Genomic DNA, 115,343 nt, shown 5'->3' on the forward strand with positions numbered 1-115,343 from the left:
GGCGACGGCGTCGGCGGCAACCTGGGAATCGGCATAATGAGCGTTCGCGTAAGACATTGGCCACCCCGTTCACCCCCGTGGGGGTGCTTTCGCTGAAGATCAGAAAAGGCGGCGGGCGATCGTCTCGATGATGCCGGTGAGGACCTGGAGGCCGGTCATCAGCATGCCGAACCCGATGGCGAGGCTGATGGCGATGGCCGGTATCCAGATCAACCGGCCTCCGACCGACAGGTCGTTGCCCCGCTGTCCCTTCCGCCGGAAGGGCAGCCGTATTTCCGGGAAGCTGTGCCTGGAAGGCGGCTCCCCGGAAACCCCCGGTGCCCTGACGATCGTGTCGTCCGGCACCACCGGCAATGGCAGGTCGATCGCCGGATCGACTAGCCGTGCAGAATGACCCCCCATTTTATCGGGGGTGGTTTCCGGCGCCGAAACGGCGGGATTCTGCGGAATCCGGACGTCGGATGCGGCCGGCGCCGCCGCCTCTTCGTGTGCGGCGAGGCGCAATGCGGCGTCGCGACGGTTGCGCGCGCCGAGCACCTTCACCGCCTCGGTCAGGTATTTGTCGACGGTGCTCTTCTCGATGCCGAGTTCGTCGGCGATCTCCTTCGACCCCTTGAGCTCGCGCACGCCGCGCAGGCATTCGCGGTGGCGCCGCGACAGGCGGTCGAAAGGGGCTGGGTCGGTCACCTGCCCTCTGTCCCGCGGGACGGCGGGCATGGCAAGCGCTTCACGATCGACACCGGTGGTTTCGCCGGGGTCGGCAAGCGGTCTGTCGTCGCGGTCGATCGGCATGGGGTGCGCTATTGCCAAGATCGTCGTTTCACAGGTTGCGGGGAAAACGGCCCTCTATTGCCCATCGCGCGCCGCCGCCAGCATCGTGCCGGCGACGACGCGGGCGATGGTCAGCCGTGCGCGGGCTTGCCGGGCTTCTTGTGCGCGCCCTTGCCGCTGTTGGCCTTCTTGCCGCGGCGCGTCGCGACCGGCGGCTTGTCGCCGCGCAGCAGCGGCAGTGCGATCGCGGCGGCAGCGCCGGCGAGGATCGTCCCGCCGATCGCCAGCCACGCACCGGTACCGAGGCCGCCGGGCTGCCGCTTGGGGGATTTCTTCGGCTTCGGCGGCGTCTTGGCCTCGTCGTGATGGACCGGACCGGCGTGCTTCATGGCGGAACTCGGGATATGGGACATGGATGATCCTTTCTGGCCGGTCCAACCCCATGTACCCGCGCAATGTTCCGCCTGCGCAACGCCTTGCGCGGCGCTTGGGCTGATCCGGATCGGCATGCCACCAAAATCCTCCGCCGCCAGGCGGAGGATTTCGTGGAAACTGAATGCCAGTCGCGCCTAGCCGTCGCCGCCCTTCCACCGCCGCATCGCGCGCTCGTAGGCATCCGCCGCCGTTTGCCTCGCCTCGTCCAGCCGCGCGCGTTCGTCCTCCTGCTCGCGCTCCATCGTCCGTCGCCGTCGGGCGAGTTCCGCCTCCTCGGCGCGCAGCGCCCGCGCCTCGCTGCGATGCCGCGCCTCCGCCTCCGACAGCGCCCGGTCCGCGGCATCGAGCGCGCGGCGATCAGGTTTCGGAACCGGCTTCGGTGCCGGCTTGGGCTTGGGCCTGGGTGCGGGTGCATCCGCCGCGTCGTCGGTCTGCCGGCGCGGCGTCTTCGCCGGCGTGTCCGGCAGCGCCGCGATCTGCTCCGCCGCGGTGCCGCGCGAGCGTTTGATCACCGTCCCGGGCTGCGCCAGCGGTTCGGCGGTGAGCGCCGGATCGGTCACCACTTCGGCGATGCCGCGTGCGAACAGGTCGCGCTCGCTCCCCCACGCCTGCAACGCCGCTTTCTGGCTCGCCGCCGCGACGTAAGCGTCGTGGAATCCGATCGGGGTACGATAGACCTTCAGCTTCGCCATACCGCCAGCCTAACCGCCCCGCCCGCCGATGGCTCCCCCTTATCCCTGCCCGAAACCCGCGAACCAGCAACACGGTTGACGCCGCGCCCCGCCGTCCCGCGTCGGTACAGCCGCGCGAGCCCCCTAGCCAAGTGCCTGCAACCGGAGCATTCCCCCCGTTCCACCGGGAGCGCATCATGGCCGCACGTCGGGCCTTCGCGGCCAAGCTCATCCTCGCCGCCGTCGCGATCGGCGTCGCCGCCGCCGCGACCGTCCCCGCGCTCCGCCCGGCCGCCGCACCGCCGGCGCATGCGCCCGCCGTGCCCGCCGCCCGCGCCATTGTCGCCGCCCCCCGGCCCCAGCCCCGGCCGATCGCGCAGCCCACCCCCAACCCGCTCATCGTCAAGCGCGTCCTCGACATCGGCCCGATCAAGTTCGGCGATTATACCTGGGACGATGCGGGCGTGCCCGCCGGCCCGCTGATCGTCACCGTCGATCTCGCCGCGCAGACGCTGTCGGTCTTCCGCGACGGCTATGAGATCGGCGCCACCGCGATCCTGTACGGTGCCGACGACAAGCCGACCCCGCTCGGCAGCTTCCCGATCCTGATGAAGGACGCGCACCACGTCTCCAGCCTCTACGGCGCGCCGATGCCCTATACGATGCGGCTGACCAACGACGGCGTCGCGGTCCACGGCACCGAAGTCGCCTGGGGCTATGCCACGCACGGCTGTATCGGCGTGCCGACCGCCTTCGCCAAATTGCTGTTCCGCGAGGCGAAGGTCGGCGACCGGGTCATCATCACCCGCGGCAAGACGCTGGCGACCGGCGAAACGCTCGTGTCTTGAGAGTCATCCGCAGGTGGGCATAGGCGCTTCCCCCATCGGACCGCCCTTGCTAAGGCCGCCGGGACATACGCTTTCGCTGAAGCGCTCTCGCGCGCCCGCGCGGCCCTCTGGCCGCCTCCCCGAGCGCCCTGGGCCAAATTGAAGGACTCACAATGACCGCCATCGGCCAGGACAGCCTGAACACCCGCACGACCCTGACGGTCGGCGACAAGAGCTACGCTTATTACAGCCTCGAAAAGGCCGCCGCCAAGTTCGGCGACATCAGCCGCCTGCCCTTCTCGATGAAGGTGCTGCTCGAGAATATGCTGCGTTTCGAGGATGGCAAGACCGTTACCGAGGCCGACGTGCAGGCGATCGTCGACTGGCAGAAGGAGCGCCGCTCGGATCGCGAGATCCAATATCGTCCGGCGCGCGTGCTGATGCAGGATTTCACCGGCGTCCCGTGCGTCGTCGATCTCGCCGCGATGCGCGATGCGATCACCAAGCTCGGCGGCGACGCCGCCAAGATCAACCCGCAGGTTCCCGTCCATCTCGTCATCGATCACTCGGTGATGGTCGACGAATTCGGCACGCCGCAGGCGTTCGAGGACAACGTCGATCTCGAGTATCAGCGCAACGGCGAGCGCTACGAATTCCTCAAGTGGGGCTCGGCCGCGCTCGACAATTTCAAGGTCGTGCCGCCGGGCACCGGCATCTGCCATCAGGTGAACCTCGAATATATCGGTCAGGCGGTCTGGTCGTCGGACAGCGTCGGCGAGCATGGCGACGGCACCGCGATCGCTTATCCCGATACGCTCGTCGGCACCGACAGCCACACGACGATGATCAACGGTCTGGGCGTGCTCGGCTGGGGCGTCGGCGGCATCGAGGCGGAAGCGGCGATGCTCGGCCAGCCGGTGTCGATGCTGATCCCCGAGGTCGTCGGCTTCAAGCTGACCGGGAGCTTGCGCGAAGGCATCACCGCGACCGATCTGGTGCTCACCGTCACGCAGATGCTGCGCGCCAAGGGCGTGGTCGGCCGGTTCGTCGAGTTCTTCGGCCCGGGCCTCGGTTCGATGACGCTCGCCGACCGTGCGACGATCGCCAACATGGCGCCCGAATATGGCGCGACCTGCGGCTTCTTCCCGATCGACGAGAAGACGATGGACTATATGCGCCTCACCGCGCGGTCCGACGAGAATGTCGCGCTGGTCGAGGCTTATGCCAAGGCGAACGGCTTCTGGCGCTTCGACGACGCCCCCGAGCCATTGTTCACCGACACGCTCGAACTCGACATGGGCACCGTGACCGCATCGCTCGCCGGCCCGAAGCGTCCGCAGGATCGCGTCAGCCTCGGCAAGGTCGACGAGGTGTTCAACGGCGATCTCTTCAAGATCTATCACAAGGAGCGTCCGGAGCGCGTCGACGTGCCCGAGCGCGGCCATGACATCGGCGACGGCGACGTCGTGATCGCGGCGATCACCAGCTGCACCAACACGTCGAACCCGTCGGTGCTCGTCGCCGCCGGCCTCGTCGCGCGCAAGGCGAACGCGCTCGGCCTCAAGCCCAAGCCCTGGGTCAAGACGTCGCTCGCCCCCGGTTCGCAGGTCGTCACCGACTATCTCAACAAGGCCGGCCTGACCGCGGATCTCGACGCGATCGGCTTCAACCTCGTCGGTTACGGCTGCACCACCTGCATCGGCAATTCGGGTCCGCTCGCCGAGCCGATCTCGAAGGCGATCAACGGCAACGACATCGTCGCCGCCTCGGTGCTGTCGGGCAACCGCAACTTCGAGGGCCGCGTCTCGCCCGACGTGCGCGCCAACTTCCTCGCCTCGCCGCCGCTCGTCGTTGCCTACGCGCTGAAGGGCACGGTGACGCTCGACATGACCGAGACTCCGCTCGGCCAGGGCACCGACGGTCAGGACGTGTTCCTCAAGGACGTGTGGCCGACCAACCAGGAGATCGCCGACGTGATGGCGGCGAACATCGACGATACGATGTTCCGCTCGCGCTACGGCAACGTCTATGCCGGCGACTCCAAGTGGCAGTCGATCCAGATCACCGAATCCGACACCTATGCCTGGCCGTCGGGATCGACCTATGTCGCCAACCCGCCCTATTTCGACGGTCTCGAAATGACCCCGAAGCCGGTGACCGACATCATCGAGGCGAAGCCGCTGGCGATCCTCGGCGATTCGATCACCACCGACCACATTTCGCCGGCCGGCTCGATCAAGGCGGACAGCCCGGCGGGCAAGTGGCTGATGGAGCGGCAGGTCAGCCGCGCCGACTTCAACAGCTATGGCGCGCGTCGCGGCAACGACAACGTCATGGTCCGCGGCACCTTCGCCAACATCCGCATCAAGAACGAGATGGTGCCGGGGATCGAAGGCGGCATGACCAGGTTCGACGGCGAGGTGATGCCGATCTTCGACGCGGCGATGCGCCACAAGGAGAATGGCACCCCGCTCGTCATCGTCGCGGGCAAGGAATATGGCACCGGCTCCAGCCGTGATTGGGCGGCGAAGGGCACCAACCTGCTCGGCGTGCGCGCGGTCATCACCGAGAGCTTCGAGCGTATCCACCGTTCGAACCTCGTCGGCATGGGCGTGCTGCCGCTGCAATTCGCCGAGGGCGTGACGCGCCAGACGCTCGGCCTCGACGGATCCGAGACGTTCACGATCACCGGCGTCGCCAATCTGCGCCCGCGCCAGACCGTCGAGGTCCAGCTCACCCGCGCCGACGGCAGCACCGAGACGTTCGAGACGCGCTGCCGCATCGATACCGTCAACGAGCTGGAATATTTCCTCAACGGCGGCATCCTCCAGTACGTGCTGCGCAACCTCGCGGCATAAGCCGGGGCGCCGCCTGGGGATTTTGGCTAAATTCCTCCCCCGCCAGGGGGAGGTGGCGCCGCGAAGCGGTGACGGAGGGGGAGGTAAGCGACACGTCGGTTCCGTGTCCTCCCCCTCCGTCATGCCCCCTTGCGCGGGAGGAATTCGCTTGCGTATCGATCCCGCCCAAGCCGGAGCGGCGGCATCCGCCGACACCCGCCACGATCCGCCAAGCAGCGGCCACACCCTCGCCACATCCGACGGTATAATCACGCTTTTCCGGAGCGTTACCGCCGCATGGCCCGCCTCATTCCGTCACTCGCGCTGCTCGCGCTCGCCACCACGCCGGCGACCGCGCAGCACAGCACCACCGGCTGCACCGCCGCAACGCCGCACCGGTTGATCGTCACGGTCCGCGGCGTGCGCGCCGGCGCCGGCGACGTCCGCGTCCAGCTCTACGACGAACCCGGCTTCCTCCAGAAAGGCCGCTGGCTCGGCCGCGTCGAGGCGCCGACCAACGGCCGCCGCACGCTGGAGGTCTGTATCCCCGTCCCCCGCCCCGGCACCTACGGTGTCGCCGTCCGCCACGACGCCAATGCCAACGGCAAGTCCGACGGCGGCGACGGCGGTGCCTTCTCGCGCGATCCCGGCCTCTCGCTGCTCAAGCTCAAGCCCGCCTTCGCGCAGGTGGCGGTGCCGCTCGCCGCCGGGACGAGCCGGATCGCGGTGACAATGAACTACCGGCACGGCTTCTCGGTCGGCCCGGATCGCTGACCGGACCGGCGGCTTACCGCAGACCCAACGCCCGCCACGCCACCGCGTCGAGCTTCGCGACCAGCGCCGGATCGCGCGCGCCTTTGGCAGTGATGATCGCGCTGTCGAGGCAGGTGTCGATCGGCGACGCCGGCCGCTCCTTGGGCAGCGCGCGCAGCAGCCGCACCACCATCGCCCGCGCGTTGGCCGCATTCGCCGACACCTGCGCCATCACCTGCGCGACATCGACCGCCGCCTCGCCTTCGCGCCAGCAATCGTAATCGGTCACCATCCCGACCAGAGCATAAGGCAGCTCCGCCTCGCGCGCGAGCTTCGCCTCGGGCATCGCGGTCATGCCGATGACGTCGCATCCCCATTGCCGATAGAGGACGCTCTCCGCCCGCGACGAGAATTGCGGCCCCTCCATCGCCAGATAGGTGCCGCCGCGATCCACCCCGGCGCCGACCGCCGCGGCGGCGTAATCGCTCAACCGCGGACACACCGGATCGGCCATCGAAACGTGCGCGACGCAGCCGGTGCCGAAGAAGCTCGACGTGCGCCCCTTGGTCCGGTCGATGAACTGGTCGACGATCGTGAAGCTGCCCGGCGGCCGCGCCTCGACCAGCGACCCGACCGACGACACCGCGAGCACGTCGGTGACCCCGAGCCGCTTCAACGCATCGATATTGGCGCGCGCGTTGATCGCCTCCGGGCTGATCCGGTGGCCACGACCGTGCCGCGGCAGGAACGACACCGCGACCTCGCCGATCCGCCCGCTGAAGATCGCATCCGAGGGCGCGCCCCACGGCGTCGTCACCTCGACCCAGCGGCCGTCCTCGACGCCTTCGACGTCGTAGAGGCCGGAGCCGCCGATGATGCCGATATGCCAGCCCGCCATCAGCCCGCGACCGCCGCGCGCGGCCGGGCGTAGAGGAAATAGACCAGCAACCCGAAGGCGTTCCAGCCGAAGAACGCGACCTGCGTGCGCACCTGCAGGCTGGTGAACAGATACAGGCAGCCGAGGATCGCCAGCGGCGCAACGACGAAGGCGAACGGCGTGCGGAACGGCCGCCGCGCGTCGGGATCGCGCCGTCGCGACACCAGCACGCACGCCGCCACCGCGACGAAGGCGCATAGCGTCCCCGCATTGGCGAGGCTGGCGATCACGTCGAGCGGCGCCAGCCCGGCGATCACCGCGACGAACACCGCGGTCATCGCGGTGATCCGCGCCGGCACGCCGCGCTTGCTGACCCTGGCGAGCGCGGCGGGCAGGAAGCCGTCGCGCGCCATGACGAGGAAGATGCGGCTCTGCCCGTAGAGGAATGCGAGCAGCACCGTCGGCAGCGCGACCGCCGCCGCGGCGGCGACCACCGTCGCCACCTTGGGCTGGCCGAGTTCGCGCAGGATCAGCGCCAGCGGCTCGGGGCTGCTGCCGAAGCGCGTATAGCTCAGCGCGCCCACCGCCGCGGTCGCGACGATCATGTAGATTGCGGTGCACGCCAGCATCGAACCGACGATGCCGATCGCCAGGTCGCGTTCCGGGTTCTTCGCCTCTTCCGCCGCGGTCGAGATCGCGTCGAAGCCGTAGAAAGCGAAGAAGATGATCGCCGCCGCGCCCATCACGCCATATTTCACGCCCCCCGCCCCGGTCGGGCTGCCGAAGCCATAAGGCGTGAACGGATGCAGATTGGCAGCATCGAAATGCGGCAGCGCGACGCCGACGAACAGCGCCAGCGTGACGATCTTGATCAGCACCAGCACGGTATTGACCCGCGCGCTCTCGCGCGTTCCCAGCATCAGCAGCCCGGCGACCAGCGCGATGATCGCCACCGCGGGCAGATTGACGACGCCGCCCAGCCCCGGCCCGTTGGCCAGCGCCGCCGGCACCGCCACGCCCAGCCCCTTGAGGAACCCCACCGCATAGCCCGACCAGCCGACCGCGACGGTCGACACGACCAGCGAATATTCGAGGATCAGGCTCCACCCCACGACCCAGGCGATCACCTCGCCCAGCGTCGCATAGCTATAGGTATAGGCCGATCCCGAGGCGGGGATCATCGTCGCCATCTCCGCATAGCAGAGCGCCGCGCAGGCGCAGATCGCCCCCGCGACGACGAAGGCGAGGATCACCGCAGGCCCGGCGCGGTCGGCACCCACGCCGATCAGCGTCAGGATACCCGTCCCGACGATCGCGCCCACCCCCAGCGCGACCAGATGCGGCCAGCTCAGCGTCCGCGCGAGCTGCTGCTCGGGCGGCTGGGCGTGGATCGTCTTGCGACGCAATAAGCTCATGCGGTTCCCTCCCTGGATGGCGGAGGTATAAGCGGTCGCGGGATAGCTGTAAGCCCCTCCTCCCTTTTGAGGAGGGCGATCGCATAGGGACGTCAGTGTGAGTCCCTCGTGTTCCAAACCCACCACGTCGCCCCGGCCTTGCGCCGGGGTCCCGCTTCTTCGCAACGGTAGGAAGAAGCGGGATGCCGAATCAAGTCCGACATGACGGGAATGTGAGCGATGTCGCAACAACCCAACTGACCATGTGCGCTGCCATCCCCTGAAGCGGAGGGGTTTACGCGATCAGAACCGCCGCGAAATCCCGCCGGCCAGCTCGACATCCGGCGCGGCGCGGTTGAGTCCCAGCGTCGTCTGCACGTCGAACTGCCAGTCCTTCTTGGGCTTCCACGTCACCGAGGCCGCGCTCAGCCATTGCGTGCTGCGGTCGTCGGGATCCTCGTCGCGGATCACCTGCGCCTCGAGCGCCGCCGAGACCGTCTTGGCGAGCTTCACCGTCGCGCCGCCCGCGCTGCTGTAGCTCAGATGCCTCCCGGCACGCTCTTCGTTGGGCTGCGCATCCACCTCGGGCGTCGCGTCGAGATGCACCGTGTCGTTCAACCGGAAGGTGACCGGCACCAGCAACCCGCCCCCCGCGACGCGCGACCCGATCGTGCTGCCGCCGACCGGCACCGTCACATAGGGCAGCAGCGACAGCGACAGCCCGTTGCCGTCGGGATGCAGCAGCCCCGCCTTGAGCCCCAGCGAGACGTCGCCGCTCTGCCCGACCCGGTCGATCGCCCCCGTCTGCCGGTCGCGCTCGCGCTCATGGCCATACGGCGTCCAGCCGATCCGCGCCTCGATCTGGTCGGCGACGCCGACGCGCACCAGCGTGTCCGCGATCAGCACGGTATCGGTGCGACTGTCCGGCTGGCGGTCGAGCGTCCAGTCGACCACCCCCGTCTCCACAGAGACGCGGCCGGGGGCGATGACGCAGGCGGGCGTATCCAGGCCGGGGCGTTCGGGACAATAGCTCTTCTGCGCCAGCGCCGGCGCGGCGACGAAGGTCATCGCGACGGCACCCGCCGCGGCAGCGCGCCTCACGTCAGCCGCACCCAGGTCGGCGCATGATCGCTGGCCTTCTCGCGCCCGCGATACGCCTTGTCGACGCCGGCATCGACCAGCCGGTCGGCGGCCTGCGGGCTGAGCAGCAGATGGTCGATGCGGAAGCCCGCGTCGCGCTGCCACGCCCCCGCCTGATAATCCCAGAAGGTCCACACCCGCCCCGTCGGCTGCCGCGTGCGCAGCGCATCGGTCCACCCCTGCGCGAGCAAGCGGCGATAGGCGGCACGGCTTTCCGGCTGCATCAGCGCATCGGTCGCCATCGCGCGCACCGAGAAGGTATCGTCGTCATTGGGGATCACGTTGTAATCGCCCATCAGCACCGTCGGCACTTCCTCGTCGAGCAGCACCTGAGCGCGTGCCGCCAGCCGTTCCATCCAGCGCAATTTGTAGTCGAACTTCGGCCCCGGCTGCGGATTGCCGTTGGGCAGATAGATCGATGCGACGACCAGTCCGTCGACCGCGCATTCGAGATAGCGGCTGTGGTCGTCCTCGTCCTCGCCGGCCAGCCCGCGCTGCCGCTCGACCGGCACCTGCCCGCGCGCGAGCACCGCGACGCCGTTGAACCCCTTCTGGCCGTGCCACACCGCGCCGTAACCCAGCGCCTCGATATCGGCATGCGGGAAGGTGTCGTCGCTCGACTTGATTTCCTGCAGGCAGACGACGTCGGGCTGCTGTTCGGTGAGATATTCGAGCAACCGGGGCAGGCGTGCCTTGATCCCGTTGACGTTATAGGTGACGAGCTTCAACCGTCAGATCGCGAAGCTGGAGCCGCAGCCGCAACCCGACGCCGCATTGGGATTCTCCACGCGGAACGCCGCCCCGCCGAGCGATTCGACATAATCGACCTGGCACCCGCGCACGAGGTCGAGGCTGACGCTGTCGACCACCAGCCGCACGCCATCGGTTTCGGCGACGGTATCGTCGCCGTCGGGCGCCTCCGCGAAGCCGAACTTGTACTGGAACCCCGAACAGCCGCCGCCATCCACCGACAGGCGAAGGATCGCGGGCTTGTTCTGCTTGCCGGCAATCGCCGCGACACGCTTCGCCGCGGCAGGAGTGAGCAGGATCTCGGGAGACGTGGCCATCCTCGGGAGATAGGCGCGGCGGGGGCGCGGGGCAACAGGGGATGGGTGGTGGGTGTCCCCTCACTCGTCGAGCAACGCAGCGTGCCGTATCCTCCCCTTCCGTCACCGCTTCGCGGGGAGCGGGGAATACGCCCCCTATCCCATCAAAACCCGCACCCCGATCGCCAGCACCAGCGCGGGCACCGTCGTCACCACCCCGACGCGCAGGAACTGCCCGAAGGTCACATCCTCGCCCTCGCGCCGGATCGCGATCAGCCACAGGATCGTCGCCAGCGATCCGGTGATCGACAGGTTCGGCCCCAGATCCACCCCGATCAGCAGCGCATCGACCACCAGCGCCGGCGGATGTGCCGCCGCGATCGTCTGCGCCGCGATCAGCCCGGCGGGCAGATTGTTGACCAGATTGCTGCCGACCGCGAGCAGCCCGCCCGCCGCCGCCGCGGCCGCCCGCGGGTCGGTCGCCGCCGCCGCGGACAATTGCGCCGCCAGCCAGCCGATCAGCCCGGTCTCGGCGAGCGCCTGCACCATCACGAACAATCCGGCGACGAGCAGCAGCACCAGCCACGACACGCCCTTGACCAGCGGCACCAGTGACTCCCGCGCGCGCAGCTGCACCGCCAGCGCGGTGACGACGCCCGCCCCGAACGTCGGCCAGCCGAGGTCCCAGCCCAGCGCCGATGCCACCGTCAGCAGCACCGCGGTCGCGCCGATCCCGGCCAGCGCCATCCGCCCGTTGCCCGACAGCGCAACGCCCTCGCCCTGCTCCGCCGTGCCCGAGAGGTCGCTGCGGAACAGCCAGCGCAGGCCGAGATATGTGGTGACGATCGCCAGCACCGATGGCAGCGCGAATGCCGCCAGCCACGCGCCCAGCCGCGGCAGGTCGCTGGCGTAGAGCACCAGATTGGCCGGATTGGAGATCGGCAGGATGAAGCTCGCTGCATTGGCGACCAGGGCGCAGGCGAACAACATCGGCAGCGGCTTGACCTTGGCACGCTGCGCGACCGCATAGACCGCAGGAGTCAGCACCACCGCGGTCGCATCGTTCGACAGGAAGGCGGTCACCGCCACCCCGACGAGGAAGACGAGCGTGAACAGCCGCGCCGCCGACCCGTTCGCGCCCGCTGCGGCGCGCTGCGCCACCCAGTCGAACACGCCATGCGCGCGCGCCGCCTCCGACAGCAGCATCATGCCGATCAGGAACAGATAGACGTCGGTTCCCTTGAGCACCGCCGCCCACGCGCTCGCCGGCGCGATCAGCCCGAGCAGCAGCAGCAGCACCGCGCCACCCACCGCCCACACCGCCTCAGGCCAGCGGAACGGCCGGACGATCACCCCCGCGGTCGCGGCGGCGCATATCCCAACGGTCGCGATCATCGGCCCCTACCCTTTTCCACGCACACCCCGATCGAAGCCACGATCCCACCCCCGTAACCCATGTCACCCCCGCGAAGGCGAGCGACCTGCGAAGACCGGCTCGCCACACCCTCATACCGTACCCCGGCGAAGGCCGGGGCCCAGTTGGGAAGGCCATCGTAAGTCGTTACAAACCTTCGCCGAACTGGGCCCCGGCCTTCGCCGGGGTACGGTTTTGATGTGCCACATACGACTTTTGCGGAGGTTTCGGAGTCGCGAGAACCGACCTGCGTCGCTCTGCCCGATCCCAGGTTCCCGCCCCTGCGGAAATGCGGCGACGGCATCGTCGCCAAAAATACGCGCCTCACGCCGGCTTCGTCTCGGGCATCGCCAGCGCATACAGCGCCAGCCCCGCCGTCGCGATCCCCGCCAGCGTCAGGAAGCTCGCGCCATAGCCGACGCCGACGATGATCGCCCCCGCCAGCGATGCGCTCAGCGCCGCGCCCAGCCCCTGCGCGGTCGCCACCGCGCCCTGCGACACGTTGAACCGCCCGGTGCCCTTGGTCAGGTCGGCGATCACCACCGGGAACAGCGCGCCGAAGATCCCCGCGCCGACGCCGTCGAGCGCCTGCACGCCGACCAGCCACCACGGATCGTTCGACATCGTGTACAGCGCCCCGCGCGCCGCCAGCACGCCGAAAGCGATCAGGAACAGCGGCTTGCGCCCCCAGCGATCGACGTTGCGGCCGACCACGACCGCCACCGGCACCATCACCAATTGCGCCGCGACGATGCACGCCGCGGTCAGCGAGGTCGCCGAATCCTTGCCCACCGTCTTGGCGAGCAACTGGCTGACCGAGGTCAGCATCGCCGCATTGGCGAGGTGGAACAGGAAGGCGATCACCGCGAACAGCAGCAGCGGCTTGTTCTCGACCAGCACCTTCCACCCGCCCGGCTCCTCGCAGCCTTCCTCGGGCTCGCAGTCGAGCCCGCGTGCCACCGCATTGTCGATGTCGCCGTTCTTGATGCGCAGCGCCGCGAAGACGCTGGCGACGGTCAGCCCGCCCATCAGCCAGAACACCACCACCGGCCCGAACTTCCACGCCAGCGCGCCCGCCAGCGCCGCCGAGACGGCGTTGCCGGCATGGTTGAACGCCTCGTTGCGCCCGACCCGCTTGGAGAACAGCTTCGGCCCGAACAGGCCGAGCGTGATCGCGCTGATCGCCGGCGCGAACACCGCGCCCGCCACCGCCGCGATCGACTGCGTCGCCGCGACCATCGTGAAGCCGGTGACGAACGGCAGCGACACGCTGCTCAGCGTCACCAGCAGCGCGGCGATGATGACGATGCGCGGCTTGTTGCGGCTGCGGTCGATCAGCCCGCCCGCCGGCGTCTGCGACACCAGCCCGACGATCCCGGCGATGGTCAGCACCAGCCCCACCGTCGCCTCGTTCCAGCCGTGCGCCGGCCCGCGCACCGCGAGCAGGTAGATCGCCAGATACGGCCCCAGCCCGTCGCGCACGTCCGCGAGGAAGAAGTTGAGCGCATCCAACGTCCGCCCCGCGTCGGGGGCCGGCCCGGCATCGGGTGCGCAGGGCAGTGCGGAGGGGGCAAGGCTGGCCATGAACGTGCTCCACCGCGTTCGGACCGTTATGGTCCGTCTCTCCGCGTGGGCGCTTAACGTAGGTAAGTTGCGGATGATCCCGCTTCGGACTGATAAATGTTACGCAATGTTGCCGATCGCGCCTCCCGCCGCGCCAGTTCCAGCGCATAGGCCGCGGCGAGTTGCGCAAAGCAGCGTTTCAGCGTAGGGGATGCGACGCGGCCTCGCTCGGCCTCGGCTTCGCGGATTAGGCGGTGCAGGGTCTCTGGGGTCACGGAAACGGCCATGATGCGCGCGATACAAGCGCCACGTTGCGTCCGTATTGCCGCCCGCGATTGGCCCGCGTTTCCAACGGACTCGCGACTGTACTGTCCTCTGCCGCGCCCCAGTCTGGCCTAGAGCCATGCTGTCGGGGCGCCGCTTCCATTTAGGTTACCCGATGCCCTTTTCTTCGCTCCCCCCGCTTCTCGCCGAAGCGCTCGTTGCCCGTGGCTATGAAGCCCCCACCGCCGTCCAGGCGCAGGTGATCGAGCCCGAGGCCGTCGGCCGCGACCTCATCGTCTCCGCGCAGACCGGCTCGGGCAAGACCGTCGCCTTCGGCCTCGCCATGGCCGCCGAGCTGATGGCCGACGGCGCGCTGCCGCCGCCGGGCAAGCCGCTCGCGCTGATCATCGCGCCGACCCGCGAACTCGCGCTGCAGGTCAGCCGCGAGCTGATGTGGCTGTACAAGGAGGCGCATGCCCGCATCGCCACCTGCGTCGGCGGCATGGACGCCAACAAGGAGCGCCGCTCGCTCTCCCACGGCGCGCATATCGTCGTCGGCACGCCCGGCCGCCTGCGCGACCATCTCGAACGCGGCGCGCTCGACCTGTCGTCGCTGCGCGTCGCCGTCCTCGACGAGGCCGACGAGATGCTCGACATGGGCTTCCGCGAGGATCTCGAACAGATCCTCGACGCCTCGCCGACCGAGCGCCGCACGCTCATGTTCTCGGCGACGATGCCGCGGCCGATCGTCGCGCTCGCCAAGCGCTACCAGCGCGACGCGCTGCGCATCTCGACCGTCGGCGAGGACCGCGGCCATGGCGACATCGCCTATCAGGCGGTCACCGTCGCGCCGGCCGATATCGAACATGCCGTCATCAACCTGCTCCGCTTCCACGAGGCGGAGACGGCGATGCTGTTCTGCGCCACCCGCGACAACGTCCGCCACCTCCACGCCAGCCTCGTCGAGCGCGGTTTCGCCGCCGTCGCGCTGTCGGGCGAGCACAGCCAGAGCGAGCGCAACTCGGCGCTCCAAGCGCTGCGCGACCGCCGCGCCCGCGTCTGCGTCGCCACCGACGTCGCCGCGCGCGGCATCGATCTGCCCAGCCTCAGCCTCGTCGTCCACGTCGAGATGCCGCGCGATGCCGAGACGCTCCAGCACCGTTCGGGCCGCACCGGCCGCGCCGGCAAGAAGGGAACCGCGGTGCTCATCGTCCCCTATCCGCGCCGCCGCCGCGTCGACATGATGCTCAAGCAGGCCAAGATCGCCTGCGAGTGGATCCCCGCCCCCAGCGCCGACGACATCCGCAAGCAGGATCGCGAACGGCTGATCGCCACGCTGCTCGCGCCGATCGAGTTCGACGACGAGGATCGCGAGCTGGCGACGCGCCTGATGGCGGAGAAGTCGGCCGAGGACATCGCCGCCGCGCTCGTCCACGCGCATCGCGCGCTGATGCCGCAGGCCGAGGACCTGCTCGATTCCGCCGCCCCGCAACAGTCCGATCGCACCCAGGGCCACCGCCCCGGCTTCGAGGACACGGTGTGGTTCAGGATGGACATCGGCCGCCGCCAGAATGCCGATCCGCGCTGGCTGCTGCCGCTGATCTGCCGCCGCGGCCACATCACCAAGGCGGAGATCGGCGCGATCCGCATCAACCCGAACGACACGATCTTCGAGGTGCCGCGCACCGTCGCCGACCGCGTCCTTGCCAGCGTCCAGCGCACCGCCAATCCGGAGAGCGACGAGGGCAGCCTGCAGATCGTCCCCTTCACCGGCAACCCGCGCGAGGCCGGCGGCGCCGACCGCGGCGACCGTTCCGACCGCGCTCCGCGCACCGGCTCGGGCGCCCCGCGCAGCCGCAGCGCACCCGGCGGCGCCCCCGCGCGCCATCAGGCGAAGCCCTATCGCAAGGGCCCGCGCGGCTGATGGCTGAAGGCGTCCGCATTCTCGTCGATGCGGACGCCTGTCCGGTAAAGGACGAAATCTACAAGGTCGCCTGGCGCCGCGCGGTGCCGGTGACGATCGTCAGCAACAGCCATTTCCGCATTCCCCAGCACCCGCTGGTCACCCGCGTCGTCGTCGGCGACGGGTTCGACGCCGCCGACGACTGGATCGCCGGGACCGCCGATGCGCAGGCGGTGGTGATCACCGCCGACATCCTGCTCGCCGACCGGTGCCTGAAGGCGGGCGCGACCGTCCTCGCCCCGACCGGCAAGCCCTTCACCACCGCGTCGATCGGCGGCGCGATCGCGACGCGCGCGATCATGGCCGACCTGCGCGCCGGCGGCGACCAATTGGGCGGCCCCAAACCCTTCGCCGCCCAGGACCGCAGCCGCTTCTTGCAGGCGCTCGATACGGTGCTGGCGAAGCTGCAACGCGGGTAGCCAATGCCAAGCGGAGCATTGGGCCAAGCGGAGCGTCGGGGCCGGGCCAACCGCGGGACTATCGCACCGGAACGCTCGTGTGATCCGCTCGTGTTTCCAAACCCACGCCGTCACCCCGGCCTTGCGCCGGGGTCCCGCTGATCTGGACGGCGCGAAGCAGCGGGATGCCGGATCGAGTCCGGCATGACGAGGGATGAGGAAATGCTGCGACATCTCAACCGGCCGAAATGTCCGCAATCCCGCCCCCCGGATCGCGCCACAAGAATGCGTGCGCTTCGTCACCACCGCGTATCGATCGTCTATAAGACGTCATAGCGACCAGAGAGCCGATACCGTCTCCGCACGGTAGCCCGATCTTGTTGCCCTGGCCTTGCGGATGCTGGAGGGAAGGATGTCGATAACGTCAATCTCGGATGCGAACGGTTCGAGCCTGGTCTCCGCTGGATCGACCTCGACAAACCGGCTCGTGGCTTTCCGATCGGCGTCACCAGCGGATACGATGTCGCGGGCCGACCAATGGGCCGCCGAGTTTCACAAGGAAGCCAAGAAGACGCCGTTGGAACGGATCAGGGAACGCGTCCTTGCAAGCCACCATCTATCGGAAACGGATTTCGCCGCGCTGCCGAGGGAACAGCAGGCCGCCATCCTTCGCGAGATCGAAGACGCGGTCAAAGCCGCACTGAAAAACGCGAAATCGCCGCGGTCCAGGGCCGATATCATCATCTGAACGTCGCCGCCTCCGCGCCGAGGCGAGCCGACCCGTTCCGGAACCATCACTCCTCCCGCCCATTGTCGCGACCGTAACGAGGAGTATGCCATGTTTCGCCCCATCCTGATCGGCGCCGCGCTGATCGCCGCGCCGGTCTTCGCGCAGACCACCCCCTCGGCGCCTGCGCCTGCGGCCGCCCCCGCCGCCGCGCAGGGCGACGATGCCGTCGCCGCCGAGGCCGCACCCGAAGTCGTCGCCGCCAACCGCGAGGTCGGCGCGGTCGCGCAGTTCGACAATGGCGCGGTCACCGCGGTCAACGCCGCCAATCAGGCGCGGTATCAGGCCGACGTCCGCCGCTATCGCGCCGCGATGCGCGCGCACCGACGCACGATCGCCGCCGATGCGGCGCTTCAGGCCGACCGCGAGCGCGCTTATGCGATGGCGATGTCCGACTGGCGCGATCAGGTCGCCGCATGCAAACGCGGCCGCACCCGCGCCTGCCGCATGCCGAGCCCGAACCCTGCCAACTATATGTGATAGGACGGCCTCCTGACGCCTCGCGGCAAGGGACGCCTCCACCCCTAAGCCCCCGTAGCCCCCTGACCTGTTCGAGACCTCTGCAAAGCTACCCCAGTGCTCCACCGGTGATGCGGACTTTGCAAAGGTATCGAGGAGGCGGAGTCGAGGCTCAAGGCGCAACGCCGCAGTTCGATGTACCCCGGCCTACGCCGGGATACTGCGTCGCGCGCAGCGCACGCCCTTCCACCAAGGTCCGACCCGCCGCGAGATCACAGGCGGGCAGGATCACTGCGAGTCCGCCTACCCCTCGTCACCCATGCGCAGCGCGGCGATGAACGCCTCCTGCGGGATGCTGACCGAGCCGTATTCGCGCATCTTCGCCTTGCCCTTCTTCTGCTTGTCGAGCAGCTTGCGCTTGCGGGTGGCGTCGCCGCCATAGCATTTCGCGGTGACGTCCTTGCGCATCGCGCTGATCGTCTCGCGCGCGATCACCTTGCCGCCGATCGCCGCCTGGATCGGGATCTTGAACAGATGCCGCGGGATCAGCTCCTTGAGCCGCTCGACCATGCCGCGCCCGCGCACCTCCGCGGTGCCGCGATGGACGATCATGCTGAGCGCGTCGACGGGTTCCTCGTTGACGAGGATGCTCATCTTGACCAGATCGCCCTCGCGATAGCCGATCTGTTGATAGTCGAAGCTCGCATAGCCCTTCGACAGCGATTTCAGCCGGTCGTAGAAGTCGAACACCACCTCGTTGAGCGGCAGTTCGTAGGTCGCCTGCGCCCGCCCGCCGACATAGGTCAGGTTCTTCTGGATGCCGCGGCGATCCTGGCAGAGCTTGAGGATCGAGCCGAGATATTCGTCGGGGACGTAGATCGTCGCGTTGATCCACGGTTCGCTGATCGTCTTGATCTTGTTGACGTCGGGCATGTCGGCGGGATTGTGCAGGTCGATCTGCGTGATCCCCGCCGGATCGGGATGCGTCAGCTCGATCTGATAGACCACCGACGGCGCGGTGGTGATGAGGTCGAGGTCGTATTCGCGGGTCAGCCGCTCCTGGATGATCTCGAGGTGGAGCAGGCCGAGGAAGCCGCAGCGGAAGCCGAAGCCGAGCGCCGCCGACGTCTCCATCTCGAAGCTGAAGCTGGCGTCGTTGAGGCGCAGCTTGCTGATCGATTCGCGCAGTTTTTCGAAGTCGTTGGCGTCGACCGGGAACAGGCCGCAGAACACCACCGGCTGGACTTCCTTGAACCCCGGCAGCGCCTCGGCGGCGGGGCGTTTGGTGTCGGTCAGCGTGTCGCCGACGCGCGCCTGCGCGACGTCCTTGATCTGCGCGGTGATGAAGCCGATCTCGCCGGGGCCTAAATCGGTGAGCTGCTCGATCTTCGGGCGGAAACAGCCGACGCGATCGACCAGATGCGTCGTGCCGGCCTGCATGAAGCTGACCTGCTGCCCCTTCTTCAGCACGCCCGCCATCACGCGGACGAGGATGACGACGCCGAGATACGGGTCGTACCAGCTGTCGACCAGCATCGCCTTAAGCGGCGCATCGGCATCGCCCTTGGGCGGCGGGATGCGCGTGACGATCGCCTCCAGGATCTCGTCGATGCCGATCCCCGATTTGGCGCTGGCGAGCACCGCCTGCGAGGCGTCGATGCCGATGACGTCCTCGATCTCCTTGCGCACCTGTTCGGGTTCGGCGGCGGGCAGGTCGATCTTGTTGATGACGGGCACGATCTCGTGATCGTGCTCGATCGACTGATAGACGTTGGCGAGCGTCTGCGCCTCGACCCCCTGCGCCGCATCGACCACCAGCAGCGCGCCTTCGCAGGCGGCGAGGCTGCGGCTGACCTCATAGGCGAAGTCGACGTGGCCGGGCGTGTCCATCAGGTTCAGCGTATAGGTGATGCCGTCCTTGGCGGGGTAGGACAGGCGCACCGTCTGCGCCTTGATCGTGATCCCGCGCTCCTTCTCGATGTCCATGTTATCAAGCACCTGGCTCGACATCTCACGGTCGGTCAGCCCCCCTGTCCTTTGGATCAGACGGTCGGCGAGGGTCGACTTGCCATGGTCGATATGCGCGATGATCGAGAAGTTACGGATCGTGTCGGGAGGAGTAGCCATATCGCCACGCGCCTAGCGCACCCAGGGGCCGGGTGCTAGATGCCGACGGCTCCGGGACGCCGATCGAGGGGGCTTCCGCGACGACGTCCCGAACGAGCGGATCGCTTGGGAGGAACAGTGGAAATGAGAAAGCAGACATTTATCGCCGCTTTGGCGGGGGCGGCGCTCGTCGTGTCCGGCGCGGCGGACGCGCAGAAGCTCGCCCGCGAGTCGAGCGGGCAGAAGCTCCAGACGCAATTGGCCGCCGAGGTGCCGCATTGCGTCCGCAAGCTCGGCACCCTCTCGATCGCCGACGGCGACGACCCGCATTGGTGGACGCAATATAATCTCGCGCCGCCGTCGAAGCTGCTCAAGGTGCTCGTCCAGCGATCGGGCTGCTTCAACCTCGTCGATCGCGGCACCGGCCTCAACGCCGCGCAGATCGAGCGCAACATCGGCGGCAACCTCGGGCTGCAGCGCGGCGCCAACGTCGGCCAGGGCCAGATCAAGGCAGCCGACTACGTGATGGTCGCCGAAATCCAGGGCGCCAACAGCAACGTCAGCGGCAACGGCGTCGCCGGCGTCGCCGGTGGCCTGCTCGGCGGCGCGGTCGGCGGCCTGATCGGCGGCCTCAAGAGCAAGAAGATGGAGGCGAACACCGTCCTTTCGCTGACCAACGTCCGCACCACCGAGACGCTCGCCACCGAGGAAGGCTATGCCGCCAAGAACAATCTCGCCTTCGGCGGCGGCGGCTTCCTGTCGGTCGCCGGCGCGGCGGGCGGCGGCTACGACAATACCGAGATCGGCCGGATCGTGACCCTGTCGTTCATCCAGGCCTATTCGAAGATGGTCACCGGCCTCGGCCTCGTCACCCCGGGCGACGCCGGCACCGCGCAGGCCGCCCCCGCCAAGACCTTCACCGCCCAGGCGCCGCTCGCGCTGCGCGTCAGCGGGCTCGCGACGAGCAAGGTGCTGCGGACGCTGCCGACCGGCGCGATCGTCTATCCGACCGGCAAGAAGGACGGCCTGTGGTGGGAGGTCGCCGACGAGAACGACAATGTCGGCTGGGTGCTCAACACCAAGCTCGCGCCGTCGAGCTGATGCGCCGGGGGACGGCCCGCAACATGGCAGGCCGTCCCCTCAATCGCGGCTCAGCGTCTCGATCGCGCGCAGCGCGTTGAGGTAGCGCGTCGAGCCCTGCCCCGACACCAATGCCCAGCGCACGCCGCGCTCCTCCAGCACCGCCTTGCTCAGCTCGAAGAAGCGCCGTCGCGCCGCTTCGCCGCCGAACATCCGCGTGCCGTCGTCCTCCCACGGCAGGTCGATGTCGAACAGCAGATAGATGTCGGCGGTGTTGTTCCACGTCGCGAACCACGCATCGCGCCGCCGGAACATCATGTCGGCCCATACCGCGGTCATCAGCGGATCGGTGTCCATGATCACCGGATAGCTGCGCTCGGCGAGCGCGTGGCGGACCTTGGCGTCGTGGCCCTTCCCGATCTCGACGAGGTCGGCCATCGTCAGGTCGGTGCCGAACGCCTCGCAATAGGCGCGGCCGAACTCGGCGACGCAGGGCACGCCGCCGAAATGCTGCGCCAGCCGCGGCATCATCGTCGACTTGCCGGTACTCTCCGGCCCGTGGAGGCAGATCGAACGCAACGTCATGCCAATGCCATCCTGCCCTGCCGCCCCCGCGCGCGCCGCCAATCGATCAGCCCCCATATCGAAAGGCCGAGCAGCACCAGATACAGGCCGGTGGTGAACACCAAACCCTTGGCCGCATAGAGCGGCACGCTGGCGACATCGACCGCGATCCACACCCACCAGCTCTCGATCGCGCGCCGCGCCTGCATCACCTGCGCCGCGACCGAGGCGATCGCGATGCCGCCGTCCCACCAGGGATAGGACGCATCGGTATAACGATGCATCAGCGCGCTCCAGACGAGCCACGCCGCGACGCCGCCGCCCAGCCACGTCAGCCGGGCGAGCGGAGCGAGCCGCTCGACCACCACTTCGCCCGCGCTCGCCCGGCTGCGCGCCCAATTCGCCCAGCCGTAGAGATTGGCGGCGAAGAAGAAGACCTGCAGCAGCGCATCGCTGTAGAGGTGCGCGCCGAGGAACACCCAGCCGTAGATCGCCACCGCCGCGAGCGCGACCGGATAGTTCCACACGCTGCGCGCCGCGACCAGCGCGACGTTGACGATGACGAGTGCGGCGGCGAGCGCTTCGACCATATTCACCGCCTCTGCCTAGGACGTTGCACGAGGATTTCGCAAGTGCACGATTCCGGTGCTTGCATCCGCTATCCGGCGTGGGTATAGGCGCGCCTCCAAGCACGGACGGACCCTTGAAGGGCCTGGACGTACTCCGTCGGGGAGTAGCTCAGCCTGGTAGAGCACTGTCTTCGGGAGGCAGGGGCCGGAGGTTCGAATCCTCTCTTCCCGACCATATATATCCGCTACGGCTCGCGCCGTGGCATATGCACCCATAGCTCAGCTGGATAGAGCATCAGACTACGAATCTGAGGGTCGGGCGTTCGAATCGCTCTGGGTGCACCACCTTTTCCAAGCCTTTCCATAGCAAGCCGGAGCCACGATCGTGGTGGACAAGAGCTGGGGCACGCCCTCGCCATCGGCGGACTTCCGCGTCCGCAGCAACCTCACCCTCGAACAGCGCGCCGCCGAACGTGCCGCAGCCCGCGAGGCGCGGACGCGCGAGCGGGCCGGCGACACCGAACAGCGCCTCAAGGAGCGGCTCGCCAGCCGCGAGGTCGAGATGCGCGAGCGCGAACAGGCCCGCGAAGCCCGCCGCGAGGAGGAGCAGCGACTGGCGGAGGGCGATCCCCATGCCGCCGCCGCGCAGCGCCGCCGCGGCTCGGGCCGCAAGGACGTCGTGCGCGAGCAGCGCGACACACGCGGCTATGCGACGGTGGTCGATATCGCGCGGATGCGCGAGCTGGCCAAGCGCGGCGCCTCGCTCACCGGCCTCGCCGGCGCCTTCGGCATTTCGGTGGAAGAGGTCGAGGCGGCACTCGCGGAGACCGACTGACGGCCCCTGCCCCGCCGATCAGGCCGCGCGCTGGCGACGGTAGGCGATGATGTGGACGATCAGGCTCAGCACGGAACACCTCGGCAATGCCGCAGGGGTGCGGCTCGGTGGCGCGCCTATGTGCCCCGCCGGCTCGCGTCGACAATTGCAACCTCGGTCGTGCCGGTTGCAGCGTGAGCAATCGTCCGAAGCGCGACCGACGGCCAAATCCTCCCCCGCCAGGGGGAGGTGGCATGCCGAAGGCATGACGGAGGGGGAGGACACGGCAACCGAAGTCGTCGCTTACCTCCCCCTCCGTCACCGCTTCGCGGCGCCACCTCCCCCTGGCGGGGGAGGAATTTAGTCAAAACCCCGAATACCAATCCGTCTTAACCGGCGGCGGCGATCCATTCGGCCAGCGTCAGTTCGCCGGTCGGCCGGATGTCCGCCTGCATGCTGTTCGCCATGATCTCCAGCGCCCAGCGCGTCCGCGCATCATGGTCGCCCGCCACCCCGTCGGACGGCACCCACAGATCGTATTGCCGCATATGCGCGTCCGCCGCGGTGAACAGCACGCAGATGTCGGCGGCGACCCCGGTGAGCACCAGCCGGCGCGCACCCAATTGCGGCAGCAGCACCGGCAGATTGGTCGCGTAGAAACCGGAAAACTGCGGCTTGATGATGAAATAGTCGGTTTCGCGCGGCCGCAGCGCCTCGGTCAGCGCCTGCCCCGGCGTCGCGCGCGACAGCGTCTCCTCGATCAGCTTGTCGCGATCGGAATGCCATTGCCCATTGTTGTCGTTGACGTAGATCACCGGCACGCCGGCAGCGTCCGCCGCATCGCGCAGCGCGAGGATCGGCGCGATCGTCGCCTCAGCCGACCCCTTCAGCCGATCGCCGCCGTCGAAGTCGAGGGCGTTGACCATGTCGATGATGATGAGCGCGTTATGCCCCGCGGCAGGAGGAAGCTGCTGTTGCGCCATGAAACCTTCGTACCGTTTTTGCCGCAGCAGCGCCTTGATCTGTGATGCGTTTGGAACGAAACGGGATCATGATCGATGGCGAGACGCCTCCTCAGCGAAAGGTGATCCATGTCGATATGGACGCCTTCTACGCGTCGGTGGAGCAGCGCGACGACCCGACGCTGCGCGGCAAGCCGGTCGCGGTCGGCGGATCGCGCGCGCGCGGCGTCGTCGCCGCGGCGAGCTACGAGGCGCGCGCGTTCGGCGTGCGATCCGCGATGCCGTCGGTCACCGCCTTGCGCCGCTGCCCCGACCTCGTCTTCGTCCGGCCGCGCTTCGACGTCTATCATGCCGTCTCGCAGCAGATCCGCGCGATCTTCGCCGATTACAGCGACGCGATCGAGCCGCTGTCGCTCGACGAGGCCTATCTCGACGTCACCACCGACGTGCGCGGCCTCGGCTCGGCGAGCGCGATCGCCGAGGAGATCCGCGCCCGCATCCGCGCCGATACCGGCCTCACCGCCTCGGCGGGGGTGAGCTACAACAAGTTCATCGCCAAGCTCGCCTCCGACCAGAACAAGCCCGACGGGCTCTGCGTCATCCCGCCGCACAAGGGCGCGGCGTTCGTCGCCTCGCTGCCGGTCAAGCGCTTCCACGGCGTCGGACCGGTCACCGCCAAGCGGATGGAGCAGCTCGGCATCCTCACCGGCGCCGACCTGCGCGACCGCCCGCTGCCCTTCCTGCAGGCGCATTTCGGTTCCTATGCCGACTATCTCTTCGCGGCGGCGCGCGGCGTCGATCATCGCCCGGTGCGCGCCCATCGCGAGGCCAAATCGGTCGGTGCCGAGCGAACGTTCGAGACCAATCTGTCCGCGCCCGACGACCTGCACGCCGCGCTCGCCCGCGTCGCCGAGGCGGCCTGGGTGCGGATCGAACGATCGGGGGTGCGGGGCCGGACGGTGACGCTGAAGCTCCGCCACGCCGACTTCCGCACGATGACGCGGGCCCGCTCGCTCGCGCTGCCGGTGACGAGCGAGGCCGACTTCCTGCGCATCGGCGACGAATTGCTCGATGCGCAGCTGCCCGTGCCCGACGGCGTGCGGCTGCTCGGCCTGACGCTGTCGGGCATCCTGCGCGACGCCGCCGACGCGGAGGAGGTTCAGCCCAGCCTGCCGCTGTGAGCGCGGATCACCGGCCGCCCGGCGGCAGATTGGTCTCGAGGTAGCGCGTCATCAGCGAATAGAGGTGCAGGCTGGTGCCGGGCTTTTCGTAGATGCCGTGCGTGCGATCGGGATAGGCCATCATCGTGAACGGCTTGTTGGCGGCGATCAGCCGATCCTCGAGCTGTTCGAGGTTCTGGTAATGGACGTTGTCGTCGCCGGTGCCGTGGATGACGAGCAGATTGCCCGTCAGCCCCGCGGCATACGTGATCGGCGACCCCGCCTTGTAGCCCGCTTCATTGTCCGCCGGCAGACCCATGTAGCGCTCCTGATACACCGTATCGTAGAGCATCTGGTCGGAGACGGCGGCGACGGCGATGCCGGTCTTGAACAGCTCGGGGAAGCGGAACATCGCGTGCAACGTGCTCGATCCGCCCCCGCTCCAGCCCCAGATGCCGATCCGCGCCGGATCGATATAGGGCCGTTCGGCGATCAGCTTGCGCACGCCGGCGGCATAATCCTCCGGCCCGACGACGCCGAGCCGGCGATAGATGCTCTTGCGCCAGTCGCGCCCCCGCGGCGTGTTGGTGCCGCGCGGATCGATGCTGGCGACGATATAGCCGCGCTCGGCGAGCATGCGATGCCACAGAGCGGTGTTGCCGCCCCAGGCGTCGGCGACCGTCTGCCCCCACGGCTCGCCATAGACCTGGAACAGCACCGGATAGCGTTTGGCGGGATCGAAGCCCGCCGGCTTCATGATCCACGCGTCGACCGACACGCCCTTGCCGAGGTCGAGCCGGGTGAATTCGGTCGGCCCGATCGGTTCGTGCGCGATCTCGTCCTGCAAGGCGGCGTTGCGGGCGAGCACGCGCACGGGGGCCTGGGTGGTGAGGTCGATCATCTCGGTCACCGGTGCGCGGTCGATCGCCGAGACGGTGTGCCGCGCCCAATGCGCACCGGGGGCGATGTCATATCCGTGCGTCCCCGCCTGCCCCGCCGGCGTCACCCGCTCGACCCGCGGCTTGCCGGTCAGCGTGGCGCGGTAGAGGTAGCGCTGCGTCGGATTGTCGGGCGAGGCGGTGAACCACGCCCAGCCCCGCGCCTCGTCCACGAGGAGCAGGCTGACGACGTCGAACCGGCCGGGGGTGCGCAGGCTCGGCGTCTTGCCGTCGGACGAGGCGACATACAGATGCCGCCAGCCGTCGCGCTCGCTCAGCCAGGTGAAGCGTTTGCCGCCGTCGAGCCAGGTCGGATCGCCATTCGCCTCGACCCAGGCGGCGTCGCGTTCGACGAACACCGGCTTCGTCGTCCCGCTGGCGGGATCGGCGAGCAGCAGGTTATACGTGTTCTGCAGCCGGTTGGCATATTGCAGGAACACCTTGCCGCTGGTCCCCGCCCAGCTCATCTGCGGCACGTAATTCTGGCGCGGATCGCCGGTCAGGCCGATCCACCGTGTCGCGCCGCTCGCCACGTCGATCGTGCCGACGCGCACCGCCGAATTGGTGGTGCCGACCTTGGGATATTGGAGCGGGATCGGCTTGGAATATTGCCCCATCGTGTTGCTGATCATGTAGAAGGTGCCGACCCCGGACGTGTCGAACCGCCAGAAGGCGATCGTCCGCGAATCCGGGCTCCACGACCAGGCTTTGCGGAGGTAGAATTCCTCCTCATACACCCAATCGCCCAGACCGTTGACGATCAGGTCGTTGCCGTCGCGGGTCAGTTGCCGCGGCGGCGCATCGCCCGCGCTCGGCTCGACGTACAGATTGTTGGCGCGGACATAGGCGATGCGGCTGCCGTCGGGTGAGAATGCCGCGTACATCAGGCTGGCGGGCGGCGCGTCGCCACCGACCCGGCGCAGCGTCCTGGCCGCGACATCGAACAGCCAGTAATCGCCGAGCGCCCGGGTGCGGCGGAAGCGCGTGCCGTTGGTGAAAATCAACAGCCGCTTGCCGTCGGCGGACCAGGCATAGCTCTGGATCGCGATCGGTTTGCCCGTCGCCGGCACGACGAGGTCGCCTGCCGCGACCAGCACGGTGCGGGCGTTGCGCGCGACGTCGTAGCGGACGAGGTCGGTGCCGCCGGCGACCGCCTTGGACGGTTCGATCGCGTCATAGCCGCTGCCATCGGCGGTCCACTCGCCGCCCTCGACCTGGTCGATCGGGATCGCCTTGTCGCCGAAGATGCGCTCCAGCGTCAGCGGCGCCGACTGGATCGCGGCGGCGACGGGTTGCGACAGGGTCGCGAGGCTGGCGAGGATCAGGGCTTTGCGCATCGTCTTCGAACTTCCCCTTTTGCTGTTGCGGACGTGGTATCGCACGATAACGCGGTCGTATACGATCGTTCGATACCCGCCGCGCTTGCCCTGCGTCGCCGTTTCCGCTAACGGCCGCCGCTTCCACGCTTTGGCTGGATGCTTGCGGGAGGGCGGAGACGCCCGCTTGGACCGCTAAACTTGAAACGAGAGTGACATGGCAAAGAAGATCACAGGTTACATCAACCTGCAGGTTCCTGCAGGCGACGCCAAGCCCGCCCCGCCGATCGGCCCGGCACTGGGTCAGCGCGGCGTCAACATCATGGAATTCTGCAAGGCGTTCAACGCGCAGACGACCGACATGGACAAGGGCACGCCGCTGCCCACCAAGATCACCGTCTATGCCGACCGTTCGTTCAGCTTCGAGATCAAGACGCCGCCGGCGTCGTTCCTGATCAAGAAGGCCGCCGGCCTGAAGTCGGGTTCGAAGGAGCCGGGCAAGGTCGTCGCGGGCAAGATCGCGCGCAGCAAGCTCGCCGAGATCGCCCAGACCAAGATGAAGGATCTGAACGCCAACGACATCGAGGCTGCGACCAAGATCATCGAAGGCTCCGCCCGCGCGATGGGCCTCGAAGTGACGGAGGGCTGAGATCATGGCCAAGCTGACCAAGAAGCAGAAGTCCAACGCCGTGAACCCTGAGACGCTGCACGGCGTCGACCAGGCGATCGCGATGGCCAAGCAGAACGCCACCGCCAAGTTCGACGAGACCATCGAGGTCGCGCTGAACCTGGGCGTCGATCCGCGCCACGCCGACCAGATGGTCCGCGGCGTCGTCACGCTGCCCGCCGGCACCGGCAAGACCGTCCGCGTCGGCGTCTTCGCCCGCGGCGCCAAGGCCGAGGAGGCGCTCGCCGCCGGGGCCGACGTCGTCGGTGCGGAAGACCTGATGGAGACGATCCAGGGTGGCACGATCGATTTCGATCGCTGCATCGCGACCCCGGACATGATGGGCGTCGTCGGCCGCCTCGGTAAGGTGCTCGGCCCCAAGGGCCTGATGCCGAACCCGAAGCTCGGCACCGTGACGATGAACGTCGCCGAAGCGGTCAAGGCCGCCAAGGGCGGCCAGGTCGAGTATCGCGTCGAGAAGGCCGGCATCATCCACTCGGGGATCGGCAAGGCGTCGTTCACGCAGGAAGACCTGCGTCGCAACTTCGACGCGCTGGTCGACGCCGTGGTGCGTGCCAAGCCGTCGGGCGCCAAGGGCAAATATGTCCGCAAGGTCGCCGTCAGCTCGACGATGGGCCCGGGCATCCGCGTCGACACCGCCGAGGTCGCGGGCGCGTAAGCCTTTCGCATCACGCGAATACGAAAAGGGCCGGGAGCAATCCCGGCCCTTTTTGTTGGTCCGGATGGCTTGGTCGCCCGGACCGGGCCTAGGTGGGAAGGCGGTAGTACGTCGTCGCCAACCTCCACCCAACTGGGCCCCGACCACCGCCGGGGTACAGCCTGGGGGCTATCCGGCTGGCTTTCGCAAAAGCCTCGAACGAGCCTCGGGAAAGCGGACCGCCGGTTACTCCGGAAAATCCGCCCCCAGCGCCTGCTCGCGCAGACCCTCGATCTCCGCCAGTCGCTCCTTGAGCTTGGCAGTCACCGCGTCGAAGCCGAACTTGCCGAGCACCAGATGGCGCGGCGGCGTTTCGGTCTCCGCGGCGGCGATGATCGCCTCGCCCGCGCGCACCGGGTCGCCGGCCTGTTCGCCGCTGATCTGCTTGGTCGATTCCATCCGCTTGCCCGCGGTCTCGGCATAATCCGCGATCCGCACCGGCGTCTGCTGAAGCGACCGCCCCGCCCAATCGGTGCGGAACGGCCCCGGCTCGACGCAGGTCACCGCGATGCCGAGCGGCCCGACCTCCGCGGCGAGACTGTCCGACCAGCCCTCGACGGCATGTTTGGACGCGGCATAATAGCCCGATCCCGGAAAGCCGATCAGCCCGGCGACCGAGGTGAAGTTGATGACGTGGCCGGCCCGCTGCGCGCGCATGCCGGGCAGCACCGCGCGGGTCAGCGCGAACAGGCCGAAGACGTTGGTGTCGAACTGCGCGCGGATCGCCGCCTCCTCGCCTTCCTCGACGCTCGCCTGATAGCCATAGCCGGCGTTGTTCACGAGCACGTCGATACGCCCGAACCGCTCCTGCGCCGCCGCGACCGCCGCGTCGACCTGTCCGGCATCGTTGACGTCGAGCGCCAGCGCCAGCGCACGATCCTCGGCACCCTCGACCAGATCGGCGACCCGCGCCGCATCGCGCGCGGTAACGACGACGCGCCAGCCGCGATCGAGGACGAGCCGCGCGAGATCGCGGCCGAAGCCGGTCGAACAGCCGGTGATGAACCAGACGGGGGAGGATGGCAGCGTCATGAGCGGAAAGCCTTGGACCAAAAGAAAGGATCGAACATCGGCAATGCCGCAGCCCGGTCCCGGTTCCTCGCCGCGGTCAGTTTCCGGCGGTGCTTCCCGTCGCATCGGCATTGCCCGTCAGCGCCACGCCCACCGCCGCGAACGGCCGCGACAGCACCGATCCGACCTCCTGCGCCGCGAACACGGCGGCGGCGCCGACCGCGACGATCAACACGACGAACTGGAACGCCGAGGCGAAGCGCCGGCTCTGCGCCTCGCGTTCGGCCGCCGGCACGCGGCGCACCGCGCGACGGTCGTCGTCGCCCGCGTCGCTCCGCTGCGGCTTGTGTGCGGGCGGCTGCGCGGTGACGATACCCTGGATGTCGATCGGGTCCTGCGTCCGCACCCCGAAGAAGGCGCCGTTCTGCCAGACCACGCGGCCGACGACGACGTGATGGATGCGGCGGATCTCGACCACCGTACCCGGCCGGCACACCGGACTGGACGATGCCAGCAGGCCGCGCGACGACATGTTGTGGATCACCACGTCGGTCCAGTCGGCGCCGGCGCGCATGCGCGCGCGGACCAGCACCTTCACCCGCGGCTCCCGCGTCTTCATCGCCGGGACCGATGGATCGGAAAGGATGCGGACGCGGGCATGACGATCGTTATGCCCGCGAAATCTTAAACGTCCGTAATCGACAAATCCGTTTTCGACCAAGCGGGTGCCGCGCCGGCCCGCGGCGCGGCACCCGATGGATCACAGGCCGATGATGCCGCCGTCGGTCTTGGTGATGACGATCGTCGCCGAGCGCGGCCGGCCGCTGCCGGTGCCGCTCGCCTGGCTCTGCGGCCAGTTGCTGGTGATGCCCGACGGTCCGCCGCCCTCGCCGGGATGCTGGATGTTGACGAAGATCGAGCGGCCGTCCGGCGTCGAATCGATGCCGGTGATCTCGCATTCCTTCGGGCCGACCAGGAAGCGCTTGAGCGCGGTGCCCGGCGCCTTGCCGATCCGGGTGGTCTGCGACGCGGTCTGGCCGCCGAGGCTGTTGGTGAAGGTGCGCGTGCCGCCGTCGCCGACCGTGCCGGGGATCGCGGCGAGCAGCATGCAATTGGTCACGTCGGTATAGGCGCCGTCGTCGGTCTCGATCCACAGGAGCGGCGTCCCCTGCCCCGCGACGTTGCTCGGCCGGGCGAACCACAGCCCGTCGGGCGAGGAGAAATCGTTGGTGGCATCGAGGTTGGACAGGTTGATGTTGGCCGGGTTGAGATCGCTGCCCGCACCGAAGGCATAGATGTCCCAGGTGAAGGCCAGCGCCTCGCTGCTGTCGCCGGTCTCGCGCAGGCGGATGACATGGCCGTTGGGATTGCCGTTGCTCGCCCCGCCGGTGGTCTTGGGGTCGCTATAGGCGCGCGGGTTGGCGGCATCGGTGGTGGCGACGGTACGCGACGAATTGTTGGTCAGCGTCAGATACATCTCTCCGGTCACCGGATTGACCGCGGTCCATTCCGGCCGGTCCATCTTGGTCGCGCCCAGCGCGTCGCCGGCAAGCCGGGCGTGGGTCAGCACATCGGCCTGATCGGTGAAGGCATAAGCGCTGTTGGCGCCGGTCAGCGCGCCCTGGCCGAACACCAGCGGTAACCACTGGCCGCTGCCGTCGGCGTTGAACTTGCCGACGTAGAGCGTGCCGGTGTCGAGATATTTGTCGCCGATCGCGAGCCGGTTGGTCGCGCTCGCATCCGCCGCCGACCAGGTCGCCGACGAGACGAACTTGTAGACATATTCGTTCTGCGCATCGTCGCCCATGTAGAAGGCGGGGCGCACGCCGGCGATCGTCCGGCCGATCACGCAGCCTTCGTGGTTCATCCGGCCGAGCGCCGTGCGCTTGCGCGGCGTCGAGGCGGGATCGAACGGGTCGATCTCGACCACCCAGCCATATTGATTGGGCTCGTTGCGGAAGTCGCCGGTGCCGTTGGCGGCCTTGGTCGCGTCGACGGTGGCGTTGAACTTGGCGATGCGGGTGTCGCCGGCCGCCGGTGCGGCGGCGGTCGCCCAATTGTAATTGCCCGCCTTCAGCGCATCGTTGCTGCCGGTGTTGAGACCGTAGCGGCTGAACGCGACGACCGACCGCGCGCCGAGCGCGGCGGTGCGGCGGGCATTGTCGCCGGCCTCGCGCCGGAAATAGCCGGCCCAATTCTCTTCGTTGGTCAGATAGGTGTTCCACGGCATCGTGCCGTTGGCGCAATTGTTGATCGTGCCGCGCGCCGCGACGCCGGTCGGCGAATAAGCGGTGAACAGCAGCGCATTGCCCTTCACCGGACCGGAGAAGTCCATCGGCGTGAACGGCGTGATGCGGCGGTTGAGGCTGCTGCTGTTGACGTAGCTCCAGCCGCTGGTGCCGCGGTTGATCTCGACCACGCTGACGCCGTGCGCCTCGATCTCCTTGAGCACCTCGGCGGTCGGGCGCGCGCCGGCGACCGTCGTCGGACCGTTGGGATGCAGATAGCTCTGCGTGATGTTCTCGTGGTTGAGCACGAGCAGCCCGCGGCTGCTGTTGGTCGGGTCGGGCGTGGTGCCGGTCGCGGCGAGGCCGAAGAAGCTCATGCCGTCATGATGATCGCCGGCGCGTGCCGAGAAATTCGTGTCGCTGCCGTCGTTGGCATAGGCGCCGACGCTGCCGTTGATCGGATCGCCGAGCCGGTAGAGCACGGTGACCTGATAGCCCGACGGCACCGCGACGACGTCGGCGAGGCTCTTGGGCACCGCGGTGAAGTCGAGCGTCGCGGGCGCCACCGTCACGATCGTGTCGGCGACCGAGCGGATGCCGTCGGTCGAGGTGCTGGTGAACTGGAAGGCGAGCGGCGTCGCGGCGGTCACCGCGGGTGCGGTGAAGCTGGCGGCCGCGCCCGTCGCATTGGCCAGGCTGACGATCGGACCGCTGGTCTGCGTCCATGCGGTCGAGGCGGAATTGCCGCTCGTCACCGCGCCGTTCAGCGTCACCGTCTTGCCGACCGAGGTGGTGATCGCCCCGCCGGCGGTCACCGTGGTCGCGCGACGCTCGTCGTCCTGGTCGCAGCCGGCGAGCATGCCGGCCCCGAACACCGCCGCGGTCATCGCCGAGATGCCGCCGCGCAACGTCTGGCGACGCGAATAGCGGCTGGCGATCAGCTCGCCGATATGCGGATTGGCACTGACGTTTGTGTCGATATCACCATCGTCATAGCCGATGGTGGACAGGCTCTCGATCGTCATATTGGTTCCCCCGCTACGCGGCGCCGTGCCGCTATGCGGCTGTCATTGGCCGACAAAAGCGGCAGCGGGGTTGCACCGCGGTGACGGGAAGATGAAACGAGGATGACATGAAGATGACATCCCTAATTCCTCCCCCGCAAGGGAGTGCCGGGTTGAACGGCCCCCGGCCGTTCAAGGTCATGCCGGGGGCATGACCGACCCGGCACTGTGGCGCGGCGAAGCCGTGACGGAGGGGGAGGACACGGAACGGACGTGTCACTTACCTCCCCCTCCGTCATGCCTTCGGCATGCCACCTCCCCCTGGCGGGGGAGGATTGTGACGGATGTCCCAACCACCCAGCGGGTGGAGCAATGCAGGACGACTCTTGACTCCTCCCCGCATTCCACTACTGGCACGCGCTTGCCGGCGGGTTCACCCGTCGTGCATCCGTCCAAGACAGCAGGTGCCGCGGATTTGCCGCGGCTTAATGTCCTGCCGAGACGGGGACAGGAATTTGACGATCGGTCCGCCTCTTGGCGCGCCGGTCTGCCGCCCTTCACGGGTGCCTTCCCCATCGATGGACAACCCCGGCGGGGTTTTCCCCTCCGGTTTGCAACCGGGAGGGTCGCTTCGTGCGGCACTCTCAAAACGTGGAGAATGGCATGGATCGTGCTCAAAAGGCCGCGGCCGTTGCCGAGTTGAATCGCATCTTTTCCGAAGTCGGCGTGGTAGTCGTTACCCGCAACAACGGAATGACGGTTGCCCAGTCCACCCGACTGCGCAACGCGATGCGTGATGCCGGCGCGACCTACAAGGTCTCGAAGAACAAGCTTGCCAAGATCGCACTCGATGGCACCGATTACGGCTCCGTGGGCGACATGCTCACCGGCCCCGTCGGCCTCGCCACCTCGATCGACCCCGTCGCCGCTGCCAAGGTAGCGGTCGAATTCGCGAAGACGAACGACAAGTTCGAAATCGTGGGCGGTGCGATGGGTGCGACCCCTCTCGACGTCGCCGGCGTGCAAGCGCTCGCCACCCTGCCCTCGCTGGATGAACTCCGGGCGAAGATCGTCGGCCTCATCGTTGCCCCGGCAACGAAGCTCGCGACCATCACCCAGGCTCCCGCGGCGCAGATCGCGCGCGTGCTGTCGGCTTACGCCGAGAAGGAAGCCGCCTGAACTTCAGGCGCTTTTGGACAAGCGAATTTTCAACTGACACTTGGGGCCGTCGGCCCCGACATATGAAGGAAGTATCATGGCAGACCTGAACGCGCTGGTTGACCAGCTGAGCGAACTGACCGTCCTCGAGGCCGCCGAGCTCTCGAAGCTGCTCGAAGAGAAGTGGGGCGTTTCGGCCGCCGCTGCCGTCGCCGCTGCCCCGGCAGCCGGTGGCGCCGCTGCTCCGGCCGCCGAAGAGAAGACCGAGTTCGACGTGATCCTCACCGGCGACGGTGGCAAGAAGATCAACGTCATCAAGGAAGTCCGCGCCATCACCGGTCTCGGCCTGACCGAAGCCAAGGCGCTCGTCGAAGGCGCGCCGAAGGCCGTCAAGGAAGGCGTGAACAAGGACGAGGCCGAGAAGGTCAAGAAGCAGCTCGAAGACGCCGGCGCGACCGTCGAGCTCAAGTAAGCCGCAGCGGAGGAGACGGGCAGCACGCTGCCTGCTCCTCCACAGGGCAGGCCGACCATCGGCCAGCCAGCGACAGGAAGAGGGCGGCCCCCGCAGGGAGGCCGCCCTTTTTCGTGTCCGCGCCCGCTGCGGTCAGCCGCGTCGGCGCGCGCGCCACGCGCCCGTACCGATCACGCTCGACGGCGCCTCGCCGGCATGCGCCGCATCGATCGCCGCGTTGAGTTTCATCAGATCGGCCTGCGCGGAGAGCGATCTGATCGTGTCGACGACGCCGGCGAGCTGCGTCATCGCCGTCTGCACCTCCGCGGTCTTGGCTTCGAGCGCCGACTGGAAGCGCTGCTGCTCGTCGCGCCGGGTGGCGACGGCGCGCTCCAGCCGCACCTGCCGGGTGACGTCGCTGGCGATCGCGACGATGCGCAACGGCCGGCCCATCGCATCGGACACCGGCGTATAGCTCGCCTGCAGCCAGCATTCCTCGCCGTCGCGGGCACGCCAGCACCGGACGCCGCTGTCGATCCGGCCGCCGGCCAGCCGCGACCAGAAGGCGGCATAGTCGGCCGACGCAGCATACGCCGGGTCGCAGAAGCTGCGATGATGCCGCCCGACGACATCCTCCAGCCGATAGCTGGTCAGGCCGAGGAACCGCTCGTTGGCGTGGAGGAGGATGCCGTCGGGAGCGAATTCGACCACCGCCTGGCTGCGGTCGAGCGCCGCCAGCCGCGCACTGCGCTCCGCCTCGCCGCGCCGGCGTTCGGTGACGTCGGTGGCGACCTTGACGAAGCCTGAGATGGCGCCGTCGTCATCGGTCAGCGGATCATAAGCCGCATGCAGGCGGACCTCGCGTCCGTCCTTGGTGATCCGCGTACATTCGCCCGAGGCGGCGCGGCCGCGTTCGAGATCGTGCCACAGCCGCCGATAGCCGGGCGAGACCTGCTCCTGCGGCGAGCAGAAGGCGCGATGATGCAGGCCCTTCATCTCGACCAGGCTATATCCCATCGTCGTACAGAACCGCTCGCTGGCCCAGATGACGTGACCGGCATGGTCGAACTGGGCGACGTTGGTGGCACGGCACACCGCTGCCCAGATCTCGGCACCATGACGTTCGGCTGCCATATATTCTCCCGGTCCGACGATCGGACCAAAGTGGACACGCCGACTGCCGTTAACCGCTCCCGACCATTATGCAACCCGCGCAAATCATCGTTCCACCGCAGCGGCATAGGGGCGAACGCCGAGCGCATCGTACATCCGCGCGGGCTGATCGAACCAGAACGGGACCAGTTTGGCGGAATCGACGCGCTCGACACCGACCGCGAATGCCGCCGCGGTCTGCGCGTCGATGCCGCCCGCATCGTAGAGCGCGTTGATCGCCACGACCGGCACGAACATCGCCCGGCCACCCGCTTCGAGCGGCCGGATCTCGGTGCGCGGCAAGGCGGCGACGACGCGTACGCGCCGCGTCTCGCCCGGCGCGAGCGCGAACGGCGGCACCGCGGTGCGTCCGACCGGCGCCGCGAACACCGCCGCGACGTCGCTCTCCTGCCCCGGGCCGGCTCCGGTCAGCGCGACGCCGACGCGGATCGCCATGGCCGGCACGGTGCCGAGGTTGCGCACCTCCAGCTCCGCCTCGACCGTGGCGCTGAGCAGGTTGAGCCCGGCGCGGCGCGGATGCAGCGTCAGCGCCAGCCGCGCGCGATCCGCCGGCGGCAGCGCGGGAGCGGGCATCACCGGTTGCGGCGCCGCCGGTACGGGCGCGGGGGCACGGGGCCGTGGCGCCGGCTCGGCGACCGTGACCTCCGCAGCCCCGCCGCTCGCCCGGCGCCGCAACCGCCACCAGCCGGCCGCCGCGGCGATGGCCAGCAGCGCCGCCCCGCCCAGCCACCAGCCCGTGGATGAGTCCGACGGGGGCGCCGACACGTCGACCGGCACTGCCGATGGCGTCACCACCGGAACCGGCGTCGGCGTCGGCGTCGGTGCAGGCGTCGGCGACGGTTCGACCGCCGGCGTCGGCGTTACGTCGGGAGTGGGCGTCGGGCTCGGCGTGGCGCGCGGTGTCGGCGTCGCGCTCGGTCGCGGCGTGGGCCGCGCCGCGGGCGTCGCTGTCGCCCGCGGCGTCGGCGTCACCACCGGCACGGGGATCGGTTCGGGCTCCGGTACGGGAAGCGGGGTCTGCTGCGACGGCGCCAGCCTGAAATTGTCCAGCCCCGGGATCGTCTGCGGCGCGGTCGTGTTCGACGTCTGCGCCACGGCGGGAGCCGCAGCCGCGCCCGCCACCAAAAGGGCGATCGCGCTGAGCCGCGCGCCCCGCTTCATGTTCATGTACCCTGATCTCACCCAAAACGCTTGGGCGTTCCTTAGTGAACGGTTGGCGACCGCCACCCCCGCTGCGACGAACCGCCCCGGCGCGGCGACGGGGCGAAGGCATGAGGTTTGGAAGTGTTGGATACACCCCCTTTGACAGTGTCCGCTCCTGCGCCTATATCCGCGTCTCACCACAGCTTTCGGGACATGATGCGCCGTCGCGCAGTGCATCGTACGAATAGAGGGTTCTGGTTCATAGACGCTGAAGGCCGACGCACTGTGATGCGCTCGGCTTTTTTGCGTCGCACCTCGCGTCCCGCTCCGGGGGTTCCCGGGCACGATATTCCGGCCCGCGCCAGTTTCCCGACTGGCCGGCCACGACTGAGGGCATAACACCATGGCCAGCAAGGCGATCCAGGGCAGCACTGCCAAGCGGCGCATCCGCAAGATCTTCGGCGACATCCACGAAGTCATCCAGATGCCGAACCTGATCGAGGTTCAGCGCGAGAGCTACGAGCAGTTCCTCCGTTCGGACAAGAGCACCGGCCACGTGTCGGGTCTCGAAAAGACGCTGCGCAGCGTCTTCCCGATCCAGGATTTCGCCGGCACCGCCTATCTCGATTTCGACGATTACGTCCTCGAACCGCCGAAGTTCGACGTCGAGGAATGCCGCCAGCGTGGCATCACCTATGCCGCGCCGATGCGCGTCACGCTGCGCCTGACCGCGTTCGAGGTCGATCCGGATACCGAGGCCAAGTCGGTCATCGATATCAAGGAGCAGGACGTCTACATGGGCGACATGCCGCTCATGACCGAGAACGGCACCTTCTTCATCAACGGCACCGAGCGCGTCATCGTCAGCCAGATGCATCGCTCGCCGGGCGTGCTGTTCGATCATGACCGCGGCAAGACCCACGCGTCGGGCAAGTATCTCTTCGCCGCGCGCGTCATCCCCTATCGCGGTTCGTGGCTCGATTTCGAGTTCGACGCCAAGGACATCGTCAACGTCCGCATCGACCGCAAGCGCAAGCTGCCGGTGACGGCGCTGCTCTATGCGCTCGGCATGACGAGCGAGGACATCCTCAATTATTTCTACAACCGCGTCACCTATGTGCGCGGTCAGGGCGGCTGGATCATCCCGTTCGCGCCCGAGAATTGGCGTGGCGTCAAGCCGCTGTTCGACATCGTCGACGCCTCGTCGGGCGAGATCGTGTTCGCCGCGCAGCAGAAGATCAGCCCGCGTGCCGCCAACAAGGCGGCCAAGGACGGCCTCACCCAGCTGCTGATCCCGACCGAAGAGATCTTCGGCCGCTATTCGGCCTATGACCTCATCAACGAGACGACGGGCGAGATCTACGTCGAGGCCGGCGACGAGATCGGCGCCGAGAACCTCGAGGCGCTCGACAAGGCGGGCATCGACACGATCGAGCTGCTCGACATCGACCACGTGTCGACCGGTGCATGGATCCGCAACACGCTGAAGGCCGACAAGGCCGAAGAGCGCGAGCAGGCCCTGTCCGACATCTATCGCGTCATGCGCCCCGGCGAGCCGCCGACGCTCGAAACCGCCGAAGCGCTGTTCGCCGGCCTGTTCTTCGATCCCGACCGCTACGACCTGTCGGCCGTCGGTCGCGTCAAGCTCAACATGCGCCTCGATCTCGACGCCGAGGATACGGTGACGACGCTGCGCAGCGAGGACATCCTCGCGGTGATCAAGACGCTCGTCGGCCTGAAGGACGGCAAGGGCGAGATCGACGACATCGACAATCTCGGCAACCGCCGCGTGCGCTCGGTGGGCGAGCTGCTCGAGAACCAGTATCGCGTCGGCCTGCTCCGCATGGAGCGCGCCGTGAAGGAGCGCATGTCCTCCGTCGACGTGTCGACAGTGATGCCGAACGACCTGATCAACGCCAAGCCGGCGGTCGCCGCGGTGCGTGAATTCTTCGGCTCGTCGCAGCTGTCGCAGTTCATGGATCAGACCAATCCGCTGTCCGAAGTGACGCACAAGCGTCGTGTTTCGGCGCTCGGACCGGGCGGTCTGACGCGTGAGCGTGCGGGCTTCGAAGTCCGCGACGTCCACCCGACGCATTACGGCCGCATCTGCCCGATCGAGACGCCGGAAGGCCCGAACATCGGCCTGATCAACAGCCTCGCCTCGTTCAGCCGCGTCAACAAATACGGCTTCATCGAGACGCCGTACCGCAAGGTCGTCGACCACAAGGTCACCGACGACGTGGTGTATCTGTCGGCGATGGAAGAGGCCAAGCACACGATCGCGCAGGCGTCGGCGGAGCTCGGCCCCGACAAGGGCTTCACCGAGGAACTGGTGTCGTCGCGTCAGGCGGGCGAGTTCCTGATGGCGCTGCCCGACAACGTCACGCTGATGGACGTCAGCCCCAAGCAGCTCGTCTCGGTCGCCGCATCGCTCATTCCGTTCCTGGAAAACGATGACGCCAACCGCGCGCTGATGGGCTCGAACATGCAGCGCCAGGCCGTTCCGCTGGTGAAGGCGGAAGCGCCGTTCGTCGGCACCGGCATGGAAGAGACGGTCGCCCGTGACTCGGGCGCCGCGATCGCCGCCAAGCGCGCCGGCATCGTCGACCAGGTCGACGCCAGCCGTATCGTCGTGCGCGCCACCGGCGAGGTCGATTCGGCCAAGTCGGGCGTCGACATCTACACGCTGATGAAGTTCCAGCGCTCGAACCAGTCGACCTGCATCAACCAGCGTCCGCTGGTGAAGGTGGGCGACGTGGTCAACGCCGGCGACGTCATCGCCGACGGCCCGTCGACCGAGTTCGGCGAGCTGGCGCTGGGCCGCAACGCGCTCGTCGCGTTCATGCCCTGGAACGGCTACAACTACGAGGATTCGATCCTCATCAGCGAGCGGATCGTGAAGGACGACGTGTTCACGTCGATCCACATCGACGAGTTCGAGGTGATGGCCCGCGACACGAAGCTCGGGCCGGAGGACATCACCCGCGACATCCCCAACGTCGGCGAGGAAGCGTTGCGCAACCTCGACGAGGCGGGCATCGTCTACGTGGGTGCCGAGGTCGAGCCGGGCGACATCCTCGTCGGCAAGATCACGCCGAAGGGCGAAAGCCCGATGACACCGGAAGAAAAGCTCCTCCGCGCCATCTTCGGCGAGAAGGCGTCCGACGTCCGCGACACCTCGCTGCGTCTGCCGCCGGGCGTTGCCGGCACGATCGTCGACGTCCGCGTCTTCAATCGCCACGGCATCGACAAGGACGAGCGCGCGATGGCGATCGAGCGCGAGGAGATCGAGCGCCTGAAGAAGGACTCGGACGACGAGCGCACCATCCTCAACCGCGCGACCTGGTCGCGTCTGCGCGAGATGCTGCTCGATCAGGTCGCCACGGCGGTGCCGAAGGGCCTGAAGAAGGGCGCGACGATCGACATGGACCTGCTCGACAGCGTCGACCGCCACGAATGGTGGAAGTTCGCGGTTGCCGACGACAAGGTCCAGGGCGATCTGGAAGCCGTCAAGCAGCAGTATGACGAAGCCGCCAAGCGGATCACGGACAAGTTCCACGATCGTCGCGAGAAGCTGGAGCGTGGCGACGAGCTGCCGCCCGGCGTGCTCAAGATGGTCAAGGTCTTCGTCGCGGTGAAGCGCAAGCTGCAGCCGGGCGACAAGATGGCCGGCCGTCACGGCAACAAGGGCGTCATCAGCCGCATCCTGCCGCAGGAGGACATGCCGTTCCTCGCCGACGGGACGCCGGTCGATCTGGTGCTCAACCCGCTGGGCGTGCCGTCGCGCATGAACGTCGGGCAGATCTTCGAAACGCATCTCGGCTGGGCCGCCCGCAATCTGGGTATGCAGGTCGCGACCGCGCTCGAGGATTGGCGCGAGGCCAACCCCGATGCCAAGGCGGGCGAGATGCCCGACGCGGTGCGCGAGCGTCTCGTGGAGGTCTATGGCGATCATTATGCCGAGGACATCCAGAGCCGCGAGCCCGAGGAGATCGTCGAGCTGGTGCACAACATCCGCACCGGCATCCCGATGGGCACCCCGGTGTTCGACGGCGCGCGTGAAAGCGACGTGTCGGCGATGCTGGAGCTGGCGGGTCTCGACACGTCGGGCCAGTCGGAGCTGTTCGACGGCCGCACCGGCGACAAGTTCGACCGCAAGGTGACCGTGGGCATCATCTACATGCTGAAGCTGCACCATCTCGTGGACGACAAGATCCACGCCCGGTCGATCGGGCCGTACAGCCTCGTCACCCAGCAGCCGCTGGGCGGTAAGGCGCAGTTCGGCGGCCAGCGCTTCGGCGAGATGGAGGTCTGGGCCTTGCAGGCCTATGGCGCCGCCTACACCTTGCAGGAAATGCTCACGGTGAAGTCCGACGACGTCGTCGGCCGCACCAAGGTCTACGAGGCGATCGTCAAGGGCGACGACACGTTCGAGGCCGGCATTCCCGAGAGCTTCAACGTGCTCGTCAAGGAAATGCGCTCGCTGGGCCTCAACGTCGATCTCAAGACGATGCAGGACCAGGTCGACGAGGACGGCATCGCGATCGCCGCGGAGTAAGCCACCACTCTCCCTCTCCCGTCGGGAGAGGGAGGGAGCGGCCGTAGGCCGCGGAAGGGTGAGGATGGTTCGCTGCCCTGCCCTCACCTTCCCACCAGCTTCGCTGGCGGGCCCCTTCCTCTCCCGCTGGGAGAGGAGAAAAGAATTCTGAGAGGTTCATCCCCATGAACGAACTGACCAACTTCGCGAACCCGATCGCAAAGCCCGAGACCTTCGACCAGATCCAGATCGGCATCGCCTCGCCCGACAAGATCCGTTCGTGGTCGTTCGGCGAGATCAAGAAGCCCGAAACCATCAACTATCGCACGTTCAAGCCCGAGCGTGACGGCCTGTTCTGCGCGCGCATCTTCGGTCCGATCAAGGATTACGAATGCCTGTGCGGCAAGTACAAGCGCATGAAGTACAAGGGCATCGTCTGCGAGAAGTGCGGCGTCGAGGTCACCGTCTCGAAGGTCCGCCGCGAGCGGATGGGCCATATCGAGCTCGCCGCCCCGGTCGCGCACATCTGGTTCCTGAAGTCGCTCCCCAGCCGCATCGGCCTGCTGCTCGACATGCAGCTCAAGCAGCTCGAGCGCGTGCTGTACTTCGAGGCGTATATCGTCATCGAGCCGGGCCTGACCCCGCTCGAGAAGTTCCAGCTGATGACCGAGGACGAGCTCCTCGAGGCGCAGGACCAGTACGGTGAGGACGCGTTCTCGGCCGGCATCGGTGCCGAGGCCGTGCGCATCATGCTCGAAAGCCTCGACCTCGAAGGCGAGAAGGTCGCGCTGCTCGAAGAGCTGGCGACGACCAAGTCGGAGCTGAAGCCCAAGAAGATCATCAAGCGCCTGAAGGTCGTCGAGAGCTTCCTCGAATCGGGCAACCGTCCCGAGTGGATGATCCTCGAAGTCGTGCCGGTCATCCCGCCCGAGCTGCGCCCGCTGGTGCCGCTGGACGGCGGTCGCTTCGCGACGTCGGATCTCAACGACCTCTATCGCCGCGTCATCAACCGCAACAACCGCCTGAAGCGGCTGATGGAGCTGCGTGCGCCGGACATCATCGTCCGCAACGAAAAGCGCATGCTGCAAGAGGCGGTCGACGCCCTGTTCGACAACGGCCGTCGCGGCCGCACGATCACCGGCGCCAACAAGCGTCCGCTCAAGTCGCTGTCCGACATGCTGAAGGGCAAGCAGGGCCGCTTCCGTCAGAACCTTCTCGGCAAGCGCGTCGACTATTCGGGTCGTTCGGTCATCGTGACCGGTCCGGAGCTCAAGCTGCACCAGTGCGGCCTGCCGAAGAAGATGGCGCTCGAGCTGTTCAAGCCGTTCATCTACGCGCGCCTCGACGCCAAGGGCCTGAGCATGACGCTCAAGCAGGCGAAGAAGTGGGTCGAGAAGGAGCGCAAGGAAGTCTGGGACATCCTGGACGAGGTGATCCGCGAGCATCCCGTGATGCTCAACCGCGCCCCGACGCTGCACCGTCTTGGCATCCAGGCGTTCGAGCCGGTGCTGATCGAGGGCAAGGCGATCCAGCTTCACCCGCTGGTCTGCTCGGCGTTCAACGCCGACTTCGACGGCGACCAGATGGCCGTGCACGTTCCGCTGAGCCTCGAGGCACAGTTGGAAGCGCGCGTCCTGATGATGTCGACCAACAACATCCTGTCCCCCGCCAACGGCAAGCCGATCATCGTGCCGTCGCAGGACATGGTGCTGGGCCTCTATTATCTGTCGATGCTGAAGGAAGGCGAGCCGGGCGAAGGCATGCTGCTCGGCGACATGGCGGAGGTGCATCAGGCGCTCGAAGCCAAGGCGGTGACGCTGCACACCAAGATCATCAGCCGCGTTCCGCAGACCGATGAGAGCGGCAAGCAGTACCTCAAGCGCTACGAGACGACGCCGGGCCGCATGCTGCTCGGCGAGACGCTGCCGCACAGCCACAAGGTGCCGTTCGAGACCGTCAACCGCCTCCTCACCAAGAAGGACGTCGGCGACGTGATCGACGAGGTCTATCGTCACACCGGCCAGAAGGAGACCGTGCTGTTCGCCGACGCGATCATGGCATTGGGCTTCCGTCACGCGTTCCGCGCCGGCATCTCGTTCGGCAAGGACGACATGATCATCGCGCCCGACAAGGACGTGCTGGTCGACGAGACGCGCGATCAGGTGAAGGACTTCGAGCAGCAGTATCAGGACGGCCTGATCACGCAGCAGGAGAAGTACAACAAGGTGATCGACGCCTGGAGCCGTTGCGGCGACCAGGTCGCCAACTCGATGATGAACGAGATCAAGGCTGTCCGTCATTACGAAGACGGTCCCAACAAGGGCCGCGAGAAGGACATCAACTCGATCTACATGATGGCCCACTCGGGTGCCCGCGGTTCGCAGGCACAGATCAAGCAGCTCGCCGGCATGCGCGGCCTGATGGCCAAGCCGTCGGGCGAGATCATCGAGACGCCGATCATCTCGAACTTCAAGGAAGGCCTGACCGTCCTTGAATATTTCAACTCGACCCACGGCGCCCGCAAGGGCCTCGCGGACACCGCGTTGAAGACGGCGAACTCGGGCTACCTCACCCGCCGTCTCGTCGACGTGTCGCAGGATTGCGTCATCGTCGAGGAGGATTGCGGCACCGAGCGCGCGCTGGAGATGAAGGCGATCGTGCAGGGCGGTTCGACGATCGCCTCGCTCGGCGAGCGCATCCTCGGCCGCACGACGGCGGAGGACGTGGTCGACGCCAAGACCGGCGAGGTCGTCATCCCGACGGGCACGTTGCTCGACGAGGCGATGATCACGCAGATCGAGAAGATCGGCATCCAGGGGATGAAGATCCGCTCGCCGCTGGTCTGCGAGAGCAAGATCGGCGTTTGCGGCAAGTGCTACGGGCGCGACCTCGCCCGCGGTACGCCGGTCAACATCGGCGAAGCGGTCGGCGTCATCGCCGCCCAGTCGATCGGTGAGCCCGGCACGCAGCTGACGATGCGGACGTTCCACATCGGCGGCGCGGCGCAGCTCAACGAGCAGTCGAACCTGGAGGCACCGGTCGACGGTACCGCCCAGTTCCGCGACCTGCGCCTCATCGTCGACCAGCGTGGTCGCCGCGTGACGCTGTCGCGTTCGGGCGAGATCGCGATCCTCGACATGGACGGCCGCGAGCTGTCGACGCACCGTATCCCCTACGGCGCCTATGTGATGTTCGACGACGGCCATGTGCTGTCGAAGGGCGATCGCATGGCGGAGTGGGATCCGTTCACCATGCCGGTGATCACCGAGAATTCGGGCATCGTGAAGTACGTCGACCTGACCGAGGGCAAGACGCTCACCGAGCAGACCGACGAGGCGACGGGCATCGCCCAGCGCGTCGTCATCGAATATCGCACCTCGACCAAGTCGAAGGAGGATCTGCGTCCGCGCCTGACCCTCACCACGACCGAAGACGGCGAAGCGGCGCGTTATATGCTGACAACCGGCGCGGTGCTCTCCGTCGACGACAATGCCCAAGTCCAAGCCGGCGACGTCCTCGCCCGTGTCAGCCGCGAGTCCGCCAAGACCCGCGACATCACCGGCGGTCTGCCGCGCGTCGCCGAACTGTTCGAGGCACGCATCCCCAAGGAAGCGGCGATCATCGCCAAGGTTTCCGGCCGGGTCGTGTTCGGCAAGGACTATAAGGCGAAGCGCAAGATCGGCATTCAGCCCGAGGACGGCGGCGACGTCGTCGAGTATCTGGTGCCGAAGTCGAAGGTGATCGACGTTCAGGAAGGCGACTACGTCAAGCGTGGCGACAATCTGATCGGCGGTTCGCCCAACCCGCACGACATTCTGGAGACGATGGGGATCGAGCCGCTGGCCGAATATCTCGTCAGCGAAATCCAGGAAGTCTATCGACTGCAGGGCGTGAAGATCAACGACAAGCACATCGAGACGATCGTTCGTCAGATGCTGCAGAAGGTCGAGATCACCGACGGCGGCGACACCACGCTGCTGAAAGGCGAGCAGGTCGATCGCGAGGAAATGGACGCGACCAACGAGAAGCTGGAGAAGAACCAGGCACCGGCACAGGGCAAGCCCGTCCTGCTCGGCATCACCAAGGCGTCGCTGCAGACCCGCAGCTTCATCTCGGCGGCGTCGTTCCAGGAGACTACCCGCGTCCTCACCGAGGCGGCGGTCCAGGGCAAGCAGGACACGCTGATGGGTCTCAAGGAGAACGTCATCGTCGGCCGCCTGATCCCGGCGGGTACGGGTGCGGGCATGAACCGCCTGCGGGTCGCGGCCTCGTCGCGCGATGCGGCGATGCGCGTCCAGCAGCGTGCGATGGCCGCGGCGATCGTCGCCCCGGCGTCGGCCGCCGAGCTCCGCGCCGCCGAGGCGCTGCGCTCGAAGCGCGAGGACGTCGGCACGGGTCCCGACCCGCTCGCCGAGGTCGTCCCTTCGGGCGACGGCAGCGACGAGGCCGCAGGCGAGTATCTGAACCAGGAGTGATCTCCGGGTTCGGGTTCCGGCCTGACCGACTGAAGAGCCGCCGTCCGGGCCACCGGGCGGCGGTTTTTCGTTGGGGGTGGCGGTTGTCGGCGGGCGTGAGAACCGGGCGAGCCCCGGCAGCCTCGCTGCGCCGGGACGCAGAGCGACCCCCCGTTGCAGCAAAAGCGGGAGCCCGGGGAGCAAATAAACAACGTCTGTGGTGCCTGCAGCGCCAGGGCCGATCGCCATTCAGCTCCTGGACTATGGCAATTCCTACCCCGCAAGGGAGAGGTGGCATGCCGAAGACATGACGGAGGGGGAAAACACGCGACGCAAGACATCGCTTATGCTTCGACATCAACTATAATGAAGAGAAGAGCGCCGACATCATGACGGGCACAAGGCCAAGCCTTGATCGACATCAAGATTCGGAGGCCCCGGCCTAGATCTTGTCTGTTGATCGCGACCACGCCACCGCCTCGCCGAGTCCGCAAATGCGAAACAGGATGCCGACGGCTGTGCCGCACGGGCATTATTGGTTGCAGATGCGACCAGCCACTTTTCGACATGCAATAAAAACTTGCACCACTATGGTCATGTTTCCAATTATATCGTATATGATTATGAAGGCGGTGATGATCATCCGCCGTGGATCACGGATACGGTGCCCTGATATGTCGTCGCAGTCGCAGCCCCTCGAAACGTTGGAAGCCTTGTTGAGCCAGGCATGCCAGATTGCCGATGCGCTCGGCCTGGACCTCGCCGCGATCCGCATCGAAGAGGCGCTGATGGTCGCGCGCGATCCGCACGGCAGCAATCCGCTGTGGCAGGATTCCTGGGGCACGATGAGCGTCCTCAACTAAACGACGCGCCCGCCATCCGGCGGGCGGCGTTCAGGCGCTTGCTGGGCCTCCTCCGACGTCCGCGAAGCGCGCCGTCTCGAGCGCGGGCGTCGCATCATCGGGCATCGTTCGCGCGATCGTCTCGAAGGCGCCGTTGCGGATGCGGATTTCGTTGAACGCCGGCGGCGAATTGCGCACCCGCTTCGACAGCGTACCCGCGCCGATCATCCGGATCGTCCGGCCCGCCCGCTCGACGGGCACGTCGAAGGGGTCATGGACGTGGCCTGACATCACCGCATGCGCGCCCGCCTCGGCCAGCGCGGTCAATGCGCTGTCGCCGTGCCGGGTACTCGCCGTCCCCTTGGTGCCACCCTCGATCAGCGGATGATGCGCGGCGACGAAGATCAGCCGGTCCTTGGGCGCGGCGGCGATCATCGCCAGCGCCTTGCGCAGCGAGCCGGGGCTCACCCGCCCCTTCGACCAGTTCCAGCGCCATTGCGCCCGCGCCGTCGTCTTGAGCGGCACGATCGTCACTCCGGGCAGGTCGAGTTCACGCTCGATCATCTTCTCGACCGCGGCATAACGCTGATACGGCGCCAGCAGCCGGCGGAACGGGTCCCAATAATAGGGTATGTCGTGGTTGCCGACCTCCAGCGTCACCGGCACGCCCAGGCTGCGCAGCCAGTCGCCGCCGCGCTGGAATTCGCCGCGTGTCGCGCGCATCGTCAGGTCGCCGGTCATGATTACTGCATCGGGTCGTTCCGCAGCGACGCGTTCGCCGAACCAAGCTATCGCTTCAGGGTCTTCGGCACCGAAATGAACGTCGCTGACGTGGAATAACTTGATCATGATTCCCGAACGCTGCTGTCGCCCGAAAGCTGCCGGGCCGGATCGACATTCGATAACCTCGCCGTTTCGGGCGATGATGGTTGCCGAAACTTCACCCTGTCGTCACCCCGGGCTTGCTTCCTTCCAATCGGCGTCCTCAAAGCACGTAGCGGAACCGCGGATCAAGTCGGGACCTCTGCGAAAGTGCGCGTCCCTGGTGGAGCAGCACGATGCTCCTGCGAACGCAGCCGCCGCCTAGGGCGAAGCAAAACAAGGTCTTACGACGATCAAGACTCCTGTGCTCCTGCTTTCGCAGGAGCACAGGTAAACTTTGCGGAGGCCCGATCAAGACCGGTTTCCGCTGCGTCCTTCGCGCTTGCCATAGGAAGCGGGACCCCGGGTCGAGCCCGGGGTGATGAAAGTGTGGGGCTTGGGCGACCGTTCATCATCCGGAAACGCCGAGAACCTCGAACGTCGGTCGCGGCCATCGGCCCGGTGCTAGTTTGGCCGGATCGTATTATGGTATTGATTTGTATCAACACACGTTAATTTGTAATGCGCCATGGGTCGGGTCATGTCGGACTGACTATTTGTACGGTGACAATGGCAATTCCTCTCGAAACCGACCCGACCCTGGACCTGACGGTCTGCGATCGCGAACCGATCCATATCCCCGGCGCGATCCAGCCCCATGGCCTGCTGCTCGTCGCTGCGGCGGATGGCGACCATGCGGTGCTGGCCGGCGCCGGGGCAATCGAGTCGCGACTGGCGGCGGAGTGGCAGGGTCGCCCGCTCGCCGCGCTGCTCGGGCAGGATATCGCGCTGCTGCTCCACCATCTTCCGGGCGGCCTCGACGCGGTCGGCCAGTTGCCGGTCGAGGGGATCGGCGAACGGTTCGTCGCTACGCTGCACCGCGCGGGTACGCATCTGCTCGTCGAACTCGAGCCGGTCGCCGACGAGCCCAGCTCGGTGGCGACGACGCTCGGCTGGCTCGACGCGGTCGCCGGCAGCTTCGAGCGCGCCGCCGACTTGCAGACGCTCTACGATCGCGCCGCCAGCGCCTTCCGCCGCCTGACCGGCTTCGACCGGGTGATGATCTACCGCTTCCTCGACGACGACGCCGGGCAGGTGGTGGCGGAGGATCGCGACCCGGCGCTGGACACGTTCCGCAACCATCGCTTTCCCGCCTCCGACATCCCCCGTCAGGCGCGGGCGCTGTACGTTCGCAACCGGACGCGGGTGATCCCGACGATCGATTACGATCCGGCGCCGCTGCGCCCGGCCGGCTTCGCGCAGGTCGATCTCAGCGACATCGCGGTGCGCCACGTCTCGCCGATCCATCTCCAATATCTGCGCAACATGGGCGTCGAGGCGTCGGCGTCGATCTCGATCGTCAAGGACGGGTTGCTCTGGGGCCTCGTCGCCTGCCACCACAACAGCCCGCGCCGGTTGCCGCCCGATGTCCGCAGCACCGGCGCGACGCTCGCCAGCGGCCTCGCCCGCCAGATCCGCGCGAAGGAAGAGGCCGCGGCCTATCGCGAGCGGCTGGCGCTGCGCGTCGCCGAGGACAGCGTCGTGCCGCGGCTGAACAGCGAGGAGCCGTTGCGCGCCGCGATCGTCGCGGTGAAGGACGAATTGTGCGCGATGCTCCACGCCGACGGCTTCGCGATGATCGCCGGCGATCAGGTCGAGCGGTTCGGCCGCTGCCCCGAGGATGACGTGTTGCGCGGCATCGCCCGCTGGGTGCGCGAGCGCGGCGAGCCGATGGCAACGCACGAACTGGGCGCGTTGCTGCCGATCGCGCGCGGGCACGAGCAGACCGCGAGCGGCCTGCTCGCGGTGCCTCTGCACGAGGAGGATGCGATTCTGCTCTGGCTGCGCGCCGAGACGATCGAGACGATCGAATGGGCCGGCAATCCGCACAAGTCGGTCGCGGTCGCGCCCGGCGCGATGCTGACCCCGCGCACCTCGTTCGCCAGTTATACCGAGACGGTGAGCGGCCGCTCGCAGCGCTGGACGCTCGAACAGGTCGAGGCCGGGCATCGCCTGCGCCGCCGCTTCCACGAGGCGCGCCAGCACCTTCAGGTGCGAATCCTTAACCGCGAATATCATCGCGCGCTGGCGGAGAAGGACGCGCTGCTCGCGCAGAAGGACGTCCTGATGAAGGAGGTCAACCATCGCGTACAGAACAGCCTGCAACTGGTCGCCTCCTTCCTGCGCCTGCAGGCCAAGACCGCCAACAGCACCGTCGTCGCCGATCATCTGGCGGAGGCGCAGGCGCGCCTTGCCGCGGTGGCGCTGGTCCATCGCCGCTTGTACCGCGACGATCAGGTCGAGAGCGTCGATTTGTCGCGCTACATCGACGAGCTGATCGCCGACATGCGCGTCTCGCTGGGTGCCGAATGGGGGCGGCACATCAAGCTCGATCTCGCGCCGGTGCTGGTGCCGACCGATCGCGCGGTCAACATCGGTCTGATCCTCACCGAACTGGTCATCAACGCCACCAAATATGCCTATGGCGGCGCCGCCGGGCCGGTGGCGATCGCGCTGGAACAGCATGGCGGCAAGCTGCGGCTGATCGTCGCCGACGACGGCCGCGGCAAGGGCGACGGCGAAGGCTTCGGCAGCCGGATGATGGACGCCATGGTCCAGCGCCTGTCGGGGATCATCGAATTCGGCGACAATGCGCCCGGGCTGCGCGCGATCATGACCGCGCCGATCGCGGAAGTCTGACGATCGGTGCCGGACGTTGTTTTCGTCCAAGGAATGAAATCTAAGGAAAACTTTACCGTGATTTGCTAGGCCGTGCGCGACATCATGTATCGCGGACCAGCTCGAATGACTTTTACTTGGTATTACAAGGCGATGCATCAGAGCCGTCACGGCTGATGGCGATGACGTCGTTAACCGATTCGCGATGGGCGCGGCTGACGGCGTGGTGGGGCCATGGTTCGGCCGCTCCGGCTGCCGTCGCGCCCGCCGCGCCCGCCGTGCCGCCTGCGAAAGAGCCCGCGGCGACCAGCGCCCGGCGTGCCGCGGCGCGCGAGACGTTCGCACGTGTCGGCGCCTTCCTCGACGATCACGATCTCGCGCCGACGGTCGATCATTTCCACGTCGCCCGCTGCTACATCCTCGGCGAGGATATCGCGCTGACCCGCGCGGTCGACGACCATATCCGCGAGCACGGCCGGATCGACGCCGCCTTCCTCGCGCTGCCGGTGGTCCGCGAGCTGCTGGGGCCGCTGCATCCCGACCGGATCGCCGAAATGGCGGACGCACTCGCCGCGCGGCTGGCGGAATCGGAGACGACCTTCCGTCAGGGTCAGGCGGCGGTATCCGACTATGAAAGCGCCCTCACCGCCGAAGCCGCGGCGGCGGACGCCGATATGGACGGCGATGCGGACGGCACGATCAAGCGCCTGCTCGCGCTCACCAACGACGCGATCGCCCGCACCCGGCATCTCGCCGACCAGTTGCGCGAGACGCATCGCGAGACCAACCGTCTGCGCCGCAATCTGCAGGAGGCGCGGCGCGCGGCGGACGAGGATCATCTCACCGGCCTGCCCAACCGCCGCTGCTACGACCGCCGGCTCGTCGCGCTGGTCGCGTCGCGTCGGCAGGGGTCGGAACATTGCGTCGCGCTCTGCGACGTCGACGATTTCAAGGTGATCAACGACCGCCACGGTCACGAGACCGGCGACCGCGTGCTCAAGCTGGTCGCGCGCAAGCTGACCGCCGGACTCGGCGCCAAGGTGCTCGTCGCACGCCACGGTGGCGAGGAATTCGCCTGCCTGTTCGAGGATTGCCCGCCCGATCACGCCTTCGCCGCGCTCGACCGGGTGCGCGACGGCGTCGGCGCGCGCAGCCTGATCAACCAGACCTCCGGCGACGGCATCGGCCGCCTCACCTTCTCCGCGGGCATCGCGGTGCTCGGCGACGATCTCGCCGCGACGATGCGCGCCGCAGACGCCGCGCTCTACAGCGCCAAGCGCGCCGGCAAGAACCGCATCGTCATCGCCTGAGTCGTCGCCATGCGCTTAACCACCCATCCGTGTCGTCTTTTGCGCCGGGCATGCTAAGATAGCGTCATGCACCGCCCGATCTCCTGCCGTTCGTCCGGAGCCGGCCCGCATCGCCGGTCGCCGTCCCGGGATGGTGCATCATCCAGTTTCGGCTTGCGCGGCGGGGCGTCCCGCCCCATGCGCGCCGCGCCCTCTACGAAAGGTCTCTTATGGTAGCCTGGTTCCAGGCGCTGATGCCGAAGCAAGGTCGGTTCTTCGATCAGTTCGAGGCGCATGCCGCCACGCTGGTCGCCGGTGCCGACGCCTTGCAGAAGCTGTTCAGCGGCGACGGTGCGATCGCGGTCCATATCGCCGAGATCGTCGACCGCGAGCATGAGGCGGACGATATCACCCGCGACGTGCTGCAGGACGTTCGCCGCGTCTTCGTCACCCCGTTCGACCGTTCGGCGATCACCGACCTGATCGGCGTCATGGACGATTCGATCGACCAGATGAACCAGACCGCGACCACCATCGCGCTCTACGAGGTGAAGACCTTCGCGCCCGACATGCGCGCGATGGTCGACCTCGTCGTCGAGGCGGCGCGCGTCACCGCCGAGGCGATCCCGCTGCTGCGCAAGCTCGACGCCAATGCCGGGCGCCTGCACGATCTCACCGCGCGGCTGGTACAGCTCGAGGGGCAGGTCGACGATCATCACGCCAAGGGGCTGCACGCCTTGTTCAAATCCTGCGGCAACGATCAGCCGATGCGCTTCATCGTCGAGCGCGAGATCTACAGCCATCTGGAACGCATCGCCGACCGGTTCGAGGACATCGCCAACGAGATCCAGGGTCTCGTCATCGACCACGCCTGATCCATGACGATCTCCTTCACGCTGCTGGTCGCGCTGATCGGCGTCGCCTTGCTGTTCGACTTCCTGAACGGCCTGCACGACGCCGCCAATTCGATCGCGACGGTGGTCTCGACGCGCGTGCTCAAGCCGCATCATGCGGTGATCTGGGCCGCCTTCTTCAACTTCATCGCCTTCGCGGTCTTCGACCACAATGTCGCGCAGACCGTCGGCAAGGGCATCGTCAGCGCCACCGTGATCGACCCGCAGGTGATCTTCGGCGCGCTGATAGGTGCGATCGTCTGGAACGTCATCACCTGGCGCTACGGCATACCGTCCAGTTCCAGCCACGCGCTGATCGGCGGGCTGCTCGGCGCCGGGATCACCAAGGCGGGCTTCGACGGCGTCGTCTGGGCGGGCGTCGGCAAGACCGTCGGCGCGATCTTCCTGTCGCCGACCGTCGGCATGATCCTCGCGCTGCTGCTTGTCCTCGTCGTCGCCTGGACCTCGCTGCGGCTCACCCCGATGGGCGTCGACAAACGCTATCGCAAGCTCCAGCTCGTCTCCGCGGCGCTCTACAGCCTCGGCCATGGCGCCAACGACGCGCAGAAGACGATGGGGATCATCACCGTCCTGCTCTATTCGCAGGGGCTGCTCCACGGCGGCTTCCACGTGCCGTTCTGGGTGGTGCTCTCATGCCAGGCGGCGATGGCGCTGGGCACGATGTCGGGCGGCTGGAAGATCGTCCATACGATGGGGTCGAAGATCACCCGCCTCACCCCCGCGCAGGGCTTCTGCGCCGAAACGGGCGGCGCGATCACCTTGTTCATGGCGACGGTCGGCGGCATTCCGGTGTCCTCGACGCACACCATCACCGGCGCGATCGTCGGCGTCGGTTCGGCGCGGCGGCTGTCGGCGGTACGCTGGAACATCGCCAGCCGCATCGTCGTCGCCTGGGTCGTCACCCTCCCCGCCGCGGGCCTGATCGGCGCCGCTTGCTACGAAATCGCCGCGCTGCTCTCGCGCTGACCGGGGTGACGGTTGGATCGATCCTCCTTCCGTCCCCACGGACCTTCCACCCCGCTCCACCGTTCTGCCCCCGCAACCTAGTGGAGCCGCCCCCATGCCGACCGAACTCATCATCCTCGGCGTGTCCGTCATCCTGCTCGTCGTCCACATCATGCTGCAGGGCCAGACGGCGACCCGAGAGCGCGGCCTCGCCTGGAACGCCGGCCCCCGTGACGGCACCGACGAAAAGCCGCTCGGCCCGCTCGCCGGCCGCGCCGAACGCGCATTGTCGAACTATCAGGAAACCTATCCCGCCTTCATCGCGCTGGCGCTCGGCCTCGCGGTCACCGGACAGACCGGCGGGGTCGGTGCCGCCGGCGCGATCCTGTGGCTGGTCGCGCGCCTCGTCTACATCCCGCTCTACCTGCTCGGCATCCCCTACGTCCGCAGCCTCGCCTGGGTCGCGGCGATGTTCGGCCTGCTGCTGATGCTGATCCGCTTCTTCTAAACGCCCACGACCCAACGATAATTTTTATGTCAGTAACAGACATTTAACGTTGCAAGGCTAGCGGGGGCCATGGTCGATCTTCCCGCCGCGCTCATTCCCGCGCTCACCGTCATCCTGCCGCTGGCCGCGGTGCTCATCGCCTCCGCCTGCGCGATGGATCTCGGCGGGCGGTAATCCGGAGACGGGGGCTCGCCACGCGAGCCCCCGCACCCCTCACGCGATATGCACCGCCTTGGTGATCAGATGCGCGGCGATCCCCTCGGGGCCGTCCTCCGACCCGTAGCCGCTGTCCTTGACCCCGCCGAACGGCGCATCGCCCCAGCTCAGCCGCACGGTGTTGATCGCCACCATCCCCGCCTCGATCTCGTCGCCGAGCCGGTTCTGCAAGCGGCCGTTCTCGGTGAAGCAATAGGCGCCGAGGCCATAAGGCAGGCGGTTCGCCTCGGCGATCGCATCGTCGGCGTTGGCGAACGATCCGATCAGCGCGATCGGACCGAACGGCTCCTCGTTCATCGCGCTGGCGGCGAGCGGCACGTCGGCGAGCACGGTCGGCGCGAAGAAGAAGCCGTCGCCCTCCCCCGGTACGCCACCCGTCAGCAGACGTGCGCCCGCGCCGACCGCATCCGCGACGATCCCGGCGATCGCCTCCGGCCGGCGCGGGTTGGCCATCGGCCCCATCTGAATGCCTTTCTCCAGCCCGTTGCCGACCGTGATCGCCGCGGTCCGCTCGGCGAAGCCCTTGGCGAACCGCTCGTAAATGCCCTGCTGGACATGGAAGCGCGTCGGCGCGACGCAGACCTGGCCGGCGTTGCGGAATTTGTGCGCCACCAACGTGTCGAGCGTCCGCTCAAGATCGCAATCGTCGAACACCAGCACCGGGCCGTGCCCGCCCAGCTCCATCGTCGACTTCATCACCGTATCCGCCGCCAGCTTGAGCAGATGCTTGCCGACCGGCACCGATCCGGTGAAGCTCAGCTTGCGCGTCACCGGCGAGGCGAGCAACTGCCGCGACACCGCGTCGGGCACGCCGAACACCAATTGCGCGACGCCGTCGGGCAGCCCCGCATCCTGGAAGCAGCGCAGGATCTCGACCGCGGCGCCCGGCGTCTCCTCGCTCGGCTTGAGGATCACCGAACAGCCCGCGGCGATCGCCGGCGACAGCTTGCGCACCGGGTTCATCACCGGGAAATTCCATGCGCAGAACGCCGCCACCGGCCCGACGGGCTGATGCAGCACCAGCGAGCGCGTGCCGGTCGGCCGCGGCAGCACGCGGCCATAGATGCGCACCGCCTCGCCGGCGTGGAAGTCGAGCAGCGCCGCGGTCGCCATCACCTCGCCCTTCGCCTCGGTATACGGCTTGCCCTCCTCCAGCGTCGCCAGCCGCGCGAGCAGATCGGCACGCTCGCGCACCAGCGCCGCGGTCCGCGACAGCACCGCCGCCCGCTGCAGCGGCGCGGTCGCGCGCCACGTCTTGAAGCCCCGATCCGCCGCTGCCAGCGCCCGGTCGAGATCCGCCGGCGTGGCCAGCGGCAGTTCGCCCAAAGTCCGGGCGCTCGCCGGATCGAGCACCGGCTGCGTCTCGCGACCGGCGGTGATCCACTCGCCGTCGATGAACAGGCCGAGGCGCGTATCGTAGGTATCGGTCATAACGTTCCGCTTTCGTCAGGCGTGATGCCCCGCCGCGCGGCAGGACAAACGGTCGCGACGATACCGGTGCCACCGGCGACGCCACGGACCACGCCGGCTATGTAGGGGCAGGCGGTGCGGGGTGGAAGGCGGCAGCCGCGCTCACCCGATCCCGGCAACCACCCCGCCCCGGCATCGACCGATCACAAGGGCAATCCGAAACGCGGCCCGAACCAGATCAAAGCGGCGTAGAGAAGGATCGTCAGCGCACACCCGGCCCCGAGCGCGAACCAGAAGCCGAAGCCATGCCGCAACAATGGCGCAATCAGCAGGAACATGGGAAGCGAGGGGATGACGTACCAGAACGTCGCCGAGGCATGGGCGGCCATGGTGTCCGCATCCGGCTTATCGTTCCATAGCCATATCATGCCGAGCACCGAAACCAGCGGAAGCGACGCGATCAGCGCCCCGAAGCCCGGATAGCGTTTCGCCAACGTCGAGGCGACGGCAATCAACGCCCCCGAGACAACGGCCTTCAGCGTCAGATACAGCATAGCCGCCGGTATCCCATGCCCGCCTCACATAGAAGCCGCCGGATGCCTTTTCACCGAGGTCGGACAGGCGCTGCGCCGAGGTTGCGGTGGAGCGGGTGAAGGGAATCGAACCCTCGTCGTAAGCTTGGGAAGCTTCTGCTCTACCATTGAGCTACACCCGCATATCAACGACTTAGCGCTGATCTGACCGCCTGCGGGGCTCCGGTTTACAATCCCGGTTTACAATCCCGCGTGCAATGCGACGGCCGAGTGCCACATTCCTGGCGTGGTCGTCAACGTAGATCGTCCGGATTCGCCGGACCGCATCGGGCGACCGCCCCATGATGTCGGCGATCTCCGTGTCGATCGGGTCGGTCGTGTCGTCATCTGCCTTGATCATGACATGGTGTAGACGAGCGTTTCAGCAAGACCGGCATTATTCACGTTGATCTTCTCCGCATCGCCAGTGCCGCCGTCTCGCCTTTCAAGCGCAATGGCGATTTATCACTGTTGACGGGATCAGGCCGTCGGCGGTTTGCTCGCAACGTCCTCGATCGCCGCTGCGAGCGCGTCCATCTGCGCTGCATTGTTGAACAGGCCCGGCGTTACGCGAACACAGGCGCCTCGCGTCACCCCGCTGCGGTGGACGGTGAAGATCCGATACCTCTCGAGCAGTCGGCGCGCGAGCGCAGCGTTCGCCGCATCGCTGGTTAAGCCGTGGAGGCGGAAAGACGTGATGCCCGCATGCAGATCTGCATCATCTGGCGTGAGCACTTCGACCTGCGAGAGGCGACGCACACGACTAACCCACCGGTCGCGCAACATGTTGAGCCGGGCAGCGCGGCGTGCAGCGCCGATCGAGCGCTGGAACCTCAGGGCTGCCGGCAGTGTCAGCTGCGCAGCAAAATCCACGGTGCCGGTGTGCACCCGCGAATGGATGCCGTCGCGCATCGTGGCATCGTTGGCGGGGTCCGGATCGATGCGATCAAGCGCCGGGCGCCGTACGTACATGGCACCGACGCCGAGCGGATTGCCAAGCCATTTGTGGCAGTTGAGGCCAATGAAGTCGCAGTTGAGATCGGGAAGGACGAAGTCGAGCTGACCCCAGCTGTGCGCGGCATCGACGATGGTGTCGATGCCGCGTGCACGAGCCGCCGCGGCGATCTCCCTTACCGGAATTACCAGGCCGGTGCGGTGACTAAGATGCGTCAGCAGCACCAGCCGCATCCTGGGATAGGCGTCGAACGCCGCCGTGTAGGCGGCGATCAGCGACTGTCTGGTGGCAGGCTCCGGCAGAGCGATCTTGATGACCGTCGCACCGCGGCGGGCATGGAGGCTTTCCATGCACGCCTGCATGCTATCGTAGTCCAGGTCGGCGTAGAGCACCGCATCGCCCGCCTTGAGCCGGTTATATCCGAGGATCAGCGCCTTCAACGCTTCCGTGGCGTTGCGGGTGAGTGCGACATCCTCCGCAGGCACCCCCAACTCGATCGCCAGATCCGCCTTCGCGGCGATCAGATCCCCGACCAACCCCCGCCTCGCATAGTAGCTGGTGTCGCGGTTCACCCGTTCGACGAGACGCAGATACTCGGCCAGCACCGGTCGTGGCATGGCGCCCCAGTTTCCGTTCTCGAGCTGGATGACGTCGGATGGCACATCGTATTGTGCCGCAATGCCTTTCCAGAAGACCTCATCGGTATCGGCCGGTGCCACCCGGGCCATGGTCGCTGCGGCATGAACGACGGGAAAGGCGATGCCCGCTCCCAGGACGGCGCGGCGTCCGATCCGCAGGTCTCGCATCAGAAACGCATTCCGATCCGGACGTAATAGTTGCCGCCGTCCGTGTCGTAAGGCGAGTTGCGGGAATAGACGAGACCGCGGGATGCCTGGAACACAGCTTCGTCCGGATAGGTGTTAAAGACGTTCTCCGCCCCACCGCGGAGCGTGAAATGATCGTCGAGCCGGATGCTCGCGGACACGTCCACCATCGTCATCGAGCCGAAGCGCTGGAAGATCGTGCCGGTCGCGTTGCCGGTCGAGTCTTCCCAGCCGCCATAGTAGCGGCCGCGTACCAGCAGCCCGACCGGGCCGATATCGTACCCGGCGGTGGCCACGCCATTGTGTTGCGGCAAACGCTGCTCGAAGATGCGGCGCTGCGCGTCGTTGCCGATGGCCGCGCTCGCCCCGCTCGTGACCTTGGTCTGGTTGTAGTTGTAGGCGAGGCTCAGGTTGGCCCGACCAGGCCCGATCTGGCGCACGTAGGTGAGCACCGCATCGATACCGCGCGTGCGCGTGTCGAAGTCGTTGGTGAAGTAGCTGAGCGAGGTATAGCGCTGCGGATTGGCGAAAGACGCCGGCACCGTGAAGGTGCGGGACTCGCTGAACCGGTCGTCGACCTCGATCTGATACAGATCGACGCTGCCGCTGAGCCCGATCTTGGTCTGAAATGTGATACCCGCCGTCGCCGTTCTGGACGTCTCGGGCTTCAGTGCCTTCGCACCGAGCGCGATCGCCAGGGGATCGGATGGCGACAGCCTCCCCTGGTTGAAGACCTGCAGCGTGACCGTGTCGAGGCCCTGCGTTGTGGATGTGGTGTTGAGCTGCGCTGGAGTGGGAGCACGGAAGCCGGTGGAGTAGGTCGCCCGCACCGCCAGACCGGTGATCGGCTCGACCCGCGCGGATAGCTTGTAGTTGAAGGTATCGCCGAAATTAGAGAAGTCCTCGTAGCGCCCCGCCGCGCCCAACGTCAGCGCAGTGACCGGCTTCCATTCGAGATCGAGATATCCTGCATAGCTCTCCTGGTCCCATACGCCTGCCCGCTGCGGGCCGAAGCCGGGAAAGCCGTTTGCGCTCGGGGCAAGCCCGAAGGCTGCACCGGGACCAATCGCATAGGAGGCGGGATCGCCGAGGCCCACCCGGTAGGTCTCGACACGCCGCTCGGCGCCGAACGCCACGTTGACGGGCTCCGCGGTGCCGACCGGCAGGCGATAGACGAAGTCGGCGTTCAGGTTGAACTCGCGCTGCTCCAGCCGCCCCAGGTAGAAGCTGGTCGGGCTGACGGGTCCAAGCGACGCGTTGAGGCTTTCGCCCAAGGTGTATTCAATTCGGCTGCGGCCGAAGGAGGCGCTCAGGTCGTAGGTCAGCGGCTCCGCGATGTTACCCTTGGCACCCGTCACTGACTGGAAGTCGCTGAAGGTGGTGCCGAGCCGGGGCGTGAAGCCCAGCGGATAGATGCTGTTGAAGGAAAAACCGGGAAAGGCCTGTGTCGCCCGATACACGCTCGCCGTGCCGTCGGGGTTGCGCCAGTTGAAGTCCGTCAGTCCCTCGCCCTGCTGGACGGTGCTGAAGGCGTACAACGTCAGGGCATCGTCAAAATCGTAATGCGCGTTGACGGCACCTTCGACCCGCTCCTGGTCGGGCTGCCCCCAGCGTTGGACGGGGTTGGGCAGGGTCAGTTGCGGATGTGCGGCCTGGAAGGCGATGGCATCGGGCCGCTGCCGCGACCGCGAAGTCGCTTCGGCATGATCATACTGACCGGTGAACACCACGCTGCCGCGCTCACCCAAAGCGATCCCGCCGCGCAGGCCGGTTTGATACTCGTTGCCGTCGCCCCGGTAGTATCGGGAATATTGGCCGAACGCCTCCATCCCAGGCTCGACGTCGAGCACGATGTTGACGACGCCGGCGATGGCGTCGGAGCCGTATTGCGCCGACGCACCATCGCGCAGCACTTCGACGCGCCCGATCGATAACGGCGGAATGCCGGCAAGATCGGGAGCCTGCGCGCCGCGCGTGCCCAGCAAGGCAGAACGATGATAGCGTTTGCCGTTGATCAGCACGAGCGTCTGATCCGCGGAGAGGCCGCGAAGGGTGGCCGGGCGGACGAAGGCCTGCCCGTCGGCTGCCGGGAGGCGCTGGACGTTGAACGACGGCAGCAACTGCGCCAGCGTGTCCGACAGGTCGTTCGAGATTGTGGATCCGATCGCCTGCCTGGACAGCACGTCCACCGGTGCGAGAGTATCGAACTGCGTGCGGCCGCGGTCACGCGTCCCGGTGACGACGACCGTATCGTCCGGTGCCGTGGAAGTCATTCCGTCTGCCGACGGATTCGCCACAGGCTGAGGAGCAAGCGTCTGAGCGTAGGCAGACGAACAGGCGAGCAGCTGCAGCGCGCTGGCTACGCTGACACTCAGTAATTTCATTGTTCCCCCAGGGACGTTCAGGCCTTCGTGGCTCTAAGCGACGCACTAGGTTGGCTACATTGCACGACGGTGACGCCGCCCTTGCGGATTTAAGTCACACCCTGACTGCCGGCCCGGCTAATACGGGTAGGCTGACCCGGACCCGGACACTCACGAGCTGACACAAGATGCCCGATATCGGCCATCCGTTCATGTCTTTAATCGTGAGTTTCGCGGCAGCGGCGTCTGCAATAACGACGTCTGCCGCGAGGACGCGAGAAAACGAATGATCTCGCATCAGAGACGGGGGCACCCCATACCCCCTTACCTGCCAACGATCAGTGATCCTGCAGGCGATGCTCGACGGCCTCCACATAAAAAAAAGGCGATCGCTTTCGCGACCGCCTTCTTTCCCAAACACAACCTCGGTCAGGTTGCGATATTCGAGCTCACCGGCTTGGCCGTTACGTCGAACCGGTCGGCTTCCATGACCTTCACCCAGGCCTTGATGAAGTCCTTGACGAACTTCTCCTCATTGCCGTTTTCGGCATAGACTTCCGCCGTCGCGCGCAGCTGTGAGTTCGAGCCGAACACCAGGTCCGTGCGGGTGGCGCGCCACTTCTCGCCCTTACCGCCGCGATCATGACCGATGAACTCCTCGTCGCTCGACGGATCGACGAGCTCCCAGAAGGTCTCGTTGTCGAGGAGGTTGACGAAGAAGTCGTTGGTCAGCTGCCCCTTGCGCTCGGTTAGGACACCCTCGGGCTTGTCGCCGTGATTGGCCCCAAGCACGCGAAGACCACCGAGCAGGACCGTCATCTCAGGAGCAGACAGGCCCAGCAGCGAAGCCTTGTCGAGCAGCAGCTCCTCGGTCTTCACGGTCTGCCGCGTCCGCAGGTAGTTGCGGAAGCCATCGGCCTGCGGCTCCATCCATGCGAAGCTCTCGACATCGGTCCAGTCCTGCGTCGCGTCACCGCGTCCGCCGGTAAACGGTACCGTGACCTCGAACCCGGCATCTTTCGCCGCCTTCTCGATCGCCACCGAGCCTGCAAGGACAATCGCGTCAGCAAGCGACATGCTTCCGCGAAGCTCGTTGAGCTTGGCGAGCACCGTTTCCAGTTCCGCGGGTTCATTGATCGCCCAGTTCTTCTGAGGCTCCAATGCGATGCGCGCACCGTTGGCTCCGCCACGATGGTCGGACTTGCGGTAGGTCGAGGCGGAGGCCCAGGCGGTCTTGACGAGCTGACCGATGCTGAGGCCGGAGCTCAGTACGCTATCCGCAAACGCCGCCATTTCGGCATCGCTCGGCGCTGTTCCCTCGGGCACCGGATCCTGCCAGATGAGCGTCTCTTCCGGCACCTCAGGCCCGAGGTAGCGGACCTTCGGCCCCATGTCCCGGTGGGTCAGCTTGAACCAGGCGCGTGCGAAGGCGTCGTCGAGCGCCGCTTGATCGTCGCGAAAGCGTTCGGAGATCGCGCGGAATTCGGGGTCCAGCTTCAGCGCCATGTCGGCGGTCGTCATGATCGTCGGCACGCGCTTGCTAGGATCGCGTGCGTCGGGTGCCATGTCTTCCCATTCGGGATTGATCGGCGTCCACTGCTTCGCACCGGCCGGGCTGGACGTCAGCTCATATTCGTACTTGAACAGCAGGCGGAAATAGTCGCCGGTCCACTTCGTCGGATTGTTCGACCACGACCCCTCGATCCCCGAGGTGGTGATGTGGCCCTTGCCGATCTCCTCGCTGTCCGTGAGCCAGCCGAGCCCCTGCATGTGCACGGCTTCCGACGCGGGTTCCTTGCCGAAATTCTCAGCGGGCTTCGCGCCGTGCGTCTTGCCGAACGCGTGACCGCCGGCGGTGAGCGCGACGGTCTCCTCCGAGTTCATCGCCATGCGCGAGAACGTGGCGCGCATGTCACGCGCCGAGCCGAGCGGATCGGGATTGCCGCCGGGCCCTTCGGGGTTCACGTAGATCAGACCCATCGAGTCCGCGGCGAGCGGGCCTTCCAGATCGAGCTGCTCGTCGGGGCGAATGCGGCTCTTGTGCTCCGCATGTCCGATCCACTGCTCCTCGGCACCCCAATAGGTGTCGCCTTCCGACTGATAGACGTCCTTGCGGCCACCGGCGAAGCCGAATGTCGGGCCGCCCATGCTCTCGATGGCGACGTTGCCGGCCAGGATGAACAGGTCCGCCCAGCTGATATGCTTCCCGTACTTCTGCTTGACAGGCCACAGCAGGCGCCGTGCCTTGTCGAGGTTGCCGTTGTCCGGCCAGCTGTTGAGCGGTTCGAACCGCTGCTGGCCCGACGACGAACCGCCACGCCCGTCGGTTACGCGGTAAGTGCCCGCAGCGTGCCAGGCCATGCGGATCATGAAGGGACCGTAATGCCCGTAATCCGCAGGCCACCACGATTTGCTGTCGGTCATCAACGCGGTGAGATCGGCTTTCAGCGCGTCGTAGTCGAGCGTCCGGAACGCTTCGGCATAGTCGTAATCCTCGCCCATCGGGTTCGGTGAAACGCCATGCTGGTGCAGGATCTCGACCGGCAGAACGTCGGGCCACCAATCCTTGTTGGTACGGCCGAGAAGCGAGCGGACCGTGCCTGCGCCGCCGCCATTCCTGCCCATCGGGCAGCGCTCGCTGGGATCTTCGTCAGCCATCTTCTCACTCCTCTTATGCTATCCGCCGCATTCTAATAGGGCGGATAAATTTATCCAATGGATTGAAACGATTTCTGCTATCACCTGAGTCGATGAAGCCGATCCCGTCGCTCAGGCAGTTGTCGTATCTCCTCGCACTCCACGAGCATGGCAATTTCGGGCGTGCGGCTGCCGCCATGTTCGTCTCGCAGTCCGCCTTTTCGGTGGGCATCGCCGAGCTCGAACGGGTGCTGGAGGCGAGCCTGGTCGAGCGCTCCAAACGCCACGTGCGCTTTACGCCGATCGGCGAGGAAATCGTCGCACGCGCTCGTCAGATGGTGCGCGCCGCGGAGGATCTTCACCTTGTAACGCAGCGCTCTCACGAGCCGCTGGTCGGATCGCTGCGGTTCGCGGTCATTCCCACGATCGCCCCGTTCCTGCTCTCCCGCACCCTGCCGGCGCTCGCGCGCGACTGGCCGCGGCTGCAGCTATATGTGCGTGAGATGCTGACGGGCGTCGCATGCGAAGCGATGGGGCGCGGCGAGATCGATTGCGTGCTCCTCGCGCTGCCCATCGAATGTGGCGAGATCGAGAGCATCGACATCGCCGTCGACCCTTTAGTCCTTGTTACGGCGAAAGGGCAGGATGCGTTTGCATCGCCGCTCTGTGATGCCGACGACAGCCGTTTGCTTTTGCTTGAAGACGGACATTGCCTCAAGGAGCATGCCCTCGCCGCGTGCGATCGAACGGCAGCCGAAGCGGACAGCCTGTTGGTCGCCTCTACGCTGCACACGCTGGTTCAACTGGTCGATGCGGGTCTCGGCTACACGTTGCTACCGCAAATGGCGATTGACGCCGGTATCCTCGGTGGCACGCGGGTCGAAACGCGTCCGGCGCAAAGCCGTCATGCAGAGCGACAGATTGCGCTCGCTTGGCGTGGAGGCCATCCACGCACAAGCGAATTCCGCCTCCTCGGCGAGTCGATCATGCAAGCGGTGAGCGGCGACGCCAGATGACGCCGACCACGGGTTCTCAGACACATCGGCCGAGCTCTCTGCCAGCTTCGAAGGGCTTCGAAGCCTTCGCAATTGACGGCCGACAGTTCGATCATACCGACGCCATGCCCTTCCGCATGTCAGCCGAACAGTCGATCCCAGACCGATGGTCGCTGGATGCGCAACTCCTGCCACCTTGCGCGAGCATCGGCCGCGCGTTGATGTAATGCCCGGATGCATTCGTCACGCGGGAGGTCCGAAAGCCGAGCTGGAAGGTCGTTGCGCTTCATGGGAACGGCGATTGTTCGGCGACAAACCGAACGTTAGCAACGGTGAAGCGACCAACGGCTGACGATTGGCACGATAGCGTACACACCCGGCCGCGAACGAGCAGCTTGTAGGCAAGCACCTCTGGCGTGTTCGCGTACCGCCTGAAGCCACACCGCATCCGTTCACTCAGCACGTAGCCAACCTCCGCTACAAAAAGGAGCCCGCCTACGACGGGGGGAGGCGGGCTCGAAGGCTGCATGTCCGATACGAGGCTCCGACTCGGGCATATCGTGTTGTACGCTCATACGGCGGCCCGTTCTCGCACCTGGGCTATTGATTTAGACTTGGTTTAGCGCCTGACGGGCCACAAATGCGCGTTCGTGGGACGCGGTCTGCCAAGTCACGCCGGCCTCGCTCAACGGTATCGGATTTTCAATCCGGTGCTCGGGCATCGACCGAACAGAATTTTATAACCTTGCAGCAAGCGAGGGCTGGTCGCTCGATGCCGGTCATAGGTTGAGATTGTGCGGTGGCGGCTTTCCGCGTTGAAAACCGGTCCGCGCCCGGACATCCTATTGGCGGGATAAGGTTGCTCCGGCGATGCTCCACGTCATGACATGAAGTGGCCGCACTACCTTGGCATGCCTCTTGTCAGCAGGAGCCCTTCGGCCTTCGCTGCGACCGCAAGGCCTTTATAGTCGTGTATCGCTGGATGAGCGGTGCCGATCGGATCGTGATGGGTGAACGTAATGGCGAGGCTGGCGGCGCCCGCGGCGTCCGCAGCGCCAAGGCCGGCCAGCGTGTCTTCGAACACGAGGCAGTCCGAAGCGTCGACCCCCAGCTTTTCCGCGCCGAGGAGGAAGCATGCAGGATCCGGTTTGCCGCGTTCCACATCCTCCGAGGTGACCAGAACCGGCGGAATGGCGATGCCCGCTCGGCGAAGACGGGCCTCGGCAAGTGCGCGCGAGGCCGAGGTGACGATCGCCCAGCGCTCCTTCGGAACACTGGCCAGGAACGCGAAGACGCCGGGTATCGCCTCGACGCCGTCGGTATCCTCGATTTCCCTTCGCGTGATCCAGGCCGCCTCCGCCACCGGATCAGCGACGCCGAGCGCCTTCATCGTCTCCACCGTCCGGACGCCGTGCATGATCGAGATGACATAGGCCGGATCGAAGCCGCGCATCAGCGACCAGCTCGTCCACGCCCGGTTCGCGGAGTCGATGCTGGTGATCAGCGTCCCGTCCATGTCGAACAGGAATGCGGCGAAGTGACGGCCGTCGTGGGGAACGGCGGCGGGAGCGGTCGTTGAGCTATTCATCGCACAGGATCATACGGACAGCCGGGCGGCGTTCAAAGTCGGGAACATCGTCGAACAGACGATTTCCGCATCGATTGTACCGATTGGACGGATGACGCTCGGTGCGAACCGACCATCTAAGAGAGCGCCGGCTGACCCTGGGGCAGATCGGCGCATTCGCGTCAGCAGCCATTGAGGTCGGTAGCGGTTCAGACCCCGTTGCGGACGTTCAAGCCGGCTATGCAGCAACGATCTTTTCGAGCCCGCCGTACTGGCAAGCTCCAGCCGATTGGATCGTGATCCAATCGGCCGAGCTGCCGCATGGCGCTTGGTAAAGCCGCTTTCCGGCACACAAGAAAAACGCTTTGGGGGGTACACCGCTGACGCTCGGTCGTGGAATTCAGGATCGCCGCATTCAGCAAAAACCGCCGAAATCTGCCATTTCCCATAGCTTGGGAAGCTTCTACTCCACCATTGAGCTACACCCGCGTCGGCCGCAGCGATGGGCTCAACAGGCCGTAATCCGCCGGGCGGGGCAATGCAACGGCGATCATCGACACGCGCGCGTCCAGTCGATACCGCGCGCGCATGACTCTCGTGCTGTTCAACAAGCCGTTCGGCGTGCTCAGCCAGTTCACCGATCGCGGATCGCCGACGACGCGGGCGACGCTGTCCGATCATATAGACCTGCCGGGCGTTTATCCGGCGGGGCGGCTCGATCGCGACAGCGAGGGGCTGTTGCTGCTCACCGACGACGGGCGGTTGCAGGCGCGGATCGCCGATCCTCGGTTCAAGCTCGCCAAGACCTATCTGGTGCAGGTCGAGGGGCTACCGGACGAGGACGCGCTGGCGCGACTGCGTGGCGGCGTCATGCTCAACGACGGGCCGACCCGCGCCGCTGAGGTCGAGCAGATCGCCGATCCGGCCTTGTGGCCGCGCGATCCGCCGATCCGCGTCCGCGCGCATATCCCCGATTGCTGGCTGTCGCTGACCATCCGCGAGGGCCGCAACCGGCAGGTGCGGCGGATGACCGCGGCGGTGGGGCATCCGACGCTGCGGCTGGTGCGCTGGCGGATCGGCGAATGGACGCTCGCCGATCTGGCGCCGGGGCAGCACCGCATCGTCGGCTGAGCCGCGCGGGCTCAGGCCGGCATCAGCAGATGCACCACGTCGGGCCGGGGCCAGACGACGGCGCGCACGTCGCTGCCGAGCGCGGCCTCGTCGACGCGCGCGCGGTCGCCGACCACGACGCGCAGCCGGCCGCCGTGGCGGCTCACCGCGCCGACATTGCCGCGGCCGCCGAGCGCGGCGAGCAGCGCCTCGGACAGATCGACCGGCGCAGCAGCGACGGGTGGCGCCACCGCCGGGGCCGCCGCGGCGGGTGGGGCGGCGTCGAGCGCCGCGCGCATCTCCATCGCGAGCCCGTCGGCGATGCCGCCGACGATCACCTGCACCGCGGTCGGCGACGGGCGCAGCACGCCGCGCGCGCCGAGCTGGCGCAGCCGCGGCTCGTCGATCGCCTGCGCGTCCGCCACCGCCAGCCGCAGCCGGGTGGCGCAGGCATCGATGCCGCGCAGGTTCGCCGCTCCGCCCAGCGCCGCGACGAACGCCGCCGCCTTGGCATCCGCGGCGACCGCAGGCCCCGCCGGTATCGCCTCGGGCGCCTCGCGACCGGGCGTCGGCAGGTCGAAGCGCACGATCGCCCAGCGGAACAGGCCGTAATAGATCGCCGCATAGGCCGCGCCGACGGGCAGCAGCATCAGCGGGCGCGTTGCTTTGCCGTAGTTGAGCATGTAATCGAACAGGCCGGCGGAAAAGCCGTAGCCGAGTTTTACGCCGAGTGCGTTCATGATCGCCTCGGCGATGCCGGTGAGCAGCGCGTGGATCGCGTAGAGCACCGGCGCGAGGAACATGAAGCTGAACTCGATCGGCTCGGTGACGCCGGTGAGGAACGAGGTCAGCGCGAGGCTGAACAGCATGCCGCCGACTTCCTTGCGCCGATCGGGCGCGGTCGCGTGGTACATCGCGAGACAGGCGGCGGGCAGGCCGAACATCATGACCGGGAACATGCCGCTCATGAAGCCGCCCGCGGTCGGATCGCCGGCGAAGAAGCGGGTCAGGTCGCCGGTCTTGCCGTGGTAATCGCCGACGACGAAATAGACGACGTTGTTGAGAATATGGTGCAGGCCGGTGACGAGGAGCAGCCGGTTGAGCACACCGAACGCGAAATAACCGTAGCCGCCGGCGACGACGACGCCGCGGCTGAGCGCGTCCATGCCCGCGTCGATCGGCGCGTAGCTCAACCCCAGCGCCAGCGCGATGACCAGCCCGGCGATCCCGGCGATGATCGGCACGAACCGCCGCCCGCCGAAGAAGGCGAGGTAATCGGGCAGCTTGAACGTCGCGAAGCGATTGTAGAACAGCCCGCCGACGAGCCCGGAAAGGATGCCGATCGGCACCTCCAGCCGGTCGACCGCCGCGGTCTTCCACGCCGCCGAGACGCCGGCGACCAATGCCTCGGGCACGTTGGCGAGCGTCGCCGCGGGCACCACCAGGAAGCTTTGCGAGGCGTTGACCGAGACGAGATAGCAGACGATCCCCGCCATCGCCGCGGCGCCGTTGCCATCGCGCGCGAAACCGGTGGCGACGCCGACCGCGAACAGCAGGCCGAGGTTGGAGAACATCGCATCGCCGGCGGCGCTGAGGAAGGCGATGTCGAGCAGGTCGGGCTGGCCGAGCCGCAGCAGCAGCCCGGCGATCGGCAGCACCGCGATCGGCAGCATCAGCGCGCGGCCGAGCGGCTGGAGGAAGCTCATCACCGAGAAACGGGAGGCGGGGCGGGTCATCGGCTGATCTCCTCGGCGAAGTGGCGGGCGAGCGCGCGCACTCCGGCGGCATTCGTCGCGACGAGCGCGGCATCGGCATGGTCGCGCACCGCCGCCATCGTCAGGCGGGCGACGAGCGCCTTGGTGGCGGGGACGCGGGCCGGCGGTACCGACAGCGTGCGCACGCCGAGCCCGACGAGGATCGGCGCGGCGAGCGGATCGGCGGCGAGCCCGCCGCACACGCTGACCGGCACGTTGCGCGTCGCGGCACCCTCGCAGGTCATGCGGATCAGCCGCAGCACCGCCGGGTGCAGTCCGTCGATGCCCGCGGCGACCGCGGGATTGCCGCGATCCATCGCCAGCACATATTGGGTGAGGTCGTTGCTGCCGATCGACAGGAAATCGGCATGCGCGGCGATCAGGTCGGCGGTCGCCGCCGCCGCCGGCGTCTCGACCATCGCGCCGAGCTGCACCGGGCCGACGCCCAGCTCGCCGCGGAGCCGATCGAGCGCCTCGCGCACCGCCAGCAGTTCGTCGATGCTCGCGACCATCGGCACCATGATCCGGCAGCGCTCGACCTCGGGCACGGCTAGAATCGCGCGCAATTGCGTGTCGAGCACCTCGGGCCGCGCCAGCGAGACGCGGATGCCGCGCAGGCCGAGCGCCGGATTCTCCTCATGCGGGATCGCCAGATAGGGCGCGGGCTTGTCGCCGCCGACGTCGAGCAGCCGGATCACTACCGGCCGGCCGGGCAGAGCCGCGACGACGCCGCGATAATCCGCCGCCTGTTCGGCGACGTCGGGGGCGACCGAACGGTCGAGGAACAGGATTTCGGTGCGCAGCAGGCCGCAGCCCTCCGCGCCCGCCGCCGCCGCCGCCTCGGCATCGGCGACCGAGCCGAGATTGGCGTAGACGTGGATCGCCTGCCCGTCCGCGGTCGCCGCGGGCCGGTCGCCCGCCGCCAGCGCCGCCGCCTCGGCCGCCGCGCGCGTCGCGATTCCGGCGCGGGCCTGCGCCTGACGATCGGGATGCGGATCGACGATCACCGCGCCGGCATCGGCATCGAGGATCACGAAGGTCTCATCGGCGACGACGCGCACCGCCTCGCCCAGCGCCACCACCATCGGCACGCCCATCCCCGCCGCGAGCATCGCGACATGCGAGGTCGGGCCGCCGCCGACCACGGCGAAGCCGGCGACCCGCGCCGCGGCCAGCGCCGACAGTTGCGACGGCAACAGATCGTCGGCGAACACGATCGCGCCCGCCGGCACGGTCAGCGCCGCCGCCTTGGTACCGAGGATCGCATGGACGACGCGCAGCGCGACGTCGCGGATATCGTCGGCACGCTCGGCAATGCGCGCGTTGCCGGTCGCGCGGAGCTGCGCGCCCTGCCCTTCGGCCGCGGTCATCATCGCCGCCGCCGCCGCCATGCCGTTGGCAATCCCCGCCTCGGCGCGACCGCGCAGATCGGGATCGTCGAGGATCGCGCGATGCGCGGCGAGCACGCCGCCCATCTGTCCCGGCCCGCCCGCCGCCGCGTCGAGCGCCGCCGCCACCGCGGCGATACCGCCCGCCAGCCGCGCCTGCTCGACCGCGACGCCCTCGCCCATCGTCGGCAGCTCGGGCATTTCGAGCCGCAGCCAGAAGGCCGGCCCCATCGCCAGCCCCGGTGCCGCCGGCACGCCGGACAGCGCGCCCGCCTCCGCCTCGCGCACGACCGGCGGCCGCGCTGCGGGGGCGGGTACCGGCGCGGCATCGACCTCGGCGGTGAGCAGCGCCACGATGGCGTCGATCGCCGCCGCCGCCCGTGCGCCGCGCGCCGCGATCGTCACGTTGCGCCCCTGCGCCAGCCCCAGCGACAACAGCGCGATCGGGCTGCTCGCCGACGCGGTCTCGCCGTCGCTGGTCAGCGTCACCTCGGCGCCGCTGTCGCGCACCGCCGCGACGATCCGCGCCGCCGGCCGCGCATGCAGCCCGTGCGGCAGCAGCACCACGGCGTCGCGGCGCAGCGTCTCGCCATCGATCGCGCCGGTATCCGCCGCCACCTGAGCGCCTACAACGATCCGCGCCAGCGGTGCGCCGACCGCGATCAAGCCTTCAGCGGCGATCGTCGCGATCGTCGCTTCGCCCTCGACGAGGATCACCGGCGTCACCGCCGCGGCGGCGCCTTGCACCACCGCATCGAGGTCGAAGCGGATCAGCGGATCGCCCGCGCGCACCCGGTCGCCCGCCGCGACCAGCGGGGTGAACCCCTGCCCGCCCAGCTTCACCGTATCGATGCCGATATGGATCAGCAGCGACACGCCGCCGCCGACGTCCAGCGTCACCGCATGACCCGCGGCGTGGACGGTGAGCACCTGCGCATCGCATGGCGCGTGCAGCGTATCGCCGGTCGGATCGATCGCCAGCCCCGGCCCCATCATCCCTTCGGCGAAGACCGGGTCGGGAACGGCAGTCAGCGGCAGGACCCATCCCGCGAGCGGCGCCACCAACTGCACATCCGTCATTCGTCACTCACCTCTGGCCGGGTCTCCCGCGCAGTGTATCGCACGCTAACCTGCTGACAATACCTATTGAATACCATTGTGCATGACCTTGCGCGTCACGCGGCGCGGACGGTCACTCCGCCGGCCAGACCCGACGGCCGCCCCGCCTCCGGCTGGACGATCAGCACGACGGCACGCTCGCCGCTGCCCGGCGGCAGCACCGCCTCGATCGGCGCGACCGCGGCGTCGGTCTTGGCGGCGAGCCTGCGCCCGTCGACCCACAGTTCCGCGCGCCCGGCGACGCCGGCGAAGGCGATCCGCCCGCCCCGTGCCGCCACCGCACGCACCGGCGTGACGCGTGCGCGATAGACCTGCCAGCCACCCTGCGGCTCGGCGGGCGTCGGCGTGCCGCTGCGCACGAAGGCCCAGCTGTTGTTGTCGTCGCTCGCCGGCGCCAGCGCCGGATCGGGCCGAGCGGGGAGCAGCGGCGAGCGTCGCCAGTCGGCGATTTCCCGCACCGCCGCCACCGGCGGCACCTGCGCCCGCGGCGCCACCGCGACGCGATCGATCGTCAGGCGCGCCGGCTTCAGCCCCGGCGCGGTCGCGCGCAGCACGATCTTGCCGCGCGCCGCGGCATCCGCCCGCACCAGCACCTGCGCCAGCCCGTTGAACAGCGACCGCGCGCCGCTCGTCGGACTGTCGCCCTTCTCGGATTCGTGGCTGTTGGGATCGCCGTTGCCTACCCCGATGATCGCTGCGCCCGCGACGGTGAAGCGCGTCGGCAGATCGGCGGTCGGCACGTGGCGGCCGCGCGCGTCCACCGCATCGATCGTCACCGGCTGCACGTCCTCACCGTCGCCCGCCATCGCGCGCCGCGCCGGCGTCAGCCGCAGCGCGACCGGCGCGCCCGCGGTCTCGTGGCCGGCGCGCGCCACCTCGCGCCCGCCGGACATTGCGACCACCTCCAGCGTGCCCGGCGCATAAGGCACGGTGAAGCTGTTGCCCATCAGCCGGTCGACCGCCGCCTCGCCGACGACGCGGCCGTTGAGTTTCAGCACGATCCGCTCGGCGTTGGACAGCACCAGCACCGGCACCGGCTGCCCCTCGCGGCCCGGCCACGTCCAGTGTGGCGCGAGGCCGACGACGGGCGTGTCGTCGATCCAGCCGGCGCGATGGATCTCATACGCTGTCTTGCGGAAGCCGCAGAGGTCGAGGATACCGAAGAAGCTGGCGATCGTCGGCCAGACGTGCGGCGTAGGCTCGCCATGATAGTCGAAGCCGGTCCATACGAAGCCGCCCGCGACGAAGCGCCGCTTGGCGATCTCCGCCCAGCCCTTGCGATGCGTCTCGCCCCAGCCGGCGGCATCGTCGTCCATCGACGACCGGATGTGCTTGGCCGGGATCGTCTCATAGGCGCCGCGCGTCTCGAACGCGCTAGTATCCTCCGAACTGGTCATCGGCTTGGTCGGGTTGAGCGCGTGGAACCGGTCGTAATCGCCCGGATAATAATTGAACCCGACGACATCGACGACGGTCGAGACGTTTTCGGGATTGAAGAACGACCCGTTCATCGCCGCGGTCACCGGTCGGCTGTCGTCCAGCCTTTTCACCGCCGCCGCCATCCGCCGCACCATCTGCACGCCGGCCGCGGTGCCCTGCATCGGCTCCTCGTTAAACACCGACCACAGGATGACGCTGGGGTGGTTGCGGTCGCGCCGCACCAGCCATTCGAGCTGCGCCATATAATCGGGCGAGGGATTGAAGTTGCGGTTCTCGTCCATGACGAGGAACCCCATCCGGTCGCACAGGTCGAGGAAGGCGACCGGCGGCGCATTGTGCGAACAGCGGATCGCGTTGCAGCCGAGCTCCTTCAGCCGTTCGAGCCGCCATGCGAGCAGCGCGTCGGGCAAGGCCACGCCGACGCCGGCATGGTCGTGGTGGATGCACACGCCCTTCAGCTTGACGGGCATGTCGTTGACGAACAGCCCCTTGTCGGCATCGAAGCGGATCGTGCGGAAACCGATCGGCACGCGCCGGCGATCGACGGCGGCGCCGTCGCGCTCCAGCGTCACCGCGACGGTGTAGAGCGTCGGCATCCCGACCGACCAGAGGCGCGGCGCAGGGGCCGGCATCACGGCCTGCATCACCGCCTCGTCCAGCGGCGCGACCGTCACCGGCGGCAGGGCGATGGTCGCGATCGTGCGGCCGTCGGGATCGATCAGCGTGGCGACCGCCCGCACCGTCACCGGCGCCGCCTCGGTCGAGCGGATCGTCGCCGCGACCGGTATCGTCCAGCCGCCGTCCGTGCCGCGCCGCGGGTCGCAATGGACGCCGTCGGTAACGATCGACACCGGCGCGCGCGTCGCCAGCCATGCATGGCGGTACAGGCCGGCGCCTTCGTACCACCAGCCCTCCATCGCATCGGCATCGACGCGGATCGCGACGACGTTGGTCTCATCGCCGAACCGCGCGAACGGCGTGATGTCGATATAGACGCTGTTATAGCCCGACCAATTGTGGGCGACGACGCTGCCGTTGACCCAGATCGTCGCGTTGGTCGCGATGCCGTCGAACTGCAATTCCAGATAGCGGCCGAGGCTGGCGGGGTCGAGCCGGAAGCTGCGCCGGTACCAGCCGATGCCGCGCGGGCGATAGCCCTGCGCGACGTTCGCAGTCTCGACGTACGGCTGAAACGACGCCCAATCGTGCGGCAGCGTCACCACCGGCCATTCGCTGTCGTCGTAATCCATCGCCGCCGCGCCGGTGGCGTTGCCCGCCTTGGCGCGCAGATAGGTCTCGTTGTGCGTCGCCGCCGGCGGCACGGCGATGTCGCCCTCGTGGAACAGCCAGCCCTGGTCGAAGCCGATCCGCGAGGGGTCGCCGACCGGCAGCGGCGGCAACAGGCCGTCGACCGGGGCGGACATCGGCAACGCGCCGTAGCGGCTGGCCGGCGCCGCCGATGCGGCGCCCGGCAGCGACAGCGTCAGACCGGCACCGGCGGACCCGAGAAGCTGCCGCCGGTCGATCGTCATGCCTGTCGTCCCCCGATGGTCGTCGCGACCGGCGCCATCGCCGCGGTCAGTCGCACCCAGTCGGCGCGCAGGCCGGCGGCGAGCGTGCCCCGCTCCGCCGCCAGCCCCAGGAACGCCGCCGGATTACCTGCCGCGAGCCGCGCCGCCACCGCCGGCTCCAGCCCGAGCATTCCCATCGCATTGGCCACCGCCGCCGCCATGTCGAGGTCCGAACCGGCCAGCGTGCCATCCTCATAGGAGCAGATGCCGTCGCGCACCCGGATCTGCCGGCCTTGCAGCATGAAGTCCTTCTCCTCGGCGCCGACCGACGACATCGCGTCGGTGACCAGCATCATCCGATCGATGCCGCGCGCGCGCAACGCGATGCGCAGCACCGCCGGGGCGACATGGACGCCGTCGACGATCAGTCCGCACCATGGCCGCGGATCGTCCAGCGCCGCGCCGACCAGACCCGGCGTCCGCTGCACCATCGCCGGCATCGCATTGAACAAATGGGTGATGCCGCTCAGCCCCGCGTCGAACGCCGCCACCGCGCCGTCATAGCCGACCTCGGTATGACCGGCGCTGACCAGCACGCCCGCCGCGGCCAGCGCGGCGATGTCGTCGATATGCGCGAGCTCGGGCGCCAGCGTCACCATCACCTTGCCGCGCCGCGGCCGGGTGAGCAGCGCGATCATCTCGGCATCGAGCAGGCGGAACCGCGTCGGATCGTGGATGCCCTTGCGCGCGACGTTGAGCCACGGCCCCTCGATATGCACGCCGACCACGCCGGGCACGCCCGCCGCGATCGCCTCGTCCACCGCATCCAGCGCCAGCGCGATCCGGTCGGGCGTGTCGCTGATCAGCGTCGGCAGCAGCGCGGTGGTGCCGTAGCGCGCATGCGCCTCGGCGATCGCGCGCACGCCGGCGACGTTCGTCTCGTCGTTGAACAGCACGCCGCCGCCGCCGTTGACCTGCGTGTCGATGAAGCCGGGCATCAGCCAGCCGCCGTCGAGGTCGGTCGCATCGCCGGCCGCATCGTCCAGCGGCCGGATCGCGGCGATCCGCTCGCCCGACACGACGATCTCCGCGCCGCGCCACACCGCATCGGCCACGACGACGTGACCGTTGGTGAACCGATGGACGTCGCTCATAGCGTGCGCGTCACCTTGGCGAGATGCGGCGGCGTATCGGGATCGAGCCCGCGCCGCCGCGACAATGCCTCGGCGAGGCCGTAGAAGCTCGCCAGCATCAGGATCGGCTGCACCGCCGGGTGCGCGTCGAGCGCGGGCAGATTGGCGCGCGCATCGCCGGCATGCGCCGACAGGATCGTCGCACCGCGGCCGGCGAAGGTCTCCGCCACCGCCATCACGTCGTCGCCCGCCGCGTCTGAGGTCGCCAGCGCCAGCACCGGGAACCCCTCGCCGACGATCGCCATCGGCCCGTGCCGCACCTCCGCCGCGCTGAACGGCTCGGCCTGCACCTGGCAGGTTTCCTTGAGCTTCAGCGCGCATTCCTGTGCGACGCCGAAGCCATAACCGCGGCCGATCACGAACATCTGCTTCGCCTCGGCGAGCGGCTCGACGCCCGCGCTCCAATCGAGCGCCACCGCGCGTTCGAGCTGGTCGGGCAGCGCCGCCACCGCTGCGGTCAGCGCGTCGTCGCCCGACCAGGCCGCGACCAGCGCCGCCAGCCCCGCCATCGCCGCGATGCACGACTTGGTCGCCGCCACCGACCGCTCAGGCCCGGCGCTCAGCGCGAGCAGCGTATCCGCCATCTCGGCGAGCGGCGACGTCTCGTCGTTGACCAGCGCGACCACTTCGGCGCCGGCCTTGGCATAGGCCTCCACCGTCGCGAGCAGGTCCGGGCTGCGCCCCGATTGCGAGATCGCGATGCACAGCGCCCGCCGCGTGGTCACCGGCGCATCGAACAGCGACACCACCGACGGCGCCGCCGAGGCGACGGGCACGCCGATCAGCGTCTCGATCAGATATTTGCCGTACATCGCCGCATGGTCCGACGATCCGCGCGCGCAGGTCACCACCACGTCGGGCGGCGTCGCGCGCAGCCGCTCGCCGAGCGCGCGCAGCGCCTCGGCGTTGCGCGCCACCAGCCGTGCGACGGTCGCTCCCGCCTCCAGCGTCTCGGCGCGCATCAGCGTGCCCGTCATCGTATCGGTCGTCACTTGGATCAGGGCCCCCGGGCGTGTGTCAGCTATCGGCGAGCTCGGCCACGAAATCGTAGCTGTCGCCGCGGTAATAGGATCGGGTGAATTCGACGGCACGGCCGTCGCGCAGGAAACCGCGCCGCTCGATCAGCAGCCCGGGCGAGCCCGGGTCGACGCCGAGCATCCGCGCATGATCGGTGCCGAACGGCACCGCGCGCAGCCGTTGCAGCGCGCGCACCGGCCGATGCCCCGCCTCGGTCAGCGCCGCGTAGAGCGAGGCGTCGACCGCGTCGATCGACGGCAGGCAGAAACCGGCGATCGTCGACACCTCCAGCGCCATCGGCACCTCGTCGGCGAAGCGCAGCCGCTGGAAGCGATAGACCGGCGCGCTCGGCGACAGCGCCAGCGCCATCGATTCCTCGGGGCTGACCGTGCCGACGCTGCGCGACACCCAGCTGCTGCTCGGCACCAGCCCGCGCGCGATCATGTCTTCGGTGAACGACGACAGCTTGCTGAAATTCTTTTCGACGCGCCCGGCGACGAACGTCCCCGCGCCGCGCCGGCGGGTCAGCAGCCCCTCCTCGACCAACCCCTCGATCGCCTTGCGCACGGTGATCCGCGACACCCCATATTCCACCGCGAGATCGCGCTCGGCGGGAATGGCGTCGCCGCGCACGATCACCTCGCCGCCGATCGCGTCGCGGATGAGCTGTTGCAGCTGCAGATAGAGCGGTGAGGGATTGTCGGTACGAAACCGCCCCACCCGGCTCACGAAACTCATCCCTCACTCCCTGTCCTGCTGCTTGTGGCGTCAACGGGTGCCACGGCTCGCAGAGCGGCGCCAGTGGCGCCTTGCCCTACAATTGTCTTAGATTGGACTTGTCGTCAATCACCTGGCGCAGCTCTGCGACCAGCCGACGGCTCGTCATGCGCGGCAGCGGGCCGAAGTCGAGCCGCGCGTCCTCCACCGCTGCCGGCTCGCTCGCCGAGCCATGCACCGCCGCGACTCCGGTCGCCGCGATGAGGCCGGCGACGTTGCCGGGGGCGACCCCCGCCCCCGCCATCACCACCAGCCGCCCGCCGGCGCGCGCGACCATCCGCGCGATCGTCGCCGCCCCCGCCGGCGCCGACGCCGCCCCGCCAGAGGTCAGGATATGATCGAAGCCGAGCGCCACCGCCTCCTCCACCGCGGCGACGGGGTCGTCGACCACGTCGATCGCGCGATGCAGCGTCAGCCCCGCTGGCGCCCCCGGCAGGTCCGCACGCCAGTTCGCCAGCGCCTGCCGGTCGAGCCGCCCGCTGCGCGTCGCACCGAATACCAGCCCCTGCACCCCCGCCGCGAGCAATGCCGCCGCCTCGCGCCGCGCCAGCGCCAGCGCTGCCGCATCATAGTCGAAGCCGCCCGGCCGCGGCCGCACCATCGCCCGCACCGGCACGCCCGCCGGCCGCGCCACGTCGAGCACCGCCGCGACCAGCCCCGCCGACGGCGTCAGCCCGCCGAGCGCCAGCGCCGCGCACAATTCGATCCGGTCGCAGCCGCCGGCGATCGCCGCCGCCGCGCCCTCCGCCGATTCGACGCATATCTCCAAAGCGATTCGCGGACGCGATCCGCGACTGTCAGACGGCACCATGTTCATTCCTCCGACAACGCCCAGGAGCAACCAAGGGCCTGTGCAAAACCCGTTTCGGTGTCGCGCGCAACCCGCGACCGCCGCCGAAGCTGCGACGAACCGAGTGTCGGCCCGCCCCCGCGCCGGCCCGCCAACCCCGCTTGCCCATGCGCCATGACGGCCCGCAAGCCATTGATCCAACGCACGATCTTGTCACTCCGGGGCCGCCGAGCCGGGGCCGGTCCGGCCGCATCGCGCACGGTTCGGCGCGTTTTGGAAACAAATTTGACATAATCTACTGCGCGGATTGGTTTACATTGGTTATACCTTACTCCGCACAAAGCGAGACACGATGCCGAAATGGCACGCTCGCCACGCCTGTCGCCGGCATCCGCGGCAGCTTGGGATAGGGGGGCACGCGGCCGGGCGTGTTCCGCGAAGGGGACTGAACCTTATGCACCTCCGCCACGCGATTCTGGCGACCACCGCGCTTACCTTGTCCGCTGCGGCGGCGCAGGCGCAGACCACGCCGACCACGACCCCGCCGGGCAGCAGCGAGCAGGCGCAGCCCGCCGCCGCCGACGGCGACAAGGCGGGCGACGAGATCGTCGTCACCGGTTATCGCGGCAGCCTGCGCGAGGCGATCAACGTCAAGCGCAACGCCAATGCCGTGGTCGACGTCATCACCTCGGAAGACGTCGGCAAATTCCCCGACCGCAACGTCGCCGAATCGCTCTCGCACATTCCCGGCGTCAGCATCGACCGCCGCTTCGGCGAGGGCGAGAAGGTCGCGATCCTCGGCACCGATCCGGCGCTCAACCGCATGCTGCTCGACGGCCATGCGCTCGCCTCGGCGGACTGGGGCGGCAACGACAACGATCCGTCGAGCCGCACCTTCAACTATTCGCTGCTCGCCCCCGAACTGGTCGACCGGCTCGAAGTCTACAAGTCGCCCGAACCGCGGATCGAGGAAGGCAGCCTCGGCGGCACCGTCATCGTCCGCACCCGCCGGCCGCTCGACCTGCCCGCCAATTCGATCTTCGCCTCGGGCGGCTATTCGTACAACGACCGTTCCGACAAGGGCAACCTCCGCGCCTCGGGCCTGTACAGCTGGCGCAACGCCGACGAGACCTTCGGCGTCCTCGTCGCCGCGACTTACGACAAGCAGAACCTGACCCGCGCCGGCGTCGAATTCTTCGGCTATGACAATAACGCGCCCAACGCCGACGGCACCTACAGCAGCCCGTTCGTCAACCGTGCCAGCGACGGCACGCTCAGCCTCAAGAGCCCCGGCGCGACGATCAACGGCGGCACCATCGCCGATCTCTACAAGGCGGCGTCGCCCTTCGGCATCAACTATGCCTATTTCCAGCAGCAGCGGCAGCGCAAGAGCGTGTCCGGCACGATGCAGTTCCGCCCGACCAGCGAGCTGACCTTCACGCTCAACGGCACGCATATCGACGGCAATTACAACAATTACAGCCAGTCGATGTACACGATCCCCGGCGCGTGGACCGGCGACGTGCTGCAATCGGCGACGATCAGCAACGGCGTCGTCACCGCCGCGAGCTTCGGTGCGGCCAGGCAACAGGCGTCGCAGCTCGACACGCTCGTCCGCCGCACCAGCCTGAAGACCGACAATCTCAACCTGTTCGCCGATTGGGAAGGCGACGGCGGTGCCAAGGTGAACTTCTCGGGCGGCTGGTCGAAGGCGACCGGCGGGCGCAATCCCGAATATCTGTTCAACGTGCAGACCAAGCTGCCCTACAGCTATGCCTTCACCAGCGACAGCGCGACGGTGAATTACGTCGGCGATCCCACCAACCCCGCCAATTACTTCACCAACCCGAACAACAATCCCGCGCAGATCGAAAGCCGCCCGGTCACCACCGCCAGCGGTGCGCAGCTCGTCGCCGCGCAGATCGGCGGGCTCGACTATAGCGTCACCACCGATCGCGACATCTTCGGCGGCTATGACGCGACCATCCCGGTCGGCTTCGGCCCGTTCACCGAAATCCTGCTCGGCAGCCGCGTCACCGATCACGTCAACCGCATCAACGCGCGTGGCGTGAACACCTATCTGCAACAGTCGCTCAACGTCACCCAGCTCGGCGTCACCGCACTGTCCACCCCCGACGGCACGTTCGACGGCAGCGGCGGCATGGGCAATGCCACCAAATATCTGAACCTGCCGCAGCAGGCGGTGATCGACATCCTTGCCAATGCGATCAATAGCCCGCTGGTCACCAAGGTCGCCGCCTCGACCAAGGTGCGCGAGACGGTGATGGCCTCCTATGCGCAGGCCAATTTCGATCAGGGCGGCGTGCGCGGCAATATCGGCGGCCGCCTCGTCTACACGCGCGACGTCTCCAATTACGCGACGACGTTGAGCGACACGGTCAATCCGGCACCGGTGCCGACCCGTACCGCCACCGACTATCTGAAGTTCCTGCCCAGCCTCAACATCGCCTATTCGATCACGCCCAAGGTGATCGTCCGCGGTGCGGTCGCGCGGGTGATCGCCCGGCCGCGCTACGAGGATCTGGCGGCGGCGACCTCGCTCAACAACGTCACGCTCGACGGCGGCGGCGGCAATCCCAACCTGAAACCGTACGAATCGACCAATTACGAACTGACCGCCGAATATTACCCGCGCGCCGGCACGCTGCTCGCCGTCGAGCTGTTCCGTCGCGAAATCTCCAACTACATCTTCAACACGCGCACCAATGCGCTGTTCTTCAACTCGCTGACCAATGCGCTGGCGACCTATAACATCAACCAGCCGATCAACGGCGGCAAGGCCAAGGTCAACGGCGCCCTGGCGTCGGCGCAGACCGACATCTGGGGCGGCTTCGGCTTGCAGGCGAACTATTCCTATCAGGAAAGCACCACCTCCAACACCGACGTCACCGGCACGACGCTCAACCTGCCCTATCTGTCGAAGCACACCGTCAACGTGATCCCCTATTTCGAAAAGGGACCGTTCCAGGCGCGCGTCAGCTACAATTACCGGTCGAGCTATTTCCGCACGATCGGCCGCCTCGGTTCGCGCGAGATGGTCGCGCCGTACAGCCAGCTCGATGCCTCCGCCTCGCTCAACCTCACCAAGGGCATCGTGCTGAGCGTCAACGCGCAGAACCTGCTCGACGAGACCTACCGCCAGTATAACGCCACCCCCGATCGCCCGACCGCTTTCTACAAGAACGGCCGCACCTTCGCCGCGGCTCTGTCCTTCAGAATGTAACGTTCGGCCGATAATGCCGGCGCGGACCTGGTCCGGTTTGCCGGCCCCTTTCCCCGCAGAGCATCCCCCCCCTTGGGGATGCTCCGGCCTTCAGCCCCGGCATCGCATTGCGATCGCCGGGGTCTTTTTTTGCGCGTCAGGCATGGACGCCGCGGGATCGGTCCTGCAAGATACCATCAAATACCAAAACAGGACCAAGGGGTTGTCATGAGGGAGCATGTCAGTTTCGCGACCATCGTCGGCGGCGTTCTGGCGCTGCTGTCGTCCGCCGCGACCGCCCAGATCTCGCCTGCCCGGACCGCTCCTGCCCCCTTGCCGCTCGTGCCGATGCCACAGACCGTGACGCGCGGCAGCGGCAGCTTCACCGTCGCCGACGGCGCCCGGCTCGCGGTTCCCGCCGGCGACGCGGGCGCGCAGGCCGCCGCCCGGCTGCTCGCCGCGCACGTCCGCGTCGAACGCGGCCTCACCCTCGCCCCGATCGACGGCGACGCACCAATCCGCTTCGTCCGCGATGCGACGATCGCCGGCGACGAGGCCTATCGGCTCGACGTCGACGCCCGCGGCATCCGCATCGCCGCCTCGGGCGACCGTGGCCTCGTCCACGGCGCGATGACGCTGGCGCAATTGCTCAGCCCCGATCGCGACTACGGCCGGCCGGTCGCGGTGCCCGCGCTCGCCATCGCCGACGCGCCGCGCTTCGCATGGCGCGGGCTGATGATCGACGCTGCGCGCCACTTCCAGCCGATCGGCTTCCTCCGCGGCATCGTCGACCAGATGGCGTCGGTGAAGCTCAACACGCTCCATCTCCACCTCACCGACGATCAGGGCTGGCGGTTCGAGGTCAAGCGCTACCCGCGGCTCACCGACGTCGGCGCATGGCGTACCCCGCCGTCGGCAGGCGGCGCACCCGGCCCGCGCGTCGGCGGCTTCTATACGCAGGACGAATTGCGCGGCCTCGTCGCCTACGCCGCCGAGCGCGGCATCGTCATCGTCCCCGAGATCGACCTGCCCGGCCACGCCCAGGCGCTGGTCGCCGCCTATCCAGAGCATGGCGTGCTCGGCGATCGCCCCGCGGTCGGCCACGATTGGGGCGTGAACCCCTATCTGCTCAACCCGCGGCCCGAGACGGTGCGCTTCGTCGAGGACATCCTCGACGAACTGCTCGCCGTCTTCCCCGGCCCGTACATCCACCTCGGCGGCGACGAGGCGGTCAAGGACCAATGGGAACGCTCGCCGCAGGTGCAGGCGCAGATGGCTTCGCTCGGCCTGAAGACCGAGATGCAGATGCAAAGCTGGCTGATCGACCAGCTCGGCGCCTATCTCGCCAAACACGACCGCCGCCTGATCGGCTGGGACGAGATCCTCGAGGGCGAGCTGCCGCCGTCGGCCTCGGTGATGTCGTGGCGCGGCGACAAGGGCGCGGTCGAGGCGGCGACGCGCGGCCACGACGTCGTGCTGTCGCCCGGCCCGACGCTCTACCTCGACAATTCGCAAAGCCGCCGCGACGACGAACCGCCCGGCCGCCTCGCCGTCCAGACGCTCGCCGACCTCTATCGCTACGATCCGATGCCCGCGGGCATCGCCCCCGACAAGGCGGGCCATGTCCTCGGCGCGCAGGGCAATGCGTTCAGCGAATACCTCATCACCGCGTCGCAGGTGCAGCATGCGATCTTCCCGCGCGCCGCCGCACTTGCCGAGATCACCTGGTCCGCCAAGGCCGCACGCGACTTCCCCGGCTTCGTGTCGCGCGTCCAGCCGCAGCTCGCGCGCTGGCGCCGGTCGGGACTGGCGGTGGCGGACAGCACCTTCGCGGTCGGTTACACGATCCAGGGCCGCCGCGGCGACGCGCTGCGTGCCGGCCGGGTGACGGTGGCGCTGGCGACGCAGGCGCCGCTCGGCACGATCCGCTACACGCTCGACGGCAAGGACCCCACGCCGCGCTCGCGCGCCTATGCCGTTCCGCTGACGCTGGCTCCCGGCGCGACGATCCGCGCCGCCGCGTTCGATAGCAGCGGCATCCCGCTCGCCACCCCGCGCGCCTTCGCGACCGGCCGCGCCGCGCTGCTCGCCCGCGGCAACGGCGACCTGATCGCCTGCCCGACCGGCGCGCTCGCGCTGCGCGTGCCGCTGACCGCCGACGCCACCGCCGACGCGCCCGCGTTCAACATCGACCTGTTCGACACCTGCTCCGTCTATCCCGCCGCGCCGCTCGACGTGGCGAGCGGCATCACGCTCGACATCGCCCGCCTGCCGCGCCCGTTCGGCCTCGCCCACGACGTCGGCCAGCTGCGCGGGCATTATAACGTCACCCCTCATGGCGAACTGGTCGTCACCGCCGGCTGCCCGGTCAAGGACGGCCCGCGTCCGCCGGTGGTCGCGACCTTCCCGCTGCCCGACCCCGCGACCGCGCCCAACCGCTTCCGCGTCATCGCGCCCGTCGCCCGGCGCAGCGGCGATCCCGACCTCTGCCTGCAATTCACCTCGCCGCTGTCCGACCCGCTCTATGCGGTCGAGCGCGTGCAACTGACGGAGCCCAATCAGTGAAGCCCCTCCGCCCCGCCCTGCTCACGCTGGCGCTGCTCGCGCTGACCCCCGCCTATGCCGCCCCCCGCGACGCGGTGCCGCTGGATCGCGACTGGCAGGTCCGCCTCGATCCCGCCGACGCCGCCGCCAAGGCGCACCCCAAGGAGACGCGCTGGCTCCCCGCGCGCGTCCCCGGCAGCGTCCAGCAGGACCTCATCGCCGCCAAGCGCGTCCCCGATCCGTTCAAGGGCACCAACGAAGCCGCGATCCAATGGGTCGGCCTGTCCGACTGGCAGTTTCGCACCCGCCTGTCGGTCACCTCGGCGATGTTGGCGCGCGACCACCTCGACCTCGTGTTCGACGGGCTCGACACCTTCGCCACCGTTCGCGTCAACGGCACGGTGCTGCTCTCCGCCGACAACGCCCACCGCCGCTGGCGCGCCGACGCCAAGTCGCTGCTCAAGGCCGGCGCCAACGAGATCCTCGTCACCATCGCCTCGCCGATCAAGCAGCTCGCGCCGCTCGTCCTCGCCGAACAGCATCCGCTGCCCGGCGAATACGTGTCCGCGTTCAAGGACGATCCCGGCGACCGCCAGACCTCGCCCTATATCCGCAAGCCCAAATACCAATATGGCTGGGACTGGGGTCCGCGCATCGTCACCATCGGCCTGTGGCGCCCCGCCCGGCTCGAGGCGTGGGACGAGGCACGCCTCGACACGCTGCGCGTCGAGCAGGACGCGCTCAACGACGCCGAGGCGCGGCTCACCGCGCGCGCGACGATCGTCGCCGACCGCGCCCGGACGGTGACGCTGCGCACCCTTCTCACCGCGCCCGACGGCACCACGCAGACGATCGACCGCCCGGTGGCGGTCGCGCCCGGCAGCAACGCCGTCGCCATCCCGCTCACCGTCGCCACACCGCAGCGCTGGCAGCCGGTCGGCTATGGCGCGCAGCCGCTCTACGCCGTCGCCACCAGCCTGATCGTCGACGGCGTCGAATCCGATCGCAGCCAGCGCCGCATCGGCCTGCGCACCGTCGCGCTCGATCGCCGGAACGGCGCGTTCGGCTTCATCGTCAACGGCACGCCCGTGTTCGCCAAGGGCGCCAACCTCATCCCGTTCGACAGCTTCCCCGCCCGCGTCGATCGCGCCGAGATGCAGTCGCTGCTCACCGGCGCGCGCGATGCGCATATGAACATGATCCGCATCTGGGGCGGCGGCTATTATCTCGACGACGCCTTCTACGAGATGGCCGATCGCATGGGCCTGATGGTCTGGCAGGATTTCATGTTCGGCGGCTCGGTCACGCCCCCCGACGCGGCGTTCCGCGAGAACGTCCGCATCGAGGCCGACGAACAGGTCGCGCGCCTCGGCGACCATCCTTCGATCGTCATCTGGACCGGCAACAACGAAGTCCTGTCGGGCTGGGAGAATTGGTCCGATCGCAAGGCGTTCAAGACCGCGGTCGGCCCCGACGAGCAGGAGCGGATCGGCGCCGGCATGGCGGTGCTGTTCGATCGCGTGCTGCGCGACGCGGTCACCCGCAACAGCCCCGGCACGCCCTACATGCCCGGTTCGCCGTCGACCGACTATGAAGGCCCGGTCGACACCGACGCCAACGGCGACCGTCATTTCTGGGACGTCTGGTCCGGCTCCAAGCCGGTCGAGCAATATCTCGATCATTGCCCGCGCTTCATGTCCGAATACGGTTTCCAGTCGATGCCGACGATGGCGACGATCCGCGATTTCGCCGGACCTGAGCCGCTCGCCGCCGACAGCGCGGTGATGAAGGCGCACCAGAAGTTCCTGTCCGGCGAGGGCAATGCCCGCCTCCAATTCTACCTCGACCAACGGCTGCGCCCGGCGAAGGACTTCGCCGATTTCGTCTATCTGACGCAGGTCGACCAGGCACAGGCGATCGGCCTCGCCGCGCGCCATCACCGCGCCTGCCGCCCGGTGACGATGGGCTCGCTGTTCTGGCAGCTCAACGACGTCTGGCCCTCGGTAAGCTGGGCGAGCATCGACCATCTCGGCCAATGGAAGCTGCTGCAATATGAAGCGAAGCGCTTCTTCGCCCCGCAGGCGATCGTCGCCGAGCACAAGGACGGCGCGACTCGCGTCGTGCTGCTCTCCGACGCAACCACGCCGCTGCCGGCCCGTTGGCGGCTGACCGTCCGCGACATGACCGGCGCGACGCTGTCGACCCGCGAGGAGGCCGCGACGCTCGCCCCGCTCTCCGCGGCGACGGTCGCGACGCTGCCCGACGCCGATCTGTTCGGCACCGCCGCGCCGGCGCAGAGCTACGCCGTCGCCGAACTGCTCATCGACGGCCGCACCGTCAGCCGCACCATCGTCGAGCGTCTCGTCCCCAGGGACATGGCCTATCCGAACCCCGGCCTGACGCTGCGCCGCTCGGGCGACACCGCGACGATCACAGCCACCAACCTCGCGCGCGCGGTGATGATCGACATGGGCGACACCCCCGGACAGGCGTCCGACAACGGCTTCGACCTGCTGCCCGGCGAAAGCATCACGGTGACGCTCACCGGCAAACAGACCCCGACGCTGCGGACGCTCGCCCGCTGATGCCGCGCGCCCGTCTCATCGCGTCCGGACCGGCATCACGCGAAGCCGCGAAGCCGCGAAGAGACGTGCGCCCAGCGGCGCGAAGCCCCCGCGGCGCTGCTGCCCAGGAAATCCCCCCGGCGGCGAACGTCCCCGGCGCAAGAGCGCGCCGCGGCTCCGCCAATATCCCCTCCGCGCCTCCGCGCCTCCGCGCGAACCCCCTCTCGCTACTCATCTCTTCGCGCCTTCGCGCCTTCGCGCGACCCCCCAGTGTTCCCGCGAACGCGGGAACCCAGGGCCTAGCAGGACCCGCCACCCTGGGCTCCTGCGTCCGCAGGAGCACGGGTAAGTCGGAGCGGCGGCACACCATCGCCTACGTCCCCCAAATGGTCCCCGGCCCCCGCCGCGACACCGCAGCGCACGCCACCACGCCGCACCACCCCTCTGCGTCCTCCGCGCCTTCGCGCGCAAACCCCTCCCCCGGAGCGTCCGTATGATCCCCGTCCTCCTCCTGCTCGCGCAAGCCGCCGATCCGATCGCCGCGACGGTCGCCACCATGTCCCCCGAGCGCAAGGCCGCGCAGCTGCAGAGCACCGCGCCCGCCGACCCCGCCGCCGGCCTGCCCGCCTACGATTGGTGGAGCGAAGGGCTGCACGGCCTCGCCCGCGACGGCTATGCCACCGTCTTCCCGCAGGCGATCGGCCTTGCCGCGACCTGGGACGTCGACGTGATGAACCGCGTCGGCACGATCGTCAGCACCGAGGCGCGCGCCAAGTTCAACGCCAGACCGGTCGCCGCCAATCGCCGCATCTACGAAGGGCTGACGATCTGGTCGCCCAACATCAATATCTTCCGCGATCCGCGCTGGGGCCGCGGGCAGGAGACCTATGGCGAGGACCCGTATCTCACCGGCTCGCTCGGCGTCGCCTTCATCCACGGCCTGCAGGGACCCGATCCCAGCCATCCCCGCGTCGTCGCCACGCCCAAGCATTTCGCCGTCCACAGCGGCCCCGAAGCCGGCCGCGACAGCTTCGACGTCGATCCCAGCCCGCAGGATCTCGAGGCGACCTACCTTCCCGCCTTCCGCCGCGCGATCATCGAGGGCAAGGCGACCTCGCTGATGTGCGCCTACAACAGCATCCACGGCGTGCCGGCCTGCGCCGTCTCGTGGCTGATGAACGACCGGCTGCGCCACGATTGGGGGTTCACCGGCTTCACCGTCTCCGATTGCGACGCGGTGAGCAACATCAGCGTCTACCACCATTATCGCAAGGACAGCGCGGGCGCCGCCGCGGCGGCGATCCGCGGCGGCACCGACGTCAATTGCGGCAATGCCTATGGCGCCCTGCCGCAGGCGCTCGCCGAAGGCCTCGTCACCCAGGCGGAGGTGGATACCGCACTGACCCGCGCGCTGCGCGCCCGCCGCGCGCTCGGCATCGCCTTCGGCGGCACCAGCCCGTACGGCACGATTCCCGCGAGCGAGGTCGCCACGCCCGCGCATCACGCCGCCGCGCTCGACGCCGCGCGCAAGTCGATCGTCCTGCTCCAGAACAACGCCAACCGCCTGCCGCTGAAACCCGGCGCGAAGATCGCGGTGATCGGCGCCAATGCCGACGACCTCGGCGTGTTGCAGGGCAATTACCATGGCACCGCGGTCGCCCCGGTCACCCCGCTCGACGGCCTGCGCACCCGCTTCGGCGCCGCCAACATCAGCTATGCGCAGGGCTCGCTGCTCGCCGAGACCGCGGCGATCGTCGTCCCCGAAACCGCCCTGCGCGCCGACGGCAAGCCCGGCCTGCGCGCGACGTATACGGGCGGCAGCGGCGCGCCGACCGTCCGCCAGGACCGCCGCATCGATCTCGACGTCAATCGCGCGCCGCCCGCGCCCGGCCTGCCCGCGACCGGTTATACCGCGCGCTGGACCGGCGAGTTCGTCCCCCCCGCCCCCGGCCGCTACCATCTGATCCTCGATCAGACGCAATGCTGGAAGGACTGCCGCGTCCACGACCGCGCCAGACTGACGCTCGGCGGCAAGACGCTCCACGACGGCGACCTGCCCAAGGGCCGCGTCGACCTCGTCATCGACAGCGACGGCACGCCGCAGCCGATCGACATCCTCCTCGATCACCGGTCGGAGGACGACAGCTTCCGCCTGCTGTGGCTGCCCCCCGCCGAACCCCTGCTCGCGCAGGCGGTCGCCGCGGCGAAACAGGCGGATGTCGCCGTCGTCGTCACCGGCCTGTCGCCCGATCTGGAGGGCGAGGCGCTGTCCGTCTCGGTCCCCGGCTTCGTCGGCGGCGACCGCACCGACATCGCGCTGCCCGCGCCGCAGCTTCGGCTGCTCGCCGCGCTCAAGGCGACCGGCAAGCCGATCGTCCTCGTCCTGACCAGCGGCAGCGCGGTGTCGGTCGATCCCGCCGCCGCCGATGCGATCCTCGCCAATTGGTATGCGGGCGAGGCGGGCGGCACCGCGCTCGCCGACGTGCTGTCAGGCACGGTCAATCCCGCCGGCCGCTTGCCGGTGACGCTCTACCACGCGACCACCGACCTGCCCGCCTTCACCGATTACGGCATGAAGGAACGCACCTACCGCTATTTCACCGGCAAGCCCTTGTGGGGGTTCGGCCACGGCATGAGTTACACCAGCTTCCGCTACGCCGCGCCGCGCGGCCCGGCCTCGGTGGTGGCAGGCAGCGACCTGCGCGTCGAGGCGAGCGTCGCCAACACCGGCGCGCGAGACGGTGAGGAAGTCGTCCAGGCCTATCTCGTGCCCCCGGCGGCCAAGCCGGCGGGCGGCAACACGCCGGTCCTCCAGCGCCAGCTCGTCGGCTTCCAGCGTGTCGCCATCGCGCGCGGCAAGAGCGCCAGGGTCGCCTTCACGCTCGATCCGCGGGCGATGAGCATCGTCGACCACGACGGTCGCCGCCACGTCGTGCCCGGCGCCTATCGCCTCTACGTCGGCGGCGGCCAGCCCGGCGACGGTGCCGGCCAATGGTTCGCCTTCACCGTCACGGGTGCCGACACGGAGCTGCCCAAGTGATGCGCCGCCTTGCAACACCCACCCCGTACCCCGGCGCAGGCCGGGGCCCAGTTGGGGGACGTTCACGATGACCCACCACCGCCAACCCAACTGGACCCCGGCCTCCGCCGGGGATCAGCCCCTCAACCGCCGCCACTTCCTCGCCGCGACCGCCGCGTCGGCGGCGACGCTCGCCACCCCCGCCTTCGCCGCACCGCAATTCCCCTCGAAACGCCCAGTCCCCGCCGACCGCCGCTTCGCCAGCCCGGCGGTCGAGCGCGAGCTTGCCCGCGTCTCGGCGAAGATCGGCGACGCCAAGCTGCGCTGGATGTTCGGCAATTGCTATCCGAACACGCTCGACACCACCGTCCGGATGGGCGGCACCGCGGCGGCGCCCGACGCCTTCGTCATCACCGGCGATATCCCCTGCCTGTGGCTGCGCGATTCCTCGGCGCAGGTGAAACCCTATCTCCACCTCGCCAGACAGGCGCCCGAGCTGCGCCGGCTGGTCCGCGGCCTGATCGCGCGCCAGTCGCGCTGCATCCTGCTCGATCCCTATGCCAACGCCTTCATGGAGGATCCGGCCGCCAGGTCGAACCTCGAATGGTCGCAGAAGGACGAGACCGAGATGAAGCCCGGCGTCGCCGAGCGGAAATGGGAGATCGACTCGCTCTGCTACCCGATGCGCCTCGCGCACGGCTATTGGCGGGCCACCGGCGACGCGGCGCCGTTCGACGCGACCTGGGCGGAGGCGGCCCGCGCCAGCATCCGCACCTTCCGCGAACAGCAGCGCAAGGACGGCCCCGGCCCCTACAGCTTCCGCCGTTCCGCGCCGCAGCCGACCGAGACGTTGCTCTGGGGCCACGGCAACCCGACGCGGCCGGTCGGCCTGATCCATTCGGGCTTCCGCCCCTCGGACGACGCCTGCCTCTACCCCTTCCTCGTCCCCAGCAACCTCTTCGCCGTGACGGCGCTGCGCGAACTCGCCACCGTCGCCAAAGAAGCACGCAATGACGATGACTTAGCCAAATCGGCCACCGAGCTGGCGGCGGAGGTCGCGGCAGCGCTCAAGGCACACGGCACGATGCGTCTGCGCGACGGTAGTGAAGTTTGGGCCTATGAGGTCGACGGCTACGGCAACGCCGTCTTCATGGACGACGCCAACGTCCCCAGCCTCTCCGGCCTCGCCTATCTCGGCTGCGTCGACCCCGCCGGCCCGCTGTGGCAGCGCACCCAGGCGGCCTGCTGGAGCGACGCCAACCCCTGGTTCTTCCGCGGCAAGGCCGGCGAGGGCATCGGCGGCCCGCACGTCGGCGCCGGCCAGATCTGGCCGATGTCGCTCACCATCCGCGCCCTCTCCGCCACCGACGACGCCACGATCCGCGCCACCCTGCGCACCCTGCGCGACACCGACGGCGGCACCGGCTTCATCCACGAAAGCTTCGACCGGGACGATCCCGCCAAGTTCACCCGAAGCTGGTTCGCCTGGGCCAACGGCCTGTTCGGCGAGCTCATCCTCCATCTCGCCGCCACCCGACCCGCATTGCTGAAGGCGCCCCTATGACTTTAGGCACGATCTCCCGCCGCACCCTCATCGCCGGCACCGCCGCCGCCGGCCTGCCGCTCCCCGCGCTCGCCGCCGCACCGGTACCCGCCGCCGCCAACCTCTTCATCGGCACCGGCGGCCACGGCCACACCTATCCCGGCGCGACCCTGCCCTTCGGCATGGTCCAGCTCAACCCCGACACCGACGTCGAGCGCTGGGACGCCTGCTCGGGCTATCACCGCACCGACACGTCGATCATGGGGTTCAGCCACACGCATCTGTCGGGCACCGGCATCGGCGACATGCTCGACGTGCTGGTCGTGCCGACCCGCGGCCCCGTCCAGCTCCTCCCCGGCCCGCTCGACAACCCCGACGCGGGCTACCGCCAGCGCTTCACCGCCGAACATGCCGAGCCCGGCTATTATCGCGTCGCGCTCGAGACCGGCGTCCGCGCCGAGCTGACGGTGACCGAACGCACCGGCTACCACCGCTACACCTTCCCCGCCGGCCCCGCCCACATCCTCGTCGACCTCTCGCATCTGATCCTCGACAAGACCGACCAGCCGCCGCTCGTCACCGACGCCAGCCTGACGCTCGACCCCGACGGCACGCTGACCGGCAGCCGTACCGTCCACCGCTGGGCGAAGGGCCGCCACATCCACTTCGCGCTCCAGGTCTCGCGCGCGCCGAGCCGCGTCACCCTCTACGGCGACGGCGATGCCGAGCAGCCCGCCGGCACCCGCACGGTCGCGGGCATGCGGCTCAAGGCCGTCCTCCATTATGACGACGCCGGCGCCGCGCCGATCCTCATCCGCTGCGGCATCTCGGGCGTCGACGTCGCCGGCGCCCGCGCCAACCTCGCCGCCGAGGGCCGGAGCTGGGACTTCGACGCCGTCCGCCGCGCCGCGCAGGCCGCCTGGACACGCGAGTTCGACGCGATGCGCGTCGAGGGCGGCACCGCCGACCAGCGCACCATCTTCGCCTCCGCGCTCTACCACGCGCTGATCGCGCCGACGCTCTTCTCCGACGTCGACGGTCGCTATATCGGCCTCGATCGCAAGCCGCACGCGCTCGCCGCGGGCGAGGCGGCGTACAGCAGCTATTCGCTGTGGGACACCTATCGCGCGCTCCACCCGCTGCTCACCATCGTCGCGCCCGACAAGGCGCAAAGCCTCGTCGCCGACCTAATCCGCCAGACGCAGCAGAGCGTCTACGGCCCGCCGGTCTGGCCGTTGCAGGGCGTCGAGACCGGCACGATGATCGGCTGGCACGCCGTCTCCGTCCTCGCCGAGGCGCAGGCGAAGGGCATAAAGGCGGACTACGCCGCCGCCTGGCCCGCGATCGTCAAGCGCAGCTTCGACTTCACCGCCCCCGATCGCGACAACAGCAAGGGCCGCGACGTCTACGACGCCAAGGGCTATGTGCCCGCCGACGTCTGGTTCGAAAGCGTCAGCCGGACGCAGGAATATGCCTATGACGACTGGGCCTCGGCGCATCTCGCCCGCGCCGCCGGCCGGACGGCGGAGGCGGACCGGCTGCTCAAGCGCTCGGGCAATTGGCGCAACGTCATCGACGGCAAGGCCGGCTTCGCCAAGCCTCGCTTCGCCGACGGCCGCTGGTGGAGCCCCTACGATCCCATCCAGCTCGGCCATATGCCCAAACCCTGGTGGCGCGACTATACCGAGGCGAACGGCTGGCAGGCGACCTTCCTCAACCAGCACGACGTCTACGGCCTGATCGCCCATATGGGCGGCGACGCCGCGTTCGAGGCCCGGCTCGACGCGCTGTTCACCGCGCCCTCGACGCTCCCCGCCAACGCGCCGCCCGACATCAGCGGCCTCGTCGGCCAGTATGCGCACGGCAACGAACCCAATCACCACGTCGCCTATCTCTACGCCTATACCGGCGCGGCGTGGAAGACGCAGGCGATGGTCCGCCGATTGTGTGTCGAGATGTACAAGAACGACCCTGACGGCATCATCGGCAACGACGATTGCGGCCAGATGAGCGCCTGGTTCGTGCTGTCGTCGCTCGGCTTCTACCCGGTCGATCCGGTCGAGGCGGTGTACGTCTTCGGCTCGCCGCTGTTCGAACGCGCCGAGATCCGCCTGCCCGGCGGCAAGCGCCTGACGATCGAGGCGCCCGGCAATCGCGCCGACACACCCTATGTCCGCTCGGTCAGCCGCAACGGCAAGCCGTGGACGAAGAACTGGATCAGCCATGCCGAGCTGATGCAGGGCGGCCGCCTCACCTTCACGATGAGCGCGACGCCGGTGAAGAGCTTCGGCCAGGCCAAGGCCGACCGCCCGCCGTCGAACGGCCGCGGCGCCGCGTGACCGCGCATGCCGCACCTTGTTACAGCATCCGGAGAGCCACCCCGTGAACGACCTCAGCCGCCGCACCCTCATCGCCTCGGGCCTTGCCGCGACCGCCACCCCCGCGTTCGCCGCCACGACCGCCCCGGCGAACGCGCCCGCCCCCTATGGCGCCACCCCGTCGCCGCGCCAACTCGTCTGGCACCGGCGCGAGCGCTACGCCTTCGTCCATTTCTCGATCAACACCTTCACCAATCGCGAATGGGGCTATGGCGACGAGAGCCCGGCGCTGTTCGACCCGACCGACTTCGCACCCGACCAGATCGTCGCCGCGGCGAAGGCGGGCGGCATGCGCGGCATCATCCTCACCGCCAAGCATCACGACGGCTTCTGCCTGTGGCCGACGCAGCTCACCGAACATTGCATCCGCAACAGCCCGTATAAGAACGGCAAGGGCGACATCGTCCGCGAGATGGAACAGGCGACGCGCCGCGCCGGCCTCGCCTTCGGTCTCTATCTCTCCCCCTGGGATCGCAACCACCCCGAATACGGCCGCCCCGCCTATGTCGATTATTATCGCAAGCAGGTGGTCGAACTGTGCACCCGCTATGGCGAATTGTTCGAATTCTGGTTCGACGGCGCCAATGGCGGCGACGGTTATTACGGCGGCGCCAAGGAAACCCGCAAGATCGATGCGCCCAAATATTACAACTGGCCGTCGATCATCGCACTCGTCCACCAGCATCAGCCGCTGGCCTGCACCTTCGACCCGCTCGGCGCCGACATCCGCTGGGTCGGCAACGAGGACGGCGTCGCCGGCGATCCCTGCTGGCCGACGATGCCCGACCACCCCTATGTCCAGTCCGAGGGCAATAGCGGCGTCCGCAACGGCGCCTTGTGGTGGCCGGCGGAAACCGACGTGTCGATCCGCCCGGGCTGGTTCTATCACCCCGACGAGGACGCCAAGGTCAAGGACCCGCAGCGGCTGATCCGCCTGCACGACGAATCGATCGGCCGCGGCACCAACCTCAACCTCAACCTGCCGCCCGATCGCCGCGGTCGCATCCCCGATCACGACGTCGCCGTCCTCAAGAGCTTCGGCGCGGCGCTTGAGGCGAGCTTCGCCACCGACCTCGCAAAGGGCGCGATCGCCTCGGCGAGCGCCACCCGCGGCGCGGCGTTCGCACCGGCCCGGGTGCTCGACGGCGATCGCGATACCTATTGGTCGACGCCCGACCGCGTCACCACGCCGACGCTGACGCTCGACCTGCCGCCGAACCGCAACTTCGACCTGATCCGCATCCGCGAGCATCTGCCGCTCGGCGTCCGCGTCACCCGCTTCGCGATCGAGGCGGAAGTCGCCGGCCGCTGGCAACGGCTCGCCGAGAAGACCGCGATCGGCGCGCAGCGCATCATCCGCCTCGACGCGCCGATCGCCGCGCGCCGCCTCCGGCTGGTGATCCTCGACGCCCCCGCCTGCCCGGCGATCAGCGAAGTCGCACTGTTCCGCAGCGTCGCACCGGTCCCGGTCGCCGCCCCGCGCAGCAGCGACGCGACGCTGATCTCGCCGCGCGACTGGAAGGTCGTCACCGCGACCGCCCCCGGCGCCGAAGCTTTGCTCGATGGCGACGGCGCGACGATCTGGTCGCAACCCGCGCCGACCACGACGCCGGCCGGCTTCACGCTCGACCTCGGCACCACGCAGACGGTCGCCGGCTTCAGCCTCACGCCCTGGCGCCACCCCGACAAGGTCAGCGCCCCGCCGCGCAACTATCGCGCCGAGACCAGCACCGACGGCAAGACCTGGACCGCCGCCGCCGACGGCGAATTCCAGAACATCGCATATGCGCTGGCGACGCAACGCATCCCCTTCACCGCGCCGCGCCCGCTACGCTACCTCCGCCTGACCTTCGCCGCGACCGCGGTGCCGGCCGAGAAACTGGCGATCGCGGACATCGGCGCCTTCACGCGCTGAACGCGGCGGACGTGGGGACGCCAAGTGGTCAGCCCCCCGCGACGCACCCCGGCGAAGGCCGGGGCCCGTTTGAGAAGGCCCTCGTAAATCATCACGAACCTCCACCCCACTGGGCCCCGGCCTCCGCCGGGGTACACGCTTGATGGGTCACGGATCGCGTCTCGCGAAGGTCTCGAGAAGGCAGGGAAACGCGACCCTGCACCCGTCATCATCCCGCATCGTCCCGCACGTATCCGGCCATGTCGGGTGCGAACGCGCGCCCCCCTCAGATTCCCCCGGCGATCACCTCGCGCCCGCCGGCCTCCAGCTCGCGCGTCAAATCCGCGAGGCATTGCGTCACCACCGCCTCGTCGGCGGACCGGGCGACGAAATTCGCCCCCGTCCGCCCGTCGCGGAAGAACGGATAGGACCCGATCGACACGCCCTCGTGCGCCTTCTCGGCATCGCGCAGCAGGTCGGCGACCTCGCTCTCCGCGACCCAGCAGCCGATCGTCCCCGACACCACCGGCCGCCCGCCTTCCAGCGTCCCGGTCAACGCATCGAGCATCCCCGCGGTGATGTGCGGCACCCCCGCCATGATGAAGATGTTGCCGATGTGGATGCCCGGCGCGCCCGACACGCGATTGGGGATCAGCCCCGCGCCCGCCGGCACCCGCGCCATCCGCGCGCGCGTCTCGGTCAGCCCGCCGCGCGTCGCGTAATAGCGTTCCAGCACCGCCATCGCCTCGGGATGATGCTCCACCCCGACACCGAGCGCCGCGGCGATCGCGTCGACGGTGATGTCGTCGTGCGTCGGCCCGATGCCGCCGGTGGTGAACAGATAATCGTTGCGCGCGCGCAAGGTGTTGACCGCCTCGACGATCGCCGCGGTCCGGTCGGGCACCACGCGCACCTCGGCGAGGCGGATGCCCTGCACGTTGAGCCAGCTCGCGAGCTGCGCGATATTCTTGTCCTGCGTCCGGCCGGAGAGGATCTCATCCCCGATCACGACCAGCGCAGCGGTCCAGATACGTTCCTGCTCCATCGCCCGGTCATAGCCTCGCAAAATCGCCGCGACCACGCTATATCGCCGCGATGACCGAATACGTGACCGTCACCTCCGACGCGCCGGAAGGGCGCACCGGCGCCATCAAGCTCCATGGCCCCGCCGCCTTCGCGGGCATGCACAAGGCGGGCAAGCTCGCCGCCGAGACGCTGGACATGCTGACCCCGCACATGGTGCCGGGCGTATCGACCGCCGAGCTCGACAAACTGATCTACGATTTCATCGTCGCGCGCGACGGCGTGCCGGCGACGCTCGGCTATCGCGGCTACACGCATTCGACCTGCATCTCGATCAATCACGTCGTCTGCCACGGCATCCCGTCCGAAAAGACGCTGAAGTCGGGCGACATCGTCAACGTCGACGTCACCCCGATCGTCGACGGCTGGCACGGCGATTCGAGCCGCATGTATCTGATCGGCGACGTCCCGTTGAAGGCGAAGCGCCTCGTCGAGGTCACCTACGAATGCCTGATGCTCGGCATCGAGCAGGCCAAGCCCGGCAACCACATGGGCGACGTCGCCAATGCCATCCAGCGTCATGCCGAAAAGCACCGCTACGGCGTCGTCCGCGACTTCTGCGGCCACGGCCTCGGCCGGCTGTTCCACGACGCACCCGAAGTCGTCCACGTCGGCAAGCCCGGCACCGGTCCCGAACTCAAACCCGGCATGATCTTCACGATCGAACCGATGATCAACATCGGCCGCCCGGACGTGAAGCTGCTCGACGACGGCTGGACCGCGGTGACCCGCGACCGTTCGCTGTCGGCGCAATTCGAACATTCGATCGGCATCACCGACGACGGCTGCGAGATCTTCACCGTCTCGCCCGCCGGATATCACCAGCCGCCCTATCAGTGACTGGGTCCGCGCATCCCCTCGATGCGCCGGTCTGGCAGGCGCTGACCACGCGACAGGCGGCACTGGCGCTGGGCGACGGCGGCGCGCGCCGGTTCGATCCCGATTACGGTCTATTGGCGGCGGTGGCGGCGCATGACGTCGATCATCATGCCGCGCTCGCCGACCTCGTCGCGCCGGGCGAGACGATCGGCCTGTTCGAGCTGGCGCCGCCGGCCGCCCTGCCCGGCTTCCGCTGCATCAAAACGGCGCGCTGCGTGCAGATGGTCGCCGCCAATCCCCCGCCCGCCACGATCGATGCGATTGCGCTCGGCGACGAGGATGCGGCGGAGATGTTGGCGCTCGCCGGACTGACCCGCCCCGGCCCATTCTTCCACCGCACGCATCGCTTCGGCGGCTTCCTCGGTATCCGCGTCGACGGGCGGCTCGCCGCAATGGCCGGTATGCGGCTCGCGCTAGCCGACCATCGCGAGGTCAGCGGCGTCTGCACCCATCCCGATTTCCGCGGCCGCGGTCTTGCCGCCGGGCTGATCGCCGCGGTCGCCGACGCGATCCGCGCAGCGGGCGACACGCCCTTCCTGACCAGCTATGCCGACAACGCCGGGGCTATCGCGCTCTACCGCCGGCTCGGCTTCGCACCCCGCGAAGAACTCGTCCTGCGCCTGTTCGAGCGCGCCTGATCCAATAATCTCGGACCCTTGCGGCAGGGCCTGCGTTGGCAGCGTCTTACCGGAAAAGGCAGAGTCATGACCAAACACGCATTGATCGTCGGTGCGAGCGGCATCGTCGGCAGCGCGACCGCAGCGCTTCTCGTCAGCGAGGGATGGACCGTCCACGGTCTCGCCCGCCGCCCCGGCGACCAGCCGGGCGTCCGGCCCGTCGCCGCCGATCTGCTCGACGCCGCCGGCACCGCCACCGCGCTCGCCGACATCCGCCCCGATGCGGTGTTCATCACCACCTGGCTGCGCCAGGACAGCGAGGCGGAGAATATCCGCGTCAATTCGGCGATGGTCCGCAACCTCCTCGACGGTCTGCGCGCGAACAACGGGACCGCGCGTCACGTCGCGCTCGTCACCGGGCTGAAACACTATCTCGGGCCGTTCGAGGCCTATGGCAAAGGCGCGCTGCCGCAGACCCCGTTCCGCGAGGAACAGGGCCGGCTCGACGTCGAGAATTTCTATTATGCGCAGGAGGACGAGGTGTTCGCCGCGGCCGAGCGCGACGGCTTCACCTGGAGCGTCCACCGTCCGCATACCGTGATCGGCAAGGCGGTCGGCAATGCGATGAACATGGGCACGACGCTCGCCGTCTATGCGACGCTTTGTCGCGAGACCGGCCGGCCGTTCCGCTTCCCCGGCTCGGCGGCGCAATGGGACGGGCTTACCGACATGACCGACGCCGGCCAGCTCGCGCGTCATCTATTGTGGGCGGCGGTGACGCCCGCCGCCGCGGACGAGGCGTTCAACGTGGTGAACGGCGACGTCTTCCGCTGGAGCTGGATGTGGGGCCGCATCGCCGACTGGTTCGGCGTCGAGGCCGCGCCGTTCGACGGCACCGTCCAGCCGCTCGAGGCGCAGATGGCCGGCGACGCCGACCTCTGGCGCCGCATCGCCGAGCGCGAGGGGCTTGTCGAGCCCGATCTCTCCCGTCTCGCCTCGCCCTGGCATACCGACGCCGATCTCGGCCGCCCGATCGAGGTCGTCACCGATATGTCGAAGAGCCGCCGCCTCGGCTTCACCGCCTATCAGCCGACCGACGACGCCTTCTTCGCGCTGTTCGAGCGGCTGCGCGCCGATCGCCTGATCCCGGCATGAGCGACGACCGCCCCGACAAGGGCCGTGCCGTGCCGAGCGGCCGGCTGTCGCGGCTCGGTGCCTTCGGGCGTCTCGCCGCGGGGGTCGGTGGCGGCGTCGTCGCCGAGGGTGCACGGCGGCTCGCGGCGGGGGAACGGCCGCGGATGGGCGATCTGCTGCTCACCCCCGCCAATGCGACGCGCGTCGCCGACCAGCTCGCGCACCTGCGCGGCGCGGCGATGAAGCTCGGCCAGATGATCTCGATGGACGCGGGCGACATGCTGCCGCCCGAACTGGCGACGATCCTCGCCCGGCTCCGCAACGACGCGCACCATATGCCGCCCGCGCAGCTCAATACCGTGCTCGCCAAGGAATGGGGCCGCGACTGGCGCGGTCGCTTCGCCCATTTTCAGGCGCATCCCATCGCCGCCGCCTCGATCGGCCAGGTTCATCGTGCGCGCCTGCCCGACGGTCGCGAACTGGCGATCAAGGTGCAATATCCCGGCGTCATGCAGAGCATCGACGCCGACGTCGACAATGTCGCGACCTTGCTGCGCGTCTCCGGCCTGCTGCCCAAGGAGCTCGACGTATCGCCGCTGCTCGGCGAGGCGAAACGCCAGCTTCACGAAGAGGCGGATTATCTGCGCGAGGGCACGATGATGCGCCGCTACCGCGCCTTGCTCGCCGACGATCCCGCCTTCATCATCCCCGAGCTGCACGCCGAGCTGACCACCCCGAACGTGCTCGCGATGACCTATGTCGCCGGGGTCCCGATCGAGACGCTGGAGGCCGCGGAACAGCCGGTGCGCGACGCGGCGATGCACAGCCTGATCGCTTTGGCGCTGCGCGAGCTGCTCGACTGGGGGCTGATGCAGACCGATCCCAATTTCGCCAATTACCGCTGGCAGCCCGAGACCGGCCGCATCGTCCTGCTCGACTTCGGCGCCGCCCGCGCGGTGCCGGCGGCGACCGCGGACGGCTACCGCCGCCTGCTCGCCGCCGGCCTGTCCGGGAACCGCGATGCGGTCCGCGAGGCGGCGATCGCGGCGGGGTTCCTGGGCGAGGCGGCGGCGGCGCGGCACCGGCCGCTGGTCGACGCGATGATCGACGTGATCCTCGGCGAGCTCAACCGCCCCGGCCCGTTCGACTTCGGCGACCGCGCCTTCGTCGGGGTCGTCCGCGAACAGGGCATGGAGATGGCGCACGACCGCGCCACCTGGCACGTCCCGCCCGCCGACACCTTGTTCGTCCAGCGCAAGATCAGCGGCACCGCGCTATTGGCGGCCCGGCTGAAGGCGCGGGTGGATATCCGCGCGATGGTCGACGGCCGGGTGTGACGCGCAGACGATTGCCGAGCTTCATCCATTCCAATCCCGCCGTCACCCCGGCCTTGCGCCGGGGTCCCGCTTCTTCGGACGGTGCGAAGAAGCGGGATGCCGGATCAAGTCGGGCATGACGGGGATATAGGCGCCGTCGCAACATCCGGCATCGGGGGCGGCACCACCGGCGCCGCCCGCGTCGCTTACCGGATATCCAGCATCACCACCGACTTCGCCGGCAACGTCACCGACAGCGTCCCCCCCGACAGCGTCGCCCCGGTGAATGCCACCGGCTTCACCACGTCGGGCGCATCGAAGGTGTTGTGCGCGTCCATCGTCGTGCCCGTCAGGATACGCCCGCTCACATTGCCCCCCGCGATCCCCGCGAGCTGCACCGACACGGTCGCCGGCTGGTTCGGATCGACGTTGGTCAGCGCGACGTGCACCACGCCGTCGGTGCCGCGCACCGCGCTCGAACTCACCGCGCGCAGCTCATGCCCGCCGTTGCGATACCAATGCGAGCTGACCTCGGCGGGCAGGACGGTGCCGTCCTGATAGCCCTTGTACAGGTCGAACACCCAATAGGTCGGCGTCTTCACCATGCGGTTGCCGTCGGTCAGCAGCATCGCCTGCAGCACGTTGACCATCTGCGCGATATTGGCGCCGCGAACGCGATCGGCATGGCGCGCGAAGATATCGAGGTTGAGGCTCGCCACCACCGCGTCGCGCATGCTGTTCTGCTGGTAGAGGAAGCCCGGATGCGATCCCGGCTCCTGATCGTACCAGGTGCCCCATTCGTCGACGAGCAGCGCGACCCGCTTCTTGGGGTCGTATTTGTCCATGATCCGCGAATGACCCTGGAGCAATTCCTCCATCTTCATCGTCTTGGCGAGCGTCCGCGCCCAGGCTTCCTCGTCGAAGCCGGTCGCCGCGCCCTTCTTCTCCCAGCTTCCGGGCACGGTGTAATAATGGACGCCGATTCCGGAGAAGACGTTGCCCGCCTTCTGCATCATCACCTCGGTCCAATTATAATCCTCGGCATTGGCGCCGCTCGCCACCTTCATGATCGGCACGCCCTCGGGCGCCTTGACGAAGGTCGCGTAGCGGCGCGTCTCGTCGGCGGCATATTCGGGCGTCATATTGCCGCCGCAGCCCCACAATTCGTTGCCGATGCCGAACATCGGCACCTTCCACGGCTCCTTGCGGCCGTTGGCGGCGCGCTCCTTGGCGAGCGTCGATCCGGTCGGCGAGGTCATATATTCGACCCATTCGGCCATCTCGCGCGGCGGCGCCGAGCCGACGTTGCCCGAGACATAGGCCTCCGCGCCGAGCAGCTCCGAATAGTCCATGAACTCGTGCGTGCCGACCGCATTGTCCTCGGTCACCCCGCCCCAATTGGTGTTGACCTTGACCGGGCGCTTGCCGCGCGGGCCGATGCCTTCGCGCCAATGATATTCGTCGGCGAAGCAGCCGCCGGGCCAGCGCACGACGGGCACCTTGATCGCCTTCAGCGCCTCGATCACGTCGCTACGATAGCCGCGGACGTTCGGGATCTTGCTGTTCGGGCCGACCCAGATGCCGCCATAGATGCCGGTGCCGAGGTGCTCGGCGAACTGGCCGAACAGCCTTTTGTCGAATTTCGCACCGGGATGATCGCCGCGTACCGACACCGTGTCGGACGGCACCGCCGCGGGCGCGGCCTGCTGTGCGGACGCGCCGCCGGACACCAGAACCGCCAGCGCGGAACAGAACAACAGCCTCGACATCACCTTCATCGCTCTCCCCTGACGCGTCCCAGCGCGTGAGCCTCCGATGCTATCCCGCGATTCGCCATTCGTCAATTTGCCGGACAAATGGGTGGCGCCGCGCGACGAACCGCGGCAGGAAGCGGCGGAATGTTGCGCCGCTTCACCAAGAACATGCTAGGCCCAGCGGATATGCCGGCCTGCTCGACATCCTGCCGAACGCCGCCCGCCGCAGCCCCTCGACCGGCGGCGGAGCGACCGCGCGCATGACCGATCTCCGCGGCCGGCGCATCCTGATCGTCGAGGACGAATATCTCGTCGCGGACGACCTCGCCCGCGATCTGCGCGGCCTCGGCGCAGAGATCGTCGGCCCGATCGGCACGCTCGCCGCCGCGGTCGAACTGCTCGCCACCGCCCCGCCGCTCGACGGCGCGGTGCTCGACATCAATCTGCACGGCGAGATGAGCTATCCGGTCGCGGCGCTGCTGGCGGCGGCCGGCACCAGATTCCTGTTCGTCACCGGCTATGACGCGTGGACGATCGACGATCGCTTCCGCAGCGTGCCGCGCTACGAGAAGCCGGTCCATTCCGCCGACGTGATCGCGGCGCTGTTCGGGTAAGAGGTGGGGGCACCGGGAGAAGCATAAGGTCGGCCGCTACCGAACACTCCGACAAATCCCGGACATCCGTCCACAAGAATGCGTATCGATGGATGTACGCGAAGATCGCTCGCTACCCACCAAGACAGTACCCGGACGCAATATCGAACAGGCAAAAAAAGGGACGCCGCAGCGCCCCCTTCAACTCACGCCCGTCCGCGCCGCGCTTCCGCCTGCCGTGCCGAGGCGATCGTATCGACCACCAGTTCGTAGAAGGCCGGCGAATAGCCCGACGCCAGGAACGCCTTCACCTCGGCCGAGGCGATCGCATAGCCGCGCTTCCAGCTCAGCACCGCGATCCGGCGCAACGCCTCGAGCTTGGGGTCGGCGAGCTGCGGGCTGATCCGCACGCCGAACACCAGGCCGAGCCAGCGCGTCAGCCGGCCCGGCTGGCGCAGCGTCGACAGGCCGTCCTGCCGCGCGATCCCGATCACCGAACGCTCAAGCTCCGTCAGCACCGGCCGTTCCTCCTCTGCACGCTGCACCTGGGGTGCGGCCTCCGACACCACGACCGGCCGCGCGGCGGGCGCGCTCACCCGCGCATAACCGGCGTTGCCCGGTTCGGCAAAAGCAAGAAAAGCCATGGCGTCACTCCCTTCTCGACATCGCACGCCACCCCTCCGCATCCATGGCGATGCAGACCGATACGTGCGATTTGTTGCACCCCTTTTGCCGCCGCACTGCGAAGGGCATCCGGGTGTTTCATCCGATCGCCGCGATCCCTCGCCGCCATCTTCTATACTGTTCGGTATATAAGCGGCTCCGGCGGTCGTCAACGGCTTTTATACCGGTCGGTAGAGAAACTGTCGGCGGATACGCGCGGAGCGCCGGGCGTTGCCATGCGGAGAGATCAGGAGGTCCCCATGTCCGATACCCCCCGCGCTACCAAGGCCGATCCCGAACGCGATCCCGCCGCCAATCCGTTCGACCGCGCCGACGGCCATTCCGGTCAGGAATATAACGCCGACCGCGAAGCCGCGCTGGGCGCGCAACGCCCCAGCGGCACCGTCGCCGCCCGCCCCGGCGACCCATCCCCGCCGCACGACCCGGCGATCCCGCCCGACAACGGCCGCCGCGCCTCGTTCGACCCGCACACCGGCGAGGTCCACGGCAGCGGCAGCGGCGCCGGCGGCGGCAATCCCGGCGAGGATTTCGATTCCGACGCCGCGACCGGCGACGGCTATCCCGTCACCGGCGGCGAAGGCCGGCCGAAAGGCGGCGACGCCGATCTGGGACCCGGCCACGTCAGCGAATGAACGGCAATCCTCCCGTGGCGGAGGCGACTATGTCTTACGGCCGATCGAATGTTACGATGGCAATTCCCATTCCCGTCATGCCGGACGTGATCCGGCATCCCGCTTCTTTTTACCGTCCGAAGAAGCGGGACCCCGGCACAAGGCCGGGGTAACGGACGATCACTTCAGCGGGACGATCACCTCATCGGGGTGCGCGACGTTCAATTCCTTGCGGACCATCTCGTCGACCATATCCGGGTTGGCGTGATCCGGGTCGAGCAGCGCCACGCGGTTCTTCAGCACCGCGCGCTTCTGGTCCAGCGTGGCGAATTGCTTCTCGCGCCGCACCAGTTGCTTCTTGTAATCGCCGTAGGCGAGGATGCCGTTCGGCCCGAGCACCGCATAGGCGCCGAAGAACGCCATGATCGTCAGCCCCAGCGCCGGCAGCGCTGCCCGGCGCATCGTCCGGGCGAAAGCCGATGGTCTCTGTCCGCGTGCCGCCATGCCCTGCATCCTCGCCCGACGTTCGTGCCGGATCAAGCCCTCAGAACGTCACGACCGGCATAACGTGCCGAATCGCCAAGCTCTTCCTCGATGCGGATGAGCTGGTTGTACTTGGCGAGCCGGTCCGATCGCGCCAGCGAACCGGTCTTGATCTGCCCACAATTGGTCGCGACCGCGAGATCGGCGATCGTCGCATCCTCGGTTTCGCCCGAACGATGGCTCATCACCGCGGTGTAGCGCGCGCGCTGCGCCATCGTCACCGCCTCCAGCGTCTCGGTCAGCGTGCCGATCTGGTTGACCTTCACCAGCAGCGAATTGGCATAGCCGCCTTCGATCCCGCGCTTCAACCGCTTGGGGTTGGTGACGAACAGATCGTCGCCGACCAGCTGCACCTTGTCGCCGATCAGGTCGGTGAGCGCCTTCCAGCCCTCCCAATCGTCCTCGCTCATGCCGTCCTCGATCGAGAAGATCGGGTAGCGGCGGGTCAGGTCGGCGAGATATTCGGCCATCGCGCCGCTCTCCAGCACCTTGCCCTCGCCCGAGATATCGTAGCGGCCGTCCTTGTAGAATTCGGTCGCGGCGCAATCGAGCGCCAGCATCACGTCGTCGCCGGGCGTATAGCCCGCCTTCTCGATGCTCTGCATGATGAAGCCCAGCGCCTCGTCGGTCGATGCGATGTTCGGCGCGAAGCCGCCCTCGTCGCCGACGCCGGTCGCCAGCCCCTTGTCGTGCAGCGCCTTCTTCAGCGTATGGAAGATTTCCGAGCCGCAGCGCACCGCCTCGACGATGTTCGCCGCGCCGACCGGCACGATCATGAACTCCTGGAAGTCGATCGGATTGTCGGCATGTTCGCCGCCGTTGATGATGTTCATCATCGGCACCGGCAGAACGTGCGCCGAAACCCCGCCGACGTACTTATAGAGCGGCATGCCGCGCGCTTCCGCCGCCGCCTTGGCGGCGGCGAGGCTGATGCCCAGGATCGCATTGGCGCCCAGCCGGCCCTTGTTCTCGGTGCCGTCGAGTTCGATCATCGCCGCGTCGAGATCGGCCTGATCCTCCGCGTCGAGACCGAGCAGCGCCTCGACCAGCTCGCCGTTGACCGCCTCGATCGCCTCGTCGACGCCCTTGCCGCCCCAGCGGCTCTTGTCGCCGTCGCGCTTCTCGACCGCCTCGTGCGCGCCGGTCGAGGCGCCCGACGGCACCGCGGCGCGGCCGAAGCTGCCGTCCTCCAGCAGCACGTCGACCTCCACCGTCGGGTTGCCCCGGCTGTCGAGGATCTGGCGGCCATGGATGTCGATGATTGCGGTCACGTAACGATGCTCCTACCTCTGGGGCGTGATGCGCGCGCTCTACCGCGCCGGTCGGGTCGCGGCAATCTCCGCGACGACGAGGGAACCGCGTCCCTTGGGCCGGGGTTGAGCGTGTCGAACATAGGAAAGGGTGAGCCATGGCCGATACCGATTTCACGACCGTCACCGACGGCGACACGACCGCCGCGGACGTCATCGACGCCGGCGCGAGCAAGACCGATCAGGCCAAGCAGACGGTGAAGGACTATTCGTCCAAATACGGCGCGCAGGCGACCGACAAGATCCGCACCCTCGCCGATACCGGCAAGGAACGCGCGGTCGGCGGGCTCGACCAGTTGTCGACGCTGATCAACGACGCCGCGCAGCAAGTCGACGATAAGCTCGGCGCGCAATATGGAGACTATGCCCGCACCGCCGCCGGCGCCGTGTCCAATTTCGCCGAACAGCTCAAGGGCAAGGACACCGAGGAGTTGCTCGACGAGGCACGCGAGTTCGTCCGCAAGAGCCCCGGCGTCGCGGTCGGCGTCGCTGCCGCTTTGGGCTTTGCGGTCGCCCGCCTCGTCCAGTCCGGTATCGACGGCAACAAGGCCTGATCGGCTCCATGGCGACGATCCAGCCGATGACCGAGGACGAGGGCATCGCGACGCTCGTCACGCAGCTCGTCGATGACGCGCGCGGTCTTGCCGGTGCCGAGGTGGCATTGGTCAAGGCGCGCGTCGGCGAGCGCGCCAGCGCTTACAAGAACGCCGCGGTCTTCTTCGTCGTCGCCGCGGTGCTGGCGCTCGCCGGGCTGATCGCCTTGCTCGTCGGGCTGATCCTCAGCCTGGCGACGCTGATCGGCCCCGGCCTCGCTACCGCCGCGGTGGTGATCGGCGTGTTCGCGATCGCCGCGGTGCTGGCGATCATCGGTAAGGGCCGGCTCGCACCGGGCACGCCGCGATGACCGCGCCGCTCCCGACGGTGCGGCTCGCCGAGGCGGAAGCCGAGGCACTGGCTGCACGCGAACGGCTGAACGCGACGCTCGGCAAGTTGCAGGTCCGACTCAACCCGCGCGCGCTCGCGTTGCAGGCGGCGCGCGAGTTCACCGACAAGGGTGGCGCGGCGGCGCAGGCCAGCCTCAACACCGCGGTGCGCAACCCGGGTGCGGTCGCCGGCGCGACCGCGGTCGCAGGCCTGTTCCTCGCTCGCCATCGCATCGCCGCGCTGTTCCGCCGCAAACCCAAGCACAAGCCCGGCCACCGCGACCATGAACCCGGTCTCGGCCCGCAGGACTGACCCCGTACCGACGCATAGCGCCCCCGCACGAAGGATAGACGCATGACCGACAATCACGACATCCACGCCCGTATCGACGATGCCAAGCACGTCGCGACCGACGCCGCCCGCCGCACCGCCGACGCGGTCGAGCACAATCCGCTCGCCATCGTCGCGGGCGGCCTCGCGATCGGCGCGCTCGCCGGCGCGCTGATCCCGCGTTCGGAGAAGGAGAAGGAATTGCTCGCGCCGCTCGGCCGCACGCTCGGCGAGCGCGCCCGCGGTGCGATCCAGGCGGCACGCGAAGCCGGCACCGGCGAGCTGCAGAATGCCGGCCTGTCGAAGGATGCGGCCAAGGATCAGGTCAAGTCGCTGTTCCAGGGCCTCGCCAAGGCGGCGACCACCGCCGGCTCGGCCGCGGTGAAGACCGCCGCCAACAAGGGCTGACGCCCCCTCGCCGCCGCCGGAGCCTCCGGCGGCGGCATATGGCGTCGGGGGTTCAATATCGCAGCGCAACACGCTAGGGCGTCGGGCTTGACCCTCACACCCGGGATACGCGCATGAGCAAGCTCCACCTCGTCTTCGGCGGCCGCGTCAAGGACCCCCGCACCCTCGAATTCGCAGACCCGTCGAAGCTCGAGGTCGTCGGTATCTTCGCCGATTATGCCAGCGCCGAAAAGGCATGGCGCGCCAACGCGCAACGCACCGTCGACGACGCCGAGATGAAGTTCGTGGTGGTCCACCTGCACCGCCTGCTTGAGCCGGAACTGCTGACCCCGCCGACGGCGTGAGGCGCGGGGCGGTTTAGGCCTTCGAAACCCAACGATGATGGTCGTCCCTGCGCAGACGGGGATCCAGACGCGCGGACCCAGGCGATCCCATCGCTACATCAGCGTTGATGGATCCCCGCATGCGCGGGGATAACGTCGTTTCAGAGGGGCAGACCCCCTTTCACTCGTCATCCCGGCGAAAGCCGGGACCCATGGGGACGGAACGGGCGTGAGGCACCCCCACGCCGATGGCATCGTATCCATGGGTCCCGGCCTCCGCCGGGATGACGAAAGAGTAGCACACGAAACAGTCCTCCCCCGCCAGGGGGAGGTGGCAGGCCGCAGGCCTGACGGAGGGGGAGGACACGGCGCCCGGAGTCGTATGAAAAAACGCCCCCGCCAACCGGCTAAGCCGCGCGCACGCCCCCGCGCGACTCAGATCAGATGAACTCGACCTTCGACACCACGTAATAGCGATCGCCCGCCGGCACCGACACCTCGACCTCGTCGTCCACCCGGCGCCCGATCAGCGCACGGCCCAGCGGCGAATTGTACGAGATGCGCCCGGTCTTGGCGTTCGCCTCGGTCTGGCCGACGATTTGGTATTTCACCGGCTTGTCATCGTCGTCGAGCAGCGTCACCGTCGCGCCGAACACCACCTTGTCGCCCGACAGCTCCAGCGGATCGATGATCTGCGCGCGGGACAATTTGTCCTCGATGTCGCTGATCGTCGCCTCGTTCTGGCCCTGCTGTTCCTTGGCCGCATGATATTCGGCGTTTTCGGACAGATCGCCGTGCGCCCGCGCTTCCTCGATCGCGTCCACGATCAGGGGACGCTCGGCTTTCAGACGCTTCAGGTCCGCGACGAGCGTGTCATAGCCCTCCTGGAGCATCGGCATCTTTTCGACGGTCGCCATATCTACGTCCCCAATTCACTCATACCCCGCGGCGTACCTATCGAGAGGCCGCCCCGCACATCACGTCATTATGTCGGGATCAGTTGTGCGACTGCGAATAGTAGGATTGCAACGGCCGTACTTCAAGGGACGTGACCCCTATTGCCGCTGCCGCCTGCACGCTGGCGGGCGCGGTGGTGAAATACGGAATCTTCTGCGCCAGCGCCGCCTGCCGGATCGGCTTCGAATCCTTCAGGCTCTGCCACCCCTCGGTGGTGTTGAAGATCAGCGTCACCTCGCCGTCCATGATCCGGTCGAGGATGTGCGGCCGGCCCTGCGCCACCTTGTTGACCGTCTCGACCTTCAACCCGACGGTTTCGAGATAATCCGCGGTTCCGCCGGTCGCCAGCACCTTGAAGCCATGCGCGAGCAACGACTTCACCGCCGGCACGATATGCGGCTTGTCGCCGCTCTTGACGCTGACGAACGCCGTGCCGCCGGTCGGCAGCACCGTGCCCGCGCCGAGCTGCGACTTGGCGAAGGCGGTGGTGAAATCGGGATCGATCCCCATCACCTCGCCGGTGCTCTTCATCTCGGGCGACAGCACCGGATCGATGCCGGGGAAGCGGTTGAACGGGAACACCGCTTCCTTGACCGCATAATAATCGATGTGGCGGTCGATCGGCGGCAGGTCCTTCAGCTTCTCGCCCGCCATCACCCGGCTGGCGATCTTGGCGATCGGCACGCCGATCGCCTTGGCGACGAACGGCACGGTGCGCGACGCACGCGGATTGACCTCGATCAGATAGACCTCGCCGTCCTTGACCGCGAACTGGATGTTCATCAGCCCCTTGACCGACAGGGCATGCGCCAGCGCCACCGTCTGCCGCTCGATCTCGGCGATCGTCTCGGGGGTCAGCGAATACGGCGGGATCGAACAGGCGCTGTCGCCCGAATGGACGCCCGCCTCCTCGATATGCTGCAACAGGCCGGCGACGACGACATCCTCGCCGTCGCAGATCGCATCGACGTCGACCTCGATCGCGTCGCGCAGATATTGGTCGATCAGCACCGGCGAATCGCCCGACACCTGCACCGCGGTCTGGATGTAATCGTCGAGCTGCTGGAGCGAATCGACGATCTCCATCGCCCGCCCGCCCAGCACGTAGCTCGGCCGCATCAGCACCGGGTAGCCGATCCGCTCCGCCGCCGCGACCGCCTCGTCGCGGCTGCGCGCGAGGCCGTTCGCCGGCTGCTTGAGGCGCAGCTTGTTGACCAGCGCCGCGAACCGCTCGCGGTCCTCTGCCAGGTCGATCGCATCCGGGCTGGTGCCGAGGATCGGGATCCCCGCCTTCTCCAGCGCCCGCGCGAGGTTGAGCGGCGTCTGCCCGCCGAACTGGACGATCACCCCGACCAGTTCGCCGCGGCTCTGCTCGACGTGCAGGATCTCCAGCACGTCCTCGGCGGTCAGCGGTTCGAAATACAGGCGGTCGGACGTGTCGTAATCGGTGCTCACCGTCTCCGGGTTGCAGTTGATCATGATCGTCTCGTAACCGACGTCCGCCAGCGCGAAACAGGCGTGGCAGCAGCAATAGTCGAATTCGATGCCCTGCCCGATCCGGTTCGGGCCGCCGCCCAGGATCACCACCTTGCGGCGATCCGACGGCATGCTCTCGTCCTCGGGCTCGCCGAAGCTCGGCGCCTCGTAGGTCGAATACATATACGGCGTCTTGGCGTCGAACTCCGCCGCGCAGGTGTCGATCCGCTTGAACACCGGACGCACGCCGAGCCGGTGGCGCAGGCTGCGCACCTCGTCTTCGGTGACGCCGCCGGTCATCGCGACCACCGCGTCGTGGATCAGCCCCGAGCCGCGCGCGATGCCACGCGCATTGCCGCGCAGATTGGCCGACTGAAGCGCCAGATAGGCCAGACGCTTGTCGCTGAACCCCATCGCCTTCAGCCGGCGCAATCCGACCGCCTCGATCGGCAGGCCGTTGGTGCTGACCTCGTCCTCCGCGGCGACGATCTCGGCGAGCCGTTCGAGGAACCACGGATCGAACTTGGCGATCGCATGCACCTCGGCGACGGTGAAGCCCTCGCGCAGAGCCTGCGCCGCGACCAGCAGCCGGTCCGGCGTGGCGACGGCCAGCGCCGCCTCGATCTCCGCGCGCGGCGCGCCGACCAGCCGCTCGACCGCGTTGAAGCCGGACAGGCCGGTCTCGAGCCCGCGCAGCGCCTTCTGCATCGATTCGTGGATGTTGCGGCCGATCGCCATCACCTCGCCGACCGACTTCATCGCGGTCGACAGCACCGCCTCGGCGCCCTTGAACTTTTCGAAGGCGAAGCGCGGGATCTTGGTGACGACATAGTCGATCGTCGGCTCGAACGACGCCGGCGTCGCGCCGGTGATGTCGTTCTCGATCTCGTCGAGCGTATAGCCGACCGCCAGCTTGGCGGCGACCTTGGCGATCGGGAAGCCGGTCGCCTTCGACGCGAGTGCCGACGACCGCGACACGCGCGGGTTCATCTCGATGACGACGAGGCGCCCGTCCTTCGGATTGACCGCGAACTGGACGTTGGAGCCGCCGGTCTCGACGCCGATCTCCCGGAGCACCGCGATCGATGCGTTGCGCATGATCTGATATTCCTTGTCGGTCAGCGTCAGCGCCGGCGCGACGGTGATCGAATCGCCGGTGTGGACGCCCATCGGATCGACATTCTCGATCGAGCAGATGATGATGCAATTGTCCTTGCGGTCGCGCACCACCTCCATCTCGTATTCCTTCCAGCCGAGGAGCGATTCTTCGATCAGCACCTCGGTGGTCGGCGACGCGTCGAGGCCCTTGCGGACCATCTCGACGAATTCGGAGCGGTTGTAGACGACGCCGCCGCCCGAGCCGCCCATCGTGAAGCTCGGCCGGATGATCGCCGGCAGCCCGGTGACCTCGAGCCCCGCCAGCGCCTCCTCGACGGTATGCGCGATCGCCGAGCGGGCGCTGTTGAGCCCGATCTTGGTCATCGCGTCCTTGAACTTCAGCCGGTCCTCGGCCTTGTCGATCGCCTCGGCGTCGGCACCGATCATCTGCACGCCGAACTTCTCCAGCGTGCCGTCGTGGAACAGCGCCAGCGCGGTGTTGAGCGCGGTCTGCCCGCCCATCGTCGGCAGGACCGCGTCGGGCCGCTCCTTCTCGATGATCTTGGCGACCACCGCGGGCGTGATCGGCTCGACATAGGTGGCGTCGGCCAGCTCGGGGTCGGTCATGATCGTCGCCGGGTTCGAATTGACCAGGACGATGCGATAGCCCTCTTCCTTCAGGGCCTTGATCGCCTGCGTGCCCGAATAATCGAACTCGCACGCCTGCCCGATGACGATCGGCCCCGCGCCGATCACGAGGATGGAGGAGATGTCGGTGCGTTTGGGCATCAGTCTTCTTTCGGAGTAGGTGCGTCGCCGATCCCGCGGTTCGCCGCGTCGATCATCGCACTCATCTTCTTCAACACACATTCGAGCTTCGCCGGATCACCATCCGGTGGCCCCTTGAAGACGATTTCTCGGCCGCGCTGTCCGAGCCATCGGCGTGGGACGCCGCAAGTCTTGGCTATGGCATCCAACCGAGCGGCGATGACTTTCGCAGACGGGGACGACATCGGCATCGCGCTATGCATGGCAAGCGCGAGCAACACGCTCACTGTGCATCCCGTCCGAGCGACCCGACGAACCGCTCGAAAAGATACAGGCTGTCCTGCGGCCCCGGCGACGCCTCCGGGTGATATTGCACCGAGAATGCCGGCCGGTCGGTCAGCTCGAGCCCCGCGTTCGAGCCGTCGAACAGCGACACGTGCGTCTCGCGGACGTTGGCGGGCAGGCTGTCGCGTTCCACCGCGAAGCCGTGATTCATGCTGGTGATCTCGACCGCGCCGTCGGACAGGCGCTTGACCGGATGGTTGGCGCCGCGATGACCCTGGAACATCTTGGTCGTCGTCGCGCCGACCGCGAGGCCGAGCAATTGATGGCCGAGGCAGATGCCGAACAGCGGCGTGCCGGTGTCGAGCAACCGCCGGATCACCGGCACCGCATAGTCCCCGGTCGCGGCGGGATCGCCGGGGCCGTTGGACAGGAAGATGCCGTCGGGGCCGAGCGCCATCACCTCGTCGAACGTCGCCGCGGCGGGCAGCACGGTGACCTTCGCCCCGGCGTGGACGAGGTTGCGGAAGATGTTGTGCTTGCTGCCGTAATCGATCGCGACGACGTGCGGACGGGCGCCTTCGCCGGCACCGTCGCGGTCATACCCGAAGCCGAGCCGCCACGGCCCGCCCTCGCGGCTTTCCCCCCAGGCGTAATGCGTCGCGGTGGAGACCTCCTTGGCGAGGTCCATCCCCTCCAGCCCCGGCCAGCCCCGCGCCATCGCCAGCAATGCGTCGAGGTCGAACTCGCCGCTCGCCGAATGCGCGACGACGCCGTTGGGCGCCCCGCCCGACCGGATGCGGCGGGTCAGCGCGCGCGTGTCGATCCCGGCGAGGCCGATCCGTGCGTGGCGCTGCATCCAGCCGTCGAGCCGCTCGACGCTGCGGAAGTTGGACGGCGCGGTCACGTCCTCGCGGACGATCATGCCGAGCGCGTGCGGCGCATCGGCCTCGACATCGTCGGGATTGGCGCCGACGTTGCCGATATGCGGGAAGGTGAAGGTGATGATCTGCCCGGCGAAGCTCGGGTCGGTCATGATCTCCTGATAACCGGTCATCGCGGTGTGGAAACACACCTCGCCGACCGCGGCGCCTTCCGCCCCGAAGCCGCGGCCCCAGGCCACCTCGCCGTTGGCGAGGACCAGAACGCCCGTCGCGCCGTCAGGCTTTGCGGGCATGGCAATGGGCTTGGCGTCGGCCATGGCTTGGCGGGCACTCCTACAGATTTCGTCTATGTCGCTAAGAGGCGCCCGCTAGACCCCCGCCCCCGTCAGGTCAACCGGTTCACGGGCAGGCGTTCCTCCGCTAGGCTCGACCGCTTCCAGTGTTTCTTCGAGAGCTTCCCCATGATTCGCGACGACATCAAGGCCGCCCAGGTCACCGCCATGAAGGCCGGCGACAAGGAATCGCGCAATGCGATCAGCCTGATACAGGCCGCCATCAAGAACCGCGACATCGAGCTGCGGACCAGCGGCAGCACGCCCGACGACGATGCCGTCGTGGTCGAGGTGCTGCAGAAAATGGTCAAGCAGCGCCGCGAATCGATCGCGATGTACGAAACCGGCGGCCGCCAGGAACTCGCCGATGCGGAAAAGGCGGAGGTCGCGGTGATCGAACGCTTCCTCCCGGCACAGATGAGCGAGGCGGACACCACCGCCGCCATCCTCGCGATCAAGGACGAACTCGGCGCGACCGGCATGAAGGACATGGGCCGGGTGATGGCCGAACTGAAGGCACGCCATGCCGCGAGCCTCGACATGAGCAAGGCGAGCGGCCTAGTAAAGGCGGCTTTGTCCTAAGCCTCCACGCGAAGACGCGACGAAGATCGGTTCACGCGAAGACGCGAAGCCGCGAAGAGGTTCACGCGGAGGCGCGGAGGCGCGGAGAGAAGAAGGGGTTTGCGCGCAGAGGCGCAGAGCGCGCGGAGGGATCGCGGTCGTGGGCATGCCGCCCCCCTCCCTCCATTCGTCACCCCGGCGAACGCCGGGGCCCGTGGTCGCGGCAAGCCCGGACGTACCGCGCCACCGCTCCCCCAGCGCGTCCATGGGTCCCGACTTTCGTCGGGATGACGAATCGGGAAAGCGGCAGCTCTCCCTAACCTTGCGTCTTTCGCGCGCGCCCTCCCCGACGCACGACACCTTCGCGCCTTCGCGCCTTCGCGTGAACCAACTTCCTTCTTCTCTTCGCGCCTTCGCGTCTTCGCGTCTTCGCGTGAAACAAACCTGCCCCAGCCCCCAAACCAGCTTGCCGAAAGCCGCTGCAGCGCGCATGGTAAAATCACGGCATGAGTCTCTCCCCTGCCTTTCTGGACGAACTGCGTGCCCGCACGTCGTTGTCCGCCTTGGTCGGCAAGACGACCAAGCTGCAAAAGGCCGGCCGCGAGATGCGCGGCTGCTGCCCGTTCCATAACGAGAAGACGCCGTCCTTCTACGTCAACGACGACAAGGGCTTCTATCACTGCTTCGGGTGCTCCGCGCACGGCGACGCGATCAAGTGGATGACCGACCAGCGCGGCCTGCCCTTCATCGACGCGGTCAAGGAACTCGCGCAGGCCGCCGGCATGGAGATGCCCGCGCAGGACCGCGCCTCCGCCGCCAAGGCCGAGCGCGCCAAGGGCCTGCACGAGGCGATGGCCGACGCCACCACCTGGTTCACCGAGCAGATGAACGGCATCGGCGGCGCCGAGGCGCGCGCAGTGCTCGCCAAGCGCGGCATCACGCCGGCAACCGCCCGCGCCTTCGGCATGGGGTTTTCGCCCGACAGCCGCGGCAAGTTGAAGACCGCGCTCAAAGATTATGGCGACCCCGCGCTGGTCGAATGCGGCCTGCTGATCCAGGTCGACGGCAAGGAGCCCTACGACCGGTTCCGCGGCCGGCTGATGATCCCGATCCGCGACGCGCGCGGGCGGACGATCGCCTTCGGCGGCCGCGTCATCGGTGAGGGCGAGCCCAAATACCTCAACTCCCCCGACACGCCGCTCTTCGACAAGGGCCGCACGCTCTACAATCTCGATCGCGCCGCCCCCGCCGCGCGCAAGTCGGCGCGCATCCTCGTCGTCGAGGGCTATATGGACGTGATCGCGCTGGCGCAGGCGGGGATCGACGACGCCGTCGCCCCGCTCGGCACCGCGCTCACCGAGGCGCAGCTCGAACGGCTGTGGCGGATCAGCGAAGTGCCGATCCTCTGCCTCGACGGCGACAGCGCCGGGCAGAAGGCGGCGTTGCGCGCCGCGCACCGCGCGATGCCGATGCTCGGCAACGGCCGCAGCCTCGCCTTCGTCACCTTGCCCGAGGGGCAGGACCCCGACGACCTCGTCCGGTCCGGCGGGCGGCAGGCGATGGAGGCGCTGCTCCAGCAACCGCAACCTCTGGTGGAGCGCCTGTGGCAGAGCGAGGTCGCCGCCGGCCCGCTCGACACGCCCGAACAGCGCGCCGGGCTCAAGCAGCGGCTGCACGAACTCGCCGCGACGATCGCCGACCCGTCGGTGCGCAAGGAATATGAGAACGAGTTCAAGAACCGCTTCTACGAGCATTTCGCGCCCAAGCGCCGCGCCTTCACCCCCGCCGCCCCGCGCGCGCAGGGCAAGCGTGGCCCCGACGGCCAGTGGAAACAGCCGATCGCGCCGCCGACCGAGGACGTGAAGGCGTTCCATGCCGCCGGCATCGACCCGGTCATCGCCAAGGCGATCCTCGCCGGGCTGATCCGTCACCCGGTCGAGATCGCGCGGCACATGGAGGTGCTCGGCAGCCTCAAGCTGATCG

88 protein-coding genes, 3 tRNA genes and 1 pseudogene (2 of these 92 running past the window's edge) are annotated in these 115,343 nt (G+C 68.1%); 46 read left to right on the plus strand and 46 right to left on the minus strand.

Going from position 1 to position 115,343, the window contains the following annotated elements; all coding sequences use genetic code 11:
• From ACLBWH_RS03600 to ACLBWH_RS03615, 4 genes are all read right to left on the minus strand, one after another.
• Positions 1-57, minus strand: the 5' end (the start) of a protein-coding gene (locus ACLBWH_RS03600) for a hypothetical protein (RefSeq protein WP_322847648.1). The gene continues 309 nt to the left of window position 1, outside the view; the window shows 57 of its 366 coding nt (coding positions 1-57); its start codon is at positions 55-57; the stop codon falls past the left edge of the window.
• Positions 58-99: 42 nt separating this feature from the next.
• Positions 100-792: a helix-turn-helix domain-containing protein gene (locus ACLBWH_RS03605; protein WP_447796849.1), complete on the minus strand. Its 693-nt coding sequence runs from the start codon at positions 790-792 to the stop codon at positions 100-102.
• A gap of 110 nt (positions 793-902) precedes the next feature.
• The gene (locus tag ACLBWH_RS03610) at positions 903-1,160 is read right to left on the minus strand and encodes a hypothetical protein (RefSeq protein WP_447796850.1); all 258 of its coding nucleotides are present in this window, start codon (positions 1,158-1,160) and stop codon (positions 903-905) included.
• 180 nt (positions 1,161-1,340) lie between these two features.
• On the minus strand, positions 1,341-1,898 hold the full coding sequence (locus ACLBWH_RS03615; protein WP_447796852.1) for a hypothetical protein: 558 nt from the start codon (positions 1,896-1,898) through the stop codon (positions 1,341-1,343).
• A 176-nt stretch (positions 1,899-2,074) separates the two neighbouring features.
• Here ACLBWH_RS03615 and ACLBWH_RS03620 point away from each other — a divergent pair, with 176 nt between their 5' ends.
• From ACLBWH_RS03620 to ACLBWH_RS03630, 3 genes are all read left to right on the plus strand, one after another.
• Positions 2,075-2,725, plus strand: a complete 651-nt coding sequence (locus tag ACLBWH_RS03620; RefSeq protein WP_447796853.1) for a L,D-transpeptidase family protein — start codon at positions 2,075-2,077, stop codon at positions 2,723-2,725.
• A gap of 152 nt (positions 2,726-2,877) precedes the next feature.
• Positions 2,878-5,562: an aconitate hydratase AcnA gene (gene acnA / locus ACLBWH_RS03625; RefSeq protein ID WP_447796855.1), complete on the plus strand. Its 2,685-nt coding sequence runs from the start codon at positions 2,878-2,880 to the stop codon at positions 5,560-5,562.
• 276 nt (positions 5,563-5,838) lie between these two features.
• Complete coding sequence (locus ACLBWH_RS03630; RefSeq protein ID WP_447796857.1) at positions 5,839-6,315, plus strand: DUF2141 domain-containing protein; 477 nt, start codon at positions 5,839-5,841, stop codon at positions 6,313-6,315.
• Positions 6,316-6,328: 13 nt separating this feature from the next.
• On the opposite strand, the gene mtnP is transcribed toward ACLBWH_RS03630, so the two are convergent.
• From mtnP to ACLBWH_RS03670, 8 genes are all read right to left on the minus strand, one after another.
• Positions 6,329-7,192 carry an S-methyl-5'-thioadenosine phosphorylase gene (mtnP, locus tag ACLBWH_RS03635; protein WP_447796859.1) on the minus strand — a complete coding sequence of 288 codons (864 nt, stop codon included), beginning with the start codon at positions 7,190-7,192 and terminating at the stop codon, positions 6,329-6,331.
• Positions 7,192-8,586 (minus strand): amino acid permease, encoded by a 1,395-nt coding sequence (locus tag ACLBWH_RS03640; protein ID WP_447796861.1) that lies wholly within the window; start codon positions 8,584-8,586, stop codon positions 7,192-7,194. The genes mtnP and ACLBWH_RS03640 overlap by 1 nt, the downstream gene beginning before the upstream one ends.
• Positions 8,587-8,868: 282 nt before the next feature.
• Positions 8,869-9,666: a transporter gene (locus ACLBWH_RS03645; RefSeq protein WP_447796862.1), complete on the minus strand. Its 798-nt coding sequence runs from the start codon at positions 9,664-9,666 to the stop codon at positions 8,869-8,871.
• The gene (xth, locus tag ACLBWH_RS03650) at positions 9,663-10,433 is read right to left on the minus strand and encodes an exodeoxyribonuclease III (RefSeq protein WP_447796864.1); all 771 of its coding nucleotides are present in this window, start codon (positions 10,431-10,433) and stop codon (positions 9,663-9,665) included. The genes ACLBWH_RS03645 and xth overlap by 4 nt, the downstream gene beginning before the upstream one ends.
• 3 nt (positions 10,434-10,436) lie before the next feature.
• Positions 10,437-10,772: an iron-sulfur cluster insertion protein ErpA gene (gene erpA / locus ACLBWH_RS03655; RefSeq protein WP_447796866.1), complete on the minus strand. Its 336-nt coding sequence runs from the start codon at positions 10,770-10,772 to the stop codon at positions 10,437-10,439.
• A gap of 135 nt (positions 10,773-10,907) precedes the next feature.
• Positions 10,908-12,146, minus strand: a complete 1,239-nt coding sequence (locus tag ACLBWH_RS03660) for an SLC13 family permease (RefSeq protein WP_447796867.1) — start codon at positions 12,144-12,146, stop codon at positions 10,908-10,910.
• 343 nt (positions 12,147-12,489) lie between these two features.
• The gene (locus ACLBWH_RS03665; protein ID WP_447796869.1) at positions 12,490-13,749 is read right to left on the minus strand and encodes an MFS transporter; all 1,260 of its coding nucleotides are present in this window, start codon (positions 13,747-13,749) and stop codon (positions 12,490-12,492) included.
• Between the two features lie 53 nt (positions 13,750-13,802).
• Complete coding sequence (locus ACLBWH_RS03670) at positions 13,803-14,015, minus strand: hypothetical protein (RefSeq protein ID WP_447796871.1); 213 nt, start codon at positions 14,013-14,015, stop codon at positions 13,803-13,805.
• Between the two features lie 152 nt (positions 14,016-14,167).
• Between ACLBWH_RS03670 and ACLBWH_RS03675 the strand changes: the two genes are divergently transcribed.
• From ACLBWH_RS03675 to ACLBWH_RS03690, 4 genes are all read left to right on the plus strand, one after another.
• Positions 14,168-15,916 (plus strand): DEAD/DEAH box helicase, encoded by a 1,749-nt coding sequence (locus ACLBWH_RS03675; RefSeq protein ID WP_447796873.1) that lies wholly within the window; start codon positions 14,168-14,170, stop codon positions 15,914-15,916.
• Positions 15,916-16,374, plus strand: coding sequence for a YaiI/YqxD family protein (locus ACLBWH_RS03680; RefSeq protein ID WP_447796875.1), 459 nt, complete (start codon positions 15,916-15,918; stop codon positions 16,372-16,374). Before ACLBWH_RS03675 ends, ACLBWH_RS03680 begins: the two co-directional genes overlap by 1 nt.
• Positions 16,375-16,873: 499 nt before the next feature.
• Positions 16,874-17,101, plus strand: coding sequence for a hypothetical protein (locus ACLBWH_RS03685; protein WP_447796877.1), 228 nt, complete (start codon positions 16,874-16,876; stop codon positions 17,099-17,101).
• A 90-nt stretch (positions 17,102-17,191) separates the two neighbouring features.
• The gene (locus ACLBWH_RS03690; protein ID WP_447796879.1) at positions 17,192-17,620 is read left to right on the plus strand and encodes a hypothetical protein; all 429 of its coding nucleotides are present in this window, start codon (positions 17,192-17,194) and stop codon (positions 17,618-17,620) included.
• 282 nt (positions 17,621-17,902) lie between these two features.
• On the opposite strand, the gene lepA is transcribed toward ACLBWH_RS03690, so the two are convergent.
• A complete protein-coding gene (lepA, locus tag ACLBWH_RS03695; RefSeq protein ID WP_322847630.1) occupies positions 17,903-19,726 on the minus strand; it encodes a translation elongation factor 4 in 1,824 nt (607 codons plus the stop codon).
• 123 nt (positions 19,727-19,849) lie between these two features.
• Here lepA and ACLBWH_RS03700 point away from each other — a divergent pair, with 123 nt between their 5' ends.
• Positions 19,850-20,806, plus strand: coding sequence for a CsgG/HfaB family protein (locus ACLBWH_RS03700; protein ID WP_322847629.1), 957 nt, complete (start codon positions 19,850-19,852; stop codon positions 20,804-20,806).
• A 39-nt stretch (positions 20,807-20,845) separates the two neighbouring features.
• Here ACLBWH_RS03700 and ACLBWH_RS03705 read toward each other — a convergent pair whose 3' ends face one another.
• Both ACLBWH_RS03705 and pnuC read right to left on the minus strand, forming a co-directional pair.
• On the minus strand, positions 20,846-21,370 hold the full coding sequence (locus tag ACLBWH_RS03705; protein WP_322847628.1) for an AAA family ATPase: 525 nt from the start codon (positions 21,368-21,370) through the stop codon (positions 20,846-20,848).
• Positions 21,367-21,939 carry a nicotinamide riboside transporter PnuC gene (pnuC, locus tag ACLBWH_RS03710; RefSeq protein ID WP_447797474.1) on the minus strand — a complete coding sequence of 191 codons (573 nt, stop codon included), beginning with the start codon at positions 21,937-21,939 and terminating at the stop codon, positions 21,367-21,369. Before pnuC ends, ACLBWH_RS03705 begins: the two co-directional genes overlap by 4 nt.
• Before the next feature lie 137 nt (positions 21,940-22,076).
• On the opposite strand from pnuC, the gene ACLBWH_RS03715 reads away from it, so the two are divergent.
• From ACLBWH_RS03715 to ACLBWH_RS03725, 3 genes are all read left to right on the plus strand, one after another.
• Positions 22,077-22,153 (plus strand) — tRNA-Pro (locus ACLBWH_RS03715).
• Between the two features lie 33 nt (positions 22,154-22,186).
• Positions 22,187-22,263 (plus strand) — tRNA-Arg (locus tag ACLBWH_RS03720).
• 40 nt (positions 22,264-22,303) lie between these two features.
• Positions 22,304-22,753, plus strand: a complete 450-nt coding sequence (locus tag ACLBWH_RS03725; protein WP_322847626.1) for a hypothetical protein — start codon at positions 22,304-22,306, stop codon at positions 22,751-22,753.
• Positions 22,754-23,121: 368 nt separating this feature from the next.
• Here ACLBWH_RS03725 and ACLBWH_RS03730 read toward each other — a convergent pair whose 3' ends face one another.
• Positions 23,122-23,715 carry an isochorismatase family cysteine hydrolase gene (locus ACLBWH_RS03730; RefSeq protein WP_447796881.1) on the minus strand — a complete coding sequence of 198 codons (594 nt, stop codon included), beginning with the start codon at positions 23,713-23,715 and terminating at the stop codon, positions 23,122-23,124.
• A 68-nt stretch (positions 23,716-23,783) separates the two neighbouring features.
• Between ACLBWH_RS03730 and dinB the strand changes: the two genes are divergently transcribed.
• Positions 23,784-24,875, plus strand: a complete 1,092-nt coding sequence (dinB, locus tag ACLBWH_RS03735) for a DNA polymerase IV (protein ID WP_322847624.1) — start codon at positions 23,784-23,786, stop codon at positions 24,873-24,875.
• Between the two features lie 7 nt (positions 24,876-24,882).
• On the opposite strand, the gene ACLBWH_RS03740 is transcribed toward dinB, so the two are convergent.
• On the minus strand, positions 24,883-27,129 hold the full coding sequence (locus tag ACLBWH_RS03740) for a S9 family peptidase (RefSeq protein WP_447796884.1): 2,247 nt from the start codon (positions 27,127-27,129) through the stop codon (positions 24,883-24,885).
• Between the two features lie 196 nt (positions 27,130-27,325).
• On the opposite strand from ACLBWH_RS03740, the gene rplK reads away from it, so the two are divergent.
• Positions 27,326-27,757, plus strand: a complete 432-nt coding sequence (gene rplK, locus ACLBWH_RS03745; protein WP_017978227.1) for a 50S ribosomal protein L11 — start codon at positions 27,326-27,328, stop codon at positions 27,755-27,757.
• 4 nt (positions 27,758-27,761) lie between these two features.
• Complete coding sequence (gene rplA, locus ACLBWH_RS03750) at positions 27,762-28,454, plus strand: 50S ribosomal protein L1 (RefSeq protein WP_322847622.1); 693 nt, start codon at positions 27,762-27,764, stop codon at positions 28,452-28,454.
• A 225-nt stretch (positions 28,455-28,679) separates the two neighbouring features.
• Here rplA and ACLBWH_RS03755 read toward each other — a convergent pair whose 3' ends face one another.
• The 3 genes from ACLBWH_RS03755 to ACLBWH_RS03765 all read right to left on the minus strand — a co-directional run bounded on the left by ACLBWH_RS03755 (position 28,680) and on the right by ACLBWH_RS03765 (position 32,757).
• Entirely contained in the window at positions 28,680-29,525 is an 846-nt protein-coding gene (locus ACLBWH_RS03755) for an oxidoreductase (RefSeq protein ID WP_447796886.1), read from the minus strand.
• A 76-nt stretch (positions 29,526-29,601) separates the two neighbouring features.
• A complete protein-coding gene (locus ACLBWH_RS03760) occupies positions 29,602-30,123 on the minus strand; it encodes a PilZ domain-containing protein (protein ID WP_322847620.1) in 522 nt (173 codons plus the stop codon).
• Positions 30,124-30,264: 141 nt separating this feature from the next.
• On the minus strand, positions 30,265-32,757 hold the full coding sequence (locus ACLBWH_RS03765; RefSeq protein WP_447796888.1) for an alkaline phosphatase PhoX: 2,493 nt from the start codon (positions 32,755-32,757) through the stop codon (positions 30,265-30,267).
• A gap of 642 nt (positions 32,758-33,399) precedes the next feature.
• On the opposite strand from ACLBWH_RS03765, the gene rplJ reads away from it, so the two are divergent.
• Together rplJ and rplL are read left to right on the plus strand one after the other, a co-directional pair.
• On the plus strand, positions 33,400-33,915 hold the full coding sequence (rplJ, locus tag ACLBWH_RS03770; protein WP_447796889.1) for a 50S ribosomal protein L10: 516 nt from the start codon (positions 33,400-33,402) through the stop codon (positions 33,913-33,915).
• Between the two features lie 76 nt (positions 33,916-33,991).
• On the plus strand, positions 33,992-34,366 hold the full coding sequence (rplL, locus tag ACLBWH_RS03775) for a 50S ribosomal protein L7/L12 (protein ID WP_322847617.1): 375 nt from the start codon (positions 33,992-33,994) through the stop codon (positions 34,364-34,366).
• A gap of 132 nt (positions 34,367-34,498) precedes the next feature.
• Here the strand turns inward: rplL and ACLBWH_RS03780 are convergent, their stop codons facing one another.
• Both ACLBWH_RS03780 and ACLBWH_RS03785 read right to left on the minus strand, forming a co-directional pair.
• Complete coding sequence (locus ACLBWH_RS03780; protein ID WP_447796891.1) at positions 34,499-35,479, minus strand: methyl-accepting chemotaxis protein; 981 nt, start codon at positions 35,477-35,479, stop codon at positions 34,499-34,501.
• Between the two features lie 84 nt (positions 35,480-35,563).
• Positions 35,564-36,685, minus strand: coding sequence for a hypothetical protein (locus tag ACLBWH_RS03785; protein WP_447796893.1), 1,122 nt, complete (start codon positions 36,683-36,685; stop codon positions 35,564-35,566).
• A gap of 379 nt (positions 36,686-37,064) precedes the next feature.
• Between ACLBWH_RS03785 and rpoB the strand changes: the two genes are divergently transcribed.
• From rpoB to ACLBWH_RS03800, 3 genes are all read left to right on the plus strand, one after another.
• Entirely contained in the window at positions 37,065-41,219 is a 4,155-nt protein-coding gene (gene rpoB / locus ACLBWH_RS03790; RefSeq protein ID WP_447796895.1) for a DNA-directed RNA polymerase subunit beta, read from the plus strand.
• A gap of 164 nt (positions 41,220-41,383) precedes the next feature.
• A complete protein-coding gene (rpoC, locus tag ACLBWH_RS03795; protein WP_322847613.1) occupies positions 41,384-45,673 on the plus strand; it encodes a DNA-directed RNA polymerase subunit beta' in 4,290 nt (1,429 codons plus the stop codon).
• A 602-nt stretch (positions 45,674-46,275) separates the two neighbouring features.
• Entirely contained in the window at positions 46,276-46,515 is a 240-nt protein-coding gene (locus ACLBWH_RS03800) for a hypothetical protein (protein WP_447796896.1), read from the plus strand.
• A gap of 30 nt (positions 46,516-46,545) precedes the next feature.
• On the opposite strand, the gene ACLBWH_RS03805 is transcribed toward ACLBWH_RS03800, so the two are convergent.
• Positions 46,546-47,343 (minus strand): metallophosphoesterase family protein, encoded by a 798-nt coding sequence (locus ACLBWH_RS03805; RefSeq protein WP_447796898.1) that lies wholly within the window; start codon positions 47,341-47,343, stop codon positions 46,546-46,548.
• A gap of 582 nt (positions 47,344-47,925) precedes the next feature.
• On the opposite strand from ACLBWH_RS03805, the gene ACLBWH_RS03810 reads away from it, so the two are divergent.
• The 5 genes and pseudogenes from ACLBWH_RS03810 to ACLBWH_RS03830 all read left to right on the plus strand — a co-directional run bounded on the left by ACLBWH_RS03810 (position 47,926) and on the right by ACLBWH_RS03830 (position 53,690).
• On the plus strand, positions 47,926-50,055 hold the full coding sequence (locus ACLBWH_RS03810; RefSeq protein ID WP_447796900.1) for a histidine kinase dimerization/phosphoacceptor domain -containing protein: 2,130 nt from the start codon (positions 47,926-47,928) through the stop codon (positions 50,053-50,055).
• A 161-nt stretch (positions 50,056-50,216) separates the two neighbouring features.
• A complete protein-coding gene (locus ACLBWH_RS03815) occupies positions 50,217-51,344 on the plus strand; it encodes a GGDEF domain-containing protein (RefSeq protein ID WP_322847609.1) in 1,128 nt (375 codons plus the stop codon).
• A gap of 197 nt (positions 51,345-51,541) precedes the next feature.
• A pseudogene (locus ACLBWH_RS03820) lies at positions 51,542-52,198 on the plus strand (DUF47 domain-containing protein); the annotation flags it as partial.
• A gap of 3 nt (positions 52,199-52,201) precedes the next feature.
• Positions 52,202-53,203 (plus strand): anion permease, encoded by a 1,002-nt coding sequence (locus tag ACLBWH_RS03825; protein WP_447796902.1) that lies wholly within the window; start codon positions 52,202-52,204, stop codon positions 53,201-53,203.
• 94 nt (positions 53,204-53,297) lie between these two features.
• On the plus strand, positions 53,298-53,690 hold the full coding sequence (locus ACLBWH_RS03830; protein ID WP_322847607.1) for an MAPEG family protein: 393 nt from the start codon (positions 53,298-53,300) through the stop codon (positions 53,688-53,690).
• Between the two features lie 213 nt (positions 53,691-53,903).
• Here ACLBWH_RS03830 and ACLBWH_RS03835 read toward each other — a convergent pair whose 3' ends face one another.
• From ACLBWH_RS03835 to katG, 6 genes are all read right to left on the minus strand, one after another.
• Positions 53,904-55,337, minus strand: a complete 1,434-nt coding sequence (locus tag ACLBWH_RS03835) for an NAD-dependent succinate-semialdehyde dehydrogenase (protein WP_447796904.1) — start codon at positions 55,335-55,337, stop codon at positions 53,904-53,906.
• A 182-nt stretch (positions 55,338-55,519) separates the two neighbouring features.
• Positions 55,520-55,870: a DUF3147 family protein gene (locus ACLBWH_RS03840; protein WP_447796905.1), complete on the minus strand. Its 351-nt coding sequence runs from the start codon at positions 55,868-55,870 to the stop codon at positions 55,520-55,522.
• Positions 55,871-55,957: 87 nt separating this feature from the next.
• Positions 55,958-56,031: transfer RNA gene (locus tag ACLBWH_RS03845), tRNA-Gly, on the minus strand.
• Between the two features lie 337 nt (positions 56,032-56,368).
• Entirely contained in the window at positions 56,369-57,649 is a 1,281-nt protein-coding gene (locus ACLBWH_RS03850) for an aminotransferase class V-fold PLP-dependent enzyme (RefSeq protein WP_447796907.1), read from the minus strand.
• Positions 57,649-60,051 (minus strand): TonB-dependent receptor plug domain-containing protein, encoded by a 2,403-nt coding sequence (locus tag ACLBWH_RS03855; protein WP_447796909.1) that lies wholly within the window; start codon positions 60,049-60,051, stop codon positions 57,649-57,651. The genes ACLBWH_RS03850 and ACLBWH_RS03855 overlap by 1 nt, the downstream gene beginning before the upstream one ends.
• A gap of 408 nt (positions 60,052-60,459) precedes the next feature.
• On the minus strand, positions 60,460-62,688 hold the full coding sequence (katG, locus tag ACLBWH_RS03860) for a catalase/peroxidase HPI (RefSeq protein ID WP_447796911.1): 2,229 nt from the start codon (positions 62,686-62,688) through the stop codon (positions 60,460-60,462).
• 92 nt (positions 62,689-62,780) lie between these two features.
• On the opposite strand from katG, the gene ACLBWH_RS03865 reads away from it, so the two are divergent.
• Positions 62,781-63,683: a hydrogen peroxide-inducible genes activator gene (locus tag ACLBWH_RS03865; RefSeq protein WP_447796913.1), complete on the plus strand. Its 903-nt coding sequence runs from the start codon at positions 62,781-62,783 to the stop codon at positions 63,681-63,683.
• Between the two features lie 880 nt (positions 63,684-64,563).
• Here the strand turns inward: ACLBWH_RS03865 and ACLBWH_RS03870 are convergent.
• Complete coding sequence (locus tag ACLBWH_RS03870; RefSeq protein WP_447796915.1) at positions 64,564-65,250, minus strand: HAD-IA family hydrolase; 687 nt, start codon at positions 65,248-65,250, stop codon at positions 64,564-64,566.
• Positions 65,251-65,817: 567 nt separating this feature from the next.
• Here ACLBWH_RS03870 and ACLBWH_RS03875 point away from each other — a divergent pair.
• On the plus strand, positions 65,818-66,360 hold the full coding sequence (locus tag ACLBWH_RS03875) for a pseudouridine synthase (RefSeq protein WP_447796917.1): 543 nt from the start codon (positions 65,818-65,820) through the stop codon (positions 66,358-66,360).
• Between the two features lie 11 nt (positions 66,361-66,371).
• On the opposite strand, the gene nagE is transcribed toward ACLBWH_RS03875, so the two are convergent.
• The 7 genes from nagE to ACLBWH_RS03910 all read right to left on the minus strand — a co-directional run bounded on the left by nagE (position 66,372) and on the right by ACLBWH_RS03910 (position 77,349).
• Positions 66,372-68,075, minus strand: coding sequence for an N-acetylglucosamine-specific PTS transporter subunit IIBC (gene nagE / locus ACLBWH_RS03880; RefSeq protein ID WP_447796919.1), 1,704 nt, complete (start codon positions 68,073-68,075; stop codon positions 66,372-66,374).
• On the minus strand, positions 68,072-70,561 hold the full coding sequence (gene ptsP, locus ACLBWH_RS03885; protein WP_322847596.1) for a phosphoenolpyruvate--protein phosphotransferase: 2,490 nt from the start codon (positions 70,559-70,561) through the stop codon (positions 68,072-68,074). Before ptsP ends, nagE begins: the two co-directional genes overlap by 4 nt.
• A gap of 95 nt (positions 70,562-70,656) precedes the next feature.
• Entirely contained in the window at positions 70,657-73,572 is a 2,916-nt protein-coding gene (gene galA, locus ACLBWH_RS03890; protein WP_447796921.1) for a beta-galactosidase GalA, read from the minus strand.
• The gene (gene nagA / locus ACLBWH_RS03895; protein WP_447796922.1) at positions 73,569-74,705 is read right to left on the minus strand and encodes an N-acetylglucosamine-6-phosphate deacetylase; all 1,137 of its coding nucleotides are present in this window, start codon (positions 74,703-74,705) and stop codon (positions 73,569-73,571) included. The genes galA and nagA overlap by 4 nt, the downstream gene beginning before the upstream one ends.
• A complete protein-coding gene (locus tag ACLBWH_RS03900) occupies positions 74,702-75,721 on the minus strand; it encodes an SIS domain-containing protein (protein WP_447797476.1) in 1,020 nt (339 codons plus the stop codon). Before ACLBWH_RS03900 ends, nagA begins: the two co-directional genes overlap by 4 nt.
• 40 nt (positions 75,722-75,761) lie before the next feature.
• Positions 75,762-76,499, minus strand: a complete 738-nt coding sequence (locus ACLBWH_RS03905; protein ID WP_322847593.1) for a GntR family transcriptional regulator — start codon at positions 76,497-76,499, stop codon at positions 75,762-75,764.
• Positions 76,500-76,575: 76 nt separating this feature from the next.
• On the minus strand, positions 76,576-77,349 hold the full coding sequence (locus tag ACLBWH_RS03910) for a copper homeostasis protein CutC (protein WP_322847592.1): 774 nt from the start codon (positions 77,347-77,349) through the stop codon (positions 76,576-76,578).
• 433 nt (positions 77,350-77,782) lie between these two features.
• Between ACLBWH_RS03910 and ACLBWH_RS03915 the strand changes: the two genes are divergently transcribed.
• The 7 genes from ACLBWH_RS03915 (at position 77,783) to ACLBWH_RS03945 (ending at position 94,514) form a co-directional block, all read left to right on the plus strand.
• Positions 77,783-80,572: a TonB-dependent receptor gene (locus tag ACLBWH_RS03915; RefSeq protein WP_322847591.1), complete on the plus strand. Its 2,790-nt coding sequence runs from the start codon at positions 77,783-77,785 to the stop codon at positions 80,570-80,572.
• Positions 80,573-80,779: 207 nt separating this feature from the next.
• Positions 80,780-83,116, plus strand: a complete 2,337-nt coding sequence (locus ACLBWH_RS03920) for a beta-N-acetylhexosaminidase (protein WP_447796925.1) — start codon at positions 80,780-80,782, stop codon at positions 83,114-83,116.
• On the plus strand, positions 83,113-85,680 hold the full coding sequence (locus ACLBWH_RS03925) for a beta-mannosidase (protein ID WP_447796927.1): 2,568 nt from the start codon (positions 83,113-83,115) through the stop codon (positions 85,678-85,680). Before ACLBWH_RS03920 ends, ACLBWH_RS03925 begins: the two co-directional genes overlap by 4 nt.
• A gap of 472 nt (positions 85,681-86,152) precedes the next feature.
• Entirely contained in the window at positions 86,153-88,699 is a 2,547-nt protein-coding gene (locus ACLBWH_RS03930) for a glycoside hydrolase family 3 C-terminal domain-containing protein (protein WP_447796928.1), read from the plus strand.
• A 67-nt stretch (positions 88,700-88,766) separates the two neighbouring features.
• A complete protein-coding gene (locus ACLBWH_RS03935) occupies positions 88,767-90,242 on the plus strand; it encodes a glycoside hydrolase family 125 protein (protein ID WP_447796930.1) in 1,476 nt (491 codons plus the stop codon).
• Positions 90,239-92,560 carry a GH92 family glycosyl hydrolase gene (locus tag ACLBWH_RS03940; protein ID WP_447796932.1) on the plus strand — a complete coding sequence of 774 codons (2,322 nt, stop codon included), beginning with the start codon at positions 90,239-90,241 and terminating at the stop codon, positions 92,558-92,560. Before ACLBWH_RS03935 ends, ACLBWH_RS03940 begins: the two co-directional genes overlap by 4 nt.
• A 43-nt stretch (positions 92,561-92,603) precedes the next feature.
• Entirely contained in the window at positions 92,604-94,514 is a 1,911-nt protein-coding gene (locus ACLBWH_RS03945) for an alpha-L-fucosidase (RefSeq protein WP_447796934.1), read from the plus strand.
• A 265-nt stretch (positions 94,515-94,779) separates the two neighbouring features.
• Here ACLBWH_RS03945 and ACLBWH_RS03950 read toward each other — a convergent pair whose 3' ends face one another.
• The gene (locus tag ACLBWH_RS03950; protein ID WP_322847584.1) at positions 94,780-95,538 is read right to left on the minus strand and encodes a competence/damage-inducible protein A; all 759 of its coding nucleotides are present in this window, start codon (positions 95,536-95,538) and stop codon (positions 94,780-94,782) included.
• Positions 95,539-95,588: 50 nt separating this feature from the next.
• Between ACLBWH_RS03950 and map the strand changes: the two genes are divergently transcribed.
• The 4 genes from map (at position 95,589) to ACLBWH_RS03970 (ending at position 99,543) form a co-directional block, all read left to right on the plus strand.
• Entirely contained in the window at positions 95,589-96,416 is an 828-nt protein-coding gene (gene map, locus ACLBWH_RS03955) for a type I methionyl aminopeptidase (protein WP_447796936.1), read from the plus strand.
• Complete coding sequence (locus ACLBWH_RS03960) at positions 96,413-97,093, plus strand: GNAT family N-acetyltransferase (RefSeq protein ID WP_447796938.1); 681 nt, start codon at positions 96,413-96,415, stop codon at positions 97,091-97,093. The genes map and ACLBWH_RS03960 overlap by 4 nt, the downstream gene beginning before the upstream one ends.
• Positions 97,094-97,159: 66 nt before the next feature.
• Positions 97,160-98,227, plus strand: a complete 1,068-nt coding sequence (locus ACLBWH_RS03965; RefSeq protein ID WP_447796940.1) for an SDR family oxidoreductase — start codon at positions 97,160-97,162, stop codon at positions 98,225-98,227.
• The gene (locus ACLBWH_RS03970) at positions 98,224-99,543 is read left to right on the plus strand and encodes an ABC1 kinase family protein (protein WP_447796942.1); all 1,320 of its coding nucleotides are present in this window, start codon (positions 98,224-98,226) and stop codon (positions 99,541-99,543) included. Before ACLBWH_RS03965 ends, ACLBWH_RS03970 begins: the two co-directional genes overlap by 4 nt.
• A 185-nt stretch (positions 99,544-99,728) precedes the next feature.
• On the opposite strand, the gene ACLBWH_RS03975 is transcribed toward ACLBWH_RS03970, so the two are convergent.
• The gene (locus ACLBWH_RS03975; protein ID WP_447796944.1) at positions 99,729-101,300 is read right to left on the minus strand and encodes an alpha-N-arabinofuranosidase; all 1,572 of its coding nucleotides are present in this window, start codon (positions 101,298-101,300) and stop codon (positions 99,729-99,731) included.
• 236 nt (positions 101,301-101,536) lie between these two features.
• Here ACLBWH_RS03975 and ACLBWH_RS03980 point away from each other — a divergent pair, with 236 nt between their 5' ends.
• Positions 101,537-101,890 carry a response regulator gene (locus tag ACLBWH_RS03980; protein WP_447796945.1) on the plus strand — a complete coding sequence of 118 codons (354 nt, stop codon included), beginning with the start codon at positions 101,537-101,539 and terminating at the stop codon, positions 101,888-101,890.
• A 185-nt stretch (positions 101,891-102,075) separates the two neighbouring features.
• Here the strand turns inward: ACLBWH_RS03980 and ACLBWH_RS03985 are convergent, their stop codons facing one another.
• Positions 102,076-102,513 carry a hypothetical protein gene (locus ACLBWH_RS03985; RefSeq protein ID WP_447796947.1) on the minus strand — a complete coding sequence of 146 codons (438 nt, stop codon included), beginning with the start codon at positions 102,511-102,513 and terminating at the stop codon, positions 102,076-102,078.
• 279 nt (positions 102,514-102,792) lie between these two features.
• On the opposite strand from ACLBWH_RS03985, the gene ACLBWH_RS03990 reads away from it, so the two are divergent.
• Entirely contained in the window at positions 102,793-103,185 is a 393-nt protein-coding gene (locus tag ACLBWH_RS03990; protein ID WP_447796948.1) for a hypothetical protein, read from the plus strand.
• Positions 103,186-103,344: 159 nt separating this feature from the next.
• On the opposite strand, the gene ACLBWH_RS03995 is transcribed toward ACLBWH_RS03990, so the two are convergent.
• Entirely contained in the window at positions 103,345-103,626 is a 282-nt protein-coding gene (locus ACLBWH_RS03995; RefSeq protein WP_322847576.1) for an FtsB family cell division protein, read from the minus strand.
• 74 nt (positions 103,627-103,700) lie between these two features.
• Positions 103,701-104,978: a phosphopyruvate hydratase gene (eno, locus tag ACLBWH_RS04000; RefSeq protein ID WP_447796950.1), complete on the minus strand. Its 1,278-nt coding sequence runs from the start codon at positions 104,976-104,978 to the stop codon at positions 103,701-103,703.
• Between the two features lie 137 nt (positions 104,979-105,115).
• Here eno and ACLBWH_RS04005 point away from each other — a divergent pair, with 137 nt between their 5' ends.
• From ACLBWH_RS04005 to ACLBWH_RS04025, 5 genes are all read left to right on the plus strand, one after another.
• Entirely contained in the window at positions 105,116-105,571 is a 456-nt protein-coding gene (locus ACLBWH_RS04005) for a hypothetical protein (protein WP_322847574.1), read from the plus strand.
• Between the two features lie 8 nt (positions 105,572-105,579).
• A complete protein-coding gene (locus ACLBWH_RS04010) occupies positions 105,580-105,921 on the plus strand; it encodes a phage holin family protein (RefSeq protein ID WP_447796952.1) in 342 nt (113 codons plus the stop codon).
• A complete protein-coding gene (locus tag ACLBWH_RS04015; protein ID WP_447796954.1) occupies positions 105,918-106,253 on the plus strand; it encodes a DUF3618 domain-containing protein in 336 nt (111 codons plus the stop codon). The genes ACLBWH_RS04010 and ACLBWH_RS04015 overlap by 4 nt, the downstream gene beginning before the upstream one ends.
• Before the next feature lie 42 nt (positions 106,254-106,295).
• Positions 106,296-106,679: a hypothetical protein gene (locus ACLBWH_RS04020; RefSeq protein ID WP_322847571.1), complete on the plus strand. Its 384-nt coding sequence runs from the start codon at positions 106,296-106,298 to the stop codon at positions 106,677-106,679.
• A gap of 113 nt (positions 106,680-106,792) precedes the next feature.
• Positions 106,793-107,023: a DUF4170 domain-containing protein gene (locus ACLBWH_RS04025; protein ID WP_322847570.1), complete on the plus strand. Its 231-nt coding sequence runs from the start codon at positions 106,793-106,795 to the stop codon at positions 107,021-107,023.
• A 419-nt stretch (positions 107,024-107,442) separates the two neighbouring features.
• Here the strand turns inward: ACLBWH_RS04025 and greA are convergent, their stop codons facing one another.
• The 4 genes from greA to carA form a co-directional block, all read right to left on the minus strand.
• Complete coding sequence (gene greA, locus ACLBWH_RS04030; RefSeq protein WP_322847569.1) at positions 107,443-107,919, minus strand: transcription elongation factor GreA; 477 nt, start codon at positions 107,917-107,919, stop codon at positions 107,443-107,445.
• 79 nt (positions 107,920-107,998) lie between these two features.
• Positions 107,999-111,322: a carbamoyl-phosphate synthase large subunit gene (gene carB, locus ACLBWH_RS04035; protein ID WP_447796957.1), complete on the minus strand. Its 3,324-nt coding sequence runs from the start codon at positions 111,320-111,322 to the stop codon at positions 107,999-108,001.
• A complete protein-coding gene (locus ACLBWH_RS04040) occupies positions 111,322-111,588 on the minus strand; it encodes a hypothetical protein (RefSeq protein WP_322847567.1) in 267 nt (88 codons plus the stop codon). Before ACLBWH_RS04040 ends, carB begins: the two co-directional genes overlap by 1 nt.
• Positions 111,585-112,784 carry a glutamine-hydrolyzing carbamoyl-phosphate synthase small subunit gene (gene carA / locus ACLBWH_RS04045; RefSeq protein WP_447796959.1) on the minus strand — a complete coding sequence of 400 codons (1,200 nt, stop codon included), beginning with the start codon at positions 112,782-112,784 and terminating at the stop codon, positions 111,585-111,587. The genes ACLBWH_RS04040 and carA overlap by 4 nt, the downstream gene beginning before the upstream one ends.
• Before the next feature lie 144 nt (positions 112,785-112,928).
• Between carA and ACLBWH_RS04050 the strand changes: the two genes are divergently transcribed.
• Both ACLBWH_RS04050 and dnaG read left to right on the plus strand, forming a co-directional pair.
• The gene (locus tag ACLBWH_RS04050) at positions 112,929-113,381 is read left to right on the plus strand and encodes a GatB/YqeY domain-containing protein (RefSeq protein WP_322847565.1); all 453 of its coding nucleotides are present in this window, start codon (positions 112,929-112,931) and stop codon (positions 113,379-113,381) included.
• 485 nt (positions 113,382-113,866) lie between these two features.
• A protein-coding gene (gene dnaG, locus ACLBWH_RS04055; RefSeq protein WP_447796962.1) for a DNA primase crosses the window boundary here: on the plus strand, positions 113,867-115,343 show its 5' portion. It continues 404 nt past the right edge of the window; 1,477 of the gene's 1,881 nt are visible here — the first part of the coding sequence; its start codon is at positions 113,867-113,869; its stop codon lies off the right edge, out of view.

Source organism: Sphingomonas sp. M6A6_1c (assembly GCF_053345135.1).

Excerpts from the sequence above, each read along its gene's own strand:
- ACLBWH_RS03605 (WP_447796849.1), bottom strand. The coding sequence starts at position 792 with ATGCCGATCGACCGCGACGACAGACCGCTTGCCGACCCCGGCGAAACC.
- ACLBWH_RS03610 (WP_447796850.1), bottom strand. The coding sequence starts at position 1,160 with ATGAAGCACGCCGGTCCGGTCCATCACGACGAGGCCAAGACGCCGCCG.
- ACLBWH_RS03615 (WP_447796852.1), bottom strand. The coding sequence starts at position 1,898 with ATGGCGAAGCTGAAGGTCTATCGTACCCCGATCGGATTCCACGACGCT.
- ACLBWH_RS03620 (WP_447796853.1), top strand. The coding sequence starts at position 2,075 with ATGGCCGCACGTCGGGCCTTCGCGGCCAAGCTCATCCTCGCCGCCGTC.
- acnA (WP_447796855.1), top strand. The coding sequence starts at position 2,878 with ATGACCGCCATCGGCCAGGACAGCCTGAACACCCGCACGACCCTGACG.
- ACLBWH_RS03630 (WP_447796857.1), top strand. The coding sequence starts at position 5,839 with ATGGCCCGCCTCATTCCGTCACTCGCGCTGCTCGCGCTCGCCACCACG.
- mtnP (WP_447796859.1), bottom strand. The coding sequence starts at position 7,192 with ATGGCGGGCTGGCATATCGGCATCATCGGCGGCTCCGGCCTCTACGAC.
- ACLBWH_RS03640 (WP_447796861.1), bottom strand. The coding sequence starts at position 8,586 with ATGAGCTTATTGCGTCGCAAGACGATCCACGCCCAGCCGCCCGAGCAG.
- erpA (WP_447796866.1), bottom strand. The coding sequence starts at position 10,772 with ATGGCCACGTCTCCCGAGATCCTGCTCACTCCTGCCGCGGCGAAGCGT.
- ACLBWH_RS03660 (WP_447796867.1), bottom strand. The coding sequence starts at position 12,146 with ATGATCGCGACCGTTGGGATATGCGCCGCCGCGACCGCGGGGGTGATC.
- ACLBWH_RS03665 (WP_447796869.1), bottom strand. The coding sequence starts at position 13,749 with ATGGCCAGCCTTGCCCCCTCCGCACTGCCCTGCGCACCCGATGCCGGG.
- ACLBWH_RS03670 (WP_447796871.1), bottom strand. The coding sequence starts at position 14,015 with ATGGCCGTTTCCGTGACCCCAGAGACCCTGCACCGCCTAATCCGCGAA.
- ACLBWH_RS03675 (WP_447796873.1), top strand. The coding sequence starts at position 14,168 with ATGCCCTTTTCTTCGCTCCCCCCGCTTCTCGCCGAAGCGCTCGTTGCC.
- ACLBWH_RS03680 (WP_447796875.1), top strand. The coding sequence starts at position 15,916 with ATGGCTGAAGGCGTCCGCATTCTCGTCGATGCGGACGCCTGTCCGGTA.
- ACLBWH_RS03685 (WP_447796877.1), top strand. The coding sequence starts at position 16,874 with ATGTCGCGGGCCGACCAATGGGCCGCCGAGTTTCACAAGGAAGCCAAG.
- ACLBWH_RS03690 (WP_447796879.1), top strand. The coding sequence starts at position 17,192 with ATGTTTCGCCCCATCCTGATCGGCGCCGCGCTGATCGCCGCGCCGGTC.
- lepA (WP_322847630.1), bottom strand. The coding sequence starts at position 19,726 with ATGGCTACTCCTCCCGACACGATCCGTAACTTCTCGATCATCGCGCAT.
- ACLBWH_RS03700 (WP_322847629.1), top strand. The coding sequence starts at position 19,850 with ATGAGAAAGCAGACATTTATCGCCGCTTTGGCGGGGGCGGCGCTCGTC.
- ACLBWH_RS03705 (WP_322847628.1), bottom strand. The coding sequence starts at position 21,370 with ATGACGTTGCGTTCGATCTGCCTCCACGGGCCGGAGAGTACCGGCAAG.
- pnuC (WP_447797474.1), bottom strand. The coding sequence starts at position 21,939 with ATGGTCGAAGCGCTCGCCGCCGCACTCGTCATCGTCAACGTCGCGCTG.
- ACLBWH_RS03730 (WP_447796881.1), bottom strand. The coding sequence starts at position 23,715 with ATGGCGCAACAGCAGCTTCCTCCTGCCGCGGGGCATAACGCGCTCATC.
- dinB (WP_322847624.1), top strand. The coding sequence starts at position 23,784 with ATGATCGATGGCGAGACGCCTCCTCAGCGAAAGGTGATCCATGTCGAT.
- ACLBWH_RS03740 (WP_447796884.1), bottom strand. The coding sequence starts at position 27,129 with ATGCGCAAAGCCCTGATCCTCGCCAGCCTCGCGACCCTGTCGCAACCC.
- rplK (WP_017978227.1), top strand. The coding sequence starts at position 27,326 with ATGGCAAAGAAGATCACAGGTTACATCAACCTGCAGGTTCCTGCAGGC.
- rplA (WP_322847622.1), top strand. The coding sequence starts at position 27,762 with ATGGCCAAGCTGACCAAGAAGCAGAAGTCCAACGCCGTGAACCCTGAG.
- ACLBWH_RS03755 (WP_447796886.1), bottom strand. The coding sequence starts at position 29,525 with ATGACGCTGCCATCCTCCCCCGTCTGGTTCATCACCGGCTGTTCGACC.
- ACLBWH_RS03760 (WP_322847620.1), bottom strand. The coding sequence starts at position 30,123 with ATGAAGACGCGGGAGCCGCGGGTGAAGGTGCTGGTCCGCGCGCGCATG.
- ACLBWH_RS03765 (WP_447796888.1), bottom strand. The coding sequence starts at position 32,757 with ATGACGATCGAGAGCCTGTCCACCATCGGCTATGACGATGGTGATATC.
- rplJ (WP_447796889.1), top strand. The coding sequence starts at position 33,400 with ATGGATCGTGCTCAAAAGGCCGCGGCCGTTGCCGAGTTGAATCGCATC.
- rplL (WP_322847617.1), top strand. The coding sequence starts at position 33,992 with ATGGCAGACCTGAACGCGCTGGTTGACCAGCTGAGCGAACTGACCGTC.
- ACLBWH_RS03780 (WP_447796891.1), bottom strand. The coding sequence starts at position 35,479 with ATGGCAGCCGAACGTCATGGTGCCGAGATCTGGGCAGCGGTGTGCCGT.
- ACLBWH_RS03785 (WP_447796893.1), bottom strand. The coding sequence starts at position 36,685 with ATGAACATGAAGCGGGGCGCGCGGCTCAGCGCGATCGCCCTTTTGGTG.
- rpoB (WP_447796895.1), top strand. The coding sequence starts at position 37,065 with ATGGCCAGCAAGGCGATCCAGGGCAGCACTGCCAAGCGGCGCATCCGC.
- rpoC (WP_322847613.1), top strand. The coding sequence starts at position 41,384 with ATGAACGAACTGACCAACTTCGCGAACCCGATCGCAAAGCCCGAGACC.
- ACLBWH_RS03800 (WP_447796896.1), top strand. The coding sequence starts at position 46,276 with ATGAAGGCGGTGATGATCATCCGCCGTGGATCACGGATACGGTGCCCT.
- ACLBWH_RS03805 (WP_447796898.1), bottom strand. The coding sequence starts at position 47,343 with ATGATCAAGTTATTCCACGTCAGCGACGTTCATTTCGGTGCCGAAGAC.
- ACLBWH_RS03810 (WP_447796900.1), top strand. The coding sequence starts at position 47,926 with ATGGCAATTCCTCTCGAAACCGACCCGACCCTGGACCTGACGGTCTGC.
- ACLBWH_RS03815 (WP_322847609.1), top strand. The coding sequence starts at position 50,217 with ATGACGTCGTTAACCGATTCGCGATGGGCGCGGCTGACGGCGTGGTGG.
- ACLBWH_RS03825 (WP_447796902.1), top strand. The coding sequence starts at position 52,202 with ATGACGATCTCCTTCACGCTGCTGGTCGCGCTGATCGGCGTCGCCTTG.
- ACLBWH_RS03830 (WP_322847607.1), top strand. The coding sequence starts at position 53,298 with ATGCCGACCGAACTCATCATCCTCGGCGTGTCCGTCATCCTGCTCGTC.
- ACLBWH_RS03835 (WP_447796904.1), bottom strand. The coding sequence starts at position 55,337 with ATGACCGATACCTACGATACGCGCCTCGGCCTGTTCATCGACGGCGAG.
- ACLBWH_RS03840 (WP_447796905.1), bottom strand. The coding sequence starts at position 55,870 with ATGCTGTATCTGACGCTGAAGGCCGTTGTCTCGGGGGCGTTGATTGCC.
- ACLBWH_RS03850 (WP_447796907.1), bottom strand. The coding sequence starts at position 57,649 with ATGCGAGACCTGCGGATCGGACGCCGCGCCGTCCTGGGAGCGGGCATC.
- ACLBWH_RS03855 (WP_447796909.1), bottom strand. The coding sequence starts at position 60,051 with ATGAAATTACTGAGTGTCAGCGTAGCCAGCGCGCTGCAGCTGCTCGCC.
- katG (WP_447796911.1), bottom strand. The coding sequence starts at position 62,688 with ATGGCTGACGAAGATCCCAGCGAGCGCTGCCCGATGGGCAGGAATGGC.
- ACLBWH_RS03865 (WP_447796913.1), top strand. The coding sequence starts at position 62,781 with ATGAAGCCGATCCCGTCGCTCAGGCAGTTGTCGTATCTCCTCGCACTC.
- ACLBWH_RS03870 (WP_447796915.1), bottom strand. The coding sequence starts at position 65,250 with ATGAATAGCTCAACGACCGCTCCCGCCGCCGTTCCCCACGACGGCCGT.
- ACLBWH_RS03875 (WP_447796917.1), top strand. The coding sequence starts at position 65,818 with ATGACTCTCGTGCTGTTCAACAAGCCGTTCGGCGTGCTCAGCCAGTTC.
- nagE (WP_447796919.1), bottom strand. The coding sequence starts at position 68,075 with ATGACCCGCCCCGCCTCCCGTTTCTCGGTGATGAGCTTCCTCCAGCCG.
- ptsP (WP_322847596.1), bottom strand. The coding sequence starts at position 70,561 with ATGACGGATGTGCAGTTGGTGGCGCCGCTCGCGGGATGGGTCCTGCCG.
- galA (WP_447796921.1), bottom strand. The coding sequence starts at position 73,572 with ATGACGATCGACCGGCGGCAGCTTCTCGGGTCCGCCGGTGCCGGTCTG.
- nagA (WP_447796922.1), bottom strand. The coding sequence starts at position 74,705 with ATGAGCGACGTCCATCGGTTCACCAACGGTCACGTCGTCGTGGCCGAT.
- ACLBWH_RS03900 (WP_447797476.1), bottom strand. The coding sequence starts at position 75,721 with ATGACGGGCACGCTGATGCGCGCCGAGACGCTGGAGGCGGGAGCGACC.
- ACLBWH_RS03905 (WP_322847593.1), bottom strand. The coding sequence starts at position 76,499 with ATGAGTTTCGTGAGCCGGGTGGGGCGGTTTCGTACCGACAATCCCTCA.
- ACLBWH_RS03910 (WP_322847592.1), bottom strand. The coding sequence starts at position 77,349 with ATGGTGCCGTCTGACAGTCGCGGATCGCGTCCGCGAATCGCTTTGGAG.
- ACLBWH_RS03915 (WP_322847591.1), top strand. The coding sequence starts at position 77,783 with ATGCACCTCCGCCACGCGATTCTGGCGACCACCGCGCTTACCTTGTCC.
- ACLBWH_RS03920 (WP_447796925.1), top strand. The coding sequence starts at position 80,780 with ATGAGGGAGCATGTCAGTTTCGCGACCATCGTCGGCGGCGTTCTGGCG.
- ACLBWH_RS03930 (WP_447796928.1), top strand. The coding sequence starts at position 86,153 with ATGATCCCCGTCCTCCTCCTGCTCGCGCAAGCCGCCGATCCGATCGCC.
- ACLBWH_RS03935 (WP_447796930.1), top strand. The coding sequence starts at position 88,767 with ATGACCCACCACCGCCAACCCAACTGGACCCCGGCCTCCGCCGGGGAT.
- ACLBWH_RS03940 (WP_447796932.1), top strand. The coding sequence starts at position 90,239 with ATGACTTTAGGCACGATCTCCCGCCGCACCCTCATCGCCGGCACCGCC.
- ACLBWH_RS03950 (WP_322847584.1), bottom strand. The coding sequence starts at position 95,538 with ATGGAGCAGGAACGTATCTGGACCGCTGCGCTGGTCGTGATCGGGGAT.
- map (WP_447796936.1), top strand. The coding sequence starts at position 95,589 with ATGACCGAATACGTGACCGTCACCTCCGACGCGCCGGAAGGGCGCACC.
- ACLBWH_RS03965 (WP_447796940.1), top strand. The coding sequence starts at position 97,160 with ATGACCAAACACGCATTGATCGTCGGTGCGAGCGGCATCGTCGGCAGC.
- ACLBWH_RS03970 (WP_447796942.1), top strand. The coding sequence starts at position 98,224 with ATGAGCGACGACCGCCCCGACAAGGGCCGTGCCGTGCCGAGCGGCCGG.
- ACLBWH_RS03975 (WP_447796944.1), bottom strand. The coding sequence starts at position 101,300 with ATGAAGGTGATGTCGAGGCTGTTGTTCTGTTCCGCGCTGGCGGTTCTG.
- ACLBWH_RS03980 (WP_447796945.1), top strand. The coding sequence starts at position 101,537 with ATGACCGATCTCCGCGGCCGGCGCATCCTGATCGTCGAGGACGAATAT.
- ACLBWH_RS03985 (WP_447796947.1), bottom strand. The coding sequence starts at position 102,513 with ATGGCTTTTCTTGCTTTTGCCGAACCGGGCAACGCCGGTTATGCGCGG.
- ACLBWH_RS03990 (WP_447796948.1), top strand. The coding sequence starts at position 102,793 with ATGTCCGATACCCCCCGCGCTACCAAGGCCGATCCCGAACGCGATCCC.
- ACLBWH_RS03995 (WP_322847576.1), bottom strand. The coding sequence starts at position 103,626 with ATGCGCCGGGCAGCGCTGCCGGCGCTGGGGCTGACGATCATGGCGTTC.
- ACLBWH_RS04005 (WP_322847574.1), top strand. The coding sequence starts at position 105,116 with ATGGCCGATACCGATTTCACGACCGTCACCGACGGCGACACGACCGCC.
- ACLBWH_RS04010 (WP_447796952.1), top strand. The coding sequence starts at position 105,580 with ATGGCGACGATCCAGCCGATGACCGAGGACGAGGGCATCGCGACGCTC.
- ACLBWH_RS04015 (WP_447796954.1), top strand. The coding sequence starts at position 105,918 with ATGACCGCGCCGCTCCCGACGGTGCGGCTCGCCGAGGCGGAAGCCGAG.
- ACLBWH_RS04020 (WP_322847571.1), top strand. The coding sequence starts at position 106,296 with ATGACCGACAATCACGACATCCACGCCCGTATCGACGATGCCAAGCAC.
- ACLBWH_RS04025 (WP_322847570.1), top strand. The coding sequence starts at position 106,793 with ATGAGCAAGCTCCACCTCGTCTTCGGCGGCCGCGTCAAGGACCCCCGC.
- greA (WP_322847569.1), bottom strand. The coding sequence starts at position 107,919 with ATGGCGACCGTCGAAAAGATGCCGATGCTCCAGGAGGGCTATGACACG.
- carB (WP_447796957.1), bottom strand. The coding sequence starts at position 111,322 with ATGCCCAAACGCACCGACATCTCCTCCATCCTCGTGATCGGCGCGGGG.
- carA (WP_447796959.1), bottom strand. The coding sequence starts at position 112,784 with ATGGCCGACGCCAAGCCCATTGCCATGCCCGCAAAGCCTGACGGCGCG.
- ACLBWH_RS04050 (WP_322847565.1), top strand. The coding sequence starts at position 112,929 with ATGATTCGCGACGACATCAAGGCCGCCCAGGTCACCGCCATGAAGGCC.